This is a genomic window from Mycobacterium triplex (assembly GCF_000689255.1).
GTDB classification, from domain to species: Bacteria; Actinomycetota; Actinomycetes; order Mycobacteriales; family Mycobacteriaceae; genus Mycobacterium; species Mycobacterium triplex.
The window spans coordinates 2,867,540-2,982,882 of sequence record NZ_HG964446.1 but is presented as its reverse complement, the minus strand read 5'-3'; the positions used below and the strand labels follow the sequence as shown (position 1 = coordinate 2,982,882).

The following is a 115,343-nucleotide window of genomic DNA, read 5'->3' as shown; positions in this document are numbered from 1 at the left end:
GCACGATGATCACCAACGGAAACAGCGGCGCCATACCGGATTCCACCAGCAGCGGAATGTCCTCGACGACGACCGAATCCTCGGGGACCGACGCGATGATCTCCTCGCGCCGCTTCCCCACCAGCGGATGAACGATGGAATTCAGCTTCTGGCGCGTCTCGTCGTCGGCAAAAGCCTTGGCCGCCAAGGCCGGACGATCCAATGACCCGTCGGACTGCAGGATGTCCTCGCCGAACGCCGCGACGAGCGACGCCAACCCTTCGGTGCCCGGCTGGACAACCTCCCGGGCGATGACGTCGCCGTCGACGATGATCCCGCCGCAGTCCGCGAACGTGGCCGACAGCACCGATTTCCCGGCGCCGATGCCACCGGTCAACCCGACGCGCAGCATCGAGGGTTAGGCGTTGCCGGCGAGCTTTTCCCGCAGCGCAGCCAGCTGGGCGTCGCTGGCCAGCGAGCCGCCCGCAGCTTTCTCCGCGGGCGCGCCATTGCCCTGCGACGGGTGGTCGCCACCGGCGTGAGCCTCGGCCTCGGCAGCGGCGAACTTCTCCATCTGCGCGGTGTGCATCTTGTGCCGGCGCTCGGCCTCGGCGTAGCGGGCCTCCCACTCGTTGCGCTGAGTGTCGAAACCTTCCATCCACTCGTTGGTTTCGGAGTCGAAACCCTCGGGGAAGATGTAGTTGCCCTGCTCGTCGTAGCTGTCGGCCATGCCGTACTTCGCCGGGTCGAACTCGTCGGTGTAGTCCTCGTTGGCCTGCTTGAGCGACAACGAAATCCGGCGGCGCTCCAGGTCGATGTCGATGACCTTGACCATCGCGTCGTCGCCGACGGCCACCACCTGGTCGGGCACCTCGACGTGGCGCTCGGCCAGCTCGGAGATGTGCACCAGACCCTCGATGCCCTCCTCGACGCGCACGAACGCGCCGAACGGCACCAGCTTGGTGACCTTGCCGGGCACGATCTGGCCGATCGCGTGAGTGCGGGCGAAGTGACGCCACGGGTCTTCCTGAGTCGCCTTGAGCGACAACGAAACCCGCTCGCGGTCCATGTCGACGTCAAGCACCTCGACGGTGACCTCGTCGCCCACCTGCACCACCTCGGACGGGTGATCGATGTGCTTCCAAGACAATTCGGAAACGTGCACCAGACCGTCGACACCGCCGAGATCGACGAACGCGCCGAAGTTGACGATCGACGAGACGACACCCTTGCGGATGGTGCCCTTCTGCAGCTGGTTGAGGAACTCGCTGCGCACCTCGGACTGGGTCTGCTCCAGCCAGGCGCGCCGCGACAGCACCACGTTGTTGCGGTTCTTGTCCAGCTCGATGATCTTGGCTTCGATCTCCTTGCCGATGTAGGGCTGCAGATCGCGAACCCGGCGCATCTCGACCAGCGAGGCGGGCAGGAAGCCGCGCAACCCGATGTCGAGGATCAGGCCGCCCTTGACGACCTCGATGACGGTGCCCTTGACGGCCTCGTCCTTCTCCTTGAGAGCCTCGATGGTGCCCCAGGCGCGTTCGTACTGTGCGCGCTTCTTGGACAGGATCAGCCGGCCTTCTTTGTCCTCCTTGGTGAGAACAAGGGCCTCGACCTCATCACCGACGGTAACGACCTCGTTGGGGTCGACATCGTGCTTGATGGAGAGTTCGCGGGCGGGGATGACCCCTTCGGTCTTGTAGCCGATATCGAGGAGCACCTCGTCCCGGTCCACTTTGACGATCGTGCCTTCGACGATGTCGCCATCGTTGAAGTACTTGATCGTTTTGTCTATTGCGGCGAGAAAGTCCTCGCTCGAGCCAATGTCGTTGACGGCTACTTGCGGCGAGGTGACGGCGGGACTCGGCATATTGTTGGGGTGCTCCGGACAGGTTGGGTCGTAGGGATAAAACTGGGATTTAAGTGATAAGGCTACTCGACAGGGCGCACGCTGGACAAACTCGCCCGGCGCGCCTCGTACGCCACGCCCAATATTCGACCCGCCGCGGCCTTGGCGCAACCCGGAATTTGAGGTCGAGTGTTGTCATCGTACCGGCCGCGAAAAGGGCCGGGCCTGCGGTTGGGGGCAAATGCCCGCACCCGGCCAATGCGCGGCACCGCCCCGATTGTTTAGCTAATGCGCGGCGCGGTCCCAGGAGCGGCCGTAACCGACGGACACCTCGAGCGGGACATCCAACGGGTAGGCGGAGCCCATCTTGTCGCGGGCCAGCGCCTCGACCTGCTCGCGCTCGCCGGGGGCGATTTCGAACAGCAATTCGTCGTGGACCTGCAGCAACATCCGCGACTTCAGTCCGGCCTCCTTGATGGCCTTGTCGACCTCGATCATCGCCACCTTGATGATGTCGGCCGCGGAACCCTGGATGGGCGCGTTGAGCGCCGCCCGCTCGGCGGCCTCACGGACGTTGCGGTTGCTGCTGTCCAGCTCGGGCAGATAGCGCCGGCGGCCGAACACCGTGGAGGTGTAACCGTCCTTGCGGGCCTGTTCGACGACGTCGCGCAGGTAGTCGCGGATGCCGCCGAACCGGGCGAAGTACTGGTCCATCTGCTCTTTGGCCTCTTCGGTGGAGATTTTCAGCTGGGCGGCCAATCCGTAGGCGCTCAATCCGTAGGCCAGGCCGTAGGACATCGCCTTCACCCGGCGGCGCAGTTCGGCGGTGACCTCCTCGATCGGCACCCCGAATGCCCGGGACGCGACGAACGAGTGCAGGTCTTCGCCGGTGTTGAACGCCTCGATCAGCCCGTCGTCGCCGGACAGATGCGCCATGATCCGCATCTCGATCTGGCTGTAGTCGGCTGTCATCAGCTCGGCATACCCGTCGCCGACCACGAACGCGTCGCGGATGCGCCGGCCGGCCTCGGTGCGGATCGGAATGTTCTGCAGATTCGGCTCGGTCGACGACAAGCGACCCGTCGCGGCGATGGTCTGGTTGAACGTGGTGTGGATACGCCCGTCGGAGGCCACCGAATTCAGCAGCCCGTCGACGGTGACCTTGAGCCGGGTGGCATCGCGGTGGGCCAGCAGATGCTGCAGGAACGGATGGCCGGTCTTGTCGAACAGCGACTGCAGGGCGTCCGCGTCGGTGGTGTAGCCGGTCTTGGTGCGTTTGGTCTTCGGCATGCCCAGCTCGTCGAAGAGCACCGTCTGCAACTGTTTTGGCGAGCCCAGGTTGATCTGTTTGCCGATCACCTCGTAGGCCGCCTCGGCGGCGTCGCGGATCTGGGCCGCGAAATCGCTTTGCAGCTCGGACAGTTGGCCCATGTCGACCGCGATGCCGGCGTGCTCCATGCCGGCCAGCACCCGCTGCACCGGCAGCTCCATGCCGTCCAACAGCGACGTGGAGTTGATGCGGGCCAGCTCCTCGTCCAGCGCGTCGGCCAGGTCCAACACCGCCACGGCGCGCAGGATCAGCGTCTGCACCGCCTGGTCGTCGACTCCGTCGGAATCGTCGAGGAGCGAAAGCTGTTGCTGCTCAGCAGTTTCGGCGCGCAGCTCGCGGCGCAGATAGCGCAGCGAGAGGTCGTCGAGGGCGAAGCTGCGCTGCCCGGGCCGCACCAGGTAGGCGGCCAGGGCGGTGTCGGAGGTGACGCCGTTCAGTGTCCAGCCCCGCCCGGCCAGGTCGTGCATCGCCAGCTTGGCTTCGTGCAGCGCCTTGGGCGGACCGGGGTCGGCCAGCCAGGACGCGAGCGCCGCCTCGTCGTCGGGATCCAGCGCCGAGGTGTCGATGTAGCGGCCCTCGCCGTCGGAGGAAACGATGGCCAGCGCGGTGGCGTCGGCGTCGTACGCGAGGTGGGTGCCGACGACGGCCAGGCCGAACCGTTTGCCCGAGCTGTGTTCGGCCAGCCACACCGCCAGCTGCCCGGCCTCCAGCGCGCCGCCCCGGACGTCGAATCCCTCGTCCACCTCGGGCTCGACGGCGGCCAGGGTGTCGAACAGCCGGTCGCGCAGCACGCGAAACTCGAGGTCGTCGAAGAGCCGGTGGATCTGGTCGCGATCCCACGGCAGCATCCGCAGCGTGTCGGGGGTTTGGGCCAGCGGCACGTCTTTGACGAGGTCGGTGAGCTCGCGGTTGCGGATGACGTTGGGCAAATGGGCCCGCAGCGCATCGCCGACCTTGCCGCGCACCGAGTCGACGTTGTCGACCAGGCCCTGCAGCGACCCGTACTCGACGATCCACTTGGACGCGGTCTTCTCCCCCACGCCCGGAATTCCGGGCAGGTTGTCGCTGGGGTCGCCGCGCAGCGCGGCGAAGTCGGGGTATTGCGCGGGCGTCAGCCCGTACTTCTCGACGACGGCGTCCGGGGTGAATCGGGTCAGTTCGCTGACGCCCTTGCGCGGGTACAGCACCGTCACGTCGTCGCTGACCAATTGCAGGGAGTCGCGGTCGCCGGTGACCACCAGCACCCGGTAGCCCTCGTTCTCGGCCTGGGTAGCCAGCGTCGCGATCAGGTCGTCGGCTTCGAATCCGGGCTCGGCGAGCACCGTGATGCCCAGCGCGCCCAGCACCTCCTTGGTGATGTCGATCTGCCCGCGGAACTCGTCGGGGGTTTCCGACCGGCCGGCCTTGTACTCCGGGTAGCGCTCCAGCCGAAACGTCTGGCGCGAGACGTCGAACGCCGCGGCGACGTGCGTCGGCGCCTCGTCGCGCAGCAGGTTGATCAGCATGGCGGTGAAGCCGTAGACCGCGTTGGTGGTCAGGCCGCCGCGGGTCTTGAAGTTCTCCGCGGGCAGCGCATAGAAAGCCCGAAAGGCCAGCGAATTGCCGTCCAACAACATCAGCGTCGGCTTGGTTTGTTCCTCTGTGGCGGCGGGCACGGCTCTCACTCTAGGCACCGGGTGTGACGACCCTGCGGCCCCGGCAGAACTGCAACACGTTTCAGTTTTGTGTTTGAGCTGGGTAGTCTGGCCGAGTGCCAGAGGTGACCAGTACACAAGCCGCGATCGACGGGTGGTTCGCCACCGATGACGCCGGAAATCCCCATCTGATCGGCAGCAAGTGCCCCGAGTGCGGAACGTATGTTTTCCCGCCCGTTGATTCGGGGGGGCAGAACAACTGCCCCAACCCGGCGTGCGCCAGCGACACCCTGAAGTCCGTCGCGTTGTCGACCCGGGGAAAGCTGTGGAGCTACACCGAAAACCGGTATCCCCCGCCCGCGCCCTACCCCGCGGCCGACCCGTTCGAGCCGTTCGCGATCGCCGCGGTGGAGCTGGCCGACGAGGGAATCATCGTGCTGGGCAAGGTGGTCGAGGGCACGCTGGCCGCCGACCTGAAGGTCGGCATGGAGATGGAGCTGACCACGATGCCGCTGTTCACCGACGACGACGGCATCGAGCGCATCGTGCACGCCTGGAGGATCGTCAAATGAGTACACCCGCACCGCTGTACATCCTGGGCGCCGGGATGCATCCCTGGGGCAAATGGGGCCGCGACTTCACCGAATACGGCGTCGTCGCCGCGCGCGCCGCGCTGGCCGAGGCGGGGCTGGACTGGCGACAGATCCAGCTGGTCGCCGGCGCCGACACGATCCGCAACGGCTACCCCGGCTTCATCGCCGGGTCGACGTTCGCGCAGAAGCTCGGCTGGAACGGCGTACCGGTCAGCTCCAGTTACGCCGCCTGCGCCAGCGGTTCGCAGGCACTGCAGAGCGCCCGGGCCCACATTCTGGCCGGGTTCTGCGACGTCGCGCTGGTCATCGGCGCCGACACCACACCGAAGGGCGCGTTCGCCCCGGTCGGCGGAGAACGCAAGAACGACCCGGACTGGCAGCGGTTCCACCTGATCGGCGCGATGAACCCGGTGTACTTCGCGTTGCTGGCGCGCCGACGGATGGACCTGTACGGGGCGACGTCGGAGGACTTCGCCCAGGTGAAGGTCAAGAACTCCCAGCACGGGCTGCAGAACCCGAATGCCCGCTACCGCAAGGAGTCTTCGGTCGAGGACGTGCTGGCCAGCCCGGTCGTCTCAGATCCGTTGCGGCAGCTCGACATCTGCGCCACCTCCGACGGTGCCGCGGCGCTGATCGTGGCCAGTGCGGAGTTCACCCGTAAGCACCTCGGCTCGCTCGACGGTGTGCCCTCGGTGCGTGCGGTCAGCACGGTCACGCCGCAGTATCCGCAGCATCTGCCCGAATTGCCGGATATCGCAACGGATTCCACCGCGGTGGTACCGGGGCCAGACCGGGTCTTCAAGGATCAGATTCTCGATGCGGCCTATGCCGAAGCCGGCATCGGGCCCGAGGACGTGAGCCTGGCCGAGGTCTACGACCTGTCGACGGCGCTGGAACTGGACTGGTATGAGCACCTGGGGTTGTGTCCCAAGGGCGAAGCCGAGCAGTTGCTGCGCAGCGGCGCCACCGCGATCGGCGGCAAGGTGCCGGTGAATCCCTCCGGCGGCCTGGCGTGCTTCGGCGAGGCCATCCCCGCGCAGGCGATCGCTCAGGTCTGTGAGCTGACCTGGCAGCTGCGGGGCCGGGCGACCGGCCGGCAGGTGGAGAACGCCACGGTCGGCGTCACCGCGAATCAGGGCCTGTTCGGCCACGGTTCGTCGGTGATCGTGGCCCGCTAAGGCGCAAGCCTCGTTGCGTGTGCGTTCACGGCTTTCGGTGTGCGCTCACGGATTGGTGCCACGGCGTGTCGCCAGCCTGACCGCACACTCCAGGCCGTCACCGCACACTCAATGCGGCGGGCGGGGCGCGACAACTAGCCGGACGCCTCGTCGGACTCGCCGCCGAGGGTTTCCAGCACGACCTCGGCCACGCGTTTCATCGTGGTCCGGCGATCCATGGCGGCGCGCTGGATCCACTTGAACGCCTCGGGCTCGGTCATGCCCTGCTTGGACTGCAGCAGCCCCTTGGCGCGTTCGACGACCTTGCGGGTCTCCAGCCGGTCGGACAACGTCGCGACTTCACGTTCCAGCGCGGTGATCTCGCCGAATCGGCTGACGGCCAACTCAATGGCCGGAATCAGGTCGCTGATCGTGAACGGCTTCACCAGGTACGCCATCGCCCCGGCATCTCGCGCCCGCTCGACCAGGTCGCGCTGGCTGAACGCGGTCAGCACGACAATCGGCGCGATGCGTTTGCTGGCTATCTCCGAGGCCGCGTCGATGCCGTCACGGCGCGGCATCTTCACGTCCATGATCACGAGGTCGGGCTTATGCCGCTCGGCGAGTTCGACGGCTTCCTGGCCATCGCCTGCCTCGCCGACAATGTCGTACCCCTCCTCTCGCAGCATCTCGGCCAAGTCCATACGGATCAGCGCTTCGTCTTCCGCGATCAGGACCCGGCGCGGCACAGCGGCGTCGGTGTCGGTCGTGGGGCCTGTCATGACGAACATTCTCTCGTGGATCGCGACGACCAGCGACATCGGGGGCAGTGAGAGCGGATGCCCACACCGATCCTCTATGGTGGGAGGCCGCTTAAGGTAAATAACAAGTAGAGCCCTCGTATCCCAACTGGCAGAGGAAACGGATTCAAAACCCGTCCAGTGTGAGTTCGAATCTCACCGAGGGCACCGCGCCCGGCCCGGCGCAAACCGGGTGCCGGATCGCGTTTCGGCAACGCGGCAATAACGCGGCAATCCCGAATACAACACGGTTGGTTCGCGACACGTTTTCGGCTTGTTTGACAGACGTACAGTAAGCACGCTTTGCCAGTCTCACAGAGTGGAGTTCGTCGTGTCGCGTGTCAGCAAAATTTTCGTTGCCTTCGTTATCGTGCTCACCCCGCTCACCACTTCGGGATGCGGAAGCTTCTGCCTTCCCGGCGGGTCCTGCATCGCGATCTAAGTGGCTCGGCTCTATCCACCCCTCCGCGGAGGGGTGGATAGTCATTTCCGCGGCCGGTGGCCGCCAACTGAGACCGCCTGTACACCAACGCATTCGACGAATCCGCCAGTTACACATGCCGACCTCAGTAGTATTCGGGGATGCCGCGCGAAGCGGCGTCTTGTCGGGCGGGAGGTTGTGGTGTGAAACTACGACGCGATCGACAAGAACCGTTGGCGGACATCGTCATTGAATTGGATGACCCCAGCGACCTGTTCGCCGTAGACCAGCGTGCCCTGCTCTCCGGTGCGCGCCGAATCGACAGTGGCATCGACGAACTCGTCGAACGACTACTCGCCCAGCGCAAACAATCCCGCATCCAGCGCATCGTGCTGGACATCGCCGGCGAATGCACGGAGGAAACGGCCGCGAACCTGGTGGCATCGGTCCGCCGCTACGGCGAGTTATCCGAACGCCGCGCCAACCGGCAGCACGACCTGATCTGGCGGCAGGGCATGCGGTCGCTGATCAGCGGCTCGGCGCTGTTCGTGATCGGAATCGCGCTGTCGTACCTTTTCACTCGCCCGATGGTCGGCGAACTCGCGGGCGAACTACTCGGCAACGGTGTCTTCCTGGTGGTGGCATGGGTCGGTCTGTGGTATCCGCTCGATGTGCTGTTCATCGCCCGGGAGCAGGCAAAGCGCGAGGCCCAAGTATCGGCCACCATGGCGTCCATGCCGGTCGTGGTCCAAACCAGCGGCGGCTGGGTGCACATCGCCCACCTGCCCGGATTGCCGACGAAGCTACCCAGTGGCCACCGATCCGGTCGCCTCCGTGACAAGCACATCCGGTTGCGGGGTTCACCGCCGGCCGGGGGCCCCGGGGCGTCCTAGCGATCCCACGACTTCACCGCCACGCTGGGTATATGCGGATTCAGCGGTTACGCTCTGAACGTGGCGGCTAGAAAATGTGGTGCCCCACCAAGTCGGCCGGATGGCGCGACACGCCCGGACTGTAAAGAGGCGGTGCGGGCCAAAAATCGCGCCCGCAACGACCACTACGCCGACAGTCACGCCCGCCGGGTCAGGGTCCTCAACATCAACGCCTTGATGGGCGTGGTGGTGTGCCTGGTATTCGCCGTGCTCGGCTTCTGGTCGGGGCCCGGGGCCTACCCCATCCAGATAGTCAACCTGTTTACCGGTGTGACCTTCGCGTTGGTGCCGTGGCTGCATCGATTCGGCGAATTGGTTGCGCCGCTTACCTTTATCGTCACTGCGTACACGGCAGTCTTCGTGACCTGTTGGGAAGTGGGCACCGGCGGCGGCGTGCAGTACTTCCTCGTGACAATCGCCAGCCTGGTGGTGTTGCAGCTCGGCATCGAGCGTATCGGCCTTGCGGCGCTGCTGGCCGCACTCGGCGTCGCACTGGTCGTCACCCTGCAATTCCTGGTCCCCAACTCCACCGGCCTGGAACCGCCGTGGGCGATCACGATGAGCTTCATCATCACCACCGTCTCGGCGTTTGCGATGGTGGTGGTGACGGTGTGGTTCGCGCTGCGTGACACCGAGCGCGCCGAGGCCGTCATGGAGGCCGAACACGAGCGCTCCGAAGCACTGCTGGGCAATATGTTGCCGGCCAGCGTCGCCGACCGGCTCAAAGAACCCGAGCGCGACGTCATCGCCGACCGATACGAAGAAGCCTCGGTGCTGTTCGCCGACATGGTCGGCTTCACCGAGCGCGCAAGCTCGACCGCGCCCTGTGACCTCGTGAAATTCCTGGACCGCGTCTACAGCACCTTCGACGAACTGGTCGACAAGCACGGACTGGAGAAGATCAAAGTCAGCGGGGACTCCTACATGGTCGTCAGTGGAGTCCCCCGGCCCCGGCCCGATCACGTACACGCACTGGCCGACTTTGCCCTCGACATGGTCGCTGCCGCCGCGAAACTCAAAGACGCACAAGGCCTCTCGGTACCCCTACGGGTCGGCTTTGCGACGGGCACCGTGGTCGCGGGCGTCGTGGGCTCGCGGCGTTTCTTCTACGACGTGTGGGGTGACGCGGTCAATGTCGCGGCCCGGATGGAATCGACCGACTCCGTGGGACAGATTCAAGTGCCCGAGGACGTTTACGCGCGCCTGAAGGACGAGTTCGTGCTGCGGGAGCGCGGCCGCATCGAGGTCAAGGGCAAAGGTGTGATGCACACCTGGTACCTGATCGGGCGCAAGCCGGCACCCGCCGAAGCCGCTGACATGGCCACCGAGACACCCCGAACGGCCCACGACGCCACGGTCTAAAGCCCCTATTCTCGGCCGCATCGTTGTGCCACAGTGAGGTTATGCAGCCCCGCGAAGTTCCAACCATGTTGCCGCATCTCTGGAAATCCACACTGGCATCGGGAATCCTGACGCTGATCGTCGGCGTATTGGTGCTCGCGTGGCCGGGTATCTCCGTGCTGGCCGCCGCGATCGCCTTCGGTGTCTATCTGTTGATCACCGGTGTCGCCCAAGTCGTATTCGCATTCAGCCTGCATGTTTCGGCGGGCAGTCGCATTTTGCTGTTCATCAGCGGCGCCGCGTCGCTGATCCTGGCCGTGCTGGCATTTCGCCACTTCGGTCAGGGCTACGCGGTGCTGTTGCTGGCCATCTGGGTTGGCATCGGATTCATCTTCCGTGGCGTTGCCACAACGGTTTCCGCGATCAGCGATCCGGCGCTGCCGGGGCGCGGCTGGGCGATTTTCCTCGGCGCGATCACATTGATAGCCGGCGTTGTCGTGCTGGCGTCACCGTTCGCGTCGATCATCACCCTGGCGATCGTCGTCGGCATTTGGCTTGCCGTCATCGGCGTCCTGGAGGTCATCGCGTCGTTCGGGATCCGTAAGGCCTGCAAAGAACCCGGGAATGGCGTCACCAGCGCCTAACTACTACACTGTGTCGTAGAACGCTGCAGTCACGGGAGCTGACCGATGAATGTCGTCGACATTTCGCGGTGGCAGTTCGGTATCACCACCGTCTACCACTTCATCTTTGTGCCGCTCACGATCGGCCTGGCCCCGTTGGTCGCGGTCATGCAGACCGCGTGGGTGGCCACCGGCAACACCGCCTGGTATCGCCTGACCAAATTCTTCGGAAAGCTCTTCCTGATCAATTTCGCGATCGGGGTGGCCACCGGAATCGTGCAGGAATTCCAGTTCGGCATGAACTGGAGTGAGTACTCGCGGTTCGTCGGCGACATCTTCGGCGCCCCACTCGCGATGGAAGGCCTGGCCGCGTTCTTCTTCGAATCCACCTTCCTCGGGCTGTGGATCTTCGGCTGGAGCAGGCTGCCGCGGTTGGTGCACCTGGCCTGCATTTGGGTCGTCGCCATCTCGGTCAACGTGTCGGCGTTCTTCATCATCTCGGCGAATTCGTTCATGCAGCATCCGGTCGGCGCACACTACAACCCCGCGACCCGTCGCGCCGAGTTGGACAGCATCGCGGCGTTACTGTCCAATAACACTGCGCGAGCGGCGTTTTCACATGCGGTCAACGGTTCGCTGCTGACCGCGGCCACCTTCGTCGCCGCCGTGAGCGCCTGGTGGCTGGTCCGCGCGAAAAAGACCTCGAACGTCGACCTCGACACGGTGTTTCGCCCGGCGGCCGTGCTGGGGTGTTGGGTGGCGCTGTTCGCCACCGTCGGGCTGTTCTTCACCGGCGACCAACAGGGCAAGCTGATGTTCCAGCAGCAGCCGATGAAAATGGCGTCGGCGGAATCGTTGTGCGACACCGAGACCGATCCGGACTTCTCCATCCTGACGGTCGGTACACACAACAACTGCGACAGCATCACCCGCGTCATCGAGGTGCCCTACGTCCTGCCGTTCCTCGCCGAAAGCAAATTCACCGGTGTGACGTTGCACGGCGTGCGCGATATCCAGCAAGACTCGGAACACAAGTTCGGGCCAAATGACTACCGGCCCAACCTGTTCGTCACCTATTGGTCGTTCCGGATGATGATCGGGTTGATGGCCGTCCCGGTGCTGTTCGCGCTGGCCACCTTGTGGCTGACTCGCGGCGGTCGCACCCCGACCCAATCGTGGTTTTCCTGGTTCGCGCTCCTGACCATCCCCACGCCGTTCCTGGCCAACAGTGCCGGCTGGGTGTTCACCGAAATGGGCCGGCAGCCATGGCTTGTGGTGCCGAACCCGACCGGCGACCAGCAAGTGCGGCTGACGGTCAGCCAGGGTGTGTCGGATCACACGTCGGGCATGGTGGTGACCTCGCTGGTGACGTTCACTTTGGTCTACGCGGTGCTCGCGGTCATCTGGTTCTTTCTGCTGAAGCGCTACATCGCCGAGGGACCGTTGGAACACGACGCGGAACCCGCACCGCCGAAGGTACCCGGCGAAGACGAAGTCGCCCCGCTGTCGTTCGCCTACTGACCCGGGAAGGAGTTAACCAATGGCGCTGCAAGAGTTGTGGTTCGGCATCATTGCCGTGCTGTTCCTGGGCTTTTTCATCCTGGAGGGCTTCGACTTCGGCGTGGGCATGCTGATGGAACCGTTCGCTCGTGTCGGCACCGGCGATCCGGAAGTCCACCGGCGCACCGCGCTGAACACCATCGGCCCGGTATGGGACGGCAACGAGGTCTGGTTGATCACCGCCGGTGCCGGGATGTTCGCCGCGTTTCCCGGCTGGTATGCGAGCGTGTTCTCGACGCTGTATCTGCCGCTGCTCGCGATTCTGTTCGGCATGATCGTGCGCGCCGTGGCCATCGAATGGCGCGGCAAGATCGACGACACAAAATGGCGCGCCCTGGCCGATTTCGGGATTGCGGCCGGGTCCTGGCTGCCCGCGGTGTTGTGGGGTGTGGCGTTCGCGATCCTGGTACGGGGTCTGCCGGTGGACGCCCGCGGCCACATTCATCTCTCGATCGGCGACGTACTCAACGCCTACACGCTGCTGGGCGGTTTGGCGACAGCCGGGCTGTTCTTGTTCTACGGCGCGGTGTTCGTCGCGTTGAAGACCTCCGGCGCGATTCGCGACGACGCGCACCGGTTTGCCAGGCAGCTGTCGCTGCCGGTCACGGGACTGGTTGGGGTCTTTGGACTTTGGACGCAACTGGCGCATGGGAAGGACTGGACCTGGCTGGTGCTGGCGGTGGCGGTCGTCGCGCAGCTTGGCGCGGTGGCGTCGGTGTGGAGTCGCGCCTCCGACGGCTGGGCGTTCGCGAGCACGGCGCTGGTCGTCGCGTCGGTGGTGATCTTGTTGTTCGGTGTGCTGTATCCGAATTTGGTGCCCTCGACCCTGAACACGCAGTGGAGCCTGACGATCTATAACGCATCGTCGACGCCCTACACGCTCAAGGTCATGACGTGGGTGACCGCTTTCTTCGCCCCGCTGACGGTCGTGTACCAGGCGTGGACGTATTGGGTGTTCCGGCAACGGATCTCGGCTGACCGGATACCGCCGTCGATCGGGCTGGCAAGGCGTCCGTCCTGAACACACGCAATTCCCGGGCGCCCCTGGACCCGCGACTGTGGCGGGCGTCGACCGCGTTGCGCCGCTACTTGGCCGCAACGGTGAGCTGCGGAGTGGTGATCTCCGCCTGTGCGATCGGCTCGGCGATCGTGCTGGCGAGGATCGTCGCGACGGTCATCACCGATCCCTCGGCCCGCGGCCTGCAGGGCTGGCTGGGTCCGCTGTCAATCCTGTTGATGCTGTGGGCCGTTCGCACGGTGACGCACTGGCTGCAGGCGCGGCTTGGTCAACGGGGCGCCAGCGCGGTGATCGCCGATCTCAACGGCCAGGTGCTGGCGGCGGTCACCGCCCGGCAACCCGACGAACTGGCCGCGCAGCGGGATGCGGCCGCGCTCGTGGTGACCCGCGGCCTGGACGGCTTGCGCCCGTATTTCACCGGCTACCTGCCCACGCTGCTGGTCGCCGCGATCCTGACTCCGGCGACGGTGGCCGTGATCGCGCTGTATGACCTGAAGTCGACGCTGATCGTGGTGATCACGCTGCCGCTGATTCCGATTTTCATGGTGCTGATCGGGCTGGCGACGGCCGAGCGATCGGCCGCCGCGCTGGCCGCGATGACGACCCTGCAGGGGCGGCTGCTGGACCTGATCGCCGGCATCCCCACGCTGCGGGCGCTGGGCCGCGCCGCGGGCCCCGAACACCGCATCGCCGAACTCGCCGCCGCCCATCGGCGCTCGGCGATGGCGACGCTGCGCATCGCATTCCTGTCGGCCCTGGTGCTCGAGCTGCTGGCCACCTTGGGTGTCGCGCTGATCGCGGTCGGTATCGGCCTGCCCCTGGTGTTCGGCGAGATGAGCCTGGCCACCGGGTTGACGGTACTGCTGCTGGCACCCGACGTGTACTGGCCACTGCGTCGTATCGGCGCGGAATTCCATGCGGCGCAAGACGGTCGGACCGCCGCCGACGAGGCGTTCGCGCTCATCGGTGAAGCCACCGCGGCGGCGCCGCGCGGCCGAACCGTCGCTGCCCGGGGCGCGGAAATCCGCGTGGAGAACCTGAGTGTGGCCGGGCGAGACGGCAATTCGCCGTGCGAGTTGACCGCGGTGATCCCGCCGGGCCGCGTGACGGTGCTGACCGGACGCAACGGCGCCGGCAAGAGCACCACCCTGCAGGTCATCGCCGGACTCACGGTGCCGTCGTCGGGTCGGGTCACCGTCGACGGCGTCGACGTCACCGAGTTCGAACAAAGCGCGTGGTGGCGCCAGCTGTCCTGGCTGCCGCAACGCCCGGTGCTCGTGCCCGGCACGGTCCGCGACAACCTGGCCCTGCTCGGGGAGTTGGACGACATGGAAAGTGCCTGCGCTGCATCGGGATTCGACGCGGTGCTGGCCGAGTTGCCGGACGGGCTGGACACCACGCTGGGACGCGACGGCCTGGGGCTGTCGCTGGGACAGCGACAGCGGCTGGGCCTGGCGCGTGCGCTCGGATCGCCCGGCCCGGTGCTGCTGCTCGACGAACCTACCGCCCACCTGGACGCAGCCACCGAACAGCGGGTGCTCCGGGCCATTGTCGAGCGGTCGCGGGCGGGGGCGACGGTCGTGGTCGTCGGGCACCGGCAGCCGGTCGTGGCGATCGGAGACCACGTTGTCGAGGTGGTATCGGAGGGCGAGGTGCGTTGTGCGCGCGTCTGACCCCCTGCTGGCCGCGTCGAGCCTGTTGCGGCCACGGCTGCCCCGCATCCTGGCGGCCATCGCGTTGGGAGTGCTCTCGCTGGGCAGCGCGCTGGCCCTGGCCGGGGTGTCGGCGTGGCTGATCACGCGGGCCTGGCAGATGCCGCCCATCCTCGACCTGTCCGTCGCGGTCGTCGCGGTGCGCTTGTTCGCGATCGCGCGCGGCGTGCTGCACTATTGCGAGCGGCTGGCCACCCACAACACCGCACTGCGCGCGGCCGGCGTTGCGCGAGCGGAGATCTACCACCGCCTGGCCGACGGACCGGCAGCGGTGGCCGTCCGGCTGCACAGCGGCGAATTGGTGGCGCGGGTGGGCGCCGACGTCGACGCCCTGGCCGACGTGCTGGTGCGGGCGCTGATCCCGATCGGCGTCGCCGCGGTATTGGCGGTGGCGGCAACCGTTGCGGTCGGGGTCATTTCGCCGGCGGCCGGCACGGTACTGGCGCTCTGCCTGCTCATCACCGGTGTGGTGGCGCCACTGCTTTGCCGGCAAAGCCGCGGTCACCCAGGAAGAAGTTGCCCGCCAACATCATTCCGAGCGCGACACGGCCGCGATGATCGCCCTCGAACACGCGCCCGAACTTCGGGTCGCCGGCGCCCTGCCCGACGTCATCGCCGAATCGCGTCGGCGCCAACTCCGTTGGAGCGATGCGCTGGACGCGGCCGCCCGACCGGCCGCGCTGGCCGAAGCCATGCCGACCGCCGCGATCGGCGCCAGTGTGCTCGGCGCGGTCGTGGCCGGGATCGGGCTGGCACACGCGGTCGCCCCCACCACCCTGGCGGTCTTGATGCTGTTGCCGCTGTCCGCCTTCGAGGCGATGACTCCCCTGCCGGCGGCCGCCATCCAGTTGACCCGTTCACGCATCGCGGCACGCCGTCTGCTCGATCTCGCTCCGGAATTTCCCACGGCCGAATCCCGCACGCCGACACCACTTCCGGTCGGCACCGCCCGGTTGTCGGCCGACCTCCGTTCCGGTCACACGCGGGCCTTCTCACACCGGGTGACGGTCGACCTCGAGCCCGGTGCGCGGCTGGCCATCACCGGTGCCAGTGGCTCCGGCAAGACCACGCTGCTGATGACCCTTGCCGGGCTGATACCGCCCTTGGACGGCCACGCGATGCTGAACGGAATCGATCTGGACAGCTTCGACGAGCACGAATTGCCCAGCGCCGTCGCCTTTTTCGCCGAGGACGCACACATTTTTGCCACCACGGTCCGAGACAACCTGCTGGTCACCCGGGGCGACTGCGCGGACGCCGAACTGGTGGCGGCATTGGATACGGTCGGACTCGGTGAGTGGCTCGCCAATCTGCCCGAGGGCCTGTCGACGGTGCTGACCGGCGGTGCGCGCGCCGTCTCGGCCGGTCAGCGCCGCCGGCTGCTGCTGGCCCGGGCGATGCTGTCGCCGGCGCGGATCGTGCTGCTCGACGAGCCCACCGAGCATCTCGACGCGGGCGACGCCGAACGAATGCTGGCGGATCTGCTGGCCCCGACGTCCGGGCTGGTGAGCGCCGAGCGGACGGTCGTGGTGGCCACTCACCACCTACCCGAAGGCATTCCCTGCCCCGAACTGCGCATCGGCTAGCCGCCTACCTCAGAGGTGGCGCCGGCGCGGCATGAATTCCAGTGTCAGCAGCACGAATACCAGCGGCACCAACTGGGTCAGCGAAATCAGCGCGTAGCGCCGGGCATCCAGCGCATGAAACTTGTGCACATACCGGTACAGCGATTCGAGCGCGATCAACGGGTCGAGCAAATGAATCAACCGGTAGAACACTCGCTCCGCACGGCCGCGGTCCTTGTCGTCGAAGATCTCTGGGAACGCCGCAAAGGACAGCGAAACCCGCTGTGCTCCAGCCTCTTTGCCGGCTGTGATCATGTCGACGCTGAGCCGTTCGTCGATCCCGTTGGGTGCACCGCGACGGCGCCACGGCACATCCATGGTGATATCGCTGCCACCACCGGCCGTCGCGTATCGATGAAAACCCTGCACCCGCCCGTGGGCGTCCCTGGCGATGATCAGCTGGATGCCGGGGAATCGGCCCTCCAGCACGCCGTCGAGGTTCATATAGAACCCGCGGTCGGTGTGCGCCCCGCTGGGGGAGGCGCGCACCACGTCGGCCAATTCGGCATGCAGCGTGTCGTCGAGTTCTTGCTCCGCAACGATTTCCGTGGTGATGCCGGCATTGTGGGTGCGCTGCACCGCCTGGCGCAGGTTGCGGAACTTGCGCCCGACCATGTCGAAACCGGCCACGTCGACGACGACGTCGCGACCGATCGGTACGGCTCGCAACGATTGCCGGACCACCGCTCGGTCGTTCCACAGCGCGAGCCGGCGCTCGCTGCACCCGACCACCGCGATACGCCAGCCGTGCGTGTGACACATCGAGGCGAAATCGGCGATCAGCTCAGGGAATTGCGTCTCGTCACCGATCGGGTCGCCGCCGACCACCGCGAAGCCCATCCGGGTGCGATAGGCCAGCGCCGCGGTGCCCGCGGCGGTGAAGTGATAGCTCTTACCCGTTTGCATCGCGAACGGTGCCAGCGGGTCGTCGCTGGTGGCGTTGATCAAAGCCCATGCCCGGGGCAGGTTTTCGGGCTGCGGATGCGAGGCCGTCGGCCACATCAACACCAAACCCGAACCGGCGATCAGCATGTCACCGAACAGGTCGAATCCCAACACATGTGAGCCCAGCCCCGCCAATACACACAGGGCAGCCGCTCCCGCGTGCATGGTCGTCACGGGGCGCCCCAGGAATATGCCGCGGGCGATCAACGCCACCGCGGCCAGCACCGTCAACGACCAGCCCAGCCGATCGGCGTAATGCCATTGCGGCTGATAGCGGTGGTGGGCGACGACGGCGACCAGCCAGCACGCCGCGCACAGCAATGCCAAGGCGCCGACGCAGCGCGCCGCAAGCGAATCGACGGGAACCACAACGCGTTCGCGCGCGCGCAGTTTAGGAAGGAGATCTGCCGACGGGCCCTTCATGCGTCACCTCCCGATGGGCGTAGTGCTTGTCCCATCGAATACCCGGCTCATTCGAAGTTACGCCCGATTGCGGCCCGGCAGAACCGAAATCGGACCGGTGTCCGGTAACTATTCGATAACCGTTATCGGCCGGACGGCGGAAAGTATTTCAACACACCTTCTTGCACCACGGTGGCGACGATTTGGCCGGTGCCATCGAAGAAATGGCCGGTGCCCAGCCCGCGGGAATCGGCGGCCACCGGCGACGATGTCGAATACAGCACCCAGTCGTTGAAGTCGACCTGCCGGTGAAACCACACCGAATGATTGGCCGACGCGGCGAAAATGCGGTCGAAACCCCACGACAACCCGTGGGTGGTGATGACCGAATCCAGCACCGTGGTGTCCGAGGAGTACACCATCGTCGCGGTGTGCAGCACCGGATCGTCGGGCACCGGCCCCAGCGCCTTGAGCCACACCCGGTTGTGCGGTAGCCGCTCACCCTTGTCCCGCATCACCCACGCCGGATCGTTGGTATAGCGCCATTCGATCGGCTGCAGCGCGTTGACGAAGTGCGGAACGGTTTCCTCGTAGCCGCGCAACAGATCGCGCAGCGGCGGCTGGTCGTGGGCCTCGCCCACCTGTGGCGGCTCGACGGCGTGCTCGAGGCCGCGCCCGCCGGACATGTAGGCGATCATCGCCGAGGACAACAACACCCCGTCCTGCACGGCGTCGACGCGGCGGTTGGCGAAGCGCCGCTCGTCGCGCAACCGGCAGACGTGGAATTCGATGTCCTTGGTCGTGTCGCCGCCGTTGATGAAGTGCACCGAGAGCGCGCTGGGCGGCAGATCGCCGCGGACCAGGCTGCGGCTACCCGCGACGAACGATTGCGCCATCAGCTGCCCGCCGAAGGTCCGCATCGGGTTCTTGCTGGGATGGGACCCGAGGAACAGGTCGTCACCCACGCGATTGAGGTCCAGGACCGCCAGCAACTCGTCGAAATCACTGCCGGCCGGCACGGGCTCTCCTTGCGGGTTAGAGGTCGTCCTCCCCGATTCGGTGGACGTGGATCAAATTGGTTGACCCTACTGTGCCAGGCGGGGCGCCGGCGACGATCACCACCAGGTCCCCCCGCTTGTATCGGCCCAGCTCGAGCAGCGATTTATCGGCCTGACGGATCATCTCGTCGGTGGAATCCATGATGGGCACGATGAACGTCTCGGTGCCCCACGTCATCGCCAGCTGGCTGCGCACCTCGGGCCAGGCCGTAAAGGCGAGCAGCGGCAACGGGGTGTGCAGGCGCGCCAACCGCTTCACGGTGTCGCCGGACTGGGTGAACGCGACCAATGCCTTGGCGTCGAGCCGCTCGCCGATGTCGCGGGCGGCATAGGAGATGACTCCCCGCTTGGTGCGCGGCACGTGGGTCAGCGGCGGAGCGGCCGTCGAGTTGTCCTCGACGGCGGTCACGATCCGCGCCATCGTGCGGACCGCGGCCAGCGGGTACTTGCCGACCGAGGTCTCCCCGGACAGCATCACCGCGTCGGCGCCGTCGAGCACGGCGTTGGCTACGTCGGAGGCCTCGGCGCGGGTGGGCCGCGAGCTTTCGATCATCGACTCGAGCATCTGGGTGGCGACGATGACGGGCTTGGCGTTCTCCCGGGCCATCTGAATGGCCCGCTTCTGCACCAGCGGAACCTCTTCCAGCGGCAGCTCGACGCCGAGGTCGCCGCGCGCCACCATGATGCCGTCGAAGGCCAGCACGATCGCTTCGAGGTTGTCGACGGCTTCCGGCTTCTCCAGCTTGGCGATCACCGGCACCCGCCGGCCGATCCGATCCATCACCTCGTGCACCAGTTCGACGTCCGACGGCGAACGCACGAACGACAGCGCCACCAGGTCGACGCCCAGGTCCAGTGCGAAGGTCAGATCGTCGATGTCCTTGTCCGACAACGCCGGTGCGGACACGTTCATCCCGGGCAGCGACATGCCCTTGTTGTTGCTCACCGGGCCGCCCTCGACCACGGTGCAGACGACGTCGTCTCCGTCGATGGCCTCGACGACGAGCCCGACCTTGCCGTCGTCGACCAGGACCCGGTCACCGACCGCGGCGTCCTTCGACAACGTCTTGTAGGTGGTCGATACCCGGTCGTGGGTTCCTTCGCAGTCTTCGACGGTGATCCGGATCGTTTCGCCGTCGGCCCAGTAGGTCGAGCCCGTGGCGAAGCGCCCGAGCCTGATCTTCGGGCCTTGCAGGTCGGCGAGCACACCGACGGCGCGCCCGGTGGCATCCGAGGCGGCACGTACCCGCTCGTATGCGGCCTTGTGATCGGCGTAGTCGCCGTGGCTGAAGTTCATTCGGGCGACGTCCATTCCGGCCTCGACCAGCGCCAGAGTGAGCTCGTCCGTTTGGGTTGCAGGGCCGAGGGTGCAGACGATCTTCCCGCGTCTACTCACGCCGAACAGCTTAGTCGTGCGGCCGCTTGCCGGGGTGACCCGAAGGTGACCGCGCGTTGAGCCACCGGGAAATCACGACGCCGGGCGGCCGGGCGTTTTGGTGCCCGGCTACCCGCCGAGCATCGTCGGAACCAGCGGAAACCCCGGCACATTGCGCAACACCGTCCACGCGATCGCGCCGACAGTGATCGTTATCACCGCCGGTATGGGCAGCAGTGGTCGCCGGCCCTGCCGCCACCGCACCAGCAGAAACGCGGCCAACACCGGGAGACCGACCAGCAGGAAGACGTTGTCGTAGATGCTGGCCGCCAGGTGGCCGTGCAGCAGGTCATGGGTCATCCGAAGCCCGCCGCACAAGGGGCAATCCCAGCCGGTGAGCCATTTGAACGGGCAGTGCGGGTACGCCGAATTCGCGTCGCGCGGGTCCACCGACCCGACATAGCCGAGCGCTCCGGCCAGCAGCAGGCCGGTGCCAACGGCGATGTAGCGGCCGTGGTGATCACGCTGGGCCGCCGCGCGGGAAGCCGGGTCAGGTTCCATCGCGCAGTGGTCGACCGTGCGGGTCGTTTACCTTGTCGGTCAAGATCAGGATGGCGTCGATGATGCTCCAGAGCAGACCGATTCCGCAGGTCAGCAGGCCCACGAGCAGTTGCGCGACGCCCAGCCCGACGTCGCCGATGTAGAAGCGACCGATTCCGCCGATGCCGACCAGGCTGAGCAGCTGCAGCAGACCGGCGATGGTCTTCGACTTGTCCGAATACGGCAGTCCCGTCACCGGGTGACGGCCGTACGGCGCCGCCGGGTCGTACCCGCCAGTGCCCGGGTACGGCTGGTATTGCGGGTACGGCGGTGGGTATCCCGACGGCTGCGGTGGTGGTGCGCCTGGGTTTGGGCCATCGCTCCACGACGGTTCGGTCACCGTTTCAGCATGCCAGATGAACTGCGTGTACCCCAGGGTTTGCTAGCCGCCCGAACGCCGGCTCCGCCGTCGCAGTGGCCAGCGGCGCCGAGTTTCCGTGTCGTCGCCGCCGGCCGTTTCCGCCGCTGGTTCTTCGGATGTCACGTCGACGGCAGCGGCCGGCTCCGGCTCGCTCTCCTCGGTTTCGGCGGCCTCGTCCGGTTCGCCGGCCGCAGCTTCGGGCTCGGCAGTTTCGGTATCTGCGTCCAATTTGTCGGCGTCGGATGCCTCGGTTCCCTCGGCCTCGGTTTCTCGGGCCTCGGCTTCTTCGGGCGCTGGTTCCTCGGCGCCTGCCTCCTCAGGCTCGGCCGCTTCGGCCTCTTCCGCTTCCGGCTCCTCGGCGGCTGGCTCTTCGGCGTCTTCGCGCTCTGCCTCCGGCTCCTCAGACGCCGGCTCTTCGGTCTTTGCCTCCTCAGGGGCAGCTTCGGGCTCTTCGGCTCTATGCTCCTGTGCTTCAGGCTCCTCGGGCTCCTCGGCTTCGGCCTCTTCGGCGGCCGGCTCCTCGGCGCCTTCAGGCTCCTCAGCCTCTTCGGCTTCCGCCTCCTCGGCCTTCGCCGTTTCCTCCGACGCCGCTGAACCGTCCGCGCCGGCCGCCTCCGCCCCGGCAGCTGCCGCGGCCACCGAAGCCGCAGCCACACTGGCCGGTTCCTCCGTCGGCTCGATTTCGGGCTCGGATTCCTCGTCAGCCGCGTGGTCCTTGCCACGCAAACTCTCGGGATCTTCGCGGCCCTTCGGCGCCAGAACGATGTACACGACGGCGCCGATGAACACGAAAGTCGAAGTAAACGAGTTGATCCGGATACCGGCGATATGTGTGGCGGTGTCGTCACGCAGCAGCTCGACCCAGAAGCGCCCGACGCAGTAGAGCGCGACGTAGCTGGCAAAGAGCCGGCCGTGACCGATCGCGTAGCGGCGATCGATGTAGATCAGAATCACGAAAACCAGGACGTTCCACAGCAATTCGTACAGAAACGTCGGTTGCACGACGACCGCGAGCTGCCCGGTCGACACCCCGTCAAGCGAATGCGGGTCGATGTATCCCGAAGGATCGCGGCGATAGAAGATTTCCAGACCCCACGGCAGCGTGGTTTCCCGGCCGTACAGCTCCTGGTTGAAGTAGTTCCCGAGCCGCCCGATGGCTTGGGCCAAGATGACTCCCGGGGCAAGGGAGTCGAGGAAGGCCGGCAACGGAATTCCGTGCCGCCGGCAACCGATCCACGCCCCGAGTACACCGAGCGCGACCGCGCCCCAAATGCCCAAGCCGCCGTCCCAGATCCGAGCCGCCGCGCCGAACCCGGCACCACCCGGGCCCCAATACGTGCGCCAGTCGGTGGCCAGGTGATAGAGCCGGCCGCCGATCAACCCGAACGGCACCACCCACAGCGCGATGTCGTAAATCACCCCGCGCTGCCCGCCGCGCGCTGCCCAGCGCCGGTCGCCGATCATCAGCGCGACCACGATTCCGGCGATGATGAACAGTGCGTACGCGCGAATCGGCAACGGCCCAAGGTGCCAGACACCTTGCGGTGGGCTAGGGAAATACGTGGGCAGCATCGTCATGATGTCGACACTCGCACACCTTCGGCCAATTCCTGGGTCAAGGCACGCAAGCTAGGCAGACCGTCCGCGAGCGCCGATACCAAGGCCGAACCGACGATCACCCCGTCGGCGTAGCCGCCGATCTGCGCAGCCTGCTCGCGCGATCGCACGCCGAGGCCCACGCCAACCGGGATTTCGGACACCGCTTTGACCCTGCTCACCAATTCGGGCGCGGCGTTCGACACCGCATCACGGGCCCCGGTCACACCCATCGTCGAGGCGGCGTAGACGAATCCGCGCGACGCCTCGATCGTGGTCACCAGACGCTGCGGTGTCGACGACGGCGCGACCAGAAAGATCCGATCCAGGTGATGCGCCTCGGACGCGGCCATCCACTCTTGGGCTTCATCGGGGATCAGGTCCGGCGTGATGAGCCCGTGCCCGCCCGCCGATGCCAGGTCCCGCGCGAACGCGTCAACCCCGTAGCGCAGCACCGGGTTCCAGTACGTCATGACCACCGCGCGACCACCGGCCAAGCTGATCGCCTCGACCGCGGCCAGCGTGTCACGCACGCGCACTCCCCCGCGCAGCGCGGCCTCGGTGGCCCTGGCGATGGTCGGGCCGTCCATACCGGGATCGGAATACGGAACCCCGACTTCGACAAGGTCGCAACCCGATTCGACCAGCGCGGTCATCGCGTCCACCGATGTCCGTACATCGGGATAGCCCGTCGGCAGATAGCCGATCAGCGCGGCGCGGTTTTCGGTCCGGCACGCGTCGAAAAGCGGTGCCAGCCTGCTGGCCTGGCTCTGCTCCACCGTCATCGCTTGTCCTGGGAGTCCATCAGACCGAACCATTTCGCCGCCGTCTCGACGTCCTTGTCGCCGCGGCCGGACAGGTTCACCACAATGACTGCGCCGCTGCCCAATTCGTTGCCGAGCTGAACGGCACCGGCGACGGCGTGCGCGGATTCGATGGCCGGGATGATGCCTTCGGTCCGGCACAACAGGCGAAACGCGTCCATCGCCTCGGCGTCGGTGATCGGCCGGTATTCGGCGCGCCCGGTCTGCCGGAGCCAGGCGTGCTCCGGGCCCACTCCGGGATAGTCCAAACCCGCTGAAATCGAATGGGATTCGATCGTCTGACCGTCTTCGTCCTGCAGCAGATACGAGAACGACCCCTGGAAGGCACCGGGTGAACCACCGGTGAATGTCGCGGCGTGCCTGCCGGTCTCGACGCCGTCACCCGCGGCCTCGTAGCCGACCAGCCGCACCCCGGGGTCGTCGATGAAGGCGTGAAAGATTCCGATCGCGTTGGATCCCCCACCGACGCACGCCGTCACGGCGTCGGGCAGCCGGCCCGCCTGCGCTTGGATCTGCGCACGCGCCTCCAGCCCGATGATGCGCTGGAAATCGCGGACCATGGTCGGGAAGGGGTGCGGCCCCGCCGCGGTGCCAAAGCAGTAGTACGTGCTGTCGGCGTTGGTGACCCAATCCCGGAACGCCTCGTTGATGGCGTCCTTCAGTGTTTGCGATCCCGTGTCGACCGAGACGACCTCGGAGCCCAGCAGTCGCATCCGCGCCACGTTGAGCGCTTGGCGCGCCGTGTCGACGGCACCCATGTAGATCACACACTCCAGGCCGAGCAATGCGCAGGCGGTGGCCGTGGCCACGCCGTGCTGCCCGGCGCCGGTCTCGGCGATCACCCGGGTCTTGCCCATTCTCTTGGCCAGCAACGCCTGTCCCAGCACGTTGTTGATTTTGTGAGAACCGGTGTGGTTCAGGTCTTCTCGCTTGAGAAACAGGCGCGCGGAGCCGGCGTGTTCGCTCAGGCGAGTGGCCTCGTAGAGCGGCGACGGCCGGCCCGCGTAGTTGGCCTGCAAGTCGTCCAGCAGATCCAGGAATTCGGGATTGACGCGTTCCTTCTCGTAGGCGGCGGTGACTTCTTCGATCACCGCCATCAACGCCTCGGCGACGTAGCGCCCGCCAAACACACCGAAATGCCCACCCGCGTCGGGGTCGTGCCGGGTGGGTTCGGAAATGGCCGCGCTGGAAAGCGGAAGGGCGGGGCGAGATAGATCCACCATCACCAATGCTCAACGCGGAGATGGCTCATGGGGTTCAACGTTACAACGCAGGGCTCTTGAGAACTAACGAGCCGGTTTCGGACAGGACGGATGGGTGCCCGCGGTCACCAGATCGGCAACCGCGGCACGCGGGTCGCCACTTTTGACCAGACCCTCACCGACGAGGACGGCGTCAGCGCCGGCGCCGGCATAGGCCAACAGGTCCGCGGTCCCCCGCACACCGGACTCGGCGATCCGGATCACGTTGCTGGGCAGTCCGGGAGCGATCCGCGAGAAGCTGTCCCGGTCCACCTCCAGCGTCTTGAGATCGCGGGCATTGACCCCGATCACGTTGGCGCCGGCCTTGAGTGCGCGGTCCGCTTCTTTCTCGGTATGGACCTCGACAAGCGCTGTCATACCGAGCGATTCGGTGCGGTCGAGCATCGCCGCCAGCGCCGACTGCTCCAGGGCGGCGACGATCAGCAGCAACATGTCGGCGCCGTGCGCGCGCGCCTCATGAATCTGATAGGGCTGCACCACAAAGTCTTTGCGCAAGACCGGAATCGAGACGGCGGCCCGAACCGCGTCCAGGTCGTCGAGCGAGCCGTTGAAGCGCCGCTGCTCGGTCAGCACGCTGATGACCCGCGCGCCGCCGTCTTCGTAGGCCTGGGCCAGCTTGGCCGGATCGGCAATGGGCGCTAGCGAACCCGCCGACGGACTGGCGCGCTTGACTTCGGCGATGACGCCGATGCCGGGCTCGCGCAGCGCGGCCATCACGTCAAGAGGCGGAGGCGCCGCGGCGGCGGCCGCTTTGATCTCGGGAAGCGGGATACGGGCTTCGCGCGCGGCAACATCCGCCCGAACTCCCTCAAGGATGGAGTCAAGGACAGTCGCCGGACTCATACCTGTCATTTCCCTTCCACACGTCGCTCACGGTCACCTAACCGGTTTCGAGCCGATTTCGACGACGTCAATGAAGGGTAGCGACCGTCGGCTCGCGACCCGTCACCGACCCTCGGTGTCAGACCCGCGGGGCCGATCGGTCGGGTCGTGCCCCTCATCGAGTGCGTCCCAGATCATCCGCTCCGACATCTCTGGGGCCCCCGGCTCCTCCAGCATCGCCCCGTCGGCGCCCTCGCGTCTCGCGATTGAGCGCCGGGTCGCCGGCGCGGCGTACTTTTTTGCCCCGTCGCGCGCCGACATCGCCGACCGCATCAACAGCACAGCCGCGACCAACGTGCACACCGCGGCGCCCACCGCGAACCCCGCTCCGGCGTAGCGGCGCTCGCTGCCCACCAGCGTCACCAGCGAAATGTGGGCGAGTTCGGTTCCTCGCACCGCTACGTCCCGCAACACCCACAGGCTGACGCCCAGATAGCCGATCGCCAGGCTGATCACCGCCAGCAGCCCCGCCACCGCACGCAGCGCCCAGCCCCGCACCGCCAGCGCCGCAACGGCCGTGGCCAGCATCAGCAGCGCCAACGGCAACAGGGCCGTCGACCACGCCGCACCGGCCAGGATCACCTCCTTGGGCGGCCCCAGCCCGTCGAACGACCGGATCACGACCCACGGCAGCCGCGAGGCCGTCCACAGCAGGCCCGCGGCGATGACGAGCAGCAACTGGGCGATGCCGATCGTCAGCCGGGCCCGCCGGTCCGGCCGAACATCAGCCATTGCGGGCGGCGTCCGGGGCGCTGAGCGTCTGCGCCGCGGCGATGGCATTGAGCACCGCGCGCGCCTTGTTGCTGGCCTCGGTGTACTCGTAGGGGCCGTTGGAGTCGGCGACGACGCCACCGCCGGCCTGGACGTACGCGGTGCCGTCGCGCATCAGCGCGGTACGGATCGCGATCGCGAAATCGGCGTTACCGGCGAAGTCGAGGTATCCGAGCACACCGCCGTAGACGCCGCGGCGCGTCTTCTCCACCTCTTCGATCAGCTCCATGGCCCGCACCTTGGGCGCTCCGGACAGCGTGCCGGCCGGAAAGCAGGCCGTGACCGCGTCCAGCGCGGTACGGCCCGCGCCGAGCGTGCCCGTCACCGTGGAGACCAGGTGCATCACGTGGCTGTAGCGCTCGATGTGGCTGTAATCCTCGACCCGGACCGTGCCGGGCGTGCAGACCCGGCCGAGGTCGTTGCGGCCGAGGTCGACCAGCATCAGGTGCTCGGCGCGTTCCTTGTCGTCTTCCAGCAGCTCCTTTTCCAGCAGCTGGTCTTCTTCCTCGTTGGCTCCCCGCCACCGGGTGCCGGCGATCGGATGCGTCGTCGCGCGGCCGTCGACGACGGTGACGAGCGCTTCCGGGCTGGACCCGACGATCGAAAAGTCCGTCACCCCAGCACTATTCGGCACGTGAAGCAGATACATGTACGGGCTCGGGTTGGTCACCCGCAGGATCCGGTACACGTCGATCGGGTCGACGTCGGTGTCCATCTCGAAGCGCTGCGACGGCACCACCTGGAAGGCTTCGCCGGCCGCGATCTGGTCGACGAGGTAGTCGACGATCTTCCCGTATTCCTCGACGGTGCGCTGCGCCCGGTACTCCGGCTCGGGCCTGCTGAAGGTGGCCACCGTCGACGGCAGCGCCTGACCCAGCGCCTCGGTCATCACGTCCAGGCGCGCGACGGCGTCGTCGTAGGCCTCGTCGACCCGCTCGTCGGTGCCGTTCCAGTTCACGGCGTTGGCGATCAGCGTGATCGTGCCCTCGTGGTGGTCGACCGCCGCCACATCCGTGGCCAGCAGCATCAGCATGTCCGGCAGCGCCAGATCGTCGACGGCCATTTCCGGCAGGCGTTCCAGGCGCCGCACCATGTCGTAGGCGAAGAACCCGACCAGGCCGCCCGACAGGGGCGGCAGCCCCGGCACCGCGGCGGTGGCCAGCAGCTCGAGGGTGGCCTGCAGCGCCTCCAGCGGGTCGCCGCCGGTGGGGGCGTCCTGCGGAACCGCACCCAGCCACACCGCTTCGCCGTCGCGCACGGTCAACGCCGAGGGCGATCCCGCGCCGATGAACGACCATCGCGACCACGAGCGGCCGTTCTCAGCGGACTCCAGCAGGAAAGTGCCGGGTCGATTGGCGGCCAGCTTGCGGTATGCCGACAGCGGCGTCTCGCTGTCGGCCAACACCTTGCGGGTCACCGGAACAAAGCGGTGTCCGGCCGCGAGCAGGCGAAACTCCTCCCGTGAGGTCGTGTCGGCGAGGTGAGGATGCACCAAACCATCCTCGCAGATCCCCCCGGTCAGTCCGCGAGCGTAACGCCACGACGGCTTTCGGCCCCGAATTTCACCGTGGCGTTACGTCCGTCGGGCTCGGGCGCAGGGCGTAGCCTGACGCCCATGAAAACTGGTGACACAGTGGCCGACTTCGAACTTCCCGATCAGACCGGAACGCCGCGCAAGCTCAGCGCCCTGCTTGCCGACGGCCCCGTGGTGCTGTTCTTCTACCCCGCGGCGATGACTCCTGGGTGCACCAAGGAAGCCTGCCATTTCCGGGACCTGGCCTCCGAATTCGCGGCGGTCGGCGCCAACCGCATCGGCATCAGCACCGATGCCGTGCAGAAGCAGGCGAAATTCGCCGACAAGGAGAACTTCGACTACCCGCTGCTGTCGGACAGCGAGGGCACCGTCGCCACCCAGTTCGGCGTCAAGCGCGGCCTGCTCGGCAAGTTGATGCCGGTCAAGCGCACGACGTTCGTGATCGACACCGATCGCAAGGTGCTCAACGTGATTTCCAGCGAGTTCAGCATGGACGCCCACGCCGACCAGGCACTGCAGACGCTGCGAGCCCGTTCGTCGGCGTAATCGATTGCGCTGCTTGTGATTACGGGATGATCGCGAGAAACACGAACGCGGCCAGCAACACCAGATGGACCTCGCCCTGCAGCCGGGTCGCCCGGCCGGGTATCACGGTGAGCATGCTGATCACCACGGTCAGCGCGAACAGCACCAACTGAGTCGGGCCCAGCCCGAGAATCAGCGGTCCCTCGATCCAGATCGACGCCAGCGCGATACCGGGAATGGTGAGCCCGATGCTGGCCATCGCCGAGCCGTAGGCGAGGTTGAGGCTGGTCTGGATGCGGCCCTGACGCGCCGCTCGCACCGCCGCCAGCGTCTCCGGCAGCAACACCAGTGCCGCGATCACGACGCCGACGAACGAGTGCGGGAAGCCCGCCGCCGACACCAGTTTCTCGACGGCCGGCGACTCCTGTTCGGCCAGGCCCACCACCGCGAGCAGCGCCACCACCAGCAGCCCCAGGCTGCGCAGCGCCGCGGCGTTGCTTGGCGGTTCGGCGTGGCTTTCCTCGTCGAATGGGCTCTGCTGGCCCCGCTGCGCGACCGGCAGAAAGAAGTCGCGGTGCCGCACCGTCTGGGTGAAGACGAACAGCAGGTACAGCAGCAACGAGGCAACGGCGGCGAATTCGAGCTGCCCGGGCGAGAATTCCTGACGACCCCCGGTGATGGTGAAGCTGGGCAGCGCCAGGCTCAGGGTCGCCAGCGTGGTGAGTGTCGCCAACGCCGCACCGCTGCCGTGCGGGTTGAACAACGTCACGCCGTACCGGTGCGAACCCAGCAGCAGCGACAACCCGGCAATACCGTTGGTGGTGATCATCAGGGCCGCGAACGCGGTGTCGCGGGCCAGCGTGGCGGCCTCGTTGCCGCCGGAGGCCATCAACTCGATGATCAGCGCGAGCTCGATGACGGTCACCGCCGCGGCGAGCACCAGCGACCCGAACGGCTCGCCTACCCGGTGCGCGACCACCTCGGCATGGTGTACTGCGGCCAGCACGCCGCCGATCAGAAGTACCGCCTCCAGCACCGCGAGCGAGGGTCCCGGCGGCGTGCCCCAGGTCAGTGCCAGCGTGACGACGGCGACCAGCGGCACCACGACGTTCCACGAGATCCGTTCGCGCATCGTCCGCCCATTCTCACCGAAATCGTCGGCCGGCGCCCGCTGGGCCGGGCGCCGCACGTTAATCCTCGGGTGCCAGCAGCGTATCGGCGTCGAAGCAGCTGTGGTCTCCGGTGTGGCACGCGGCGCCGACCTGGTCGACACTCAACAGCACGGCGTCGCCGTCGCAGTCCAGGCGCACCGAGTGCACGTGCTGGGTGTGACCCGACGTCGCACCCTTGATCCACTGCTCGCCGCGAGATCGCGAAAAGTAGGTCGCCTCACGGGTTTCCAGGGTGCGGGCCAACGCCTCGTCGTCCATCCAGGCCACCATCAGCACGTCGCCGCTGCCCCGCTCCTGTACGACCGCGGTGAACAATCCGTCGGCATTGCGCTTGAGGCGCGCGGCGATATCCGGGTCCAGCGTCATCGCACCGTGATCCCGTCCGCGGCCATCGCCGCCTTGACCTGTCCGATCGTCAGCTCGCGAAAGTGAAAGACGCTGGCCGCCAACACCGCATCGGCCCCCGCCTCGACCGCCGGTGCGAAATGGTCAACCGCGCCGGCCCCGCCGCTGGCGATGACCGGAACCGTGACCGCGGCGCGCACCGCGCGCAGCATCGCCAGATCGAAACCCGCCTTGGTGCCGTCGGCGTCCATCGAGTTGAGCAGAATCTCCCCCACCCCGAGATCGGCGCCGCGGGCCGCCCACTCGACGGCGTCGATGCCGGTGCCGCGCCGGCCGCCGTGCGTGGTGACCTCCCAGCCCGACGGCGTCGGCGCCGAACCGGGCGGCACCGTGCGGGCGTCGACGGACAGCACGATGCATTGCGAGCCGAATTGCCTTGACATCTCCGCCAATAGGTCGGGGCGGGCGATCGCGGCGGTGTTCACCGAAACCTTGTCCGCCCCGGCCCGCAGCAAGACGTCCACGTCGGCCACGGTGCGCACGCCGCCGCCGACCGTCAGCGGAATGAACACCTGCTCGGCGGTGTGGCGCACCACGTCCAGCATCGTCGCGCGGCCCGACGACGACGCGGTCACGTCGAGAAAGGTCAGCTCGTCGGCACCTTCGGCGTCGTAGGCGGCGGCGAGTTCGACGGGGTCACCAGCGTCGCGCAGGTTCTCGAAGTTGACCCCCTTGACGACCCGCCCGTCGTCGACGTCCAGGCACGGAATCACCCGCACGGCAAGGTCGGTACCCGTATGCATCTCAGTAATCCTCCGGTCGGCCGGCGCTGCGCAGAATCTCGAGGATCTCTTCGTACGCGCCGGGGGCCGCGGCCAGCACCGACCGTGACGCGGGGGTCCATGGTCGACCGGCGAGATCAGAGACGGTGCCCCCGGCGGCCCGGACCTGTGCGATCCCCGCCGCGTGATCCCACACCTGGCCGCCGAAATAGACTGCGCCGGCCAGGATTCCGTCGGCGACATAGACCAGGTCGATACCGGTAGAGCCGTGCATGCGCAGCCGCGAGGACACCCGGCTCAGTCTCTCCAGCACCGCAAGCCGGTACCGTCCGGGGAATCGGCCCCGGGAATCGGCGTTGAATGTGCCGACGCCGATCAGCCCCTCGGCCAGCGGCGTATGAGTCAACGAGGGCTGTGCCACACCGTTTTTCACCAGCGGCCCCTCGGCGACGGCCGTGTACCGGTCGTCGGTGAACGGAATCCAGGTCAGGCCGGCCACCGGCTCGCCATCGTGCAGCAGGCCCAGCAGTATCGCGGCCATCGGTGATCCGGCGGCGTAGTTGAAGGTGCCGTCGATCGGGTCCAGCACCCACACCCACGGCGAATCGACCGGTGTGCCACCGAACTCCTCGCCGTGCACCCCAATTCCGGTGGCGGCCTGCAGCGCGGCGACGACCTGCCGCTCGATCGCGAGATCGACCTGGGTGGCGAAATCGTTGCCCTTCTTGCGAACCGCCGAGTCGGCGCGATGGCCGGCCACGAACGGCTCCACCGCGGCGTCGAGAATTGTCGACGCCTCGGCGAGCAGCGCGTGCAGGTCCATCGGTCTACTGCCGTACCGCTTCTAGTGCCTGCGGCAAGGTGAACCGCCCGGCGTAGAGCGCCTTGCCCACGATGGCGCCCTCGACGCCGCGATCGGTGAGGGTGGCGATGGCGCGTAAGTCGTCCAGGCTGGACACGCCGCCCGACGCGATGACGGGGGCGTCGGTGCGCTCGGCGACGCGGGCCAGCAGGTCCAGATTTGGACCACCCAGCGTGCCGTCCTTGGTGACGTCGGTGACGACGAAGCGCGAACATCCTTCGCCGTCAAGGCGTTCCAGCACCTCCCACAGCTCGCCGCCGTCGGTTTCCCAGCCGCGCCCGCGCAGCCGGTGCTCGCCGTCAACGATCTGCACGTCCAGCCCGACGGCGACCTTGTCGCCGTGCTCGCCGATGGCCCGCGCGCACCACTGCGGATTCTCCAGCGCCGCGGTGCCCAGGTTGACCCGGGCGCAACCGGTGGCCAGCGCCGCGGCCAGCGAATCGTCGTCACGGATGCCGCCGGACAGTTCCACCTTGACGTCGAGCTTGCCCACCACCTCGGCGAGCAGTTCGCGGTTGGAACCGCGGCCGAACGCGGCGTCGAGGTCCACCAGATGGATCCACTCGGCGCCGTCGCGCTGCCAGTTCAGCGCCGCGTCCAGCGCCGAGCCGTACTCGGTTTCGCTGCCGGCCTTGCCCTGGACCAGGCGCACGGCGCGACCCTCGACGACGTCGACGGCGGGTAACAGAATCAGCACGCTTTCTCCTTTGCGCCGAGAGTGCAACCAGCTACGCCGCTGCTCGGCGTTTGCGTCGCTAGTTGCACTCTCGCGAAGTCCTTCACAGTCCCGCAACCCAATTGCTCAATACGGCCGCACCGGCATCCCCACTCTTCTCCGGGTGGAATTGAGTGGCGGCCAGCGGCCCGTCCTCGACCGCCGCCAGAAACGGCACCTGATGGGTGGCCCACGTCAGCACGGCCTCCGGTGCACCCTCCCACCGCTGCGCGGCGTAGGAATGCACGAAGTAGAACCGGGCCGAGGCGTCCAGCCCCTGGAAAAGTCCACTGCCCGAACCGGATCGCACGACATTCCAGCCCATGTGCGGGATCACCGGGGCGTCCAGCCGGGTCACGGCCCCCGGCCACTGCTCGCAGCCCGTAGTCTCGACGCCGAACTCCACGCCGCGCGCGAACAGGATCTGCATGCCGACGCAGACCCCCAGCACCGGGCGTCCGGCGGCGACCCGGTCGGCGATGATGCGCTCCCCCGCGATCTTGCGCAGCCCGGTCATGCACGCTTCGAAGGCGCCGACGCCGGGCACCACCAGCCCGTCGGCGGCCGCGGCCGCGGCCGCGTCGGCCGTGACTTCCACCGTCGCACCGACCCGCTGCAGCGCACGCTGAGCGGACCGAAGATTGCCCGAGCCATAATCCAGGACGACGACGGATTTGCCTGTCACAAAACACCTTTGGTGGACGGCACACCCGACACGCGAGGATCGGGCTCGACGGCCTGGCGCAACGCGCGTGCCACGGCCTTGTACTGCGCCTCGGTGATGTGGTGCGGGTCGCGTCCATACAGCACCCGCACGTGCAGGGCGATGCGGGCGTTGGCGGCCAGCGATTCGAACACGTGCCGATTGATCACCGTGTGGTAGGGCACCGAGTTCCCGGCGATCGTGGTGTGTTGCAGGTGATCCGGCTCGCCGCTATGCACGCAGTACGGCCGGCCGGACACGTCGACGGCGGCATGGGCCAGCGTTTCGTCCATCGGAATGAATGCGTCGCCGAACCGGCGGATGCCCTTCTTGTCGCCGAGCGCCTGCCCCAGTGCCTGCCCGAGCGCGATCGCGGTGTCCTCGATGGTGTGATGCCCCTCGATTTCGACGTCACCCTTGGTCCGCACGGTCAGGTCGAAGCTGGCGTGGCTGCCCAGCGCGGTCAGCATGTGGTCGTAGAACGGCACGCCGGTGTCGACATGGACCTGACCGGTGCCGTCGAGGTCGAGCTCGATGACGATGTCGGATTCCTTGGTGCGGCGCTCAATTCGCGCGCGACGGCTGGTGGTCACGGGGCTCCTAACACATGGTCGCGACCCGCTTCGCGCGGCCTCGCCGCGCTTGCGATCGCTGCTACGGGGCTGGAATCGGCCGGGGCCAACTGGGTGGCGGCGATCTGGGCGCTCGCTTTCAGGAACGCGTCGTTCTCGTCGGCCAGCCCGATGGTGGTGCGCAGGTAGCCGGGAATGCCCACGTCGCGGATCAAGACGCCGTCGTCCAAATAGCGCTGCCACGCCGCGGGTGCGTCGGCGAATTCGCCGAACAGCACGAAGTTGGCGTCGCTGGGGATCACCCGAAAGCCCAAGCGGCTCAAGGCCGTCACGACCCGTTCGCGTTCGGCGATCAGAGTGGCCACGCTGCCCAGCGTGTCGTCGGCGTGGCGCAACGCGGCCCGGGCGGCGGCCTGGGTGAGCGACGACAGGTGATAGGGCAACCGCACCAGCAGCATCGCGTCGATCAGCGCCGGCGTGGCGACCAGATACCCGAGCCGCCCGCCGGCGAACGCGAACGCCTTGCTCATGGTGCGACTGACCACCAGCCGGGTCGGGTACTCCTCGATCAGCTCTACCGCGCTGGGCTGCGACGAGAACTCGCCGTACGCCTCGTCCACGACGAGGATGCCCGGGGTCACGTCGAGCAGCCGGCGCAGATCCGGCAGCGGAATGCTTTGTCCGGACGGGTTATTCGGACTGGTTACGAACACCACGTCGGGCTTGCGCTCGCTGACCGCGGCGACGGCCACGTCGACGTCGAGGCTGAAGTCGTCGGCACGCGGGGCCGTCAGCCATTCGGTGCGAGTGCCGTCGCAGATCAGCGGGTGCATCGAGTAGGACGGGACAAACCCGATCGCGCTGCGCCCCGGCCCGCCGAACGCCTGCAGCAGCTGCTGCAGTATCTCGTTGGAACCGTTTGCGGCCCACAGGTTTTCGACACCGAGCAGGGTGCCGGTCTGCGCGGTGAGGTAGCTGGCCAGGTCGGTGCGCAGCGCCACCGCGTCGCGGTCGGGATAGCGGTGCAGGTCCGCGGCGGCCTCTTGCACGGACCGCACGACGTCGTCGACCAGCGCCCGACTGGGCGGGTGCGGGTTCTCGTTGGTGTTCAGCCGCACCGGGACCGCCAATTGCGGTGCGCCGTAAGGAGATTTCCCGCGCAGGTCGTCACGCAGCGGCAAGTCGTCGAGGGTGACCTGCCGTTCGGATGCGGTCATCGTTCGAACCTCCGCCGTACCGCCTCGCCATGCGCGGGCAGGTCCTCGGCTTTCGCCAGCGTGACCACGTGTCCGAAGACGTCTTTGAGGGCCGCCTCGGTGTAGTCCACGACGTGGATGCCGCGCAGGAAGGTCTGTACCGACAGGCCGCTGGAGTGCCGGGCGCTGCCCGCGGTCGGCAAGACGTGGTTGGACCCGGCGCAGTAGTCGCCGAGGCTGACCGGCGAATACGGGCCGACGAAAACGGCTCCGGCCGAACGTATTCGGCTGGCGACCTGCGGCGCGTCGGCGGTCTGGATCTCGAGGTGTTCGGCGGCGTAGGCGTTGACGACCTTGACACCGGCGTCCAGGTCGTCGACCAGGATGATCGCCGATTGCGGGCCGCTCAGCGCGGTCGTCACGCGTTCGCGGTGGACCGTGGTCTGCAGCTGGGCCGCGACTTCGGTGGCGGTGGCCGCGGCCAGGTCCTCGCTCGCGGTCACCAGCACGCTGGCGGCCATCTCGTCATGTTCGGCCTGGCTGATCAGGTCCGCGGCCACATGGGTCGGGTCGGCGGTGTGGTCGGCGAGGATGGCGATCTCGGTCGGCCCGGCTTCGGCGTCGATGCCCACCAGTGAGCGGCACAGCCGCTTGGCGGCCGTGACGTAGACGTTGCCGGGCCCGGTGATCAGGTCGACCGGCGCCAGTTGCGCGCCGTCGGTGTCGACGCCGCCGTAGGCCAGCAATGCCACTGCCTGCGCACCGCCGACGGCCCATACCTCGTCGACTCCGAGCAACTGGGCCGCGGCCAGGATCGTCGGGTGCGGCAGGCCTTCAAGTGGGCCCTGGGAGCGGGCCTGCGGCGGGCTGGTCACCACCAGCGACTCGACCCCAGCGGCCTGGGCCGGCACCACGTTCATCACCACGCTGGACGGATACACCGCGTTGCCGCCGGGCACGTAGAGGCCGACGCGCTCGACGGGAACCCACCGCTCGGTGACCGTCGCGCCGGGCCCGAGCACGGTGGTGGTGTCGGTGCGGCACTGATCGGCGTGGACGGCGCGAGTGCGCTCGATCATCACCTGCAGCGCGTAGCGGACGTCGGCATCCAATCCGTCCAGCGCGGCCCGCAACGCGGCCTCCGGTACCCGGACGGCCGCGGGGCGTACACCGTCGAGCGAGGCGCCGTAGTCGAGCGCCGCCTCGGCCCCGCGGTCGGCAACGGCCTCCACGATCGGGCGCACCTTTGACAACACCGTCTCCACATCGGCGCGGCCGCGCGGCAGGGCCGCCCGCAGCCGGGCAGTCGTCAGCTCCGCCCCCCGCAGGTCGATGCGGGCCAGCACAGATGGGGGTGTGACAGTCACAGGGTCCATTGTCCCAGAGGAACTCAAATCAATATCCGACCGGTACAGTGCCGCTATGTCCACCAAGGATCACCCGAACAACGCGCCCGGCATCCCGATGGTGTATCCGACGTGGTTTGAGAACTTCCAGGTCAAGTACGTCAACCCGGTGCTGAAGCCGATCGCGCGTTTCCTGCCCGGGACCGGCACGATCGAGCACCGCGGCCGTACGTCGGGCAAGCCGTACAAAACCATCGTGACGGCCTACCGCAACGGCAATGTGCTGGCGATCGCGCTGGGCCACGGCAAGACCGACTGGGTGAAGAACGTGCTGGCCGCGGGCCAGGCTGACCTGCACTTTGCCCGCAAGGTCGTGCACATCACCAATCCCCGGATCCTGCCCGCCGGTTCCGACGGCACCGGCCTGCCGTGGCTGGTGCGTCTGCAGTTGCGCCGCATGGCGGTGTTGGTCACTGACATCGCCTGAGGTCGAGGCTCGCGAGCGGCGTGCGGCGTTGAGTGTGCGCTCTCGGTTTTCCGTGTGCGCCGACGGCGGCTTGCCCCCGCGTGTCGCGGCCCCACACGCACACCCAAAGCCCTGGCCGCACACGCAACGTGAAAAGAGCGCTAGGCGCGGGTGAAGACCGTCTTTCCGGTCATCGTCGGCCACACCGAGGGCGCCTCGGCCCAGGGCACCACCCGGTCGACGGCCGGTCCCAGGTCACATCCGCCGGCCAGCAGTTCCAGCACCGCGGGAATCGCCGACCGCGCATTGACCCGCCCGGTGACGAACCTCACCCCGCGGGTGTACATCGGCAGCAGCGGCATCTCGACGACCGGCTGGTAGTAGATCCCGGTGTCGGTGCACACACCGTCCGGCCAGGTCGCCCGCAGCGTGGCGGCCAGCAGCGACGGATCGGCGGAGGTATGCACGGTGACCGGATACGGCTCCCACGACTTGTCCGGCTTGACCCGATCGTGGACCACCGCGCCGAGCTTTTCGGCGGCCGCCAACCGACGCACATCGTGGTCGACGTAGTCGACGCGGGCTCCCAGCGCGGCCGCGAACGCCGCCGCATAGAGACCGATCGACAGCTTCCCGATCACCAGCACGCGACGGTCGGACGCATCGAGTGCGGCCAGCTCGGCCGCATACGGCCCGACCGCGCGCCAGCCGTCGGGAATGTTGTCCGACAGCGAGGCAATCGCGTTGGGCTGCACGCCATCCGGGACGGGTATCAGCATCGCGTCGGCATACGGCACCAGCACCTCGTCCGACATGAATCCGCCACCGTTCAGGCCGGCGAGCGGGCCGAGGCCGTACATCGCCATCAACGGCACCGAGGCACACGAGCCGGTCGCGCCGCGGCGGCAAGCCGAGCAGTTGCCGCAGCTGATCTGGAACGGCACCACCACCCAGTCGCCCGGGCGAACACCACTTACCGCGTCGCCCACGGCCACCACCTCGGCCAGCCCCTCATGCCCGACGGCATAGCCGGGCGGCAGCGGCGCCTGGCCGTTGGCGACCGCGACGTCGAGGTCGCAGCACGCCACCACCAGCGGCCTGACCACGGCTTGTTCCGGTGCGCTGATTTCCGGTTCCGGCACATCGCGCCAGGCGTATCGCCCGGCGTCTTCGAAGGTCAGCTGCCGCATCTCGGCAGACCTACATGTCCAGCCCGATATCGAGCACCTGCACCGAGTGCGTCAGCGCACCGACCGCCAGGTAGTCCACTCCGGTGCCGGCATACGCCGCCGCGGTGTCCAGGCTGAGCCCGCCCGACGACTCCAGCAGCACGGCCGGCGCGCGCGCGTCCCGACGCTGCACGGCGATCTGGGTCTGCCACACCGGGAAATTGTCCAACAGGACCAACTCCGGCTTCTCAGGCAGTACCTCGTCGAGCTGCTCGAGCGAGTCGACTTCGACCTCGCACGGCAGATCGGGGGCGGCCTCGCGGACCGCCCGTAGCGCCTCGACGACCGATCCCGCGGCCGCCACGTGGTTGTCCTTGATCAGCGCGGCATCGCCCAGCCCGAGGCGGTGGTTGACCCCGCCGCCGATCCGCACCGCGTACTTCTGCAGGGCGCGCAGGCCGGGCAGCGTCTTGCGGGTGTCGCGGACCTGAGCCTTGGTGCCGCTCACAGCGTCCACCCAGGCGGCCGTCGCGGTGGCGATCCCCGACAGGTGACAGATCAGGTTCAGCATCGTGCGCTCGGCGGTCAACAGCCCGCGGTTCTCCGCCCGCACGGTCAGGACCGGCCGGCCGGGCTGGACGCGGGCACCGTCGGAGACGCGGTCGAGCACCTGATAGCCGTCGGCGCCGAGCACCTCGTCGAGCACCAGCAGCCCGACGTCCAGGCCCGCGATCACGCCCGCCTCCCGGGGCACCATCGCCGCCGTCGCCGCGCCGGTGGGCACCGTGGCGAGCGTGGTGACGTCGGGCCCGTACCGCAGATCCTCTTCCAGACCACGCCGAACGGTCTCGACGGCGGCGGCGAGTTCGGCGTCGGACAGTGTCATCAGGACACCGCCGCCAGGTCTTCGGCGAACACCGTGTCGGCCGACCGGACCAAGATGCTGCGGGCCTTGTCCGGCGCGGACTCCGGGTGCTCCGCCCGGTGGTGGCAGCCCCGGCTTTCGCTGCGAGCCAGGGCCGCGGCGGCCACCGCGCGGGCGGTCAGCGTCAGCGCGACATCCTCGAAATCGCGGCGGCCCTCGACCGCGCGGACCCGCGCCCGCGACAGCGTCTCGGACAACCGCTGCAATCCCGCCGCGTCGCGGACCACCGACGCGTCCCGGGTCATCGCGGTCTGCAGTTCGCGGCGCTTGGACGCGGTGTGCGCGATCGGCTCGGGCGGGGTCGCGAGCACCCGGCCCGCCGAAAGCGCATGCCTGGCCGCGGCCTTCCCGGCGCGACCACCCACCACCAATCCTTCGAGCAAGCTGTTGGACGCCAACCGATTTGCGCCGTGCATCCCGGTGCGGGCCACCTCGCCCGCGGCGAACAACCCGGGCAGCTCCGTTTGACCGTGTACGTCGGTGACCACGCCGCCGCAGCTGTAGTGCGCGCCCGGAACGACGGGGATCGGTTGGGTGACGGGGTCGACGCCGGCGGCCCGGCATGCGGCAGTGACATTGGGGAAGCGGGCCTCGAAGCCGTCGATGCCGCGCGCGTCGAGGAATACGCATTCGTCGCCAGTCGCCCGCAGCCGCGCGTCGATGGCCCCGGCCACGACATCGCGCGGCGCCAGGTCGCCCATCGGGTGAACGCCGGCGGTAACCGAATTGCCTTGCCGGTCAACCAATACCGCGCCCTCGCCGCGGATGGCCTCGGTGATCAACGGTCGGCGACCGCCGGCCCGGCCGCCGAACAACATGGTGGGGTGAAACTGAATGAACTCGAGATCGCTGACGGGGACACCGGCCCACAACGCCAAAGCGATTCCGTCGCCGGTGGATCCTTCCGGGTTGGTGGTAGCGCTGTAGAGATGCCCAAGGCCACCGGAAGCAAGGATCACCGAAGGCGCGCTGACGATCCCGACGCCGTCCGAGTTGCCCACGGCCACCCCGGTCACCGCCGTGCCGTCGTGCAGCACGCGCAACGCGACGTGGCTGCTGCGGATGTCCAGCGTCCGGGCGGCGTGGTCGAGTGCGCGCTGGACCTCGGCGCCGGTGGCGTCACCGCCGGCGTGCACGATGCGCCGCCGCGAGTGCCCGCCCTCGCGGGTCAGTGCCCACCGGCCCGGCAGCGATTCGTCGAATCGGGCGCCGTCGGAGACCAATTCGCTGACCGCACGGTAGCCGTCGGCGACGATCGAGTACACCGCTCGGGGATCGCACATGCCCGCGCCGGCGGCCAGGGTGTCGGCGACGTGGGCCTCGACGGAGTCGTCGTTGTCCGGTAGCACGACCGCGATCCCACCCTGGGCGTAGTGCGTCGCGGTAACCCCGTGGGCTTCTTCGGCCTTGCTGAGAACCACGACGTCACGACCGGCGCGGTGGGCCGCCAGCGCGGCGGCCAATCCCCCGACACCCGTGCCGATAACGACGACATCGGCGCTACCGGTCCAAGCCGGACGGGCCATCATTCGCCGCCGCCCGGCTGGCCGATCTCGATCATGCGCTGCACGCTGCGCCGGCCCGCGGCGGCGGTTTCCGGGTCGACATACACCTCGTCGGCGCCCTCGACCAGGCAGCGCAGTAGCGCCGCGGGGGTGATCATCTTCATGTACTTGCAGGACGCGCGCTCATTGACCGCGCGGAAGTCGACTTCCGGTGCGGCTCTGCGCAATTGGTGCAGCATGCCGACCTCGGTGGCGACCAGGACCTGGCGGGCGCGCGTCTGGTGCGCCGCGTCGAGCATGCCGCCGGTGGACAGGATCTTCACCCGCTCGGCCGGGAAGGCCCCCTCACCGGCGAGGTACAACGCCGAAGTGGCGCAACCGCATTCGGGGTGCACATACAGCTCGGCGTCGGGATTGGCGCGGGCCTGCTCGGTGAGCTCTTCGCCGTTGATCCCGGCGTGGACGTGACATTCGCCGGCCCACACGTGGACGTTCTTGCGGCCCGTCACCCGCTGCACGTGGGCGCCGAGGAACTGGTCGGGGCAGAACAGCACCTCGCGATCGGGGTCGATGGACTCGACGACGTCGACCGCGTTGGACGAGGTACAGCAGATGTCGGTGAGCGCCTTCACGGCCGCCGTGGTGTTGACGTAAGAGACGACGACGGCGCCCGGGTGCTCGTCTTTCCAGGCGCGCAACTCGTCGGGCGTGATCGAATCGGCCAGCGAGCAGCCGGCCCGCTGATCCGGAATCAGGACGGTCTTCTCCGGGCTGAGGATCTTGGCCGTCTCGGCCATGAAGTGCACGCCGCAGAACACGATGGTGTCCTCGGGCGCTTCGGCGGCGACTCGCGACAACGCGAGCGAGTCGCCGACATGGTCGGCGACGTCCTGAATCGCGGGCAGCTGGTAGTTGTGTGCGAGCACGGTGGCGCCGCGCAGCTTCGCCAGGCGGCGAATCTCGTTGGCCCACTGCTCATCACCGTCGATACCGCCGTAACCGGTGGCCGAATTGGTGATGCTGGCAACCATGTCTTCGGCGAGCGTGTCCATGCGATTCACGACCGTCACGGCGGCTCCTTTCGACCTAGCAGGTTTTCGACTTATAATCGAAAACATGCCCAATGGTAGCACCGCCCACGAAGTGCTCGCGGTCGTGTTCCAGGTTCGCCACGCTACCGAGCAGGTTAAGGGCGCCTCCCGAAAGGGAAAACCGCAGCTTAACGTGCTGTTATGGGAGCGTGCCCGCGATCCGGAAAGGGGCGCGTGGTCACTGCCGGGTGGGCGGCTGCGCAACGACGAGGACATGACCACCTCGGTGCGCCGTCAGCTGGCCGAGAAGGTGGATTTGCGCGAGCTGGCCCACCTGGAGCAGCTCGCCGTGTTCTCCGATCCGGGCCGCGTGCCGGGCGCACGGGTGATCGCGTCGACGTTCTTGGGGCTGGTGCCCTCCCCCGCCACTCCGGAGCTGCCGCCGGACACCCGCTGGCACCCGGTGAGCACGCTGCCGCCGATGGCGTTCGACCACGGCCCGATGGTGACGCACGCGCACGCCCGGCTGGTCGCCAAGATGTCCTACACCAACATCGGATTTGCCTTGGCGCCAAAGGAATTCGCACTGTCCACGCTGCGCGACATCTACGGTGCGACGCTCGGCTACCAAGTCGACGCGACGAATCTGCAGCGGGTGCTGGCCCGTCGCGGCGTGATCACGCAGACCGGCACCATCGCTCAGTCGGGCCGCAGCGGCGGGCGACCGGCGGCGCTGTACCACTTCACCGATTCGCAACTGCGGGTCACCGACGAGTTCGCCGCACTTCGGCCGCCCGGCCAGCCTTGATCTGGGTCACCCCCGCCCGGTGGGCGAGAAATCGCTCACCGCCTGGCCATTACATTTTGGTTACCGCCCGTTCATGCGCGAAAATGCCCGATGGCCTAGAAGGGATCGGCGAATTGGTTGAACTCGGCAATTTGGCAGGCAGCGACGGTGCGGAATGGATCGGTCGGCCGCCACACGAGGAATTACGGCCCAAGGCGCGCCCGCTGCTGCCCGCAGACGATCCGTTCTACCAGCCACCTTCGGGCTTCCAACACGCGGCGCCCGGCACCGTGCTGCGCTCCCGTGACGTCGAACTGGCGTTCCTCGGCCTGATTCCGCAATCGGTTTCGGCCGTCCAGCTGCTGTACCGGACGACCGACATGAACGGCGCCCCCGAGGCTTGCGTCACGACGGTCCTCATTCCGTCCGAACGCGTCGTCGGACAGAACACCCCGCTGCTGTCCTATCAGTGCGCGATCGACGCCATGTCCGCGCGCTGCTTTCCGTCCTACGCGCTGCGCAGACGTTCGAAGGCCCTGGGTTCCATCGCCCAATTGGAGCTCTTCTTAGTCGCCGCGGCCCTCGCCGAGGGCTGGGTGGTGTCGGTGCCCGACCACGAAGGCCTGTTGGGCATGTGGGGTGCACCGTACGAGCCCGGCTACCGCACTCTCGACGGCGTCCGTGCCGCCATGAACTCCGACCGGATCCCGACGTCGACGTCGGCGCCGATCGGGCTGTGGGGCTACTCCGGCGGCGGGCTGGCCAGCGCCTGGGCCGCCGAAATGTGCGCCGATTACGCGCCCGAGCTCGACATCGTTGGGGCGGTGCTGGGATCGCCGGTCGGCGACCTGGGCCACACCTTCCGCCGGCTCAACGGCGGCGTCTTCGCCGGTTTGCCCGCGCTGGTGGTGGCCGCGCTCGCGCATGTGTACCCCGACCTGGACCGGGTGATCAAGGAGCACACCAACGACGAGGGCCGCGCCCTGCTGGACAGGTTGGAAAAGATGACGACGGTCGGCGCGATCGTGCGGATGGCCGGCAAGAACATGGGCGACTATCTCGACGAGCCGCTCGAGGACATCCTGTCCACACCGGAGGTGTCGCATGTCTTCGACAGCATCAAGCTGGGCGTCGCGACACCGGCGCCGCCGGTGCTGATCGTGCAGGCCGTCTACGACTACCTGATCGACGTCCACGACATCGACGCGTTGGCGGACGCCTATTCGGCCGGCGGCGCCAGCGTCACCTACCACCGTGACGCGTTCAACGAACACGCGCTGTTGCACCCGCTGTCGGCGCCGATGACGCTGCGCTGGCTCACCGACCGCTTCGCCGGCCGACCGATCAATGACCACCTGGTCAGGACCGTTTGGCCGACGGCGTTCAACCCGATGACCTACGCCGGCATGGTGCGGTTGGGTGTGATCGCGGCCAAGGTCCTCACCGGGCGAAAGATCCGCCGCCGTCCACTCTGAGGCACCCGCTAGGAGACGGAGGCCTCCGGCTCCATCGGCAACGCGTGCGACGGCTGATCGGCAAGCGCTGAGCTGCCCAGGTCGTCGTGGGCGCTGCCGGCCGCCAGCAGGGCGTAAACCAGCGCGGCTATGGCGGCGGGCCACAACAGCGTCGTGGCCATCTGCAGCGGCCCGGGCCCGAAGAACACCGGCGGCGCCTGGATGACGTAGGACACCGCGGGGCTGCCCACCACCGGCACCTTGTCGACGTCCAGCGCGCCGTAGCGCAGCAGGACCAGCACCGCTCCCACCGCCGAAGCCACCCCGGCGGCGCCGACCGTGCCGACCGTCAGCCCGATGACCATGCCCGGGCCCCGCAGCCGGCGCCACTGCCACGCCAGCACCGGCGCCACCACCGCCAGCACCGTCAACAGCCCCAGCATCAGGCACGGCACGTCGAAGAAGTGCTCGGACTCCGTACCCAGGTAGTCATGCACCCGCTCCCCGGCGCGAGTCACCGCCACCACCAAATGAATCGGCGGGGCCATCCACGCCCACAGGCCACCGACCAACACCCCGGTCGCCGAGAGTGCAAGCGCCGCAAGGACAATCGCGCGAAGCCGCGACGGGGCCGCGCGACCGGCGGGCTCGGGGGCCACGGGCACCGCGGGAGCGGTCACCGCTGCGTCTCCAGGTCCGCCGAGTCCACCTCGCCGTGCCGCGAACAGCGTGCCCGCCAGCCGTCGGGGCGAACCTGGACGATCATCCGGCGCCCGCATTCGGCACAGAAGCGCGGCGGCTCGAGGCCCAGCTGGGCCGCGGTGGGCACGGTCGTGCCCCCCAATTCCCCGGTGTAGACGTTGTAGACGCCGGCGCTGACCGGAGCGCCCAGATCTGCCACCACAAGACCCAACCTAACCGCTACAAGGTGGCATTCAGCGCCTTGATGGGCATCTGTAGGTCCTCGAGCAGTTCCAGATCGGATTCGGCGGGACGGCCGAGCGTGGTCAGGTAGTTCCCGACGATCACGGCGTTGATCCCGCCCAGGATGCCCTGCTTGGCGCCGAGGTCGCCCAGGGTGATCTCGCGGCCACCGGCGAAGCGCAGCATCGTGCGCGGCAACGCCAGCCGGAACGCGGCCACCGACTTCAGCGCTTCGCTGACCGGCATCACCTCGAGGTCGCCGAACGGCGTCCCGGGCCGCGGGTTGAGGAAGTTCAGCGGCACCTCGTCGGGGCCCAGCTCGGCCAGATCGGCGGCGAATTCCGCCCGCTGCTCCAGCGTCTCGCCCATGCCGAGGATGCCGCCGCAGCACACCTCCATGCCCGCGTCGCGCACCATGGTCAGCGTCTGCCAGCGCTCTTCCCAGGTGTGGGTGGTGACGACGTTGGTGAAGAACGACTTCGCGGTCTCCAGGTTGTGGTTGTAGCGGTGCACGCCCATCGCGGCGAGCTCGTCGACCTGCTCGGCGGTCAGCATGCCCAGCGAGCAGGCCACGTTGATCTCGACCTCGTTGCGGATCGCCTCGATCCCGGCCGCGACCTGGGACATCAGCCGCTTGTCCGGACCACGCACGGCGGCCACGATGCAGAACTCGGTGGCACCCGACTTCGCGGTTTGCTTGGCCGCCTCGACCAGGCTGGGAATGTCGAGCCAGGCGCTGCGCACCGGCGAGGCGAACAGCCCGGATTGTGAGCAGAAGTGGCAGTCCTCGGGGCAGCCGCCCGTCTTGAGGCTGATGATGCCCTCGACCTCGACCTCGGGGCCACACCAGCGCATCCGCACCTCGTGGGCCAGCGCCAGCAGCTCTTCGAGCCGCTCGTCGGGCAGCTGCAGCACCGCAAGGACCTGGTCCCGGCTCAAGCCCTCGCCGCCCTCGAGCACCTGCCGGCGGGCTACCGCCAGGATGTCTGCGTCATGGCCGGCTTCGGTGGTGGGTCGAGTTGCCGCTTGAGTCACCAAGTACTCCCCTGCATCTTTGTTGCGTCCGCAGCTGCGGTCACATCCGCCACAACGCCGTGGCAGCCTGAATGAAACGGTGTTCAAAGTAGGGTAACGGCCGTAGTACACCGAACCCGTCGGGGTATACGGGGAGCATGGCTACTCAACATGTCGAGTACCTGGCACACCACATGCTCCTGCTGGCGGCGCCGGCCTTCTTGCCGGCCGTCATCGTCGTCGCCGTCGTCCTCTATGTCGCGTTGAAGGACCGCCGCGCCGGCCGGGCCGACGATTCCCGGGAACCGGCCAAAGCTCCGGACGACAAGGGTGATTGACACGCCCTCAATCTGGGCATTACAGCTTGGATCAGGGTGAACTTACCTGCCAGTAATAACGGTCTCCCGGGACGTCCCGGCGCAGTAGGGAGGACATGACGATGGTGTCAACGGCGCTACCACTTCTGGCCGAACCGTCGGCTCGCGGTGCCGGCCTGAACCAGGTGATCGGGCTGTCGATCGCCGCGATGGTCATCACGCTGGTCATGTTGTGGGTGGGCTACGCGCACCGCACTCGGCGCATCACCTGGCTGACCCGCCTCGCCGACAAGCTGGGCGAAAAATTCCACCGCCCGAATTGGGTGGCGCTGCCGGTCCTGGTCTTCACGACGTCGATCATCTGCGCGCTGTTCGGCTTCATCTGGGACGTCAGCTGGCATATCGGCAACGGCCGCGATCCCGGGCCGCTGGCCAACCCGGCGCACTACTTCATCATCATCGGCCTGTTCGGGGTTTTTTTGGCCGGCATGATCGCGATCGTCACCCCGTACGACAAGCCCGGCCCGGCGGCGGTGCGGATCACCCGCAACTGGCACGCACCGGTCGGCGGGGTGCTGATGGCCGGCTGCGGGCTCTACGCGATGATCGGCTTCCCGCTCGACGACGTCTGGCACCGGATCTTCGGCCAAGACGTCACCCTGTGGGGCCCAACGCATTTGATGATGATCGGCGGCGCCTGCTTTTCGCTGTTCGCGGTGCTGATGCTGGAGCGCGAGGGCGAGGCCCAGCAAGCCGTCGAGGCCGCGCACGGCGCTTTCATCACGTTCTTGCGCTACCTGTCCTTCGGTGGGATGTTCATCGGCCTGTCGGTGTATCAGATCGAATACGACTTCGGTGTCGAGCAATTCCGCCTGGTGCTGCAGCCGATGATGATCGCCTTCGCGTCGGCACTGGCGGCCGTCGCCGCCCACATCACGATGGGCCGCGGCGCGGCGATCATCGCGGCGTTGTTCGCGATCGCGCTGCGCGGCGGGGTCGCGGTGCTGGTGGGCCCCATCCTGGGCGCGCCGATCAACTGGTTCCCGCTGTACCTGGGCGCCGCGCTGGTCGTCGAACTGATAGCGCTGACTCCAGTGTTCAAGCGCCCCGTCGCTTTTGGCGCCGTCTCCGGCCTGGGCGTGGCGACGGTCGGGCTGTGGCTGGAGTCGCTGTGGATCGGGGCGGTCTATCACTACCCATGGCCGGTCAGCATGTGGGGCGAGGCCCTGGCCATGGCGGTACCGGTCGGCGTGCTGTCCGGGATGTGCGGCGCGATGTTCGGCATGGTGCTGACCGGCCAACGGCTGCCACACCGCTGGATCGGCGTCACGACGGTGGTGGCGACCGTGCTGGTGATCGGCGGCGCAGTCGCCAACGGCCTGCACATCGTGGTACCCGAGCACGGCAAGGCCGCGATAACGCTGACCGAACTGCCGAGCCCGCCCGGCCAGCGCATGGTGTCCGCCGATGTGCAGTTGACACCGGCCAATGCGGCTGGCCCGCAACCGGATTGGCTGACGGTGCTGTCCTGGCAGGGTCGGATGGAAAACCAGCGGGGCCTGGTGATCGACCGGCTCGAGAAAGTCGGCCCCGGGCATTACCGCACCACCCAGCCGGTACCGGTCTGGGGATCGTGGAAGACGCTGCTGCGAATCCAGGACGGCTACACGATGACGGGCGTGCCGATCTACGAGCCGGCCGACGACGCCATTCCGGCCGCCGAAATTCCCGCCCTGTCCTCGATCGACCGGCCGTTCGTGCACGAGATCACCATCCTGCAGCGCGAGCGCGACCAGAACGCCCCCGGATGGCTCTACAACGCCGGTTCACTCGTCGTCCTGCTCCTGACGCTGATGGTCATCGCGGGTCTGACGTGGGGCGCGGGCCGCATCAACAATGCGCTGTCCGAGCCCGAACCGGTCTCCGAAAAGCAACCACTACCGCGGGCGGCCTGAGCCGATGACGTTGCGCGGCACGCTAATCGCGGCCTGGGTGACGGTGCTGACGTGCGGCCTGATCGGCTGCGCCAGCGAACCGGGCCAGGCTCCCACGGGAGCGTTGAACATCGACGTGACCATTTCGCACGGGCAGGTCAACCCGACCAACGCCATGCTGCAGGCCAAGGTCAAGCAGCAGATCAACCTGCACGTCGCCAGCGACGTCACCGACGAGTTGCATGTGCACTCGGTGCCCGATCACAAGTTCCAGGTCGCCGCCGCGCCCAACCAGCTCTTTCATTTCAGCGTCGAGGTCCCGGGCAGGGTCGACGTGGAACTCCACCATCTGGACCGCACGATAGCGACGATTCAAATCGAGCCGTGACGGTGCTGCTGGCCCATGGCCTGGGCGGGTCGGGCGATCTTCCGGTGCCCTACCTGTACGCGATGGTCGGTGCGGCGTGGGCGTTGACGTTCACCTTCGCGTTGGTCGCCTTCGCGTGGCGGCGACCGCGGTTCGACCCGGATGCGCCCGGCCGCCCGCTGCCGGCGTGGGTGACGACGCTGGTCGACGCCCGCCCCGCGCGCCGGACGGTCGCGGGCCTGGCCTTGGTCTTCACCGTCTGGGTGGTGCTGGCCGGGGTCTTCGGTCCGCAAACCCAAACCAACGGACTGCTCGGGGCGTTCTACGTGCTGCTGTGGGTCGGGCTGGTCGCGCTGTCGTTGGCGTTCGGGCCGGTGTGGCGACTGATTTCCCCGATGCGCACGGTGTATCTGCTGCTGCGGCGTGCCTTGCCCGAGCGGCTGAGCCGGCCGCGGCTCGGCTACCCGGAAAGCTGGGGCTACCGTCCGGCCGCGGCCGGGCTGTTCGCCTTCGTCTGGCTGGAACTGGCCAGCCCGAACTCGGCGTCGCTGCCCTGGGTGCGAGGTTGGCTGCTGGTCTACGCGGTGGTGTTGCTGGTCGGGGCGTGGCTGTGCGGGCAGCGCTGGCTGGCCAGGGTCGACCCGTTCGGCGTGTACAGCATGGCGGTGTCGCGGCTGTCCCCGTTTCGGCGCTCAAAAGCCAACGGGCAGATCGTGATCGGCAACCCGTTCGACCATCTGCCGTCGCTGCCGGTGCGCCCCGGTGTGGTCACGATGCTGGCGGTGCTGCTCGGGTCGACGGCGTTCGACAGCTACTCGTCGTCGCCGACCTGGCGCAACTTCGCCGACGGGTTGTCCCGATCCGCCCAGGGCGTACCGCCCACGCTGATGTCGTCGGCGCTGCGCACCGCCGGGCTACTGGTCTTCATTTCGGTTGTCGCACTCACGTTCTCGTCAGCGGCCCGGGCAACCGGCGGGGTGGACCGCGAGCAGCGCCGGGCACTGCCCGGCCAGCTGGCGCACTCGCTGATCCCGATCGTGGTGGGCTACATCTTCGCGCACTATCTCTCCTACCTGGTCGAGCGCGGACAGCAGGCCGTGATCGCGCTGGCCGACCCGTTCGGTCAGGGCTGGAACATGTTGGGGCTCGGGCATTTACAGGTTGCTTACGTGCTGTCCCAACATCCGCCGGTGCTGGCCGGCATCAAGGTGGCCTGCGTGGTGACCGGGCATATCGTCGCGGTGATCGCGGCGCATGACCGGGCGCTGCGGCTGCTGCCGGCCGGCCATCAGCTGACGGGGCAGCTCACCATGATGCTGGTCATGGTCGGTTACACGTTCACCGGTTTGTATCTGCTGTTCGGCGGCTAGAGTCATGAGTCATTAATTGTGTGGCTCGCCGAACGTGGGTGATACGCACGAAAAGTGCTGGAATTGCGTGCATATCCCCCACGCTCGACGTTGACACTAGAGCAGGTGCTCGACCCGCTTGTCGCCATCCCAACGGCGCAGGCCCGCGAAGCTGCCCTCGAGCTGCGCCGGCCGGCCCGCGATGCGCAGCGCCCGGCCCAGCTGCGCGCCACCGACCCGGCGCGCCACCGTGACGTGCGCGGTCCACTGCCCGGGCAGGCTGTTGGGCATCGGCGCGGGCGCCAGGAAGGGACCGCACACCCGGTGCACCTCGGCGTGCAGCGCCAGCAGCTCGCTGCTCGGCACCAGCAGCCGGGCGAACACGGCGCCGGTGCGACCGAACAGCACCGGCGCGCCGATCAACGCACCCAGCGGAAGCCGCGCGGTCACCGGACGCAGTAGCTCGTCGACGTCGGCCGAAATGCGTTCCGCGACAGCCAGTGTGACGTGCGGACGGCTGGCGGGGGCCTGGCTGGGGATGCCGGCACCGGCCAGCTCGTCCCAGATCCGCCGGACCGCGGCCTCGGTGTCGCGGTCGAAGACCAGCTCGATCGAATGGACCATCAGCGCACCAGCGCGCTCACCCAGTCACGGTCGAATGCCGCCGCGCTCATCGCCGCGAAGTCGTCGACGGTCAGCGCGCCGGCCCCGGCGGGCAGCGCGGCGCGCACCGGCGCCAGCCGGCCCAGGGCCGACCGGTTCGACGTCTGCACGACGCCGGGCCGCGACGGCCAGCTGCCGATCACCACGCCCGCGCACGAAAGACCCTGTCCAGCAATCGATTCCAGAGTAAGCGCGGTGTGGTTCAGGGTGCCCAGTTCCGCGGTGACGGCGACCAGCACCGCAGCACCCAGGTCGACGGCCAGATCGCGCAGCGTGACGGCGGCGGCGCCGAGTTCGACCAGCAGCCCGCCGGCGCCCTCGACCAGGGTCAGCCGCCCCGGCCGGTCCAGGTCGCGGACGAGCCGCAGCATCTGATCGCGGGTGGGCAGCGGCATTCCGGCCTGCTCGGCCGCGGCGACGGGGGCCAGTGGCTGCGGATAGCGCGCCAGCCCGGCGACCTCGGTCACCCCGGACAGCCGGGTGACCTCGGCGAGGTCGTCGTCGCCGGAGTCGGTGCCGGTCTGCACGGGTTTGCACACCGCGACGTCGACACCGGCCTGACGCGCGTGACAGGCCAGGGCCGCGACGGCGACCGTCTTACCAACTCCCGTGCCGGTGCCCGTGACGGCCAGGACGGTCAACGGCGCGCCGCGGCAAGAACATCGGTGAGCACCCGGCGTGCGACCTGCAGGTCGGCGTCGTCGAGCGACGCGCGCGCGGTCAGCCGCAGCCGTGACGTCCCGGCGGGCACGGTCGGCGGCCGGAAGCAGCCGACCCGCACGCCGGCGTCCAGGCAGGCGGTCGCGGCGGCCACCGCCACCTCCGGGTCGCCCAGGATCACCGACACCACCGCCGACGGCGGATCCTCGGGCACGCCGCAGATGTCGGCCAATGCGCGGGCGTTCCGCAGCACCGCCTCGGGTCGCCACGCCTCGGTGCGCAGCACCTGCAGCGCGGCCATCGCGGCGCCGACGGCCGCCGGAGCCAGGCCGGTGTCGAAGATGAACGGGCGGGCCGCGTCGATCAGGTGAGCACGCACCTCGGCGGGCCCCAGCACCATGCCGCCCTGGCTGCCCAGCGCCTTGGACAGCGTCGTGGTCATCACCACGTCGGGGGCACCGGCCAGCCGGAGCTCGTGCAGCAGTCCGCGCCCGCCTCCGCGCACCCCGAGCCCGTGCGCCTCGTCGACGATCAGCAGCGCCCGGTGGCGGCGGCAGACCTCGTGCAGCTCGCGCAGCGGGGCCAGCACGCCGTCGGCGCTGAAGACCGATTCGGTGATGACGACGGCGCGCTCCTCGTCGCGGGCGGCCAGGGCCGCGTCGACGGCGTCGACGTCGCGGTGCGGCGTCACCACCACCCGCGCGCGCGACAGCCGGCAGGCGTCGACCAGCGATGCGTGCGAACGGGCCTCCGACACCAGCAGCGAACCCGGGCCGGACAGTCCGACGACGGTGCCGAGGTTGGCCGTGTATCCCGAGGAGAACAGCAACCCGGCGGCGGCGCCGACGTAGTCGGCGAGCTCGGTCTCGAACTGCTGGTGCAGTTCGGTGTCCCCGGTGACCAGGCGCGATCCGGTGGCGCCGGCACCCCAGAGCCGCAGCGCCGCGACGCCGCCCTCGATCACGTCGGGATGCTGCGACAGGCCGAGGTAGTCGTTGGACGCCAGATCCAGCTCGGTGGCCACGGCCGGGCGCGGCCGCAGCGAGCGACGCAGCCCGGCATCGCGGCGCTGCTGTTCGGTCGCCTCCAGCCAGGCCAGCGGGGAAACCTCGATCGGTGCCTTCATCGGCGTTCAGCCTACGAGCCCTGCGACCCCGACCATCGCCGAGGTGATCTGCGCGATCTCGTCCGGGCCGCAGATGTAGGGCGGCATCGCGTAGACCAGGTTGCGGAACGGGCGCAGCCAGACGCCGTGGTCCAGTGCCGCCGGGGTGGCCACGGCCAGGTCGACCGCCCGGTCGCATTCGATGACGCCGATGGCGCCGCACACCCGTACGTCGGCCACACCGCGCAGCGCCCGGGCCGGCTCGAGCCCCGCCGCGAGCCCGGCCCCGATCTCGGCGACCCGCGACCGCCAATCCTGGGCCAGCAGCACCTCGACGCTGGCCACCGACACCGCACAGGCCAGCGGGTTGGCCATGAACGTGGGGCCGTGCATCAGCGCGCCGGCCGCACCGGAGCTGATCGTGTGCGCGATGTCGGTGGTGCACAGCGTGGCCGCCAGGCTGAGGTAGCCGCCGGTCAGCGCCTTGCCGACGCACATGATGTCCGGGCTGACGCCGGCGTGGTCGGCGGCGAACAACTCGCCGGTGCGGCCGAACCCGGTGGCGATCTCGTCGAAGATCAGCAGCACGTCGTGCCGGCGGCAGATCTCGCGCAGGTCGCGCAGGTAGTGCGGATCGTGGAAACGCATGCCGCCGGCGCCCTGGACGACGGGTTCGACGACGACGGCCGCCAGCTCGGTCGCGTGCCGGGCGAGCTGCTCCTCGAACGCGGCGCTGTAGGCCGGGTCGTAGTCGCGGGGCACCTGCGGGGCGAACACCTGCTTCGCCAGGATGTCGGTCCACAGCGAATGCATGCCGCCGTCGGGGTCGCAGACGCTCATCGGCGTGAAGGTGTCGCCGTGGTAGCCGCCGCGCCAGGTCATCAGCCGGTGTTTGGTGGGCCGGGCGCGGCTGCGCCAGTACTGCAGCGCCATCTTGACCGCGACCTCGACCGACACCGACCCGGAATCGCTGAAGAACACCGTCTGAAGACCGGCCGGAGTGATCTCCACCAGCAGCTGAGCCAGCCGGGCCGCCGGTTCGTGCGTCAGCCCGCCGAACATCACGTGGTTCATCGAGTTCAGCTGCGCCGCCAGGGCCTCGTCGAGCACCGGGTGGCCGTGGCCGTGGATCGCGGTCCACCAGGAACTCATCGCGTCCAGCACCTCGATCGGCTTGCCGTCTCTGACCAGCGTCAACCAGGCGCCGCGGGCCCCGACGGCGACCACGGGCGGAACGGATTCGCTGCCGATCGTGCTGTAGGGATGCCACAGATGCGCGGCGTCGATCGCGCTGATCTGCTCGGGCGTCAACCCGGATCTCGCCGCAGGCATAGAGACCGAGCGTAAAGCAGCCGGTTCGCGCAAAAGCCGACCATCGGGGAGCATCTATCGGCATGGCGTTGCCGTACCCGTTCGAGGATCCGCACCGCGGCGACCGCGCCGGCTCCCCGCCGCCGTCGCGGGAGCCCGCCGAGCCGGCTGATTTCCGGCCAATGACCTACGGCGACAACGACTCTGACGTTAAGCCGCACGTGATCCGGCTTCGGGTGGTGCCGTGGGACCTGGTCGCCACCCTCACCCTGGTGGCGCTGCTCGTCATCCTGGCCACCGCGACGACGTGGCCGACCAAGCTCTACGGCTTCCTCGGCGAGGTGTGCTCGGACGAGTCGTGTGGCCTGGTGCCCTTCGGTATCGACATGTACATCTACCCGGTGGTGTGGGGCGGGATCGGTGCCGCGATCGCCGCCGCGGGGATCGGCCCGTTCGTGTCCCTGCTGAAGGGCTGGTACATGTCCTTCTGGCCGGTGTTGTCCCTGGCGATCATCATGGCGAGCTCCGTGATCGGCGATGCGCTCACCGTCTACAGCGCGCGTTATTGGCACTGATTGCGACGGCCCGGCAAAAGTTGCGGCCGGGCAGCGGTGTGAGACCGAAATCACAACTGCCGATAAAGATTTGGGATCGGCAGTCACCGTCCGGTCACGGTCCTACACCAAATCCTTCGTGGGCCTCACCAGCTATTTTCCGAGCGCAATTCCTGTTGTAAAAGTGTGTGTAGTGACTGGTGTGACTCAACGGGCGAACCGACTGATTCACGTCCCCGCAAGGAGGCGGCGTTCGATCCCCAACTCGGGGGTCATCGCGAGTCATCGAACGGCGGCCGAGGCGCCCACAGCGCCGAGGTCTTGACCCGACAGAGTTCAGGAAGGCTGCAACTCCAATGAAGCGCATCTATTCGTTTGCTATCGGTCTCGCCATCTTGGCGGCCCCGATGGCCGCCGCCCCGGAGATCGCGGCCGCCGACCCCGGCGTGCGGTCGATGGACTACCAGCAGGCCACCGACGTCGTCATCATGCGCGGTCTTTCGCAGCGCGGCGTGCCGTTCTCGTGGGCCGGCGGGGGCATCAACGGTCCCTCGCGGGGCACCGGCACCGGCATCAACACCGTCGGCTTCGACGCCTCGGGTCTGATGCAGTACGCCTACGCGGGCGCCGGCATCAGGTTGCCGCGGTCGTCCGGCGCGATCTACCGGGCCGGACAGAAGGTCCTGCCGCAGCAAGCCCAAAAGGGCGACATGATCTTCTACGGCCCCGAAGGCACCCAAAGCGTCGCGATGTACCTCGGCAACAACCAGATGCTCGAGGTCGGCGACGTCGTGCAGGTCTCGCCGGTGCGTTCGATGGGCATGACGCCGTACCTGGTCCGCGTGATCGGCGTGCCGCTGCAGCAGGTCCCGGGGCAGACGCCCGCGCAGCAGGCCCCGCTGCAGCAGCCGCCGACCCAGCAGGCCCCGCTGCAGCAAGCCCCGCTGCAGCAGCTGCCGGCCCAAACGCCCGCGCAACAGGCACCGCTGCAACAGGCACCGTTGCAGCAGCTGCAAGGGCAGCCTCCGCTGCAGCAGCTCCCGACGCAGCAAGCGCCGGTGCAACCGGTGACGCCCGCGCAGCCGGCGCTGCCGCAGCTGCCGAACCTGCAGACGCTGCTGCAGCCGGCTCAACCGGGCACCACCCGCTAAGTTTCGCGGCTGTTACAAAACGCCACCTGCTCCGCTGAGCAGCCTCGCCGCCCGGCGAGCGCTCAAGAGCGGGTGGCGTTTTTGGGTAAGTTAACCGTGATCATGCAGACCACGTTGCCGCCCCCAGCTCCGGCCGCCACGGCGAATCCGGGCAGTTCAGGGGCGCGCGCGAAGGGGTCTGCGGGGTTCTATCGCTACGACCTGGACGGCTTGCGCGGCATCGCGATCGCGCTGGTCGCCGTGTTCCACATCTGGTTCGGCCGGGTCTCCGGCGGTGTGGACGTGTTCCTGGCGCTGTCCGGGTTCTTCTTCGGCGGCAAGATCCTGCGTGCCGCACTCAACCCGGCCGTCACGCTGTCGCCCGTCGCGGAAGTGATCCGGCTGATCCGCCGCCTAGTGCCCGCGCTGGTGGTGGTTTTGGCGGCGTGTGCGGTGCTCACCATCCTGGTGCAGCCGCAAACCCGCTGGGAGACCTTCGCCGACCAGAGCCTGGCCAGCCTCGGCTACTACCAGAACTGGGAGCTGGCGAACACCGCCTCGGACTATCTGCGGGCCGGCGAGGCGGTCAGCCCGCTGCAGCACATCTGGTCCATGTCGGTGCAGGGGCAGTTCTACGTGGCCTTCCTGCTCCTGATCGCCGGCTGCGCCGTCCTGTTACAGGGCCTTTTTCGGGGCCCGCGGGGCCCCTACCTGCGCACGCTGTTCGTGGTGCTGCTGGGCGTGCTGACGGTGGCCTCGTTCGTCTATGCGATCTTCGCGCACTCCGATGACCAGTCGATCGCCTATTACGACAGCTTCGCGCGGGGGTGGGAGTTGCTGCTGGGCGCGCTGGTCGGCGCGGTGGTGGCCGCCATCCGCTGGCCGACGTGGCTGCGGACCGTCGCCGCCTCGGTCGCGCTGGCGGCGGTGGTGTCCTGCGGGGCCCTGATCGACGGCGTCAACGAGTTTCCGGGCCCCTGGGCCCTGGTCCCGGTCGGGGCCACGATGTTGATGATCCTGGCCGGGGCCAACCTGCAGGGCGATCCCGACACCGGCGGCCGGCTGCCGCTCCCCAATCGGCTGCTGGCCACCCGGCCCCTGGTGGAGCTGGGCGCCATCGCCTACTCGCTGTACCTGTGGCACTGGCCGCTGCTGATCTTCTGGCTGTCCTACAGCGGGCACAAGCACGCCGACTTCGTCGAAGGCGCGGCGGTGCTGCTGATCTCCGGTGTGCTCGCCTACCTGACCACCCAGCTCGTCGAGGATCCGCTGCGCTACCGCGCGCCGCAGGGATCCGCGAAGGCCGCGGCGCAGTCGTGGTGGTCGCGGCTGCGCCGGCCGACGATGGCGCTCGGGGCGGCGGTCGTGCTGCTGGGCGTCACGCTGACCGCGACGTCGTTCACCTGGCGTCAGCACGTGACGGTGCTCCGGGCCGCCGGCAAGGAACTGTCCGTGCTCAACCCGCAGGACTACCCCGGCGCCCGGGCCCTGACCGAACACGTGCGGGTGCCGACGCTGCCGATGCGGCCCAGCGTCCTCGAGGTCAAGGACGACCTGCCGGCGTCTACGCGGGACGGCTGCATCAGCGACTTCGTCAACCCGGCAGTGGTCAACTGCGTCTACGGCGACCTCGCCGCGACCCGGACCATCGCGCTGGCCGGCGGTTCGCACGCCGAGCACTGGCTGCCGGCACTGGATGTCCTCGGACACGCCCATCACTTCAAAGTTGTGACATATCTCAAAATGGGCTGCCCGTTGTCGACCGAGCAGGTACCGCTGATCATGGGCAACAACGCCCCCTACCCGCAGTGCCGCGAGTGGGTGGAGCGGACGATGGACAAGCTGGTCTCCGATCGACCCGATTACGTGTTCACCACCACCACCCGGCCCTGGAACATCCGGAGCGGTGACGTGATGCCGGCGACCTACATCGGAATCTGGCAGACGTTGTCCGACAACAACATTCCGATTCTCGGCATGCGTGACACCCCGTGGCTGGTCAAGAACGGCCAACCGTTCGACCCGGCGGACTGCCTGGCCAAGAAGGGCGGCAACGCCTCGTCGTGCGCGATCAAGCGTTCCGATGTGCTGTCCGACCGCAACCAAACCCTGGATTTCGTCGAGCAATTCCCGCTACTCAAGGTGCTCGACATGTCAGATGCCATCTGCCGCACCGATGTTTGCCGTCCGGTCGAAGGAAACGTGCTGATCTACCACGGCGCTCATCACCTGACCCCCACTTACATGCGGACCATGGCCCACGAGCTGGGCTTGCAGATCGCGGCCGCCACCGGCTGGTGGTAGCCCCGGACAGGACAGTCCCCCGCGGATAAGGTCGTGTAGTGCCGTCAACCAACCCGGCTTCCGGACCGGCCGCAGCTTCGGGTGCTGCAACGCCGGTCGAGGCCACGCCCACGCTGCCCACCGTTTGGCCCGGGGACTCTTATCCCCTCGGGGCCACCTATGACGGGGCGGGCACTAACTTTTCGCTGTTCTCCGAGATCGCCGAGCAGGTCGACTTGTGCCTGATCGACGAGCGGGGCGACGAATCGCGGATCCCGCTCGACGAGGTCGACGGCTACGTGTGGCACGCCTATCTGCCGAACATCACTCCCGGTCAGCGTTACGGATTCCGGGTGCACGGGCCGTTCGATCCGGCCGCCGGCCACCGGTGCGACCCGAGCAAGTTGCTGCTCGACCCGTACGGGAAGTCGTTCGACGGCGATTTCACCTGGGGTCAGGCGTTGTTCTCCTACGACCTGAACGCTATCGAGGAGAACGGGGACACCACGATCACCGGCACTCCCCCGATGATCGATTCACTGGGCCACACGATGACCAGCGTGGTGATCAACCCGTTCTTCGACTGGGCCTTCGATCGCGCGCCGATGACCCCCTACCACGAAACGGTGATCTACGAAGCTCACGTCAAGGGCCTGACCCAAACCCATCCCGGCATCCCCGAGGGACTGCGCGGCAGCTACGCCGCGCTGGCCCACCCGGTGATCATCGAGCACCTCAAGTCGCTCAACGTCACCGCGCTGGAACTCATGCCGGTACACCAGTTCATGCACGACGAACGCCTGCTCGACCTCGGGCTGCGAAACTACTGGGGCTACAACACATTCGGGTTCTTCGCCCCGCACTACCAGTACGCGTCGAATCGGCAGGCCGGCGGGGCGGTCGCCGAATTCAAGATGATGGTGCGCAGCCTGCACGAAGCCGGCATCGAGGTCATCCTCGACGTCGTCTACAACCACACCGCCGAAGGCAACCACCTGGGGCCGACGATCAACTTCCGCGGCATCGACAACAGCGCCTACTACCGGCTCCTCGACGAGGACCCGCGGTTGTACAAGGACTACACCGGCACCGGCAACAGCCTCAACGCCCGCCACCCTCACGTCCTGCAGCTGATCATGGACTCGCTGCGCTACTGGGTGACCGAAATGCACGTCGACGGGTTCCGCTTCGACCTGGCCGCGACCCTGGCCCGCGAGCTGCACGACGTGGACCGGCTGAGCGCGTTCTTCGATCTGGTGCAACAGGATCCGATCGTCAGCCAGGTCAAGTTGATCGCCGAGCCGTGGGATGTCGGCGAGGGCGGCTATCAGGTCGGCAATTTCCCGGGTTTGTGGACCGAGTGGAACGGGAAGTATCGCGATACGGTGCGTGACTACTGGCGGGGTGAGCCCGCAACCCTGGGCGAGTTCGCTTCCCGGCTGACCGGGTCGTCGGACCTGTATGAGGCGAGCAGCCGGCGGCCCAGTGCGAGCATCAACTTCGTCACCGCGCACGACGGGTTCACCCTCAACGACTTGGTCTCCTACAACGAGAAACACAACGAGGCCAACGGCGAGGACAACCGCGACGGGGAAAGTCACAACCGGTCCTGGAACTGTGGTGTCGAGGGTCCCACCGACGACCCCGAGATCGTCGAGCTGCGCCGCCGGCAGATGCGCAACTTCTGGGCCACCCTGATGGTCAGCCAGGGCACCCCGATGATCGCGCACGGCGACGAGCTGGGCCGCACTCAGCTGGGCAACAACAACGCCTACTGTCAGGACTCCGAATTGGCTTGGATCGACTGGTCTTTGGTGGACAAGAACGCCGATCTGCTGGCCTTCGCGCGCAAGGTGACCAAGCTACGCAAACGGCACCCGGTGTTTCGGCGGCGCCGGTTCTTCGACGGCGAGCCGATCCGCAGCGGCGACGAAGTCCGCGATATCGCCTGGCTGACGCCGAGCGGCCGGGAGATGACGCACGACGACTGGAACCAGGCCTTCGACAAGTGTGTCGGGGTGTTCCTCAACGGCGAAGCCATCACCGCACCCAATGCCCGCGGCGAGCGGGTGGTCGACGACTCATTCCTGTTGTGCTTCAACGCCCATAAGCGGGACGTGGAATTCGTGATGCCACATGACGACTACGCGCGGGAATGGACCATGGAGCTGGACACCAATCATCCGGCAGGCGATGCGGACCTGGCCGTTGCGGCCGAAGGAAAGATCACCGTCCCGGGCAACTCGGTGTTGATCCTGCGAAAGACCGCTTGACACATGGCCTTACCCGTGCGGTCCACCTACCGGTTACAGTTGCGCGGACCCGCCAGTGGCAGCGCCTTCACCTTCGCCGATGCCGAGAACCTGCTCGACTACCTCGACGAGCTCGGGGTGTCGCATCTGTACCTGTCCCCGATCCTGACCGCGGTCACCGGATCCAGTCACGGATACGACGTCACCGACCCGACCACCGTGTCGCCGGAACTGGGCGGCGCCGAGGGTCTGGCACGGCTATCGGCGGCAGCCCGCGCCCGCGGCATGGGGCTGATCGTCGACATCGTGCCCAACCACGTCGGGATCGACCAGCCCCGGCAGAACCCGTGGTGGTGGGACGTGCTGCGGCACGGCCGATCATCGGACTACGCAACGTATTTCGACATCGACTGGGATCTCGATCAGCGGGGTCGCATCGTGCTGCCGGTGCTGGGCTCCGACGACGACGTCGCCGACCTGACGGTGGACGGCGACCTGCTGCGGTTGGGCGACCTGGCGCTGCCCATCGCGCCCGGCACCGGTGACGGCAGCGGCCCCGAAGTACACGACCGTCAGCACTACCGGCTGGTGGGCTGGCGCAGCGGCGTCGTCGGCTATCGCCGTTTCTTCTCGATCACCTCGCTGGCCGGGCTGCGCCAGGAGGATCGGGCGGTGTTCGACGCCAACCACGCGGAGATCGCCCGCTGGTTTCGCGAGGGACTCGTCGACGGGGTACGCATCGACCACCCCGACGGATTAACCAACCCCAGTGGGTATTTGGAGTGGCTGCGCGAACTGGTCGGCCCAGACGCATGGATCGTCATCGAAAAGATCCTGGCCGTCGACGAGGCGCTGGAGCCGACGCTGCCGATCGGGGGCACCACCGGTTATGACGTATTGCGGGAAGTGGGCGGGGTGTTCGTCGACCCGGCCGGAGCTCCCGCGCTGACCGAACTGGTCGAGTCCGCCGGGATGAACTACCACGACACCCCCCGGCTGCTGGCCGACCTCAAGGTTCAAGTCGCCACCGAGACCCTCGGCAGCGAGCTGGGCAGGCTGCGGCGGGCCATCGCCGCGGCCGCCGGCACCGACCATCCGCGGCTACCCGAAGCGGTCGCCGCACTGCTCAGCCACATCGACGTCTACCGCAGCGACTACCTCGGATTGTCCGCCATTCTGCCCAGCGCGCTCGCCGAAACCCAAGCGGCACAACCGGAACTGGGGCCGGCGCTGCAGGTGCTCGTCGCGGCGCTGGCACGTGGCGGCGAAACCGCCGCACGGCTGCAGCAATTGTGCGGCGCGGTGACCGCCAAGGCCGTGGAGGACTGTTTGTTCTACCGCGACGCCCGGCTGGTCTCGCTCAACGAGGTGGGCGGCGACCCAGGCCGGTTCGGCGTCGGCGCCGCGGAGTTTCACCACCGCACCGCCACCCGCGCCCGGCTGTGGCCGCAGGCGATGACCACCTTGTCCACCCACGACACCAAACGCGGCGAGGATGTGCGCGCCCGCATCGGCGTGCTGTCCCAGGTGCCCTCGCTCTGGGCGGAGTTCGTGGCCCGCTGGGAAGCCGAGGCACCCTCCCCCGACGCCGCGACCGGACAGTTCTTGTGGCAGAACATCTTCGGCGTGTGGCCGCTGAACGGCGAAGTCACCGAACAATTGCGCGAGCGGCTGCACGCCTATGCCGACAAGGCAACGCGCGAGGCCACGCTGCACACCTCATGGAGCGACCCGAACACCGAGTTCGAGGATGCGATCCATCGCTGGCTGGATGCGGTGCTGGACGGCCCGGTGGCCGGCCAGCTGACCAAGCTTGTCGCCCAACTCAACCCGCACGCCGCCAGTGATGCGCTGGGCCAGAAACTGCTCGCGCTGACCGTGCCCGGCATTCCCGACGTCTACCAGGGCACCGAGCTCTGGGACGACAGCCTGGTCGACCCGGACAACCGCCGCGCGATAGATTATGCCGCGCGCAGAGCCGCTCTCGCCGAACTGCAGCACCCGAAGCTACGCGTGGTCACCACGGCGCTGCGGCTGCGGCGCGCCCGTCCGGACAGTTTCCTGCACGGCGACTATGTCCCCCTGCTCGCCGATGGCGACGCCGGCGACCACCTACTGGCCTTCAGCCGCGGCGCTGACGTCGTGGTCGCGGTGACCCGCTGGACGGTCCGCCTCGCCGAAACCGGTTGGGGCAACACCGTACTGCCGCTGCCCGAAGGAACCTGGAAAGACACGCTCACCGGGGCCATCGCGGACGGACCGACGTCGGCAGCCCAGTTGTTCGCCGACCTGCCCGTCGCACTATTGGAGCGCCATCATGGCTGAATTCCGGGTCTGGGCCCCCAAACCCGCCCTGGTCCGCCTCGACGTCGACGGCGCGGTGCACGCGATGACGCGCACGCAAGACGGCTGGTGGCACGCGAGCGTCGACGCAACCGCGAACGCCCGCTACGGATTCCTGCTCGACGACGACCCCGCGGTGCTGCCCGATCCACGATCACCCCGCCAGCCGGACGGCGTGCACGCCCGCTCGCAGCTGTGGGACCCCGCCGACGCCACCTGGACCGACAGCGGATGGGCGGGCCGATCGGTCGAAGGCGCGGTGATCTACGAGCTGCACATCGGCACCTTCACCGAGGCGGGCAGCTTCGATGCCGCGATCGAAAAGCTGGACTACCTGGTCGATCTCGGAATCGACTTCGTCGAGCTGATGCCGGTCAACTCCTTCGCCGGAACCCACGGCTGGGGATACGACGGCGTGCTGTGGTACAGCGTGCACGAGCCCTACGGCGGCCCGGACGGCCTGATCCGGTTCGTCGACGCCTGCCACACCAGGGGTTTGGGCGTGTTGATCGACGCGGTGTTCAACCACTTCGGGCCGTCGGGAAACTACCTGCCCCGGTTCGGCCCCTATCTGTCGTCCGGGAGCAACCCGTGGGGCGAGGGCGTCAACATCGCCGACGCCGACTCCGACGAGGTGCGTCGCTACATCATCGGCTGCGCGCTGCGCTGGATGCGCGACTTTCACGCCGACGGGCTGCGGCTGGACGCCGTACACGCGCTGGTGGACACCACGGCCGTTCACATTCTCGAGGAGATGGCGACCGAAACCGATTGGCTGTCACAACAAGTGGGCCGTCCGCTGTCACTGGTCGCCGAGAGCGACCGCAACGACCCTCGGCTGATCACCCCGCGCGATCACTACGGCTACGGGATCACCGCGCAGTGGGACGACGATATCCACCACGCCATCCACACCGCGGTATCCGGCGAACGCCAGGGCTATTACGCCGACTTCGGTGCACTGGCCACGCTGGCGGACACCCTGCGCCGCGGCTTCTTTCACGCCGGCACCTACTCGTCGTTTCGACGGCGCCGCCACGGCCGACCGCTGGACACCAAAGCCATCCCGGCCAGCCGGTTGCTCGCCTATACCTGCACACACGACCAGGTCGGCAACAGGGCGCTCGGGGACCGGCCCTCGCAGCACCTGACCGGCGGCCAGCTGGCGATCAAGGCCGCCCTGGTGCTCGGGTCACCCTACACCGCAATGCTTTTCATGGGCGAGGAATGGGGAGCCTCGACGCCGTTCCAGTTCTTCAGCTCGCATCCCGAACCGGAGCTGGCCCGGGCCACCGCCGAGGGGCGCAAGGCCGAGTTCGCCGAGCACGGCTGGGATGCCGCAAAGAAAGGGGACATCCCCGACCCGCAGGATCCGCAGACATTCCAGCGCTGCAAGCTGAACTGGGGCGAGGTCGATGCCGCAGAGCATGCGCGCCTGCTGGGTTTCTATCGGGCTTTGATCGCCTTGCGGCACAACGACCCCGACTTGGCCGACCCCTGGCTGGAGCGTCTCGTCGTCGACTACGACGAGGAACTGCGCTGGATCACGTTGTCGCGTGGACAGTTACGCATCGCGTGCAACCTCGGCGGCGAACCGGTGACCGTGCCGGTCGCCGGTGATGTCGTGCTGGCATGGGGTGAGCCGACCGCCGATGGTGGCGGCACGGTGCTGGAAGGGCATTCGGTCGCGATCCTGCGCCACGGGTAGCCGTAAACTCGGCGAATGGCCGAGCAACCCGCCAAGGACTTCGTGCCGGCGGCTCCGCAGTTGTGGACCTACGACGCGCTGAGCTATCTGCTGACGAGCACCCGGCGCTGGCGCCCGGTACTGCTGGCGCAGCTGGCCCCCGCGCCCGGCGACGTGATCGCCGACGTCGGCTGCGGTACCGGTACGCAGCTGCGGCTGATCGCCCGCGCCTGCCCGTCGGCGACGCTGATCGGTATCGACCCGGACGCGGCGATTCGCGAGCGGGCCCGCGCCAAGCTTGCCGGGCTGAAGGTCGAGCTGCTGGCCGGATATGCGCGCGACGCCGCGCGGCTGGTGGCCGGCCGCGGTGTCACGAAGGTGTTGTCGTCACTGGTTTTTCATCAGGTGCCGCTGGAGGAGAAGCGCGCCGGCCTGGCCGCGATCCGCGAGTCGCTGCCGCCCGGCGGCAGCCTGCACGTCGCCGACTACGGTCTGCAGCGCACGCGCAAGATGCGCAAGCGGTATCGGCTCGTGCAAAAGGGTGACGGGTTCGAGAACACCGAACCCAACGCGCAGGGCGTGCTGCCCGAGCTGATGACCGAGGTCGGTTTCGACCACGTCGAGGAAACCCACGTTTTCGAGACGGTCAGCGGGTCGATGTCGATCTACCGCGCCCGGCTCCGCTAGCGCTACCATCACCGCACCGACAACGGCGACGGAGCACAGATGGCGCAAAAGGTGCGGATTCCACCCGATCTGATCGGCGGCGACGTCGACGCGGGGTACGGCAAGGTCGCCGACGCCTTCCGTCGCAACCTGAGCAGCGGCCATGAGGTCGGCGCCGCGATCGCGGTCTATCGGGACGGTCGCAAGGTCGTCGATCTATGGGGTGGCTATCGCAACCCGAACACCCGTGCGCCGTGGCAACCGGACACCCTGGTCAACGTCTTCTCGACCACCAAAGGCATTGCGTCTCTTGCCGTTGCGGTCGCCGTATCCCGGGGCTACCTCTGCTACGACGCCAAGGTCACCGATTACTGGCCGGAGTTCGCCCAGGGCGGCAAAGAGGCGGTCACGGTGCGCCAGCTGCTCGCGCATCAGGCCGGCCTGCCCGTCATCAAACCGCCGCTGACGTTGCAGGAGCTGGCCGATCCGCCGACGATGTCGGCCAAGCTCGCGGCCCAGGTGCCGGCGTGGCCGCCCGGAACGCGACACGGCTACCACGGCATCACGCTGGGCTGGTACGAAGGCGAACTGATCCGCCGGACCGACCCCGCCGGACGTTCGCTGGGGCGGTTCTTCGCCGATGAGATCGCCGGTCCGCTGCAGCTGGATCTCTACATCGGGTTGCCCGCGTCGGTGGGCCGCGATCGCGTCGCGTACCTCGACGCGTGGTCGTTGCCGCAGCTGCTCTTTCATCTGAACACCATGCCGCGCCGCCTGGCGCTGGCCTTGTTCAACCCGCTCGACCTCGCGGCGCCCGCGCTGACCATCGCCAAAGGCATCAACGACCTGGGCGCCTTCAACCGCGACGAGCTGCGCGTGCTCGAGATGCCCGCCGTCAACGGCACCGCCACCGCGCGCTCGATCGCCAAGCTGTACGGCGGCGCCGCCACCGGCGGCGCCGAGCTCGGCTTGACCACCGCCACCTTCGATGCCCTGAAAAGCCCCGCCCAACCGCCGACAAAGGGGTTGCGCGACAAGGTGTTACACGTCGATTCCAATTTCACGCTGGGCTTCAACAAGCCCAGTCCGCTCTGCATGTTCGGTTCGTCCGGCAACGCGTTCGGAACGTCGGGAGCGGGCGGTTCGTTCGGATTCGCCGACCCGGACACCGGTATCGGATTCGGCTACGTGATGAACAAGCTGGGCTTCCACCTGGTCAGCGACCCCCGAGAGCTCGCGCTGCGTCGCGCGCTATTCCAGGACACGTTGGGGGCCAGGCCCCAGACGTGATCTCACACGCTGGAACGGCCGGCGACCGAGGTCGCCTCGGCGATCGACACCGCCAGCGGCTCGATCTCCCCGTCGGTCACATCGGCGATGGTGACCCGGATTCCGGCCGCGGTGCCGATCCGGAACCGTGAACCGGGGGCGGCGGCCCAGCCGGCGGTGATCAGCCGGGTGATCGCGACCGTCTCGTCGGGCACCGGGATCCAGACGTTGAGCCCGGAGCGGCCGTAGGCGGTGATCCCGCGGTCGGCCAACGCGGCACGTAACCGCGTGCGGTTCTCGGTGTACCGCGCCTCGGCGTGCCGGACGAGACGCGACGCCGCCTCGTCGGACCACAGGCGCACCGCGAGATCCTGCAGCAGATGGCTCACCCACCCCGGCCCCAGCCGCAGGCGTCCGTGCACGCGCTCGACGGTGCGCTGATCTCCGGCGAGTACGGCCACCCGCAGGTCGGGACCGTAGGCCTTCGATGCCGACCGCACGAATGCCCAGCGGCCGCTCGCTGCGGCCAGCGGATGCAGCGGCACACCGGAAATGCCGGCGCAGTGATCGTCCTCGACGAGCAACACGTCGTCGCGCCCGGCCAACACCTCGCGCAGCTCACCGGCGCGTTGCGCGGACAGCGCCGCCCCGGTCGGGTTCTGCGCGCGGGTGGTCACGACCAGCGCGCGCGCCCCGCGGCCCAGCGCCCTGGCGACGTCGGCAACCAGCGGCCCGTCATCGTCGACGCGCATCGGCTCAACCGAAAGCCCAAGCGCGGCAATCAGATCCAGTAGGTTCGCCCAGCCCGGATCCTCGACGGCCACCCGGTCGCCGGGGCGCAGGTGCGCGTTCAGCACCCGCTCGATGCCGTCGAGCGCCCCGCTGGTGAGCGCGAGATGGTCGGCCGGAACACCGTCGGCGCCCAGTGTCGCGCGGGCCAAGTCGACCAGCGCCGCCGACATGGCCGGCTCCCCGTAGAGCACCGTTCGCTCGGACGAAACATGTTGCGGGACAGCAGCAATAGGCAGCAGCGCCGGATCCGGGTTGCCGGTGGACAGATCGCGCACACCGGCGGGTACGTCCAGGCCGAGCAGCGAGCGCGGCGTGGTGGCCGGGCGGTGCCGCACCCGGGTGCCGCGCCGGCCCGAGGTTTCGACGGCCCCGCGATCGCGCAACAGGCGGTAGGCCGCGGCGGCGGTGTTGGCGTTCACGCCGAGTCGCGCGGCCAGTTCCCGCACCGGCGGCAATGCGTCACCGGGCGCCAGGGATCCGCTCGAGATGCCTTCTTCGATGTTGGCGGCTATGGACTCCGCGCCCGTCCCCGCTATGCTGTATTGCACTGGCACAGTAGTTAGTATGTACTATTACAATATTCCGAGGCAATCCGATGGACTACCGTCCCACATCTCGCACGACGCCCACCCGCTACCGGGAACGCGCCCGCTACGACCGCGACACCGTCCATCGGATCCTGGACGAGGCCCTGATCTGTCACCTGGGTTACCTGGGCGCCGGTCGGCCGGTGGTGTTGCCGACGACGCACGCCCGGCTCGGCGAGACTCTCTACCTGCACGGATCCACCGGCAGCCGACCGATGCGCGGCGCCGGCGCAGGCCTGCCCGTGTGCGTCACCGCCACCCTCGTCGACGGGCTGGTGCTGGCCCGCTCGGCGCTGCACCATTCGCTGGTCTATCGCTCGGTGGTGGTGGTCGGCGACGCCCGTCTGGTGGACGACCCGGCGGAGAAGTCGCGGGCGCTTGCCGGGCTGCTCGATCACATCGCGCCCGGACGTGCCGCCGACTGTCGAGCCCCGAACGCAAAGGAGCTCGCCGCGACCGCGGTGCTCGCTGTCGACCTGCTCGAGGTCTCGGCCAAGGTGCGCGACGGTGGGCCCGTCGACGAGCCGGAGGATTACGCGCTACCACACTGGGCCGGCGTGGTTCCGCTGACCTTGACCGCCGGTGTACCGATACCGGCCGACGACCTCGATCCCGCTATCCCGGCGCCGGGCTATCTGACGCACTACTCGCGGTGAGACGCCGAACGTCGACTCGTTGGGGCGTTTTCGCGCATTTGTGCCCGACAACTCGGCGTTCGGCGCGCAAAGCTAGAGCAATAAGTAGCGGTAGGCCGGCGAACCCGGTTGCAACGTCTCGAAGTGAATCTCGGTCTCGCGCATCCGCTCCACCAGATCGTCGAGGTCGGCCGACGACCCCAGCTGAATGCCGACCAGCGCCTCACCGGTCTCGCGGTTGTTGCGCTTGACGTACTCGAACAGCGTGATGTCGTCGTTGGGCCCGAGCACGTCGTCCAGGAATCGGCGCAACGCGCCGGGCTCCTGCGGGAAGTCCACCAGGAAGTAGTGCTTGAGCCCGAGGTGGACCAGCGAGCGCTCGAGTACCTCGCCGTAGCGCGACACGTCGTTGTTGCCGCCCGAGATCAGGCACACCACGGTGGATCCGGGCTCGACGTCGGCTTCCAGCAGCCCGGCGACGGACAGCGCGCCCGCCGGCTCGGCGATGATGCCCTCGTTCTGGTAGAGATCCAGCATCGCGGTGCACACCGCGCCCTCGTCGACCGTCGTGATCGACACCATGTCGCCCGCGGCCGCCAGCGCGGCATGCGTCAGCGTTCCCGCTCGCTTCACCGCGGCGCCGTCGACGAACTGGTCGACGTGGTCCAGCGTCACCGGCTCGCCGGCGGCCAGCGCGGCCATCATCGCCGCCGCGCCGGCCGGTTCGACACCCAGCACCGCGGTGTTCGTGGTGCGTTCGCACAGATAGGTCGAGATGCCCGCGATGCAGCCGCCGCCGCCCACCGGGACCACCACCAGGTCGGGCTCCCCAATACCAAGCTGGCCCAGTTGGTCCAGCAACTCGACGGCGATCGTGCCCTGCCCGGCCATCGTGCGCGGGTCGTCGTACGGCGGAACCAGGGTCGCGCCGGTGCGTTTCACATCCTCGAGCGCCGCCTCGGCGGCCAGGTCGTAGGTAGATCCGCCGACGATCAGCTCGATGAAGCTCTCCCCGTGGTAGCGGATCCGGTCGCGCTTCTGCTTGGGCGTTTTGGCCGGCACGTAGACGCGGCCGTGCACGCCCAGGGCCCGGCAGGCATAGGCGAACCCTTGCGCGTGGTTGCCGGCCGAGGAGCACACCACGCCGGCGCCGATCTCCTCGTCGGAGAGCTGCACCAGCAGGTTGTAGGCCCCGCGCAGCTTGTAGGAACGCACGATCTGCAGGTCTTCGCGCTTCAGGTAGACCTGCGCACCGGTGATCGCCGACAGCCGGTCGCTGTACTGCAGCGGCGTCGGGGTGACTACCGCGGCAATCCGCTGAGCAGCGCCGTCAATGTCGGCCGCGGTCAGCGGCGACGTGCTAGGGCTCTGGCTCAGTTCGGCGGACACCGATCAATGGTGCCATGCACCCCCCGCCACCTGCCTAATCGGCTCAGCTCACCGGGGTCAGCACGAACACCGGAATCTGGCGGTCGGTCTTCGCCTGGTACTCGGCGTAGGGCGGGAAGGTCGCGACCGCGCGCTCCCACCAGGTGGCCTTCTCGTCGCCGGACACCTCCCGGGCGTCGTAGTCGCGTGTGACGGTACCGTCTTGCAACTCGACCCTCGGGTTCTTGGCGACGTTGTAGTACCAGACCGGGTGCTTCGGCGCGCCGCCAAGCGAGGCGACGATCGCGTACTGGCCGTCGTGCTCGACCCGCATCAACGGGGTCTTGCGGAGCTTGCCGGTCTTGGCCCCGACCGTGGTCAGCAGAACCACCGGCATTCCTTGTAGGTCCGTACCGTCAGTCCCGCCTGAATCGATGTACTTCTCGGCCTGCTCACGGGCCCAATCTGAGGAGCTGGGTGCGTATTCACCTTCTAGCGGCATGGCCACCACTTTAGGACGCGGTCGGCGTCACTGCGCCCGGGCGAGCTCGGCGATGGCGTTGACGCGTCGCGTCGCCGTCGCGATCTCGTCCGCGAACTCCTGGCGGCGCTTGGCGAGTTGCTCGGAGTCCGAACCGTCGACCAGCTCGCGATGGCGCGCCAGCCGCAGCGCGGTCTTGAAGAGCTCCATCGACCTCGACTCGGCGCTGGCGATCCGGCGCTGCAGCTCCCACTGCTTGCCCAACTCCAGGCATTCGTTCAAGAAGGCGTTTTCGTCGAGGGACTCGTCCTCGAGGGCGGCCAGCCGGTCGGCCACGATGTGGTAGGCGTCCAGGAACGGCCGCAACACCAGGTGCGCCAGCAACAGGTCGGCGGATTCGAGCAGCCCGCGCACATCGGCGGCGGCAGCGGCCTTGCTGGTGTCCTCCACCGGCCCGATCAGGCGCACCTCGTCGGCCAGCTCCTTCTCGAACTGGGCACGGCCGGAGAACAGGAACTCGAACTTCAGCAACTCCCGCAAGCTCAGCGCCTCGTCGCGCACGGTCACCGGCGACACCATGCCGTCCGCGGAATTCTCGGCATTTTCGACCGCGGCCAGCAGCGCCGTTTCGGCGATCGCGCGATCGACCAGAATGTGGATCGCGGTGTTGCGGTAGAACGCCGCGACCAGGTGCTGGTCCTCGCCGATCCCCCACACCGCTTCGGTGCCGGCTTCGTACACGCTGACCACCCCGGAGGCGACCAGCTGGTGCAACGTCCAGCGGATCGTGGAGCGGTTCGTCAGGTCGGCGGCACCGGCGACCGCCCAGTTTCGCGCCGTGATGTAGCTGGCCAGCGGTCGCACGGTGGCCAGCACCTCGCTGATCGACAACGACCGGTCCGCGCCCAGCAACGCCAGGCTCACCACCGCGGTCGGCGTGACGGCCGTCGCGCGGTTGATCCGGTGCTCGACGTCCAACGCGATGCGTTCGATCTCGGTTCCGGTGCCCGCTTCCTCGCCCCGCATTTCCTCGAGACGTTTGCGCAGCGGCAGCGGCTCGCCGAAGTCCAGGTACGCCCGGCCGAGCCGCTTGCCCTGCTGGCGCGCCAGCCCGACCAGGAAGCGCAGGTCTTCGGGCCGTTTGACCGCGCCGTAGGCTTCGGTGGTCATCGCCTCGACCTCGTGCAGCTGGTCGTACACGATCGACGTGGGAACCAAATACACTTCGGGACCGTCGATTTCGTCGACGGCGTCGGTGATGTAGCGCAGGATCCCGAACACCGGCGGACGCAGCTTGCCGGTCCTGGTTCGGCCCCCCTCGATCGACCAGGACAGGTTCGCGTGGTTTTGCACCAGTTGCGCGGCATAGGCGCGTAATGCGAAGCGGTAGACGGGAATGTCCTTGGTCTGACGCCGGATGAAGATCGTGCCGGTGCGCTTGGCCCAGCCGCCCAGCGGGAAGAAGTTCAGGTTCGATCCGCCGAAGGTCAGCGCCGGCGAGAGCCGGTTGGCCAGGATCATTTCCGGCAGCAGCATGCCGTCCAGGTACGACCGGTGCGAAAAGGCAAAGGCCAGCGTCGCTTTGCGATCGAGTTTGCGCAGCTGCTCGATCTGATCCTCGTCGACCAGCACGTCGTAGGCCCGCATCAGCCAGCGGCTGAATCCGCGCCATCCCTGCACCGCCCGCTCGTCGAGTGAGGCCGCCATCTCGCGCAGGTAGCCCGCCGCTTCGGCGCGCACGTCGCCGGGGTCGCGGCCGAGTTCGTCGGCCAGCTTGGTCAGCTTCTCGTCGTACCACGGCGCACCCAGCAACTGGACCACGGCGGCGGGATCGGTCGACAGCGGCGTCACCGACTCCTCAAGAATTCCGGTGCGCTGCAATATCTTTCGCGCCCCAACGCGTCCGAGTTCGCGCGCCGTCGCGAGCCGCCCGCCGGTCATGCCGCTCGCACCGTTCTGGTCATTGCCGTTTCTCCTTAGATGGCGCCGGGGTGGCCGGACCGGCTTGGCACCAGTCCACATCCCCCCGGTGAGCGTACGTCCGCCCGCGGGGGCCATGGGACACAATTTGCGATTTAGCGGGCGGACCGGTCTGCCCGATCGACGGGCGCCGAGTACGTTCGGATGATGCGGCCCCAACCCGATATCCACGCGAGCGATCTCACGCCGCTCGAGGAGACCGCGTTGCTGACCCAATACGCGCGAGCGCTGGACAGCCGGTGGGCGCGGCCCATTCTCGGCGACTCGCTCGCCGCCGACATCGTCGACCAGATCGACTACGACTTCGCGGGGCTCGGCGTCCCGGCGAGCGTGGTCTGCCAGACGGCGCTGCGCGCCAAGATGCTCGACGAGCGGGTGCGGGCCTTCACCGCCGAGCATCCGGACGCTGTCGTCGTCGATCTGGGCGCCGGGCTGGACTCGGGCCCGTTTCGGGTGCGCCCGCCGGCAGGCGTCGACTGGTACAGCGTCGACCTGCCCGGTGTCAGCGCACTGCGCCGCCAGCTGTTGCCGACCAGCAAGCAAGCCCACGTGGTGACCGCCTCGGTGGCCGATCAGAGCTGGCCCAACACCATGCCGTCCGATCGACCCGTGATCGTGGTCGCCGATGGACTGTTCGCGTTCTTGTCCGAGCCGGTGCTGATCGCCCTGTTCCGGCGCATCACCACGTACTTCACGGCCGGGGAGCTGGCCTTCAACGACTACGGCCGCATCGGCTGGGTCACCCGGCTTGCGGTGACACTGGCCCCGCAGCGCATGTTCAGCAGCGTCGGCGCCCAATGGGGCTATCCGGGGTTCGAAGACCCGCGAGTGCCGGAGAAATGGAATCCGTCGTTGAAGCTCGTCGAAGAGGTCAGCCTGGCACACGCTCCCGAGGTCGAGCTGTTTCCGGGCTGGATTCGGTTCGCTACCAAGGTTTCCGGGATGTTCGAAGCGTCCGCCCGCAAAGCCCGGATCTTGCGCTACCGGTTCTAGGCCGGATGGATGCCGCAGGTACAGGCGTCGATCGACGGGCAGGCGCAGTTCATCCCCCACTCGATGACGGCCCGCGCCCTGGCCAGCGACGCCATCTGGTCGTCGATCTCGGCGAGTTTGGCCTCGGCCAAGGCCCGGCTGGCGGGGCGCCCCGGCGCATCGTCGGCGAACAGCAGCTGGATTTCCTCCAGCGCGAAGCCGGCGGATTTGCACAGCCGGATCACCTCGAGGCGGGCCAGAACCGAGTCGTCGTAGCGGCGCCGGCCGGCCAGCCGCACCGGTGACGGCAGCAGCCCGATCTGCTCGTAGTAGCGCAGCGTGGTCGCGGCCACCCCGGCTTGGCGCGCGACCTCGCCGATCGTGAGCGTCGGGCTGGTTGTCACCGTCGAACCTCCGTCGCTTGACTTCGAGTTAACTCTAAGTCGTTGACTGGGAGCATGCACAACAACGCACTCGGTGATGCTCGCTACGCCCTGCTCCGATCGTTTCGGCGGGACGGCACCCCGGCCGACACCCCGATCTGGTTCGCGATGGACGGCGACGCCGCGGTGTTCCGGACCAAGGTGGGCCCCAAGACCAAGCGCCTGATGGCCCGCCCCGACGTCGAACTGCGGGCGTGCGACTACCGCGGCCGGGTTCGCGACGGTGCCGCGACGGTGACCGGACGCGCCACGCTGCTGTCGGGCGACGAAGCCGAACGGGCCAATCGGATCCTGAGCCGGCGCTACGGCTGGCAGTGGAACATAGTCCCGCTGATCAAGGTGCCGGGCGTGACCAACGTGCACCAGAACCTGGGTGTCGCCGAGAAGCTGCGGCGGGCCCGCGATCGGGGCGTCTGGCCCGACAGCGTGATCGTCCGGGTCGAGCTTTAGCGCCTCTGGCCCGTCGAGTGTGCGCGTACGGCTTCGCGTGTACGCCTACGGTGGCGACACGCCGAGCGACGCCGCCCTGGACGCACAGTCAAAGCCGTGGCCGCACAGTCACGGGCGTTAGCTGCCCAGACACCCCGGGCCAAGCAGCTCCTTCAGGTCGCCCATCAGCGCCGGCGACGGCGTCACCCGCAGCGACTGGTCGAGCTCCAGCGTGGTGATGCGGTCTCCGCTGATCAACCGCAGATGTACCTGGGACGTTCCCGGATGGCGCGCCAGGACCTGCTTGAGCGCGCTCACTTTGTCGATGGTGCATTGCCGGGTGGGCATGCTGACCGCAATCGGCCGGTTCGGCTGAGCATTCGAAAAGTCCGGCACCACAAGTTCATTGGCGATCAGTGAGATGCGGTCGTCACGGATCGCGACCTTGGCGTTGATCAGCACCACGGCGTCGTCGACGATGTCGGCACCGTACGCGGAGTACGCGTGCGGGAAGAACATCACCTCGATGCCGCCGGTAAGGTCTTCCAATTGAGCTGAGGCCCAAGGCATTCCATTCTTGTTGACCCGGCGGTTCACCGAGGCCAGGATGCCGCCCACCCGCACCTGGGTGTCGTTGCTGACGTCGCCGTCGAGGATCGCGGGTATCTGGGTGTCCACCTGTGCCGACAGCAGGTGCGCCACCCCGTTGAGCGGATGCCCGGATACGTACAGCCCCAGCATTTCCCGCTCCAGGGCGAGCTTGTGCTTGTCCTCCCATTCGTCGTCGGGCACCCGGATGGTGAACACCGCGTCGCCGCCGGCATCGCCGCCGCCGAACAGGTCGTACTGGCCCATCGCCTCGGCCTTCTTGGTGCCCAGCACCGAGTCGACGGCGTCGGTGTGCACCAGGAACAGCCCCTTGCGGGCATGCCCCAGCGAATCGAACGCGCCCGCCTTGATCAGCGATTCGGTGACCTTCTTGTTGCACGCGGAGATGTCGATCTTGTTCAGGTAGTCCGAGAAATCGGTGAATTTGCTTTTCTCGCTTCGGGTTTTGATCAGCGATCCCACCACGTTGGCACCGACGTTGCGCACCGCGCCCAGGCCAAAACGGATGTCCTTGCCGACCGAGGCGAAGTTGACCAGAGACTCGTTGACGTCCGGCGGCAGCACCGTGATCCCGAGCTTGCGGCAGTCGGCCAGATACACCGCGGCCTTGTCCTTGTCGTCGCCCACCGACGTCAACAGGCCGGCCATGTACTCGGCCGGATAGTTGGCCTTCAGGTAGGCGGTCCAGTACGAGACCAGGCCGTAACCCGCCGCGTGCGACTTGTTGAACGCGTATCCGGCGAACGGAAGAATGGTGTCCCACAACGCTTTCACCGCTTTTTCGGAGAAGCCGTTGGCGGTCATGCCTTCGTAGAAGCCCTTGTATTCGGCCTCGAGCACCTCGAGCTTCTTCTTACCCATCGCCTTACGCAGCGCGTCGGCCTTACCCATCGTGTAGGAGGCGACCTTCTGGGCGATGAACATGATCTGCTCTTGGTAGACGATCAGGCCGTAGGTCTCGGCCAGGATGTCGCGCAGCGGTTCCTCGAGCTCCGGGTGGATCGGCTTGATCGGCTGCCGAGCGTTCTTGCGGTCGGCGTAGTCGTTGTGGGCGTTCATGCCCATCGGCCCCGGCCGGTACAGCGCCAGCACGGCGACGATGTCGTTGAACTCGGTCGGCTGCATCCGGCGCAGTAGATCGCGCATCGGTCCGCCGTCGAGCTGGAACACACCCAGGGTGTCGCCGCGGCCCAGCAGCTCGTAGGTGGGCTTATCGTCGAGCGGCACAGATTCCAGGTCGAGGTCAATTCCCCTGTTGGCCTTGATGTTATCCAGCGCGTCGCCAATGATCGTCAGGTTGCGCAGGCCCAGGAAGTCCATTTTCAGCAGGCCGATGGCCTCACACGACGGGTAGTCCCAACCGGTGATGATGGCGCCGTCCTGCGGCCGCTTCCACAGCGGGATGGCCTCGGTCAGCGGCTCGCTGCTCATGATCACCGCGCACGCGTGCACACCGGCGTTGCGGATCAGGCCCTCCAGGCCGCGCGCGGTCTGGTAGATGGTGCGCACGTCCGGATCGGTTTCGATCAGGCTGCGCACCTCGGTGGCTTCCTTGTACCGCTCATGGGCCGGGTCGGTGATGCCCGACAGCGGGATGTCCTTGGCCATGATCGCCGGCGGCAACGCCTTGGTGATCCGGTCGGCGATCGCGAACCCGGGCTGCCCGTAATGGATCCGCGCCGAATCCTTCAGGGCCGCTTTGGTTTTAATCGTGCCGAAGGTGATGACCTGCGCGACGCGATCCGAGCCCCACTTGTCGGCGGCGTAGCGCACCATCTCACCGCGTCGGCGGTCGTCGAAGTCGATATCGATGTCGGGTGCCGACGGACGTTCCGGGTTGAGGAAGCGCTCGAACAGCAGACCGTGCGGAATGGGGTCGATGTTGGTGATGCCCAGCGCGTAGGCCACCAGCGAGCCCGCCGCCGAGCCACGCCCCGGCCCGACCCGGATGTCAATCGACCTGGCATGGTTGATCAGGTCCGCGACGATCAGGAAGTAGGCCGGAAAACCCTTGTCGCAGATGACCTTGATCTCGTACTCGGCCCGGTCGATGTACTCCTGGCCGACGCCGGGCCCGAATCGGCGCTGCAGCCCGGCCATCACCTCGTGGTGCAGCCAACTCGCCTGGTCGTGCCCGTCGGGCACCGGGAAGACCGGCATCCGGTCGCGCGGCGCCCACACGTCGGCGTAGGACTGCACCCGCTCGGCGATCAGCAGCGTGGAGTCGCAGGCGCCGGGCACCTCGTCGTCCCAGATCTTGCGCATCTCGGCGGCCGACTTCAGGTAGTAGCCGTCGCCGTCGAACTTGAACCGGTTCGGGTCCGACAGCGTCTTACCGGTCTGCACGCACAGCAGCGCCTCGTGGTTGTGCGCGGCGTCGCGGGTGACGTAGTGGCAGTCGTTGGTGGCCAGCGGCGGGATACCGAGCTTGCGGCCGATCTCCAGCAGACCGTCGCGGACCCGCTGCTCGATGGACAGCCCGTGGTCCATCAACTCGAGGAAGAAGTTGTCGGCCCCGAAGATCTCGCGCCACTTGGCGGCCGACTCGAGCGCCTCGCGGTCATGTCCCAGCCGAAGACGCGTCTGCACCTCGCCCGACGGGCACCCGGTGGTGGCGATGATGCCCTCGGCGTGCTCGGCGATCAGCTCGGCGTCCATCCGCGCCCACTTGCCGAGCTGACCCTCGAACGAGGCCAGCGACGACAGCTTGAACAGGTTGCGCAGCCCGGTGGCGTTTTCGGCCACCATCGTCATGTGGGTGTAGGAGCCGCCACCCGAGACGTCATCGGATTTCTGGCTGGGATCGCCCCACAGGATGCGCTTGGTGTCGAAGCGCGAGGCCGGCGCGATGTAGGCCTCGACGCCGATGATCGGCTTGATCCCGGCCTTGGTCGCCGCGTTGTAGAACTCGCTGGCGCCGAACATGTTTCCGTGGTCGGTCATGCCGACCGCCGGCATTTCCAGCCGCTCCACCTCGGCGAGCATCGGCGTGATCTTCGCGGCACCGTCCAACATCGAGTACTCGGTGTGGTTATGCAGGTGCACGAAGGAGGACTGGTTCATAGGCACGCCAGTCTATGACCGCGGACCGACACTTCCTCGGCGTGTCGCGCAAGTGTGTCTGGGTTTTATCCGTACAGCTGGACGAAGTTCTTCAGCGACTTCTCGACGTCGCCCTTGACGGCGCGCGCCGCCGCCGATCCGACCGGTCCGAACAACGCCCGACCGCCCAGCTCGAGTCGCAAACCGAGCGTCGATCCGTCGCCGGTCGGTCGCACGGTCAGGGTGACGGCGTACTTGGTTCCGCCCTTACCCGCACCCGACATCGCGACCTCGTGCGGCGGGTCCCACTTGGTCACCGTCCAGGTGACACGGTTACGCATGCCCTTGGCCCGCGCCACGCCGACGATCTGAGTGCCTTCGGCGATTTCGTCGGGCAGCTCGCTGCGCCAGCCTTCGTGCATCGTCAGCCAGTCGCCCAGGTCCGACAGATCCGAGACGTGGTCCCACATGTCCCGCGGACTCATCGGGACGTCGGCGGTCAGCTCCACAGCGGCCATCACGCAAACCTAACCCGGCCGCGAATGTGCGCCCAGGGCTTTGCGTGTGCACTCAAGGCTTTCGGTGTGCGCCTTGGGCGTAGACACGCCGAGCGGGGCCCGCCCTGAACGCACACGCAAAACCATAAACGCACACCCGCCGAGGACGCCGAGGGCGCCTGGTACGCACATTCAGCGGAAAGGCTGGACGAGGCGGACCCGCTCACCCGGCGGCCGACGATGCCGCCACTTGCCGGCAATCGGCTCGTTACGCCGGGCAATCCGAGCGTGATCGCGGACTAACTGAGGGGCAATGCCGAAATGTTCCGCTGGTGAGATGAAACTCTTCGCAACGTTCCGCAAGTCGGAGCCGACAACCATCTACCACCGCATCGGCGGGCACGCGGCGCTCGAGGTCGTCGTCGACGACTTCTACGTTCGGGTGCTCGCCGACGACCAACTGTCCGGCTTCTTCACCGGGACGAACATGAATCGCCTCAAAGGCAAGCAGGTGGAGTTCTTCGCGGCCGCCCTCGGCGGTCCGGAGCCATACACCGGTGCCCCGATGAAACAAGTGCATCAGGGGCGCGGCATCACGATGCACCACTTCAGCCTGGTGGCCGGGCATTTGGCCGACGCGCTGGCCGCGGCGGGAGTTCCGCCGAAAACGGTGACCGACATCCTCGGCGCCGTCGCGCCGCTGGCACCCGAGATCGTGTCCGGGCAGGCCAGCACCGCCACGCTGTAACCGGCGCCGATGAAATTGCCGGCGCGCGGGCGTGTCGTGCACCCTGATCGTCGCGCAGCCGGTAGTCAGCACGCATGAGGCTGATCACTGTCATCGTCGTGGCCATGATTCTGAGCGCCTGCGGCTCCTCCCCGACCAACCCAGCGACCAGCCCCCCGACAACCACCCGATCCAGCGCGTTACCGCGACCGGCTGCGCGAACTGCACGAGCGGATCCAATCCGACGGGCCCTTCGTCGCGCACGCCACCCGGGTCCTGGTCCGGGCCCGCAAGCCCGGCTGATCAGCCCTCGTCACGCAGCACGTTCAACGCGTGCTGCAGGTCGGCCGGGTACGGGCTGACAAATTCCACCCACCGACCGTCGGCCGGATGAGCGAACGCCAGCGACCGGGCGTGCAGCCATTGACGTTCCAGGCCAAGTGATTTCGCGAGCTTGGGATCGGCGCCGTAGACAAGGTCTCCACAGCACGGATGGTGCAGCGCGGCGAAATGCACCCGAATCTGGTGGGTACGACCGGTTTCCAGGTGCACGTCGAGCAGGCTGGCCGCGACGAACGCTTCCACGGTGTCGTAGTGCGTGACGCTGTGCCGGCCGCTCTGGGTGACCGCGAACTTCCACTCCCCGCCGCGATGGCGCCCGATCGGCGCGTCGATGGTTCCGCTGGACGGATCCGGATGTCCTTGCACCAGAGCGTGATAGCGCTTGTCGACGGTGCGCTGTTTGAACGCCCGCTTGAGCAGGGTGTACGCCCGCTCGGAGATCGCGACCACCATCACCCCGGAGGTGCCCACGTCGAGGCGATGCACGATGCCCTGCCGCTCGTGCACACCCGATGTGGTGATCCGGTAGCCGGCGGCGGCCAGGCCGCCGAGCACCGTGGGCCCGCTCCAGCCGACCGAGGCGTGCGCCGCCACCGCCGCCGGCTTGTCGACCACGACGATGTCGTCGTCGGAGTACAGAATCGCCATGCCCTCGATCTCGACCGGGGTGTTCTCCAGCGGCGGCGGCGCCTCGGGCAACCGCACCTCCAGCCAGGCGCCGGGTATCAGGCGGTCGGACTTGCCCGCCGGCACGCCGTCGAGTTCGACGCCGCCGTCCTCGGCGATGGCCGCCACGGCGCTGCGGGACAGCCCCAGCAAGCGCGACAACCCGGCATCGACACGCATGCCCGCCAATCCCTCCGGAACGGGCATCGAGCGGTTGCTCATTTGGCTGGGTCGGCCTGATCCCGGGCCTCGGATTTCGCGGCGCCCTTACGCCGTCCCACGGTGTCGAAATCGAAGCCGAACACCGAGAGCGCGACGAGCAGGATCGCGCCGCCGACCACCGAGGGATCGGCGACGTTGAACACCGGCCACCAGCCGATCGACAAAAAGTCGACGACATGGCCGCGCAGCGGTCCCGGCGCACGGAAGAAACGATCGACCAGGTTGCCCGTGGCGCCGCCGAGGATCATCCCGAGGCCGACCGCCCACCAGGGCGAGACCAGCCGCCGGCCCATCCAGAAGATGCCGATCACCACTCCGGTGGCGATCAACGTCAACACCCACGTGTATCCGGTCGCCATCGAGAAGGCGGCCCCCGAATTACGCACCAAGGTCCAGGTCACCGTGTCACCGATGATCGACACCGGCTGCCCCGGGGGCAGCAGTCGGACGGCGAGCACTTTGGTCACGATGTCGAGCACCAGCACGACGGCGGCCACCGACACCAGCAGCCGCCGCCGCCGCGGAGGGGCTTCGGGTTCTACCGGCTCCCCGGACGTTGCGGCCTCCGCCGCCGACGTCACCGGCTCGGCCGATCCTGTTGGTTCTTCGGGCACCTAGCCATCATCCCCTAGCACCCGGCGCGGTCGGGTGCGGCCTCGCCGCCCCGGCCCGTGCGCAATGATTCGACTATGGGTCGTCTCACCGTCATCGCCACCGGCGGCACGATTTCGACCAGTACCGGCGCCGACGGCGTGCGCCGTCCCAGCCGCAGCGGATCCGACCTCACCGCCGGCCTCGATGTCGACGTCGTCGACCTGATGGCGGTGGACAGCTCGGAGCTGACGACGACGGACTGGGATCGGATCGGCGCCGCGGTGCGGGCCGCGGTCGACGGCGGCGCCGCGGGCGTGGTCGTCGCGCACGGCACCGACACCATGGAGGAGAGCGCGCTGTGGTTCGACCTCACCTACGCCGGCGATCCCCCGGTCGTGCTGACCGGCGCGATGCGCAGCGCCGACGCCCCCGACTCCGACGGCCCCGCCAACCTGCGCGACGCGGTGGCCGTGGCGGCCAGCCCGGCCGCACGCGGCCTCGGCGTGCTGGTGTCCTTCGCCGGCCGGGTGCTGCAGCCGCTGGGCATGCACAAGGTGGCCACCCAGGACCTGAGCGGATTCGCCGGCGAGCTGGTCGGCACCGTGGCAGCGGGCAATGTGGCTCTGACCGGGGCCAAGACCCGCCCGTCCGTCGGTGAGCTTCGGGCCGCCGACGCGCCGCGGGTGGATATCGTCGCGGCCTACCTGGGCAGCGACTCGGTGGCGCTGGACGCCTGCGTGGCCGCCGGGGCACGCGCCGTCGTGCTTGAGGCGCTGGGTTCGGGCAATGCCGGGGCCGCGGTGGTCGACGGCGTCCGCCGGCACTGCGCCGACGGGATCGTCGTCGCGGTGTCCACCCGAGTCCCCGGCGGCGGGGTCAGCGCGGGCTACGGCCCCGGCCACGACCTGGTCGAAGCCGGCGCCGTGATGGTGCCGCGGCTGCGGCCGCCGCAGGCCCGGGTGCTGCTGATGGCCGCGCTGGCCGCGCGGCTACCGGTCGGCGACGCCATCGCCCGCTGGGGCTGACGCGGTGTCCTCGGTGCGCAGCGCGCCCAGGTAGTCGCTCCAGTCCAGCGAATCGATCGGGTTGGCGGCGACGAGATCGCCGGTGTCGGCGGGGAACGTACGGGCCTGGCCCGGTCCGCTGCTTCGGGTTTCGAACCGCACGGTGACGACGCCGTGGCCGGCGCCCTGCACCCAGCCGTGGCCGAGTTCGCGGTGCTCGACGTCCAGTCCGACCCGCCACGGCGACGCCTCCGGCGCCGGCGCGAACATCGCGTCGGTCGCGGTCTCGACCGAGTGCTGTGCGTCCGATTCCGGCGCGGCGAGCTCGAGGTCGGGAAACAGCGACTCCTGGCGCACATCGCTCAATCCCGAAAACCCAACGCCGAGTAGGCGAATCGGCCCGATCTCGCGCGGATCAAGCAACAGCCGGCGGGCCAGCGCGATCAGCGCGGCGGCCTCGGTCGTCGCGTACGGCAAGGTCGCCGAGCGGGTCAGCGTGCTCATGTCGGACTTCTTCAACTTCACCGTGACGGTACGTGCGCCCCGGCCGTCGCGCAGCAGCCGTTGATGCGCATGCTCGGCGATCGGCTCGATCGCGTCGTGCAGCTGTTCGAGGCTGGCCAGGTCGACGGCAAAGGTGGACTCGGCGCTGATCTGCTTGGCTTCGGCGCGCTCCGCGACGGGACGATCGTCGATACCGCGGGCCAGCCGGTGCAACGCCGGCCCCACCGTCGCGCCCAGAATGTTGGCGACCTCGGCGTCGGTCAGCGCGGCCAGCTGCCCGATCGTCTCGATGCCAAGCCGATTCAGCTTCTCCTCGGCGACCGGGCCGATCCCCCACAGCCGCCGCACCGGCAGCCCGTCGAGCAGCAACCGTTCCTCGGCGCGGCCGACCACCCGAACGCCGTCGGGTTTGGCCAGCCCGGAAGCGATCTTGGCGATCTGCTTGCCCGAGCCCGCGCCCACCGAGGCGATCAACCCGGTCTCGTCGCGCACCCGTCGTCGCAGGCCCTCGCAGAACTGCTCGACGTCCTCCGCGGACGCCCCGGCGAGCTGCGGGGGCTCCCCGAACGCCTCGTCGAAGGACAGCTGCTCGACGACGGGCACCACGCCGCGCACGACGTCGAACACCCGCCGGCTGGCGACGCCGTAGACCACGCCGCGCGGCGGCAGCACCACCGCCGTCACGCCGACCATCCGGCGGGCCTGGTGCATCGGCATGGCCGACCGGGCCCCGAACACCCGCGCCTCGTAGCTCGCGCCGGCCACCACTCCCCGGCCGCCCAGCCCGCCGACCAGCACCGGCCGGCCGCGCAGCGTGGGCCGGGTCAGCTGCTCGACGGAGGCGAAGAACGCGTCCATGTCCAGGTGCAGGACCCAACGCGACTCCATCCGATAAATGCTATTGCGCTACTGGGCTACCGTTTTCTCAGTGTCAGGGTGAGGTTGCCGCTTGTTGCGGTGGTTGGATCCTGATCACCTGGTGTCTGGCTCGTAGCGTCGCTGCCGCCCTCGGGTTGGCGTTCATGGGTTTTGTCGGCATCAGGTGTGAAGGACCGGCCGGCGTGACTTGATAGGAGCGTGGCGTCGCCCCCACTGAGATGTGTCCGCCGACCGGCCCAACCGTCACCTCACAGTGAAGGAGGCAACCTCCATGGTTGTTGTTGGAGCCGATGTACACAAGCGCACGCATACGTTCGTCGCCGTGGACGAGGTGGGCCGCAAAGTCGGCGAGAAGGTCGTTGCAGCCACGACTTCAGGTCATCGCCAGGTGGTGCGATGGGCTCGCAGTCAGTTCGGGGTCGAGCTGGTGTGGGCGATCGAGGATTGCCGACACTTGTCAGCCCGCCTCGAGCGCGACCTGTTATCCGCCGATCAGAAGGTGGTGCGAGTTCCATCGAAGTTGATGGCTCAGAGCCGGGCCTCGGCGCGTACCCGAGGCAAGTCTGATCCGATCGATGCGTTGGCCGTCGCGCGAGCTTACCTGCGTGAGCCCGATCTTCCGGTGGCCTCCCACGACGAGGTGTCGCGGGAGCTGAAGCTGCTGGTGGACCGCCGTGAAGACCTTGTGGGGCAACGTACTTCGACGATCAACCGGTTGTTGTGGCGCGTGCACGAACTTGATCCGGGCCGAGCACCGAAACCGGCGTCGCTGGATCTGAGCAAGCACCGCAGGTTGCTCGGTGACTGGTTGGCTACCCAGCGTGGTCTGGTCGCCGAGCTGGCCCGCGAGGAGTTGGCCGACATCACCCGACTCACCGAAGCCATCAATGCCTTGACCAAACGTATCGGCGAGCGCGTCCGTGCGATCGCTCCGGCGCTTTTGGCGATGCCCGGCTGTGGCGAGCTGACCGCGGCCAAGATCATCGGTGAAACCGCCGGGGTCACCCGCTTCAAAAGCGAGGCCGCCTTCGCCCGCCACACCGGGGTAGCCCCGATCCCGGTCTGGTCGGGAAATACCGCCGGCCGCGTGCGCATGACTCGCTCGGGCAACCGTCAACTCAACGCCGCTCTGCACCGTATCGCGGTCACTCAAATCCGCCTCGACGGCCTTGGTCGGGCCTACTACCGAGGCCGGCTCGCCGCTGGTGACTCCAGGCCCGAGGCCCTGCGCTGCCTCAAACGCCGCCTGGCCCGTGTCGTGTTCCACCACCTCCACACCGACCACCACAACCGAATCCAGCCTTGCCAACCGGCAGCGGCTTGACATAGGAGAAACCCATGGCCATGAATCTCGCGCACCGACGGATTTGCAGCTCGGACCGCTGGGCTAAAGCAGTCGAGGACGATCTGTTGCCCTGGGCGCTGGCCGACGTGGACCTGGGCGACAACACGTTGGAGATCGGGCCCGGCTACGGCGCCATCCTGCGGGTGCTGGTCGACAAGACGCCGAGGCTCACCTCGGTCGAACTCGACACCCCGATGGCGCAGCGTCTGCAGCGGCTCTACGGCGACCGGGCGCGAATCATCAACGGCGACGCCACCAATACCGGGTTGCCGGCCGACGAGTTCAGCTCGGTGGTGTCGTTCACGATGCTGCACCACGTCCCGACGGTCGAGCTGCAAGACCGGTTGTTCGCCGAGGCTTTCCGCGTGCTGCGCCCCGGTGGGGTGTTCGCCGGCAGCGACAGCGTGAATTCGCTGCGGTTCCGGATCCTGCATTTCCGCGACATCTGCAACACCGTGCCGCCGGACACCTTGCCGGATCGCTTGCGCGCGGCGGGATTTGGTTATGTCGAGGTCGAGGTGCGCGGCGGCCGGCTGCGCTGGCGCGCAATCAAACTGGCGGCCTAGCCGGCGAGTTCCTGAGGCTGCTCCTTCGCCCATTCGATGTAGCGGTCGATCCCCGCCCAGATGCCGACCTTCGGTGCGAAGCCGATGCTTTGCGCCAAGGCGATGCTGGCGGGGAATCGGCTCACTTCGCCGGGGCGGGCGGGTCCGTTGACCACTCGGGTGCCGAATTTCGCGCCGATGTATTCGGCGATGTCGCGCACCCGGGTATTGGTGCCGCTGGCGAAATTGATGGCTCGGCCCTTGAGGTCCGGGGTGTCGAGCACCAGCAGGTAGGCGTTCACCGCATCGCTGACGTGGAGGTAGTCCCGGGTGGCCGAGCCGTCGCCGAAGACCGTGAGGTCCTGGCCCGCAATCGCGCGGCGCACCAGGATCGGGATCAGCGCGCCGAAGGCCCCGCTTTTCTGTCGCTCGCCAAAGATGTTGAAGGGCCTCACCATTGCGATGTCCATGCCGTAGGAGCGGAAGTACGAGTAGCAGAGCCGGTCGGCGGCGGCCTTTGACGCGGCGTACGGGCTGTTCGGTCTCAGCTCGGCCGTTTCGTCGAGCAGCGTATCGGCGCCGAGGCTGTGTCCGTCGCCGTACACCTCGCAGGTCGACGCGAAGATGACTCGTGACCCGTGTTCGCGCGCGGCCTCGAGAATATGGTGGGTGCCCATCACATTGGTCACGAGGAAACTTCTCGGATCGTCAAGTGACTTGTCCACGTTGACGTTTGCCGCCAGATGGAAAATGACGTCGTGGTCGCGCGCGGTCTTGCTGACCAATTCCCAATCGGTCACCGAGCCGAACACGATGTCCACCGATTCGTTCCTCTCGAAAACACGCAGATTTCGTTTGGCAGCAACGGACAATGTGTTGAGGACGGTCACCCGGTGTCCGGCGGCGAGCAGGGCCTCGGACAGATGGCTGCCCTGAAAGCCCGCCCCGCCAGTTACGAGAATTCGCACTGCATTCCGCTCCCCGTCGTGTGAGTCTTTGCCGCATCCTAGCCACTGCACGGGCCGCATATTGTCGCTACCGCAAAAATTGGTGAAGTGGGCGATTACCGCCCCCTGTTGGCGGTACGTTGTGAATCGCCCAATGAGCGTCCAGCTTTCGAAGGAACAGGGAACGCCAGGTGTGTTCGTCCCATGTCGGGTCCGCTGCGATCGACATATCCGAGCTGCAGCAGCAGGTCGCGGCATGGTCTGCCCACCCCGCGCTGGCGGAGCTGGTCGGACTGTTCGGCGGCGCCGTTCCCGACGGACTCAGCCTGCGCGACCGGTTGGCGTTTCTCGACGAGTTCAGCGACGCGTGGGACTACCGCGGCCTGGCCCGCGCGGCCACCGCGGAACGGCTCAGCAGCCAGGACGCCGCGGGGGCCGCGAGATGGCTGATCCCCCGATTGACGCTGCCCGCCGAACAGCTGGACAGGATCGCGGCGGCGACGGCCGCGCTCGGCGTGACGAACGAAACCATGCCCGCGGGAACGGATTTCGATTACATCCTGGTGATCGGCGGCGCCCGATACACCAACCTGCTGCGTGCCCGCTATGCGCGTGAGATGGCCGACGGCCGGCGAATCGGCCATGTCGTGCTGGCCGCGGCGTCGCGGCCGGTGCTCGACTCCGAGCAGGACGCCATCGACGCGTGCGCACCGGGGGCCCGCACCGAGTTCGAGCTGATGACCGCCGGGGCGGCCGACGCATTCGGGCTCGACACCCGCGAACTGGTGGAGCACACCCGCCGGCGGGTCGGCCGGCCGCAGAGCGACGAGACGGTGTGGCGCTTCGCGCCCGACAGCAACGAGCTGGGCGTGCCGATCACGCTGCTCGAGACCCCGTCGCCGGACCCGCATCGTCGCAGGGCGAACTCCGCGGACACCTACACCTTCGCCGCGCGGACGGTCGGCATGGCCGGTTCGTCATGCCTGATGGTGACCGGCCAGCCGGTCGGCCATTACCTGCACTTCGAGGCGCTGCGCTCGCTGGCCGTGCCGTTCGGGATACGGGTGGAATCAGCAAGTTTCGGCGTCGAGCGGTACAACAGGCTTGGCGACAAGGACGAACAGCATCCCGCCAAGGTGCTGCAGGAGGTCCGCTCGGCGATCCGATCCGCCCGTGGGCTGGTCGAACAGCTCACACCGTGATGGTGCACGGCGACGAAGCCGGGAACGTCCCCGACACCGGTCGCGGGCGCCCCGCCGGAGGCCACGGCTGCAGCCCCAGGTTGGCTAGATAGCGCACCGGACTGGTGTGTTCGCCGTCGATACGGACCTCGAAATGCAAGAAGCCGTCCCGGGATTGGGGCTCGGGGCCCAGCGCGCCGAGCCGTGCTCCCGCGGCCACCCGATCGTCGACCGCGATTCGGAGCTCGTCGCCCGGGCGGAACACGTAGACGGTGTCGAGGTCGCCGCGTGAGACGGTCACCGATCGAAGCCCGTTGTCGTCGAGATCGTGTGCTGCCGAGACGGTTCCCGATGTCACCGCGTGAATCGGGGTGCCGGGGTCCGCGGCGAAGTCGACGCCGGGGTGAAACGCCGCGGCCCGGCGCCCATAGCCCGAGCCGATCGCCAGGCTGTCCCGGTCGATGGGTAGCCGGGTGCCCGGCTCGGTCGGGTCGAAATCGCCACGCACCCGGCGCCGGTAGTCGGCCTTGAGCAGGTCGATCTCCTCGTAGGCGTAGCCGAACAGCAGGGCGCGGTCGTAAGGCACGCCGTAGTTCATCTCGGCGTCCGGATCGATCTTGCGGTAGTGCTCGACCTTGCCGATCCGTTCGGCCAGCGTGGCCCACCCGGTGTGGTGCAACCGAATCTCGTTCACCAGGCCGATGCCGCCGTGCTCGGTGATGTTGGCGGGCCAGTGCGGGTTGTGGATCACCCGGGTTCCGGCGCGCAGCCCGGGGCGCCAGCGCCAGAACGGCCCGCGCACCGATTCCGCCGTCCCCATCACCGGGATCATGTCCGGGTAGTCCGGATCGTTCCAGGCCGGGATCATCGGGCACATCAGCGCCGCGACATCATCGGGCGTGCTCGCCAGCAGCTGCCGGATGTCGGCGTCGGCCTCGACGATCTGGTCGGAGTCGATCATCACGATCCAGTCCGGCCGGCAGAAATCGGCCATCCGGTACAGCAATTCCAGTCCGGGTGGTTCGGGGATCAGCCACGGCGTGCGCGGCAGGTCGGACCGGGCCCGTACCAGGTTGGTCACCGACGGGTGCCGACGCAGGATCTCCGCGCTGTCGTCGGTGCTGCGGTCGTCGATCGCGTAGATGTCGTCGCACCAGCCGGACAGCGCGTCCAGGACCCGCGGCAACACGTCCGCACCGTTGTGCACCCGGAATACGCCCAGAATCCGCAACTGCGCCTCTCCTCTGCTGGTGTCTGCTAACGGACGCTACCTCTAACTCTCCGCGAGACTGCAGGTAGCGACGGCGCCTCTCGGAAATTGCGTCGGCACTTACAGTCTCGCGGTCACAACGGGCAGCCCGCAGCCAGCAATGCACTTCGGGCTCGGTCGACGAGCACGTCTGGCCGGTGACGTAGCAGATCAGCACTGACCCGCACCAGGCGCCATCCCCTTCGCTCCAGTTCGACCGTGCGGTCGATGTCGTTGGCGCGGATGCGCGAATCGGTCCAGTGCTGAGCCCCGTCGTATTCGACACCGACGAGCCATTCCTCCCAGCCCATGTCGATGCGCGCCAACACCGAGCCCCAGTCGTTGCGCACCACAATCTGGGTCTGCGGCCTCGGTAAGCCGCCGTTGATCAGCACGAGCCTGGTCCTGCTCTCCTGCGGCGACTCTGCGCCCGCGTCGATGAGAGGCAAAACCCGCCGCAGCTGCCTCAAGCCGCGTGCCCCGCGGTGATCCTCGATGACGGGATAGACATCGGCCGCAGCGGTGCCGGTGGCCCGCGCCAGCGAGTCGATCCGGATGACCGCGGCTTGCAGTCCGGGGCGCCGACCGAGATCGAACGCAGTGCGGGCGGGCGACGTCACGGGCACCCCGTCCACTTCCACCGTCTCGCCCGCCAGCAAGGTGTCGTTCCGGGTGATGATCAACGCCGGCGGGCGAGTGCGCCCGCACACCAATTCGGCCGGTGAGAGAGCATCGATCCACTCAGCGCCCAGTAGCGCGGCAGCCGAAACACCGGCCACCACCGCTTCTTTCCCCGACCATAGCCACGCGGCCACCGCCCGATCCCGCGCCGTCAGTGCGCTGCCACGCTGTTGGTAGACATTGCGGTAGATCCGCTGGCACGAGCGCCGCAGCTCGCGTTGTGTCCACGCTCCTGCGCGAACCGCGTCAGTTCCAACAAAGGGCTCTGAGATCACCCGGGCAGCGTGCCACGCCAGACCGACATGCCGCGAGACTGCAACTGGCGACGCGTCTGCTCGCGAAATGCGTCGCGGAATACAGTTTCGCGGCTCAGGCTTTGGCGATGCTCACCCGCACGCCGTCGCCGATCTCGGCGCCGTCGGCGGGATCGCCGAATTCGAAGCTGGTGGCCAGGATCTCGCCGGCGATCAGCGCGCGGTGTGCGCGCGCCCAGTCGGCCCGTTCGGCGGGCACCGACATCACCACCCGGATGCGATCGGAGACGTCGAGGCCGGTCGACTTGCGCAACTCCTGCAGCTCGCGGATCCGGTCCTTGGCCCAGCCCTCGGCTTCGAGTTCCGGGGTGACCGTGCCGTCCAGCACGACCAGCCCGGCTCCCCCGGGCAACGCGGCGGTGAACTCGGGGTCGGCCGCCACCAGCCGCGAGCTGTACTCCTCGGGCTGCAGCACCGCGGGACCGGCGGTCAGCGTGCCGTCGGGATTGACGACGCCCTCGCCGGCCTTGACGGCCTTGATCGCGGCCTGCACGTCCTTGCCCAGCCGTGGTCCGGCGACCCGGGCGTTGACGGTGAGCTCGAAGCGGCCGTAGGTGTCTATCGCGTCGGTCAGCTCCACGCGCTTGACGTTGAGCTCGTCGGAGATCAGGGCGGTGAACGGCGCCAGCTGCTGCGGATCCTGCACGGCCACAGTCAGTTTCGGCAGCGGCAGTCGGACTCGCAATTTCTTGGCCTTGCGCAGCGACGAGCCGGCCGAGCACACCTCGCGTACCTGGTCCATCGCGGCGACCAGGTCGGGGTCCGCGGGCAGTCCCTCGGCTTGCGGCCAATCCGTCAGGTGCACGGACCGCTCGGCGGTCAGGCCGCGCCAAATGATCTCGGTGATCAGCGGAAGCAGCGGCGCGGCCAGCCGCGAAGCCACCTCCAGCACGGTGTGCAGGGTGTCGATCGCGTCGCGGTCTTCCTCCCAGAACCGCGAACGCGACCGTCGCACATACCAATTCGTCAGTGCCTCGGTGAACTGGCGCAGCTGCTCGCAGGCCCCGGAGATGTCGCAGATCTCCAGCGAGCCGGTGAGCTCGTCGCGCAGCACGGCCAGCTTCGCAAGAATGTAGCGGTCCAGCACATGTGACGAATCGGTGCGCCAGGTACCGACTTTCGGCGCGTAGAGCGCGAGGAAGCTGTAGGCGTTCCACAGCGGCAGCAGCACCTGGCGCACCCCTTCGCGGATGCCCTGCTCGGTGACGACCAGGTTGCCGCCGCGCAGGATCGGCGAGGCCATCAGGAACCAGCGCATCGCGTCGGAGCCGTCGCGGTCGAACACCTCGGAGACATCCGGGTAGTTGCGCAGCGATTTGCTCATCTTCTGGCCGTCGGAGCCGAGCACAATGCCGTGTGCCACACAGGTTTTGAAGGCGGGGCGGTCGAACAGCGCGGTGGCCAGCACGTGCAGCGTGTAGAACCAGCCGCGGGTCTGCCCGATGTATTCGACGATGAAGTCGCCGGGGTAGTGACTGTCGAACCAGTCCGCGTTCTCGAACGGGAAGTGCACCTGCGCATACGGCATCGAGCCCGAGTCGAACCACACGTCGAGGACGTCGGGGATGCGCCGCATCGTGCTGGCACCGCTCGGGTCGTCCGGGTTGGGCCGGGTCAGCTCGTCGATGAAGGGCCGGTGCAAATTGGTGGGCCGCACCCCGAAGTCGCGCTCCAGCTCGTCGAGGCTGCCGTAGACGTCGATGCGCGGGTAGGCCGGGTCGTCGGATTTCCACACCGGAATCGGGGTGCCCCAGTAGCGGTTTCGCGAGATCGACCAGTCGCGGGCGCCCTGCAGCCACTTGCCGAACTGGCCGTCCTTGACGTGTTCGGGATACCAGGTGATCTGCTGGTTCAGCTCCACCATGCGATCCCGGAATTCGGTGACCGTGACGAACCACGACGAAACCGCTCGGTAGATCAATGGATTCCGGCATCGCCAGCAGTGCGGGTAGGGGTGCTCGTAGGTTTCGTGGCGGATCAGGACCGGCTGGTTCACCGCCGCCGGCCCGCTCTGGTTCTTAAGGTCGCGGATGATCTGCGGGTTGGCGTCAAAGACGTGCTGCCCCTGGTAATCCGGGACGGTGACGTCGAAGCGGCCCTTGGAGTCGACCGGGGTGACCGGCACGATGCGCACCTTGTCGGTGGTCGCCATGTCGTCCTCACCGTAGGCCGGTGCCATGTGCACGATCCCGGTACCGTCGTCGGTGGTGACGAAGTCGCCCGGCAGCACGACAAATGCGTTGGCGGTGTCCATGAAATACGGGAACGGCGGCAGGTAGCGAATGCCCAGCAGGTCGGCGCCCGAGCAGGTGCCGAGGATTTCGGGTTCTTCCCCGATCTCGCGCGCATATGCGGCCAGCCGCGCCTCGGCCAGCACGAAGCGCCGATCGCCTGCGCGCACCTGGGTGTAGGTCACCTCCGGGTTGACGGCGACGGCCAGGTTGGACGGCAGCGTCCACGGCGTGGTCGTCCACACCAGCAGGTAGGCGCCGTCGAGTTCGCCGCCTACTACCTTGAAGCCGACCGTGACGGCCGGGTCCTGGCGGCTTTGGTAGACGTCGTCGTCCATCCGCAATTCGTGGTTGGACAACGGGGTTTCGTCGCGCCAGCAGTACGGCAGCACCCGGTAGCCCTCGTAGGCCAGGCCCTTGTCCCACAGCTGTTTGAACGCCCAGATCACCGACTCCATGTAGGGCAGGTCGAGCGTCTTGTAGTCGTTGTCGAAGTCGACCCAGCGCGCCTGGCGGGTGACGTAGGCCTGCCATTCGTCGGTGTAGCGCAACACCGATTCCCGGCAGGCCTCGTTGAACGCGGCGATGCCCATGTCGTCGATCTGGGACTTGTCGGTGATGCCCAGCTGGCGTTCGACTTCGAGTTCGGCCGGCAGCCCGTGGGTGTCCCAGCCGAAGCGGCGGTCCACCTTGTAGCCACGCATCGTGCGATACCGCGGGACAATGTCTTTCACGTAGCCGGTGAGCAGATGCCCGTAGTGCGGCAGCCCGTTGGCGAAAGGTGGCCCGTCGTAGAACACGTACTCGTCGGCGCCGTCGCGGTGCGCGATGCTGGCCCGGAAGGTGTCGTCGCGAGTCCAGTAGTCGAGGACCTCGAGTTCCAGCGCCGGGAAGTCGGGGGCTCCCCCGGCGAGCTTGGGATAAGCCCTGGCGTCAGCGTTTTCGGTCACGGTGCGCGTCGTCTCCTGCGTGCCTACGGTCAGGCCGGGGACGAGGTCGCGCAACCTGCGCGAGCACCGCGGTACCACCCCGCTTGCCACGCTCACGCGCGGCCGCTCGATTCAGGCTGTGACGGGCCTACCCGTTCGGTTCTACTGGGCTGTCAGGCTGTTCTTCCGAAGGCTCCCCGGTGATGGCCGGATCAACGCCGCTTTACTCTACCGCGAGACTGCAACTGCCCACGCAAACGCCGAGTAACACCGTCGGCAGATGTAGTCTCGCGGTAGGCAAGCTCACGCCCGGACCTCGAGCACACCGGCCCGCAGCAGGGCCGCGTACACGTGGCGCACCGGGTAGGTCAGCAGGATCGCGACCCCGTCGACGATCGGGTCGTGGCCGAGGCCGAACGGCAGCGCGCTGGCGGGCCGAGCGTTCTTCTTGGGCGCGGGAGCCTTGGTGGTGTCGGGCACGACACGCAGGTTGCGGGCGGGCGCTGCGGCAACTACTTCGTCGAAGAGTACTGCGGTCATGATCGTCTCCTAACGGAATTGCAAACGGGTACCTGACTGGACTGAGGTGTCCCGACCCGTCCGGGTTCCGATCCGAAACGCTTGAGCGGTAAGCTGATTCGCTAGCTCGAGGCTCGGGCCGGAGGTCGGATTGGGACGGAGCGTGTCCGGAGATATCCATCCGGACTGCCACTGGAACTCATACGTCCCTCACCTCCTCTACGGCCACGACGAGCGCGGTTACCGCGCCTATTTGCGCGCACCATAAGGAGTTCAGAATCCGGCGACCGCCGGAAATCCGCACCCCTCTCGTCAGAGCTTTGGCACCACACGACGTGTCCGGAACTCCGGAAGCCACTTTGGCTCAACCCTTAAGCCGGGAGGAGCTGTCCTGACCCGGGGCGTCTTTCGACGTTCGGGGTCAGTGGCCTGTGTTCGTGTAGCCGCCTCACCTAACGAGGTGCTGCCGTAAATACTCCACGAGGGCCCCAACCCGGTCAATGTGATCTGGCGCGTATTGCGCAACTTTTAGGCGTCTTCACAGCTTTCGATCAGCCTTAACGCCCCTGACCTAGCCAGACGCCGCACTGTGGCATCGTTCACATCCAGGCAAAACGGGCCGCGACAGTTAGTTGTCAGCCAAGTTTTCCAGCCGTCCGATGGTGTCGACGAACTCCTCGATCATCTCGAGCACGACCGAACGGGTCGGCCGGACCCGGTCGAGCGAACCGACCACCTGGCCGACGAAATACGTGGCCAGTTCGCGTGCCTTGGCGCCCGGATGGGCGGCCGCCTGGTTGATGCGCAGCTGCGGTTCGGTGACCAGGGTGGTCTGCAACGGCATCCCGAGCGGCGCCGGGTTTCCCGGCCGCTCCCATTCGTCGGTCCAGGCCGTGCGCAACATCCGGGCCGGCTTGCCCGTCATCGACCGCGAGCGCACCGTGTCGGAGGAACTGGCGGCCAGGAACTTCTCCTTGACCACCGGGTCGGTCTCGGCTTCCTCGGTGGTCAGCCACACCGAGCCACACCACACGCCCTCGGCGCCCAGGGCCAGGGCCGCCGCGATCTGGCGGCCGCGGGCGATGCCGCCCGCCGCCAGCACCGGAACCGGCGCGACCGCGTCGACGACTTCGGGAACCAGAACCATGGTCGCCACCTCGCCGGTGTGGCCGCCCGCCTCGGTGCCCTGCGCGACGATCAGGTCGACACCCGCCGCGGCGTGCCGTCGCGCGTGCGCGGTGGTGCCGGCCAGCGCGGCCACCAACACATCGTGTCCGTGGGCGCGTTCGACGAGATCGGCCGGCGGCGGCCCGAGCGCACTGGCGATCAACCGAATGTTGTGTGCAAAGGCCACTTCCAGCAGCGGCTCGTAGCCCTTGGGCGAGATGTTCAGGCCCCCGACGGATGGGCGCGGGGGTTCGGCGGGCGCCGCGACGCCGTAGCGGGCAAGCAGGTCTTCGACGAACGCGCGGTGCTCCTCGGGCAGTAGATCCCTGACTTGCTTCGCCTCGATGCCGCCTTGCTCGGCGCCGACGTATTTCGGCGGCAGCAGCAGGTCGACCCCGTAGGGTTTGCCGCCGGTCTGCTCCTCGATCCAGGTCAGCTCGCTGCGCAGCCGCTGCGGGCTGTGCGCGACGGCGCCGAGCACCCCGAATCCGCCCGCGTTGGTGACCGCGGCGACGACGTCACGACAGTGGCTGAAGGCGCATATCGGGAACTCCACACCGAGCAGCTCGGCGACTCTGGTCCGCATTCTTCGACGCTATGAGGTATCGCCCGACATGGCAATCAACCCGCGGGCGCACGCCCGTCGGGCGGCCAGCCCGTCACACCGTCCTCCAACGGGACCTCGAGACTCTTCAGTATCGACGAAACCATTCGCCACGCGCTGATCGCGGTCACGAGCTCGACGAGAATCGTTTTGTCACTTTGTAATTCGCGCTCACAGGCGGCCCAGTTCGGCGCGCTGACCGCGCCGTCGCGCACCACGTCGTCGGTGGCGGCCAGCACCGCGCGCTCGGCGGGCCCGAACCCGTCGTGCCGTTGCCAGTCGCGCACACCGAGCAGGTCCTCGGTGGTGACACCCAACCGGGTGGCGACCCGCCAGTGCTGTGTCCATTCGTATTCGCATGCGGTGAGCCAACCGATCCGCATGATCACCAGCTCCCGTAGCCGCGCGTCCAGCGAACCGTGCCACAGCATGGTCGCGAGCAGGTCGTTGACCGCGCGCGCCAGCTGCGGATGGTTCAGCAGCACCTGGAAGATGCTGAGCTCGGCCATGTAGTCGGGTACGGCCGCTTCGTCGGCGGCGGCCTTGGCCTCGCCGAGCGGCAGTCCGGGTACGCGGGCGGTTGTCATCGCGTGGGCACTCCGATCAACTGGCGGAACGACTTGTAATCGTAGTCAGCGCCACCCCGCGACAGTTGGCTAGAGCAGACCCACCAGTTGCAGGTCGGTGACGTACTTGATGATCACCGGTGCCGAGATGTGCGGGATGTCGTTGTCCGCGCCGATTTTCGCTTCCTGCACCGCGGCACGGAACCGGTCGGTCGGAGCGAACGACCCGCGGGTCGGCTCGAGCGGCTGGATCTGCTCGGGGTTGTGCAGCATCAACTGCAGCATCTGCAGCACCGAGTGCTGGCGTTGCCGGTCCGGCAGGGCCCGCAGCCGGGTCTCGAACTGGCGCACCCACTCGGCGAAGTCGTCGATGCGCTGGATCGGATAGCCGGCCTCGATCAGCCAGTCGACGTAGGTGTCGATTCCGATGCCGTCGTCGTGCGGGTTCATCACGTGATACGTCTCGAACCCGTCGACCACCTGGGCCCCGAGGGTGGCAATCGACTCGGCGACGAATTCGACGGGCAGCCCGTCGAAGTGCGCCCGCTGCCGGTTGCCGTTCTCGTCGCGCTGGTAGAACGAACCGGGCGCGACGCCGGTGGCGACCACGCTCAGGATCATCCGGGTGACCACGTCCGTCATGTTGAACTGGCCCGCGTAGCTGACGTCGGACAGGATCATGTCGCTGCGGAACACCGAAACCGGAAGCCCGAACGCGTCATTGGCTTCCCGCAGCAGCACCTCGCCGGCCCACTTGCTGTTGCCGTAGCCGTTGGCGTAGCTGCCGTCCAGGACGCGGGTCGGACTGATGACCCGGATGTCGGCATCCTCGGTGAACAACGCCGGCTCGATCTGACGCCCCAGGTCCGAGGTCGACACGTATGCGTAGGGCTTCATCCGCGACGTCAGCGCGAACTTGATCAGCTCGGCGGTGCCAACTACGTTGGGCCCGAACAACTCTCGGTACGGCAGCACTCCGTTGACCACGGCGGCCGAGTCGACGATCAGATCGACGGTGTCGGCCAGTCGTTGATAGGTCTGCTCGTCGAGGCCCAGGTTGGCTTCGCCCTTGTCGCCGGCGACGACCTCGAGGTGATCGGCGGCCAGCTGGTGGAAGTGGTCCACCAGCCGCGGGTCGCCGGTGTCGAAGGTCTTCTCCAGGCGGCGCCACGCCTCCTGATCCGAGCCGGCGCGCACCAGGCAGACCAGCTTGCCGTCCACTCGCTTCAGTTGCTTGAGCCACTCCAGGGCCAGGTAACGCCCGAGGAAGCCGGTCGCGCCGGTCAGCAGCACGGTGCGCGCTTCGGCGCTCGGCCCCGGCAGTGTCGGAGCGGTGAGCAGCGTCGTCTCGTCGATGAACTTGTCCAGCGTCAGGTCGCCGGCACGCAGCCCCTCGGTGTCGCGGCCGTGCACGGCAACGTAACTCGGGCCGTGGGCATCGGTCTCGTCGGCGTCGGGGTCGCGGTCCAACCGCTCGCTGATGGTGCGCACCGACGGCGCCTCGAACAGCGTGCGCACCGACAGGGTGGCATCGAACGCCGTGTTGATGGCGGCGACCACGCGCATCGCCGACAGCGAATCACCGCCCAGGTCGAAGAAGGAGTTCTCCACACCGACCCGCTCTATGCCCAGCACCTGGCCGTAGATCCCGGCCACGATCTCCTCGGTCGGCGTCGCGGGCGGGGTGTAGCGCACGGCGCTCTGGTATTCGGGTGCGGGCAGCGCGCGTTTGTCGAGCTTGCCGTTGACGGTCCGCGGCAAGGTGTCGAGCACCACGATCGCCGTCGGAACCATGTAGGCCGGCAGTCGCTCGCCCAGCCGGCCGCGCATCTGGGCCGTGTCGACGTCGCCGGTGACGGTGACGTACCCGACCAGTCGCTTGTCACCGGGACGGTCCTCGCGAGCGATCACCGCGGCGGCCTGCACCCCATCGAGGGCGGCCAGCGCCGCCTGCACCTCGCCGAGCTCGATGCGGTAGCCCCGGATCTTGACCTGCTCGTCGGCGCGCCCCAGGTACTGCAGCTCCCCATCGGCGCCCCAGCGCACCAGGTCGCCGGTGCGATACATCCGGTCGCCCGGCCCACCGAACGGGCAGGCCACGAACCGCGACGAGGTCAGTCCGGCCCGGCGCAGATAGCCGACCGCCACACCGCGACCGGCGATGTACAACTCGCCGACCACACCCTCGGGCGCCGGCCGTAACCACTTGTCCAGCACAAACAATGCCGCACCCGGCACCGGCGAACCGATCGGTGCTCCCCCGCCTGGCGTCAGCGGCTTGCTGATCGCCGCGTAGATGGTGGCTTCGGTCGGGCCGTAGGCGTTGATCATCACCCGGCCCGGTGCCCACCGGTCCACCACTTCGTTGGGGCATGCCTCCCCCGCCATCACCAGGGTCGCGGACTCCAACCCTTCGGGGGGCATCATCGCCAGCGCCGACGGCGTTTGACCCACCACGGTCACCTGCTCGGCGACCAGCAAATCGCGCAGCTCGTGGGCCGACGCCGCCGCCGATTCGGGGACCACCACCAGCCGCGCGCCGTGCAGCAGGGCGCTGAAGATCTCCCACACCGAGACGTCGAAGCTGTAGGAGTGCCACTGCGACCACACCTGGTCCGGGCCGGTCGGCGCGCCGGGGTCGGGCGCTTCCAGCAGTGACGTCGCGTTCCCGTGGGTGATCGCCACGCCCTTGGGCACACCGGTCGTCCCCGAGGTGTAGATCGTGTAGGCCAGATCCTCGGGCGCCGCCACCGGGAAGGTGATGTCCGACGGGATCGACAGGTCCGGATCGTGGACGTCGATCACCGGCAGGTCGGCCCCGTCGAATCGGGACCGCATGGTCGCGTCGGTCATGGCCGCGACCGGCGTGGCGTCGCCGAGCATGAACTCCAGTCGCGCGTCGGGCATTGCGGGGTCGATCGGCAGGTAGGCCGCGCCGGACTTGAGCACCGCCACCATCGCGATGATCGCCTCGGCCGACCGGTTGAACAGCAGCGCCACACATTCGCCCGGGCGTGCGCCGTCGTTGACCAGCACCCGCGCCAGCCGCTCGGCCGCCTCGTCGAGCTCGCGGTAGGTCCAGGACCGCTCGCCGTCCACCAGCGCTACCCCGTCCGGGGTGCGTGCCACCTGCGCGGCGAACATCGCCGGGATCGTCGTGCCCGCCGCGGGCTGCGTCAGCACGGCGCGGTTGCCCCACCCGTCCAGGCGGGCATGCTCACCGGCATCCAGCACGTCCATGGACGACAACCGCTGGGCCGGGTCGGCGGTCATGGCGACCAGCACCCGCTGGAACCGCTCCACCAACGTTTCGATGCTGGCTGGGTCGAACACGTCGGTGTCGTACTCGACGCGGATGCCCAATTCGTGGCCCGGCAACGCCATCACCGAAAGCGGGTAATGGTTGTATTCACGGTTGGTGACGTCGGTGATGGCCAGCTCGTGCACGCCCACCGGCACGTTGGTGTCGATCGGGTAGTTCTCGTACAGGAACAGCGTGTCGAACAACTGGTCGTGGCCGGTGGCGCGGTGAATGTCGGACAGGCCCAGGTGCTCGTGCTCGAGCCTGTTGTTGTGCGCGGTCTGCAGCTGGTCGAGCAGCTCGGCGACCGTGGTGGACACGGTGGTGTTCGCCCGCACCGCAACGGTGTTGATCAGCAGGCCGACAATCGATTCCGAGCCCAGCACTTCGGGGGGCCGTCCCGACACCGCGGTGCCGAACGCGACGTCGCGCTGGCCGGTCAGCCACATCAGCAGCTGCGCCCACCCGGCCTGCAGCACCGTGTTGACGGTGGTGTGGCAGGAGCGGGCCAGCGTGCTCAGCGCCCGGGTGGTCTCGGCGGACACCCGGTAGGAGTCGACGCGTCGACGTCCCAGCCCCATCCGCGTCGCGGGCCCGACCAGGGTCGGGTTGTCGAAACCTTCGAACATCTCGCGCCACGCCGCCTGGGCGGCGGGGCGGTCCTGTTCGGCGAGCCAGGTGAGAATACTGCGGTATGACGCGGGCGCGGGCAGCCGCTCGCCGTAGTAGCCGGCGAAGATTTCGCGCAGCAGGATCGGCAGCGACCACCCGTCCATCACGATGTGGTGGTTGGTGAGCACGAACCGGTGCTTGTTCTCGGCGGTCCGGATCAACGCGGCGCGGAACGCCGGGCGGCCGAGCAGGTCGCTGACCGCGTCGCGCTCGTCCGCGCACAGCTGCTCGATCTGCTCGTCGTGGCCGGCTTCGTCGCTGTCGAGCTGGATGTACCGCCAGGCCATGACGGGCTCGGCGGGAATGACCTGCACCGGCTCGTCGAACTGTGCGCTGAAGCGGGCCGCCAGGTTGGGATGCCGGTTGACCACCGTCTGCACCGCCTCGCGGAGACGCTGCGGGTCGATCGAGCCGGCGATGGTGATGCCCAGCTGCACCGCGTAGACGTCGTCGCCGTTGTCGCCGCCCTGGGCGACGCTGGCGTGAAACAGCAGACCCTGCTGCACGGGGGTCAGCGGCAGCACGTCGGCGAGATGGTACTGCTGCTCGAGTTGGTCGAGCTGCTGCTGGGTCAACCGGGCGGGCAGCAGATCGGACGGCGTCAGGCCACCGCCGCCGTTGCGCACGTGCGCGCAGATGCCGGTCAGGGCCTCGAACCACAGCCGGCTCAGCCGGCTGATCTGCTCGCCGTCCAGCGCCGAGGGCGCCCAGGTCCAGCTGGCGTGCAGGTGCGGGCCTGCCTCGGTGTCCATGGTGCCGGCGTTGAGGTCGACGGTGTGCATCAGTGGCAGCGGCACCGCGGTGGCCGCGCCGGCGACCGACAAGCCTTCTTCGGATATCCGCCACAGATCGCCGGAGAGCTCCGCCGCCGTGCCGGCGCCGAGCCGGCCCAGGTAGTTGAACCCGATCGCCGGGTCACCGCCGTGCAGGTCGACCTCGTTGTTCGCGTAGCGCAGCAGTCCGTAGGTCAGCGGGTCGGGCAGGCCGCGCAGCTGCTCCTTGGCGTCCTTGATCAGCGGCCCCAGCGCGGTGTCGCCCGCGACCACCTTGGCCCAGTCCAGACCGCCGACGGCCAGCGAGACCGGGTACTTGGTGGTGAACCAGCCGACGGTGCGCGACAGGTCGACGCCCGGCGCCAATTCCTCGTGACGGCCGTGGCCCTCGACGCCGATGCCGATCGGCGCGCCGGTGCCCAGGAACTCCGCCCAGGCCAACCCGAACGCGATCAACAGAATGTCTTGCACCCCAGCGTGAAACGCCGCCGGCACCTCACCCAACAGCAGCCGGGTCGTCTCGACGTCGAGCTCGGCCGACATCTGCTCGGCGCTGACGTAGGTGTCCACCTCGGGGCGCACCGCCGGCAGGGCGGCCGGGACCGAAGTCACTCGCCGCCACGCCTCGGCCTGCTCGGTCACCGCGGGACGCTGCGCGTACTCCTGCAGCAGCGACGACCAGCGGGCAAACGACGTCCCGCCGGGCGGCAGCGCAAGAGGCTGCCCGCTGTGGTGCTGGGCCCACGCAATGTTCAAGTCTTCCAACAGGATTCGCCACGACACACCATCGACGGCCAGGTGATGGATGATCAACACCAGCTGCGAGGTGGACCCGACCCACAACGCGCTCAGCATCACACCGGCGGCCGGGTTGAGCCGGGAGCGCGCCTCGACGAGCGCCTCGTCGGTCAACACGTCGACCGACTGCAGCAGTTCCGCGGCGGCCAGGGTCCCGACTTCGGGTATCTGAAGCGACCATTCGCCCGCGTCGTCGTCCTCGACCCGCAACCGCAGGGTGGGATGCCGATCGATCAACGCCTGCAGCACCGGCGCCACGTCGGCCTCGGTCACTGCCGACGGAGCCTGCACCACCATCGTCTGGTTGAACTGCTCGACGGGGCCGACGACGCCCTGCAGCCAGCGGATGATCGGGGTGGCGACCACATCGCCGATGCCCTCGTCGACGACGCCGTCGGCGCCGTCGGTCATCGTGACCACCCGGGCCAGCCGAGCCACCGTCTGCTCGACGAAAATGTCACGGGGACGGCACATTACGCCGGCGGCCCGGGCGCGCGCCGACACCTGCATCGACAGGATGCTGTCGCCGCCCAGGTCGAAGAAGGAGTCGTCGACGCCGACCCGCTCGACGCCGAGCACCTGCGCGTAGATTCCGGCCAGGATCTCCTCGACCGCGTCGGTCGGCGCGCGATATTCGTTACCGCCGGCGTATTCGGGTGCCGGCAGGGCGCGTTTGTCGAGCTTGCCGCTGACGTTCAGCGGCAGGGCGTCGAGCACGACGATCGCCGACGGCACCATGTAGGCCGGCAGCCGCTCCGCGAGCGTGGTGCGCATCAGCGCGGTGTCCACCTCAGCGGTGACGGTGACGTACCCGACCAGTCGCTTGTCGCCCGGGCGATCCTCGCGAGCGATCACCGCCGCGGCCTGCACCCCGTCGAGGCCGGCCAAAGCCGCCTGCACCTCACCCAATTCGATGCGATAACCACGGATCTTGACCTGCTCGTCGGCCCGGCCCAGGTACTGCAGCTGTCCGTCGGGGCCCCAGCGCACCAGGTCCCCGGTGCGATACATCCGGTCGCCCGGCTCGCCGAACGGGCACGCCACGAACCGCGACGCGGTCAGCGGGGACCGCCGCAGATACCCACTGGCCACACCGCGACCCGCGATGTACAGCTCGCCGGTCACACCCTCGAGCGCGGGCCGCAGAAACTTGTCCAACACGAACAACGCCGCGCCCGGCACGGGCACACCGATCGGCGCCGGCGCACCCGGCGTCAACGGCGTACTCATCGCCGCATAGATCGTGCCCTCGGTCGGACCGTAGGCGTTGATCAGCACCCGTCCCGGCGCCCACCGATCCACCACCTCGGACGGCAGCGCCTCGCCCGCCACGAACACCGCGGTCGACTCCAGCCCTTCCGACGACAGCATCGCTGCCGCAGAAGGGGTTTGGCACAGCACATTGACCTTTTCGGCGAGCAGCAGGGCGTGCAGATCCTCGGGTGAACTGGCCACCGTTTCGGGGACGATCACCAGCCGACCGCCATGCAGCAGGGCGCCGAAGATCTCCCACACCGAGACGTCGAAGCTATACGAATGCCATTGCGACCAAGTCTGTCCCGGGCCGGCCGGCACGGCCGAGTGCAGCTTCTCCAGTAGCGACGTCGCGTTCTGGTGCGTGATCGCGACACCCTTGGGCACCCCGGTGGTTCCCGAGGTGTAAATCATGTAGGCCAGGTCTTCCGGTGCCGGCGCGGACAATTCGACGCCGGGGTCGTCGCCCGGGTCGTCGAAGTCGACGACGAATAGGTCGGCCCCGTCGAACCGCGACCGCAGCGCCGCGGTGCTGATCGCCGCGACCGGGGTAGCGTCGCCGAGCATGAATTCCACCCGCGCGTCCGGCAGCGCGGGGTCGATCGGCAGGTAGGCCGCTCCGGCCTTGAGCACCGCCATCATCGACACGATCGCCTCGGTTGACCGCGAAAACAGCAGCGCCACAGTATGTCCCGGGCCCGCACCGTGAGCGGTCAGCACCCGTGCCAATCGTTCCGCGGTCTCGTCGACCTCGCGATAGGTCCACGACCGGTCCCCGCACACCAGCGCCACGGCCTCCGGGGCGTTCGCGACCTGCGCCGCAAACAGCTCGGCAATCGTCACTGCCTTCACCGGCCGGGTCAACACCGCACGGTTGCCCCAGTCGTCCAACCGCGCGGTCTCACCCTCGTCCAGAAGGTCAATCGATAACAGCCGCCGTTTTCCGTCGGCCATTACTCGTCCCCCGCATCGTCAGTCATGGCTACCAGTACCCGCCGCAACCGCTCGACCAGCGTTTCGATACTGGCCTTGTCGAAGACATCGGTGTCGTACTCCACGCGAAGGCCCAGTTCGTGACCCGGCACGGCTTGCACCGAAAGCGGGTAGTGGTTGTATTCGCGGTTCGTGAACTTGGTGACCGTCAGGTCCTGAACGCCCGAGAGCGCAGCCGTGTCGATCGGGTAGTTCTCGTAGACGAACATCGTGTCGAAAAGCTGGTCGTGCCCGGTGATTCGGTGAATTTCGTTCAACCCCAAATACTGGTGTTCGAGTGTGTCGGTGTAGGAGCTTTGCAGTTGGTCGAGCAAGTCGCCGATGGTTTCGGCCGAGTTGAGGTTGGCCCGGATCGGCACCGTGTTGATCATCAGGCCCACAATGGATTCCGCGCCGTGCAGGTCCGTCGGCCGTCCGGAAACCGCGGTGCCGAAGGCGACGTCGGCCTGACCGGTCATCCGCATCAGCAGCTGCGCCCAGGCGGCCTGCAGCACGGTGCTGACCGTGGTGCGGCAGGACCGGGCCAGCTCGCTCAGCGCGCTCGTGGTCTCGGCGGACACCTGGAACTCTTCGACACCGCGCGCCCCAAGCCCCATCCGTTGCGGCGGGCCGACCAGGGTCGGGGTGTCAAAGCCGTCGAAGACCTCGCGCCACGCCGCCCGGGCAGCGCTGCGATCCTGACCGGCCAGCCAGGTGACAAACCTGCGGTATGACACCGGCGCAGGAAGCCTGGCACCGTAGTAGCCGGCGAAAATCTCTTGCAGCAGAAGCGGTTTCGACCAACCGTCCAGCACGATGTGGTGATTGGTCAGCACGAAGCGGTACTGGTTGTCCGCGGTGCGCAGCAAGGCCGCCCGGAAGGCCGGCAAGGCGGCGAGATCGCAGACGGCGGCACGTTCGGCCGCCGACACCTGCTCGACCTGGTCGTCGACATCGCCGCCAGCCAATTCGAGGTACTGCCAAGTCAACTCGGGTTCGGCCGGCAGAATCTGCAGCGGCTCGTCGTAGTCACCGCTGAAGCGTGCCACCAGGTGCGGGTGCCGGGTGACGACGGTGTGCACCGCATCGCGCAGCCGGTCCGGGTCGACGGCACCGGTGATGCTGATGTCGAGCTGCACCGCGTACAGGTCGTCGCCGCTGACGCCGAGGTCCTCGGCGGTGCTGGCGTGGAAGAACAGGCCCTGCTGCAGCGGGGTCAGCGGCAACACGTCGGCGATCTGACCGGTCTGCTGCAGTTCGTCGATCTGCTGCTGGCTCATCCGCGCCGGCGCAATATCGGACGGTGTCAAACCGCCGCCACCGTTGCGCACGTGCGCGCAGATACCCGACAGCGCGTCAAACCACAACTGGCTCAACCGATCAATCTGCGCCTGATCCAGCGCGGAGGACGCCCAGGTCCAGTTGGCCTGCAGTTGCGGGCCACCCTCGGTGTCCATGGTGCCGGCGTTGAGCTCGACGGTGTGGGCCAGCGGCATCGCGACGGCCGTGGCCGCCGCGGCGGCCGGCAGGTCGTCCTGCGAGAGCTGCCACAGGTCACCGGAGAGGTCCGTCGCGCCCGCGCCCAGCCGGCCCAGGTAGTTGAAACCGATTGCGGGGTCGGACCCGTCGAGGTCGACGTCGGGGTTCAGGTACCGCAGCAGTCCGTAGGTCAGCGGGTCGGGCAGGCCGCGCAGTTGCTCCTTGGCGTCCTTGATCACCGGCCCCAGCGCGGTGTCGCCGGCGACCACCTGCGTCCAGCCCAGCTCACCGACGGCAAGCGACACCGGGTACTTGGTGGTAAACCAGCCGACCGTGCGCGACAGGTCCACGTCGGCGGCCAATTCCTCGTGACGCCCGTGGCCCTCGACGTCGATGCCGATCGGCGCGCCCTTGCTGCCCAGGAACTCCGCCCAGGCCAACCCGAACGCGATCAACAGAATGTCTTGCACCCCGGCGCGAAACGCCGCCGGCACCTCACCCAACAGCTGCCGCGTCGTCTCGATGTCCAGCCCGACCGACAGCTGTCCGGCCGTGGCGAAGGTGTCGGTTCCGGGCTGCGCGGCCGGCAGCGCGGCGGGCACGGCGGCCACCTGCCGCCACGCCTCGGCCTGGGCGACGACCTCGGGAACCCGCGCGTGCTGGTCCAGCAGCGACGACCACCGGGCGAACGACGTGCCCGGCGCCGGCAGCTCCACCTCTTGCCCGCTGTGGCGCTGGGCCCATGCAATGTTCAAGTCTTCCAACAAGATTCGCCACGACACACCATCGACGGCCAGGTGGTGAACGATCAGCACCAGCTGCGAGGTGGACCCGACCCACAGCGCGCTCAACATCACGCCGGCGGCCGGGCTCAGCCGGGAGCGCGCCTCGACGAGCGCCTCGTCGGACAGCGCGTCGACCGACCGCAGCAGCGCAGCGGCGTCCACCGAGCCGACCTCGGGCACCCACAACGACCAGCCGCCGGCGCCGTCGTCGTCCACCCGCAGCCGCAACATCGCGTGCCGATCCACCAGCGCCTGCAGCACCGCGATCGCGTCGGCCTCGGTCACCTCGTCGGGAGCCTGCACCACCATCGTCTGGTTGAACTGCTCGACCGGGCCGTCGGTTTCCTGCAGCCAGCGGATGATCGGGGTGGCGATGACCTCACCCAGACCCTCGTCGGCCGCGCCATCGCCCTCGCCGCCCATCCTGGCCACCCGGGCCAGCCGCGCGACGGTCTGCTCGACGAAAACGTCACGGGGACGGCACATTACGCCGGCCGCCCGGGCCCGCGCCACCACCTGCATCGACAGAATGCTGTCGCCGCCCAGGTCGAAGAAGGAGTCGTCGACACCGACCCGCTCCACACCCAGCACCTGGGCGTAGACCCCGGCCAGGATTTCCTCGATCGCGTCGGTCGGGGCGCGGTAGCTGTCGGCGTCGGAGTACTCCGGGGCGGGCAGCGCGCGAGTGTCGAGCTTGCCGTTGACCGTCAACGGCAGCGCGTCCAACACCACCACCGCGACGGGCACCATGTACGACGGCAGCCGCTCGGCCAGCTGGCTGCGGATCTCGGTCGGGTCCGCGGTTCCGGTGACGTAGCCGACCAGGCGCTTGTCGCCGGGGCGGTCCTCGCGGGCGATCACCGCGGCCTGCGAGACGCCGTCCACACCGGCCAGCGCGGCCTGGATCTCACCGAGTTCGATGCGGTAGCCGCGGATCTTGACCTGCTTGTCGGCGCGTCCCATGTACCGCAGCTGCCCGTCGGCGCCCCAGGACACCAGGTCACCGGTGCGATACATCCGCGATCCGGGTCCGCCGAACGGGCAGGCGACGAACCGCGTCGTCGTCAGGTCCGGGCGGCCGACGTATCCGCTCGCCACCCCGGCGCCGGCCACGTACAGCTCGCCGACCACCCCGGGTGCGACGGGCCGCAGCCAGCCGTCCAGCACGAAGAACGCGAGGTGCGCCAACGGCACCCCGATGGGGCTGTTGTTGCTGTCGATGTCGGCGTCGACGATCTCGCGGAACGAGGCGTGCACGGTCGTCTCGGTGATGCCGTACATGTTGATCATCCGAGGCAGTCCCGGGTGGTTGTGCAACCACGTCTGAAGACGTTGCGGCTCAAGCGCTTCGCCACCGAATACCACGGTTTGCAGTTTGAGCTGCTGTCCCAGCTCGGGCTGCAGCGCGTCGGCGGCTTGCAGCGCGTAGAACGCCGAAGGCGTCTGGCTCAGCACGCTGACCTGTTCGCTGACCAGCAAGGCATGCAGGTCTTCCGGCGAGCGGACCACGGCGTCGGGCACCACGACCACCCGGCCGCCGTGCAGCAGCGCTCCCCAGATCTCCCACACCGAGTAGTCGAATGCCAGCGAATGGCATTGTGTCCAAACCTGACCCATCTCCATCTCGGCGTCCAGCGACTCCAGCAGCTGGGTCACATTGCGGTGCGTGACCGCCACGCCCTTGGGCTTACCCGTGGTGCCCGAGGTGTAGATGATGTAGGCAACGTGATCGGCCGCCGGTGTCGGCAATGCGGTGTTCGGTGCGGCGCCGATCGCCGGGTCCTCGACATCGATGATCGGCAGGTCGGCGCTGTCCAGCCGTGGCCGCAGGTCCGCGGTGGTCAGGGCGGCGATGGGCGCGGAGTCCGACAGCATGAACTCCATCCGCGCCGTCGGGTGTGCGGGATCCATCGGCAGATACGCCGCACCCGTCTTCAGCACCGCCAGCAGCGAGACGATCGCTTCGGCAGATCGGTTGAGCAGCACCGCCACTCGCTCGCCGGGTCCGGCGCCACGGTCGGATAGCAAGTGCGCCAACCGGTTTGCGGCCTCGTCGAGTTCGCGGTAGGTCCACGACCCGTCTCCGCTGTTGACCGCCACGGCCTCCGGGGCGCGCGCGACCTGAGCGGCGAACAGTTCCGGAATCGACACCGGGGCGCTGGCGGGCAGCGTCAGCACCTCGCGGTTGCCCCATTCCTCGAGCCGGGCATGCTCATCGGCGTCGAGCAGGTCGATCGACGACAGCCGCCGGGTGGGATCGGTGGTCATCGTGACCAACACCCGCCGCAACCGCTCGATCAGCGAGTCGATGGTGGCGACATCGAAGACGTGGCTGTCGAATTCGACGCGCAGGCTCAGTTCATGGCCCGGCGTCACGACCACCGACAGCGGGTAGTGGTTGAATTCGCGACTGCTGAAATCGGTGATGGCCAACTCGTGCACGCCCAACAGCGCGCCGGCGTCGACCGGGTAGTTCTCGTAGAGGAACAGCGTGTCGAACAGCTGGTCGTGACCGGTCACCCGGTGGATGTCCCGCAGCGCCAGGTGGTCGTACTCGAGGGTGTCGTTGTGGTACCGCTGCAACTGGGCCATCAGGTCGGCGATCGTGGTGGTGGCCGTGGCGCTGGCCCGCACCGGCACGGTGTTGATCAGCAGACCCACCAGCGCGTCCGCGCCGGGCAGTTCGCTCGGCCGCCCGGAAACCGCGGTGCCGAAGACGACATCGTGGTGGCCGGTCAGCCACATCAGCACCTGCGCCCAGGCCGCCTGCAGCACGTTGCTGACGGTGGTGTGGTTCGCGCGCGCCAGCTCGGTGAGGGCCTGGGTGACATCGGCTTGCACCCGATACGATTCCACGCCGCGCTCGGCGGCCTGCCCGGGCGGGCTCACCAGCGTCGGTGTGTCGAAGCCGGCCAGCACTTCGCCCCAGGCGGCTTGTGCGGCGTCGCGGTCCTGCTCGGCCAGCCAGGTGACAAAGCTGCGATACGACGGGGGCGCGGCCAACCGCTGCCCGTAGTAGAGCGTGAAGATCTCCTGCAGCAGGATCGGCAGCGACCAGCCATCGATCACGATGTGGTGGATGGTCATCACAAACCGGTGCTGGTTGTCCCCGGTGCGGATCAGGGCCACCCGGAAAGCCGGCTCCTCGGCGATGTCGCACACCGCGGCGCGTTCGTCGGCGCACAGCTGTTGGACCCGCTGATCGACTTCGGTTTCGGCGCCGACCATTTCAACGTACTGCCACGCCATGACGGGCTCGGCCGGGATGATCTGGATCGGCTCGTCGAACTGTTGGCAGAATTGCGCCGCCAGGTTGGGGTGGCGGTTGACCACGGTCTGCACCGCCTCGCGCAGCCGCTTCTGGTTGAGCGGGCCGGTCACCGTGACGCCCAACTGCACCGCGTACAGATCGTCGCCGGAGCCCTCCGCGAGCGCGCTGTGGAACAACAGCCCCTGCTGCACCGGGGTCAGCGGAAGCACGTCGGCAACCCGCAGCTGCCGGGACAGCTCGTCGATTTGCTGCTGGCTCAGCCGCGCCGGGGCCACATCGGACGGCGTCAGGCCGCCGCCACCGCCGCGCACGTGCGCGCAAATGCCGGCCAGCGCCTCGAACCACAGCTGGCTGAGCCGGTTGATCTGGGTCTCGTCGAGTGCTGAAGGCGCCCAGGTCCAGTTGGCGTGCAGATGCGGGCCGGCTTCGCTGTCGACGGTACCGGCGTTGAGTTCGACGGTGTGCGCCAACGGCATTGGGATCGAGGCGGCCGCACCGGCCAGCGCGAGGCTGTCCTGGCTGACTCGCCACAGGTCCTCGGAGAGCTCGGCCGCCGAGGCACCCATGCGGCCCAAGTAGTTGAAGCCGATCGCCGGGTCGGCTCCGCCCAGGTCGACCTCGTCGTTCAGATAACGCAGCAGACCGTAGGTCAGTCCGTCGGGCAGGGCGCGCAGCTGTTCCTTGACTTCCTTGATCACCGCGCCGAGTGCCGGGTCGCCGGCGGTCACCCGCGACCAGTCCAGGCCAGCCACGGTCAGCGACACCGGGTACTTGGAGGTGAACCAGCCGACCGTGCGCGACAGGTCCACGTAGGGAGTGAGCTCTTCGTTGCGCCCGTGCCCCTCGACGTCGACGGCGAGCGCCTGGCCCGGGGAGCCGAGGAATTCGGCCCAGGCCAATCCGAACGCGATCAGCAGAATGTCTTGCACCCCAGCGTGAAACGCGGCGGGGACTTCGCCCAGGAGCTGACGGGTGGTGTCGACGTCCAGGTCCACCGACAGCCGTCCGGCGTTGGCGTGCGTATCGACCGCCGGCTGCACCGCCGGCAACGCGGCCGGGGTCGAGGCCACCTGCCGCCAGGCGTCCGCGTGCGCCACGACGGCCGCGTCGCGGGCGTGCTCTGCCAGCAGTGCGGACCAGCGGGCAAACGACGTCCCCGGCGCCGGCAACTGGACCTCTTGCCCGCTGTGATGTTGAGCCCACGCGATGTTCAAGTCTTCCAACAGGATTCGCCACGACACGCCGTCGACGGCCAGGTGGTGGATGATCAGCGCCAGTTGGTTGGTGGAGGTCACCCACAGCGCGCTGAGCATCGCCCCGGTGGCCGGGTTCAGCCGCGAGCGCGCCTCGGCGAGCGCCTCGTCGGTCAGCACGTCGACCGTGTGCACCAGACCGGCGCCTTCCAGCGACTCGACCTCGGGCACCCACAACGACCAGCCGCCGGCGCCGTCGTCGTCGGCCCGCATCCGCAGGGTGGCATGCCTGTCCACCAGCGCCTGGAGCACCACCGCCACGTCGGGTTCGGTCACTCCGGCCGGGGCTTGCACCACCATCGCCTGGTTGAACTGCTCGACCGGGCCGTCGACGTCTTGCAGCCAGCGGATGATCGGGGTGGACACCACCTCGCCGAGACCCTCGTCGGCCACCCCGATCTCGCCGGTGGCCACGCTGGCGACCTGGGCCAGCCGCGCCACGGACTGTTCGACGAAGATGTCGCGCGGACGCAGCAGCACTCCGGCCGCCCGGGCCCGCGCCACGACCTGCATCGACAGGATGCTGTCGCCGCCCAGGTCGAAGAACGAGTCGTCGATTCCGACCCGCTCGAGGCCGAGGATTTCGGAGTAGATGCCGGCCAGCACCTCTTCGACGGCCGTCGTCGGGGCACGGTAGGCGCCGCCGACGTTGTGGTATTCGGGCGCCGGCAGGGCGCGGGTGTCCAGCTTGCCGTTGGGCGTCAGCGGCAGCGCCGGCAAGACGACGACCGCGGCGGGCACCATGTAGGCGGGCAGCCGCTCGGCCAGCCTGGCCCGGGCCGCGGCGGGGTCGACACTGCCGGTGACATAGCCGACCAGGCGCTTGTCGCCGGGCCGGTCCTCGCGGGCGATGACCGCGGCCTGCTTGACGTCGTCCAGCGCGGCCAGGGCGGCCTGGACCTCGCCCAGCTCGATGCGGTAGCCGCGGATCTTGACCTGCTCGTCTGCGCGGCCGAGGTAGAGCAGCTGCCCGTCGTCTCCCCAGGAGACCAGGTCCCCGGTGCGGTACATCCGCTCCCCCGGCTGCCCGAACGGGCATGCCACGAACCGCGACGCGGTCAAACCGGCGCGGCGCACGTAGCCGCACGCCACACCGGCGCCGGCCACATACAACTCGCCGACCACGCCGGGCGGCACCGGCTTCAACCACCGGTCCAGCACGAACAGCGCGGCGCCCGGGACGGGCGAACCGATCGGCACCACCCCGGATCCCGGCACCAGCGGCGCGCTGATCGCCACACACACCGTGGTCTCGGTGGGGCCGTAGCCGTTGACCATCACTCGGCCGGGCGCCCACTGATCCATGACCTCCGGCGGGCAGGCCTCGCCGGCAACCACCAACGCCGCGGTCTCCAAACCCTCGGGCGAGAGCATCCCCACCGCCGAAGGCGTCTGGGTGAGCACGCTGACGTGTTCGCCGACGAGCAAGGCGTGGAAGTCTTCCGGCGAACGGGTCACCGACTCCGGAACCACCACCAGCCGACGGCCCCCCAGCAGGGCGGCCCAGATCTCCCACACCGAGAAGTCGAAGGCCAACGAGTGGCACTGCGACCACACGCCGGTGCGGGGCAGGCCGGCATCGAAGCAGGCGAACAGCTGCGTGACGTTGTGATGGGTAACCGCAACACCTTTGGGGGTGCCGGTGGTGCCGGACGTGTAGATGACGTGGGCGATGTTGTCCGGGTCCGGCATCGGCAGGGCCGCGCTGGGCTGGGCCGCGATGCGGGGATCGGCGACGTCGATGACGACCAGATCCTGTCCGTCCAGCCGCGACCGCAGGTCTGTGGTGGTCACCGCCGCCGTCGGCGCGGCGTCGGCGAGCATGAACTCGGTGCGCGCGGGCGGGAGTGCCGGATCGATCGGCAGGTATGCCGCACCGGTCTTCAAAACGGCCAAGATCGCGATGATCGCGTCGGCGGACCGGGAAAACTGAAGTGCCACCACGTTTCCCGGGCCGACACCCTCGCTGACCAGCAGGTGCGCCAACCGGTTGGCGGCCTCGTCGAGTTCCCGGTAGGTCGTGGATCGTCCCTCGAAGGTGACCGCGACCGCCTCGGGGGTGCGCTCGACGTGTTTGGCGAACGTCGCCGGAATCGACACCTTCGCCGGAGCGAGCTCGGTCAGGACGGCCCGGTTGCCGATCTCGTCGAGGCGGGTCATGTCGTCGGCGTCGAGCGCCGCGATCGACGACAGCGTCGCCGTCGGGTCCTCGACCATCGCCAACAGCACCTGCTGCAACTTCGCCGCCAGGTCGGCGACGTCGAAATTCGCGAACGGTTGCCCGGGACCGGCCGTGCTCAGGAACAGTTGATCGCCGGCCCCCAGGAAGAATAACCCGAAGTGACCCACCGGGCCGTGGTTGGTGTACCCCGCGTGTGCCGGTGCACCAGCGAGGTTCAGGGTCAGGCGGGACGGGATGAAATTGACGCCAACCCGGTTTGCGCCCTGCCGGGCGCCGCCCTCGCCTTCCAGGGCATGCACCGGAAAACGCTGATGTTGCAACAGTTCCCGAATACGCGTGTCGACATGGGCGACGAAATCGCCAACCGTCGAATCCGGAGCCGTCGTCAACACCAGCGGGACAACCCCGGCCAGCATCGCGGGCAATGTCTTCGACTCCGGGGTCACTCGGCGGCTGACCGGGAAGTCCAGCGTCACCTCGGACGCATTTCCGGACCAGCCACGCACCAACAGCGCACACGCGGCCGTAATGGCCGAATACCGCCGGACCCGCAACTGTTTCGTCAGCTGTTGCATGCGGCCCACCACCGCCGGATCCAGCTGCACCGAGGCCGACGTCAGATAGGGGTCGCGCTCCGTGGTGAGTTGCGGCAGCCGGTAATGAAATCCCGATTCGGTGGGCAGGTGTTCCTGCCAATAGGCCTGGTCATCGGAGTAGTCGGCGGACGCCTCGTAACCGGACTCGCAGTCGATCAGGTCCTGCAACGAACCGAAGTACGCGTCCGGCACGGGCTCGCCGGCGACCAGTGCGGTGTAGACGGTGGCGACCCGGCGGCTCACCAACGCCATGCCCATGCCGTCTACCGCGATGTGGTGGCAGCAAGCGAATAAATAGAATTCATCATCTTGCGTCTGGAATAGCGTAAAAATGAAAAGCGGACCCGAGAACGGCATTGGCGTGCGCTGAATTGAGGACGCCATTTCGCGGACTTTTCGCACGGGGTCGTCCGCGCCCCGGAAATCATAGAATCCCAGCTCTGTATCCGGATAATCGACGGCCTTCTGTAAAACGTGACCGTCGGCTTCGAAGAACGCAACCCGGCCCGACTCGGACTCCGCAACGACTTGCCTGATCGCCTGCTGCAGCAAATCATGATGGACGGCGCCCTCGATCAACACCAAAAGGCCAAGCTGCCACTCGGTACCCGCGAAACCGGTTTCCTGCGAGAGCCAAATATCGAGCTGTCCACGCGTCAGCGGGTGCGCCCGCTCACCACGTTCCATGTGAGTCCCCCAAAGCTCCACCCGAGTCCCCATACCCAGGCGGTTTACTTATCAAAACTCCGACCCGCTGCCAGCCGCTCGCGCAGACTCTTCGGCCGGATATCGGGCCAGTTCTGCTCGATGTACTCGAGACACGCCGCACGGTCCGCCTCGCCATATACCACCCGCCATCCAGCGGGGACATCGGCGAACGTCGGCCACAGGCTGTGTTGCTCCTCGTCATTGACCAACACGAAAAAACTGCCATTATCGTCGTCGAACGGATTCGTGCTCACAGTTCTCCAGGCGTTCTCTCGATATAGGTGGGGTCGTTCCAAACCATACTGGAGGCCTACAGGCTCGGTCGGAGGTTTCGACAAAGTTCCTGATGTGATCTGCTAAGCACTCGTGACACCTCTTGGCAATTCGGCGCGGGGCGCAACGCTCGGACGTTGGCACCCCGGAGTGCAGTGACCTGCAGCGACGGTACGGGCTGTCTGCCGCCCGCCAAGAGTACGGTACCGGCGGCCAGAATACGACCGAGTTACGCTCTCGTTGCCCGTTAGTTGCCGCGCCGAAATACCGTCCCACGCCCCCGGGCGTGGACCCGCAGATCAGACCGGAAACGACCGTCGGACGTCCCCAGCAAATGCCGGGACGGCACGGTAGCTGGCGGAGCTGCGGGCCGGTGTGACCGCGCGAGGGAACCGTTCCCCTTTGGCTGCTCCGCCGATCACCGGACTGGTTGATCCGGCGCAGACAAATCGCACGCTCAGCGGCCTCGGCTGACCCAGTTCGGTAGATGACGCTTCCGCGCAAGACCGCGCGATAATGTAATATGTATCACCATTGCTCGGGACAATGACGCATACAACACCTGCTTCGGGGGCGGATTTCACTCATTGCTACCGTGCTCTTACGCACACGGTACGAGTTACGATCCCATATCGGGTTTCCAAAGATCTGATGTCGGGGCCAATGGCATGGTTTACTCATCAAGATCTGGTTGCACTCGCCGAACGCCGCTCGTCTGAGCCGACCGCCGCAGGTCTGGCGTGATGCGATCGAGATTTGGGTACTGTCCGAGCGGTTGAGATAGCGAGTCTGTGAACGGGTTGAAGGGGGTGCGGTGGTCGAACACGATGTTCGAGCCCGGTCCGACGTCGCCACCGAAGGCAGCCAGGGCGTGAGCGAGCCCGCTGGCCGCCTGCGGCGGTTCGGTCGCCAGTCAGCACCCGGATCCCAAGAGCCCGACGGAGCTCGAAAGCGCCGGCGCAACCCCGGAGCCGGGGTGATCAAGCTGCTGGGACGGCTGTGGATTCCACTGCTCATCGTGGCGGTGCTCACCGCCGGGGGATTCACCGTCTCGCGGCTGCATGGGATATTCGGCTCCGAGAAGCGCCAGTCCTATGCCGACACCAGGGTCAAAGACAGCAAACCGTTCAACCCCAAGCATTTGAAGTACGAGGTCTTCGGTGCGCCGGGGACCGTGGCCGACATCAGCTATTTCGACGTCAACGCCGACCCGCAGCACATCAACGGCGTCACCCTGCCGTGGTCGATGGATCTGTCGACCACCCTGCCGTCAATCGTGGGAAACGTGGTGGCACAAGGTGATACCGATACCATCGGCTGCCGCATCATCGTCGACGGCACCGTCAAGTCCGAGAAGGTATCCCACGAGGTGAACGCCTTCACGTACTGCGTGCTGACGGCTGCATGAGCGACGAAAACATGGGCACGGAGCGGCCCGCGCATTCCTTCATAGCGCGGACGATCCACCGGTTTTCGATACTCATCATCCTGGCGTGGCTGGGTCTGGCGGTCTTTTTCACCGTCGGCGTCCCGCCACTGGAGGTTGTCGAGCAACAGCATTCGGTATCGCTGAATCCCGTCGACGCACCGTCCTTCAAGGCGATGGCGCGCCTCGGCCAGGATTTCAAGGAATCCAACTCCGGCGCCCTGGCGATGATTGTCCTAGAGGCGAACCGGGCCCTCGGCCAAGAGGATCACAAGTACTACGACGAATTGGTCCGCCGGCTCGAGGCCGATTCCAAACACGTTCAGCATGTCCAGAACTTCTGGGGAGACCCGGTCACGGCGGCCGCGGCGCAGAGCATCGACGGCAAGGCCGCCTATGTGCAACTGAACCTCGGCGGTAGCCAGGGCGCGACCGCGGGCGACGCATCGGTGGCGGCCGTGCGAGGCATCGTGGCGGGATTGCCCGCGCCGCCCGGGCTCAAGGTCTACGTCACCGGCCCGGCCGCAACCGTGGCGGACATGAACCAAGCAGGCCAAGAGACGGTCACTACCGTCACGCTGGCGAGCCTTTCCGTGATCTTCATCATGTTGCTGCTCGTCTATCGTTCGATCTTCACCGTCATTCTTTTGTTGCTGATGGTCGGGCTGCAATTGACGGTCTCCCGCGGAATGGTGGCATTTCTCGCCTATAACGGAGTTATTGGTCTCACCACCTTCGCAGTCAACCTGCTCGTGGCCGCGGTCATCGCCACCGGGACTGACTACGGAATTTTCTTCGTCGGGCGCTACCAGGAGGCCCGGCAGGCGGGCGAAGACAAAGAAACCGCTTTCTATACCACCTTCAGCAGTGTCGCCAAGGTTGTGTTGGCCTCCGGACTGACAATCGCCGGCGCCGTTCTTTGCCTGAGCTTCACTCGCCTCCCCTATTTCCAGCCACTCGGCCTGCCCAACGCCGTGGGTATCGC

The 115,343-nt window shown here is 67.9% G+C and carries 88 protein-coding genes, 1 tRNA gene, 3 pseudogenes and 1 riboswitch (2 of these 93 running past the window's edge); of the genes and pseudogenes, 37 read left to right on the top strand and 55 right to left on the bottom strand.

Annotation, left to right across the window (positions count from 1 at the left end; translation table 11 throughout):
• The 3 genes from coaE to polA form a co-directional block, all read right to left on the bottom strand.
• A protein-coding gene (gene coaE / locus BN973_RS13900; RefSeq protein ID WP_036468852.1) for a dephospho-CoA kinase crosses the window boundary here: on the bottom strand, positions 1 to 391 show its 5' portion. The gene continues 824 nt to the left of window position 1, outside the view; only the first 391 of its 1,215 coding nucleotides appear in the window; the start codon lies at positions 389 to 391; its stop codon lies beyond the left edge, outside the window.
• A 6-nt stretch (positions 392 to 397) separates the two neighbouring features.
• On the bottom strand, positions 398 to 1,846 hold the full coding sequence (gene rpsA, locus BN973_RS13895; RefSeq protein ID WP_036468851.1) for a 30S ribosomal protein S1: 1,449 nt from the start codon (positions 1,844 to 1,846) through the stop codon (positions 398 to 400).
• A 264-nt stretch (positions 1,847 to 2,110) separates the two neighbouring features.
• Positions 2,111 to 4,771, bottom strand: coding sequence for a DNA polymerase I (gene polA / locus BN973_RS13890; RefSeq protein WP_169718200.1), 2,661 nt, complete (start codon positions 4,769 to 4,771; stop codon positions 2,111 to 2,113).
• A gap of 134 nt (positions 4,772 to 4,905) precedes the next feature.
• On the opposite strand from polA, the gene BN973_RS13885 reads away from it, so the two are divergent.
• Together BN973_RS13885 and BN973_RS13880 are read left to right on the top strand one after the other, a co-directional pair.
• A complete protein-coding gene (locus BN973_RS13885; RefSeq protein WP_036468848.1) occupies positions 4,906 to 5,361 on the top strand; it encodes a Zn-ribbon domain-containing OB-fold protein in 456 nt (151 codons plus the stop codon).
• Complete coding sequence (locus BN973_RS13880) at positions 5,358 to 6,560, top strand: lipid-transfer protein (protein ID WP_036468847.1); 1,203 nt, start codon at positions 5,358 to 5,360, stop codon at positions 6,558 to 6,560. The genes BN973_RS13885 and BN973_RS13880 overlap by 4 nt, the downstream gene beginning before the upstream one ends.
• 134 nt (positions 6,561 to 6,694) lie before the next feature.
• Here the strand turns inward: BN973_RS13880 and BN973_RS13875 are convergent, their stop codons facing one another.
• Complete coding sequence (locus tag BN973_RS13875) at positions 6,695 to 7,321, bottom strand: ANTAR domain-containing response regulator (RefSeq protein ID WP_139830153.1); 627 nt, start codon at positions 7,319 to 7,321, stop codon at positions 6,695 to 6,697.
• A 112-nt stretch (positions 7,322 to 7,433) separates the two neighbouring features.
• On the opposite strand from BN973_RS13875, the gene BN973_RS13870 reads away from it, so the two are divergent.
• The 8 genes and pseudogenes from BN973_RS13870 to cydC all read left to right on the top strand — a co-directional run bounded on the left by BN973_RS13870 (position 7,434) and on the right by cydC (position 16,629).
• Positions 7,434 to 7,507 (top strand) — tRNA-Leu (locus BN973_RS13870).
• Positions 7,508 to 8,014: 507 nt separating this feature from the next.
• Entirely contained in the window at positions 8,015 to 8,653 is a 639-nt protein-coding gene (locus tag BN973_RS13865) for a hypothetical protein (RefSeq protein WP_198048928.1), read from the top strand.
• A 60-nt stretch (positions 8,654 to 8,713) separates the two neighbouring features.
• Entirely contained in the window at positions 8,714 to 10,054 is a 1,341-nt protein-coding gene (locus tag BN973_RS13860; protein WP_036468846.1) for an adenylate/guanylate cyclase domain-containing protein, read from the top strand.
• A gap of 41 nt (positions 10,055 to 10,095) precedes the next feature.
• A complete protein-coding gene (locus BN973_RS13855; RefSeq protein ID WP_407067560.1) occupies positions 10,096 to 10,677 on the top strand; it encodes an HdeD family acid-resistance protein in 582 nt (193 codons plus the stop codon).
• 45 nt (positions 10,678 to 10,722) lie between these two features.
• Positions 10,723 to 12,177: a cytochrome ubiquinol oxidase subunit I gene (locus tag BN973_RS13850; RefSeq protein WP_036468845.1), complete on the top strand. Its 1,455-nt coding sequence runs from the start codon at positions 10,723 to 10,725 to the stop codon at positions 12,175 to 12,177.
• 19 nt (positions 12,178 to 12,196) lie between these two features.
• The gene (gene cydB / locus BN973_RS13845) at positions 12,197 to 13,237 is read left to right on the top strand and encodes a cytochrome d ubiquinol oxidase subunit II (RefSeq protein ID WP_036468844.1); all 1,041 of its coding nucleotides are present in this window, start codon (positions 12,197 to 12,199) and stop codon (positions 13,235 to 13,237) included.
• 56 nt (positions 13,238 to 13,293) lie between these two features.
• Positions 13,294 to 14,907 carry a thiol reductant ABC exporter subunit CydD gene (gene cydD, locus BN973_RS13840; RefSeq protein WP_036468842.1) on the top strand — a complete coding sequence of 538 codons (1,614 nt, stop codon included), beginning with the start codon at positions 13,294 to 13,296 and terminating at the stop codon, positions 14,905 to 14,907.
• Positions 14,894 to 16,629, top strand: a pseudogene (cydC, locus tag BN973_RS13835) (thiol reductant ABC exporter subunit CydC). The gene cydD and the pseudogene cydC overlap by 14 nt, the downstream one beginning before the upstream one ends.
• Here cydC and BN973_RS13830 read toward each other — a convergent pair.
• The 11 genes from BN973_RS13830 to BN973_RS13780 form a co-directional block, all read right to left on the bottom strand.
• Positions 16,542 to 17,939: a bifunctional lysylphosphatidylglycerol flippase/synthetase MprF gene (locus BN973_RS13830; protein WP_036468840.1), complete on the bottom strand. Its 1,398-nt coding sequence runs from the start codon at positions 17,937 to 17,939 to the stop codon at positions 16,542 to 16,544. The pseudogene cydC and the gene BN973_RS13830 overlap by 88 nt on opposite strands.
• 122 nt (positions 17,940 to 18,061) lie before the next feature.
• Complete coding sequence (locus BN973_RS13825; RefSeq protein WP_036468838.1) at positions 18,062 to 18,937, bottom strand: acyl-CoA thioesterase II; 876 nt, start codon at positions 18,935 to 18,937, stop codon at positions 18,062 to 18,064.
• Positions 18,938 to 18,953: 16 nt separating this feature from the next.
• Positions 18,954 to 20,372 carry a pyruvate kinase gene (pyk, locus tag BN973_RS13820; protein WP_036468837.1) on the bottom strand — a complete coding sequence of 473 codons (1,419 nt, stop codon included), beginning with the start codon at positions 20,370 to 20,372 and terminating at the stop codon, positions 18,954 to 18,956.
• A gap of 108 nt (positions 20,373 to 20,480) precedes the next feature.
• Positions 20,481 to 20,912 (bottom strand): DUF2752 domain-containing protein, encoded by a 432-nt coding sequence (locus tag BN973_RS13815; protein WP_036468836.1) that lies wholly within the window; start codon positions 20,910 to 20,912, stop codon positions 20,481 to 20,483.
• Positions 20,902 to 21,291, bottom strand: coding sequence for a TM2 domain-containing protein (locus BN973_RS13810; protein ID WP_036468835.1), 390 nt, complete (start codon positions 21,289 to 21,291; stop codon positions 20,902 to 20,904). The genes BN973_RS13815 and BN973_RS13810 overlap by 11 nt, the downstream gene beginning before the upstream one ends.
• A 42-nt stretch (positions 21,292 to 21,333) precedes the next feature.
• On the bottom strand, positions 21,334 to 22,890 hold the full coding sequence (locus BN973_RS13805; protein WP_036468834.1) for a prolipoprotein diacylglyceryl transferase: 1,557 nt from the start codon (positions 22,888 to 22,890) through the stop codon (positions 21,334 to 21,336).
• Complete coding sequence (gene trpA, locus BN973_RS13800) at positions 22,887 to 23,693, bottom strand: tryptophan synthase subunit alpha (RefSeq protein WP_051641247.1); 807 nt, start codon at positions 23,691 to 23,693, stop codon at positions 22,887 to 22,889. Before trpA ends, BN973_RS13805 begins: the two co-directional genes overlap by 4 nt.
• Positions 23,690 to 24,958, bottom strand: coding sequence for a tryptophan synthase subunit beta (trpB, locus tag BN973_RS13795; protein WP_198048927.1), 1,269 nt, complete (start codon positions 24,956 to 24,958; stop codon positions 23,690 to 23,692). Before trpB ends, trpA begins: the two co-directional genes overlap by 4 nt.
• Positions 24,959 to 25,018: 60 nt before the next feature.
• Positions 25,019 to 25,837, bottom strand: coding sequence for an indole-3-glycerol phosphate synthase TrpC (gene trpC / locus BN973_RS13790; protein WP_036468828.1), 819 nt, complete (start codon positions 25,835 to 25,837; stop codon positions 25,019 to 25,021).
• Between the two features lie 102 nt (positions 25,838 to 25,939).
• Positions 25,940 to 26,608, bottom strand: a complete 669-nt coding sequence (locus BN973_RS13785) for a TIGR02234 family membrane protein (protein WP_036468826.1) — start codon at positions 26,606 to 26,608, stop codon at positions 25,940 to 25,942.
• Complete coding sequence (locus tag BN973_RS13780; RefSeq protein WP_036472394.1) at positions 26,601 to 28,139, bottom strand: anthranilate synthase component I; 1,539 nt, start codon at positions 28,137 to 28,139, stop codon at positions 26,601 to 26,603. The genes BN973_RS13785 and BN973_RS13780 overlap by 8 nt, the downstream gene beginning before the upstream one ends.
• Positions 28,140 to 28,262: 123 nt before the next feature.
• On the opposite strand from BN973_RS13780, the gene BN973_RS13775 reads away from it, so the two are divergent.
• Positions 28,263 to 28,727 carry a peroxiredoxin gene (locus BN973_RS13775; RefSeq protein ID WP_036468824.1) on the top strand — a complete coding sequence of 155 codons (465 nt, stop codon included), beginning with the start codon at positions 28,263 to 28,265 and terminating at the stop codon, positions 28,725 to 28,727.
• A gap of 19 nt (positions 28,728 to 28,746) precedes the next feature.
• Here the strand turns inward: BN973_RS13775 and BN973_RS13770 are convergent, their stop codons facing one another.
• The 9 genes from BN973_RS13770 to hisD all read right to left on the bottom strand — a co-directional run bounded on the left by BN973_RS13770 (position 28,747) and on the right by hisD (position 36,399).
• Positions 28,747 to 29,838, bottom strand: a complete 1,092-nt coding sequence (locus BN973_RS13770; RefSeq protein WP_036472393.1) for a calcium:cation antiporter — start codon at positions 29,836 to 29,838, stop codon at positions 28,747 to 28,749.
• A gap of 58 nt (positions 29,839 to 29,896) precedes the next feature.
• Positions 29,897 to 30,244 carry a phosphoribosyl-AMP cyclohydrolase gene (gene hisI / locus BN973_RS13765; protein WP_036468823.1) on the bottom strand — a complete coding sequence of 116 codons (348 nt, stop codon included), beginning with the start codon at positions 30,242 to 30,244 and terminating at the stop codon, positions 29,897 to 29,899.
• A complete protein-coding gene (gene hisF / locus BN973_RS13760; RefSeq protein WP_036468822.1) occupies positions 30,241 to 31,026 on the bottom strand; it encodes an imidazole glycerol phosphate synthase subunit HisF in 786 nt (261 codons plus the stop codon). Before hisF ends, hisI begins: the two co-directional genes overlap by 4 nt.
• A gap of 1 nt (position 31,027) precedes the next feature.
• Positions 31,028 to 31,828, bottom strand: a complete 801-nt coding sequence (locus BN973_RS13755; protein ID WP_036468821.1) for an inositol monophosphatase family protein — start codon at positions 31,826 to 31,828, stop codon at positions 31,028 to 31,030.
• Positions 31,829 to 31,832: 4 nt separating this feature from the next.
• Positions 31,833 to 32,564, bottom strand: a complete 732-nt coding sequence (priA, locus tag BN973_RS13750; RefSeq protein WP_036468819.1) for a bifunctional 1-(5-phosphoribosyl)-5-((5-phosphoribosylamino)methylideneamino)imidazole-4-carboxamide isomerase/phosphoribosylanthranilate isomerase PriA — start codon at positions 32,562 to 32,564, stop codon at positions 31,833 to 31,835.
• Positions 32,565 to 32,646: 82 nt separating this feature from the next.
• Positions 32,647 to 33,267 carry an imidazole glycerol phosphate synthase subunit HisH gene (hisH, locus tag BN973_RS13745; RefSeq protein ID WP_036468817.1) on the bottom strand — a complete coding sequence of 207 codons (621 nt, stop codon included), beginning with the start codon at positions 33,265 to 33,267 and terminating at the stop codon, positions 32,647 to 32,649.
• Positions 33,264 to 33,878, bottom strand: coding sequence for an imidazoleglycerol-phosphate dehydratase HisB (hisB, locus tag BN973_RS13740; protein ID WP_036468815.1), 615 nt, complete (start codon positions 33,876 to 33,878; stop codon positions 33,264 to 33,266). The genes hisH and hisB overlap by 4 nt, the downstream gene beginning before the upstream one ends.
• Positions 33,875 to 35,074 (bottom strand): histidinol-phosphate transaminase, encoded by a 1,200-nt coding sequence (locus BN973_RS13735; protein ID WP_036468813.1) that lies wholly within the window; start codon positions 35,072 to 35,074, stop codon positions 33,875 to 33,877. Before BN973_RS13735 ends, hisB begins: the two co-directional genes overlap by 4 nt.
• Positions 35,071 to 36,399 (bottom strand): histidinol dehydrogenase, encoded by a 1,329-nt coding sequence (gene hisD / locus BN973_RS13730; protein WP_139830159.1) that lies wholly within the window; start codon positions 36,397 to 36,399, stop codon positions 35,071 to 35,073. Before hisD ends, BN973_RS13735 begins: the two co-directional genes overlap by 4 nt.
• A 76-nt stretch (positions 36,400 to 36,475) precedes the next feature.
• Between hisD and BN973_RS13725 the strand changes: the two genes are divergently transcribed.
• The gene (locus tag BN973_RS13725) at positions 36,476 to 36,886 is read left to right on the top strand and encodes a nitroreductase family deazaflavin-dependent oxidoreductase (RefSeq protein WP_036468809.1); all 411 of its coding nucleotides are present in this window, start codon (positions 36,476 to 36,478) and stop codon (positions 36,884 to 36,886) included.
• A gap of 140 nt (positions 36,887 to 37,026) precedes the next feature.
• On the opposite strand, the gene BN973_RS13720 is transcribed toward BN973_RS13725, so the two are convergent.
• From BN973_RS13720 to nadA, 4 genes are read right to left on the bottom strand one after another with little or no spacing between them, the layout of a single operon-like run.
• A complete protein-coding gene (locus BN973_RS13720) occupies positions 37,027 to 38,055 on the bottom strand; it encodes an alcohol dehydrogenase catalytic domain-containing protein (RefSeq protein ID WP_036468807.1) in 1,029 nt (342 codons plus the stop codon).
• 10 nt (positions 38,056 to 38,065) lie between these two features.
• Entirely contained in the window at positions 38,066 to 38,920 is an 855-nt protein-coding gene (nadC, locus tag BN973_RS13715; protein ID WP_036468805.1) for a carboxylating nicotinate-nucleotide diphosphorylase, read from the bottom strand.
• Positions 38,920 to 40,485, bottom strand: coding sequence for an L-aspartate oxidase (locus tag BN973_RS13710; protein WP_139830156.1), 1,566 nt, complete (start codon positions 40,483 to 40,485; stop codon positions 38,920 to 38,922). Before BN973_RS13710 ends, nadC begins: the two co-directional genes overlap by 1 nt.
• Positions 40,485 to 41,534: a quinolinate synthase NadA gene (gene nadA / locus BN973_RS13705; RefSeq protein ID WP_036468803.1), complete on the bottom strand. Its 1,050-nt coding sequence runs from the start codon at positions 41,532 to 41,534 to the stop codon at positions 40,485 to 40,487. The genes BN973_RS13710 and nadA overlap by 1 nt, the downstream gene beginning before the upstream one ends.
• A 46-nt stretch (positions 41,535 to 41,580) precedes the next feature.
• On the opposite strand from nadA, the gene BN973_RS13700 reads away from it, so the two are divergent.
• Positions 41,581 to 42,303: an NUDIX hydrolase gene (locus BN973_RS13700; RefSeq protein WP_036468802.1), complete on the top strand. Its 723-nt coding sequence runs from the start codon at positions 41,581 to 41,583 to the stop codon at positions 42,301 to 42,303.
• Between the two features lie 113 nt (positions 42,304 to 42,416).
• Positions 42,417 to 43,757 carry a lipase family protein gene (locus BN973_RS13695; protein ID WP_036472391.1) on the top strand — a complete coding sequence of 447 codons (1,341 nt, stop codon included), beginning with the start codon at positions 42,417 to 42,419 and terminating at the stop codon, positions 43,755 to 43,757.
• Positions 43,758 to 43,765: 8 nt separating this feature from the next.
• On the opposite strand, the gene BN973_RS13690 is transcribed toward BN973_RS13695, so the two are convergent.
• From BN973_RS13690 to bioB, 3 genes are read right to left on the bottom strand one after another with little or no spacing between them, the layout of a single operon-like run.
• The gene (locus BN973_RS13690) at positions 43,766 to 44,416 is read right to left on the bottom strand and encodes a DUF2567 domain-containing protein (protein WP_407067561.1); all 651 of its coding nucleotides are present in this window, start codon (positions 44,414 to 44,416) and stop codon (positions 43,766 to 43,768) included.
• A complete protein-coding gene (bsaP, locus tag BN973_RS13685) occupies positions 44,413 to 44,640 on the bottom strand; it encodes a biotin synthase auxiliary protein BsaP (RefSeq protein ID WP_036468801.1) in 228 nt (75 codons plus the stop codon). Before bsaP ends, BN973_RS13690 begins: the two co-directional genes overlap by 4 nt.
• A gap of 17 nt (positions 44,641 to 44,657) precedes the next feature.
• Positions 44,658 to 45,695: a biotin synthase BioB gene (gene bioB / locus BN973_RS13680; protein ID WP_036472389.1), complete on the bottom strand. Its 1,038-nt coding sequence runs from the start codon at positions 45,693 to 45,695 to the stop codon at positions 44,658 to 44,660.
• 187 nt (positions 45,696 to 45,882) lie between these two features.
• Between bioB and BN973_RS13675 the strand changes: the two are divergent.
• The 4 genes and pseudogenes from BN973_RS13675 to BN973_RS13660 form a co-directional block, all read left to right on the top strand.
• Positions 45,883 to 46,008 (top strand): annotated as a pseudogene (locus BN973_RS13675) (hypothetical protein); the annotation flags it as partial.
• A 105-nt stretch (positions 46,009 to 46,113) separates the two neighbouring features.
• Positions 46,114 to 47,946: a hypothetical protein gene (locus BN973_RS13670; RefSeq protein ID WP_036472387.1), complete on the top strand. Its 1,833-nt coding sequence runs from the start codon at positions 46,114 to 46,116 to the stop codon at positions 47,944 to 47,946.
• A 4-nt stretch (positions 47,947 to 47,950) separates the two neighbouring features.
• Complete coding sequence (locus tag BN973_RS13665) at positions 47,951 to 48,313, top strand: hypothetical protein (protein ID WP_036468797.1); 363 nt, start codon at positions 47,951 to 47,953, stop codon at positions 48,311 to 48,313.
• Positions 48,310 to 49,662: a hypothetical protein gene (locus tag BN973_RS13660; protein WP_036468795.1), complete on the top strand. Its 1,353-nt coding sequence runs from the start codon at positions 48,310 to 48,312 to the stop codon at positions 49,660 to 49,662. Before BN973_RS13665 ends, BN973_RS13660 begins: the two co-directional genes overlap by 4 nt.
• Before the next feature lie 96 nt (positions 49,663 to 49,758).
• On the opposite strand, the gene BN973_RS13655 is transcribed toward BN973_RS13660, so the two are convergent.
• The 4 genes from BN973_RS13655 to BN973_RS13640 are packed head-to-tail and all read right to left on the bottom strand — an operon-like array spanning position 49,759 to position 53,401.
• The gene (locus tag BN973_RS13655) at positions 49,759 to 50,265 is read right to left on the bottom strand and encodes a 2'-5' RNA ligase family protein (RefSeq protein ID WP_036468793.1); all 507 of its coding nucleotides are present in this window, start codon (positions 50,263 to 50,265) and stop codon (positions 49,759 to 49,761) included.
• A complete protein-coding gene (gene bioD, locus BN973_RS13650) occupies positions 50,265 to 50,945 on the bottom strand; it encodes a dethiobiotin synthase (RefSeq protein ID WP_036468791.1) in 681 nt (226 codons plus the stop codon). The genes BN973_RS13655 and bioD overlap by 1 nt, the downstream gene beginning before the upstream one ends.
• Positions 50,942 to 52,090, bottom strand: coding sequence for an 8-amino-7-oxononanoate synthase (locus BN973_RS13645; RefSeq protein ID WP_036468790.1), 1,149 nt, complete (start codon positions 52,088 to 52,090; stop codon positions 50,942 to 50,944). Before BN973_RS13645 ends, bioD begins: the two co-directional genes overlap by 4 nt.
• Positions 52,091 to 52,096: 6 nt before the next feature.
• Complete coding sequence (locus tag BN973_RS13640) at positions 52,097 to 53,401, bottom strand: adenosylmethionine--8-amino-7-oxononanoate transaminase (RefSeq protein WP_036468788.1); 1,305 nt, start codon at positions 53,399 to 53,401, stop codon at positions 52,097 to 52,099.
• A gap of 161 nt (positions 53,402 to 53,562) precedes the next feature.
• Here BN973_RS13640 and BN973_RS13635 point away from each other — a divergent pair, with 161 nt between their 5' ends.
• The 8 genes from BN973_RS13635 to BN973_RS13600 all read left to right on the top strand — a co-directional run bounded on the left by BN973_RS13635 (position 53,563) and on the right by BN973_RS13600 (position 65,585).
• Positions 53,563 to 53,955, top strand: a complete 393-nt coding sequence (locus BN973_RS13635; protein WP_051641586.1) for a hypothetical protein — start codon at positions 53,563 to 53,565, stop codon at positions 53,953 to 53,955.
• Between the two features lie 335 nt (positions 53,956 to 54,290).
• The gene (ripD, locus tag BN973_RS13630; protein ID WP_036468786.1) at positions 54,291 to 55,085 is read left to right on the top strand and encodes an NlpC/P60 family peptidoglycan-binding protein RipD; all 795 of its coding nucleotides are present in this window, start codon (positions 54,291 to 54,293) and stop codon (positions 55,083 to 55,085) included.
• A gap of 102 nt (positions 55,086 to 55,187) precedes the next feature.
• Positions 55,188 to 57,368, top strand: a complete 2,181-nt coding sequence (locus BN973_RS13625) for an acyltransferase family protein (RefSeq protein ID WP_036472385.1) — start codon at positions 55,188 to 55,190, stop codon at positions 57,366 to 57,368.
• A gap of 113 nt (positions 57,369 to 57,481) precedes the next feature.
• Positions 57,482 to 59,620 (top strand): glycogen debranching protein GlgX, encoded by a 2,139-nt coding sequence (gene glgX, locus BN973_RS13620; protein ID WP_051641585.1) that lies wholly within the window; start codon positions 57,482 to 57,484, stop codon positions 59,618 to 59,620.
• A 3-nt stretch (positions 59,621 to 59,623) separates the two neighbouring features.
• A complete protein-coding gene (gene treY, locus BN973_RS13615; RefSeq protein ID WP_036468783.1) occupies positions 59,624 to 61,924 on the top strand; it encodes a malto-oligosyltrehalose synthase in 2,301 nt (766 codons plus the stop codon).
• Positions 61,917 to 63,650 (top strand): malto-oligosyltrehalose trehalohydrolase, encoded by a 1,734-nt coding sequence (treZ, locus tag BN973_RS13610; RefSeq protein ID WP_036468781.1) that lies wholly within the window; start codon positions 61,917 to 61,919, stop codon positions 63,648 to 63,650. The genes treY and treZ overlap by 8 nt, the downstream gene beginning before the upstream one ends.
• Positions 63,651 to 63,665: 15 nt before the next feature.
• A complete protein-coding gene (locus BN973_RS13605) occupies positions 63,666 to 64,316 on the top strand; it encodes a class I SAM-dependent methyltransferase (RefSeq protein ID WP_036468779.1) in 651 nt (216 codons plus the stop codon).
• A 39-nt stretch (positions 64,317 to 64,355) separates the two neighbouring features.
• A complete protein-coding gene (locus BN973_RS13600) occupies positions 64,356 to 65,585 on the top strand; it encodes an EstA family serine hydrolase (protein WP_036468778.1) in 1,230 nt (409 codons plus the stop codon).
• Between the two features lie 2 nt (positions 65,586 to 65,587).
• Here the strand turns inward: BN973_RS13600 and BN973_RS13595 are convergent, their stop codons facing one another.
• On the bottom strand, positions 65,588 to 66,910 hold the full coding sequence (locus BN973_RS13595) for an aminotransferase class I/II-fold pyridoxal phosphate-dependent enzyme (protein ID WP_036468777.1): 1,323 nt from the start codon (positions 66,908 to 66,910) through the stop codon (positions 65,588 to 65,590).
• A gap of 41 nt (positions 66,911 to 66,951) precedes the next feature.
• Here BN973_RS13595 and BN973_RS13590 point away from each other — a divergent pair, with 41 nt between their 5' ends.
• Positions 66,952 to 67,599 carry a pyridoxamine 5'-phosphate oxidase family protein gene (locus tag BN973_RS13590; protein ID WP_036468775.1) on the top strand — a complete coding sequence of 216 codons (648 nt, stop codon included), beginning with the start codon at positions 66,952 to 66,954 and terminating at the stop codon, positions 67,597 to 67,599.
• 72 nt (positions 67,600 to 67,671) lie between these two features.
• Here the strand turns inward: BN973_RS13590 and ilvA are convergent, their stop codons facing one another.
• From ilvA to BN973_RS13575, 3 genes are read right to left on the bottom strand one after another with little or no spacing between them, the layout of a single operon-like run.
• A complete protein-coding gene (ilvA, locus tag BN973_RS13585; protein ID WP_036468773.1) occupies positions 67,672 to 68,967 on the bottom strand; it encodes a threonine ammonia-lyase in 1,296 nt (431 codons plus the stop codon).
• A 43-nt stretch (positions 68,968 to 69,010) separates the two neighbouring features.
• Positions 69,011 to 69,448, bottom strand: a complete 438-nt coding sequence (locus BN973_RS13580) for a nitroreductase family deazaflavin-dependent oxidoreductase (RefSeq protein ID WP_036468771.1) — start codon at positions 69,446 to 69,448, stop codon at positions 69,011 to 69,013.
• A gap of 27 nt (positions 69,449 to 69,475) precedes the next feature.
• Positions 69,476 to 71,368: a lysophospholipid acyltransferase gene (locus BN973_RS13575; protein WP_036468769.1), complete on the bottom strand. Its 1,893-nt coding sequence runs from the start codon at positions 71,366 to 71,368 to the stop codon at positions 69,476 to 69,478.
• A gap of 186 nt (positions 71,369 to 71,554) precedes the next feature.
• Here BN973_RS13575 and BN973_RS13570 point away from each other — a divergent pair, with 186 nt between their 5' ends.
• Positions 71,555 to 72,400 (top strand): class I SAM-dependent methyltransferase, encoded by an 846-nt coding sequence (locus tag BN973_RS13570; protein ID WP_036472384.1) that lies wholly within the window; start codon positions 71,555 to 71,557, stop codon positions 72,398 to 72,400.
• Here BN973_RS13570 and BN973_RS13565 read toward each other — a convergent pair.
• Positions 72,397 to 72,783, bottom strand: coding sequence for a MerR family transcriptional regulator (locus tag BN973_RS13565; RefSeq protein WP_036468768.1), 387 nt, complete (start codon positions 72,781 to 72,783; stop codon positions 72,397 to 72,399). The genes BN973_RS13570 and BN973_RS13565 overlap by 4 nt on opposite strands.
• 54 nt (positions 72,784 to 72,837) lie before the next feature.
• Between BN973_RS13565 and BN973_RS13560 the strand changes: the two genes are divergently transcribed.
• A complete protein-coding gene (locus tag BN973_RS13560) occupies positions 72,838 to 73,272 on the top strand; it encodes a PPOX class F420-dependent oxidoreductase (RefSeq protein ID WP_036468767.1) in 435 nt (144 codons plus the stop codon).
• Positions 73,273 to 73,389: 117 nt separating this feature from the next.
• On the opposite strand, the gene dnaE is transcribed toward BN973_RS13560, so the two are convergent.
• Together dnaE and BN973_RS13550 are read right to left on the bottom strand one after the other, a co-directional pair.
• The gene (gene dnaE / locus BN973_RS13555; RefSeq protein WP_036468766.1) at positions 73,390 to 76,923 is read right to left on the bottom strand and encodes a DNA polymerase III subunit alpha; all 3,534 of its coding nucleotides are present in this window, start codon (positions 76,921 to 76,923) and stop codon (positions 73,390 to 73,392) included.
• Positions 76,924 to 76,988: 65 nt separating this feature from the next.
• A complete protein-coding gene (locus tag BN973_RS13550; RefSeq protein WP_036468764.1) occupies positions 76,989 to 77,420 on the bottom strand; it encodes a type II toxin-antitoxin system Rv0910 family toxin in 432 nt (143 codons plus the stop codon).
• Positions 77,421 to 77,736: 316 nt separating this feature from the next.
• Between BN973_RS13550 and BN973_RS13545 the strand changes: the two genes are divergently transcribed.
• Both BN973_RS13545 and BN973_RS31685 read left to right on the top strand, forming a co-directional pair.
• Entirely contained in the window at positions 77,737 to 78,147 is a 411-nt protein-coding gene (locus tag BN973_RS13545) for a group I truncated hemoglobin (protein ID WP_036468763.1), read from the top strand.
• Between the two features lie 177 nt (positions 78,148 to 78,324).
• Positions 78,325 to 78,429: pseudogene (locus BN973_RS31685) on the top strand (SAM-dependent methyltransferase); the annotation flags it as partial.
• Here the strand turns inward: BN973_RS31685 and BN973_RS13540 are convergent.
• Both BN973_RS13540 and lspA read right to left on the bottom strand, forming a co-directional pair.
• Positions 78,430 to 79,356 carry an RluA family pseudouridine synthase gene (locus BN973_RS13540; protein ID WP_036468762.1) on the bottom strand — a complete coding sequence of 309 codons (927 nt, stop codon included), beginning with the start codon at positions 79,354 to 79,356 and terminating at the stop codon, positions 78,430 to 78,432.
• Positions 79,353 to 79,970 carry a signal peptidase II gene (gene lspA / locus BN973_RS13535; protein ID WP_051641246.1) on the bottom strand — a complete coding sequence of 206 codons (618 nt, stop codon included), beginning with the start codon at positions 79,968 to 79,970 and terminating at the stop codon, positions 79,353 to 79,355. The genes BN973_RS13540 and lspA overlap by 4 nt, the downstream gene beginning before the upstream one ends.
• A 75-nt stretch (positions 79,971 to 80,045) precedes the next feature.
• Between lspA and BN973_RS13530 the strand changes: the two genes are divergently transcribed.
• Complete coding sequence (locus BN973_RS13530; protein WP_036468761.1) at positions 80,046 to 80,975, top strand: asparaginase; 930 nt, start codon at positions 80,046 to 80,048, stop codon at positions 80,973 to 80,975.
• Here the strand turns inward: BN973_RS13530 and BN973_RS13525 are convergent.
• Positions 80,940 to 82,346 (bottom strand): DNA polymerase IV, encoded by a 1,407-nt coding sequence (locus BN973_RS13525; RefSeq protein ID WP_036468760.1) that lies wholly within the window; start codon positions 82,344 to 82,346, stop codon positions 80,940 to 80,942. The two genes, BN973_RS13530 and BN973_RS13525, sit on opposite strands and share 36 nt — an antisense overlap.
• Before the next feature lie 244 nt (positions 82,347 to 82,590).
• Here BN973_RS13525 and BN973_RS13520 point away from each other — a divergent pair, with 244 nt between their 5' ends.
• Positions 82,591 to 83,661 carry an IS110 family RNA-guided transposase gene (locus BN973_RS13520; RefSeq protein ID WP_198048926.1) on the top strand — a complete coding sequence of 357 codons (1,071 nt, stop codon included), beginning with the start codon at positions 82,591 to 82,593 and terminating at the stop codon, positions 83,659 to 83,661.
• Positions 83,662 to 83,675: 14 nt separating this feature from the next.
• Positions 83,676 to 84,248, top strand: a complete 573-nt coding sequence (locus BN973_RS13515) for a class I SAM-dependent methyltransferase (protein ID WP_036468759.1) — start codon at positions 83,676 to 83,678, stop codon at positions 84,246 to 84,248.
• Here BN973_RS13515 and BN973_RS13510 read toward each other — a convergent pair.
• A complete protein-coding gene (locus BN973_RS13510) occupies positions 84,245 to 85,195 on the bottom strand; it encodes a dTDP-glucose 4,6-dehydratase (protein ID WP_036468757.1) in 951 nt (316 codons plus the stop codon). The genes BN973_RS13515 and BN973_RS13510 overlap by 4 nt on opposite strands.
• Positions 85,196 to 85,365: 170 nt before the next feature.
• Here BN973_RS13510 and BN973_RS13505 point away from each other — a divergent pair, with 170 nt between their 5' ends.
• On the top strand, positions 85,366 to 86,376 hold the full coding sequence (locus BN973_RS13505; protein WP_051641245.1) for a hypothetical protein: 1,011 nt from the start codon (positions 85,366 to 85,368) through the stop codon (positions 86,374 to 86,376).
• On the opposite strand, the gene BN973_RS13500 is transcribed toward BN973_RS13505, so the two are convergent.
• The 9 genes from BN973_RS13500 to BN973_RS13460 all read right to left on the bottom strand — a co-directional run bounded on the left by BN973_RS13500 (position 86,366) and on the right by BN973_RS13460 (position 112,913).
• The gene (locus tag BN973_RS13500; RefSeq protein WP_036468755.1) at positions 86,366 to 87,586 is read right to left on the bottom strand and encodes a peptidoglycan DD-metalloendopeptidase family protein; all 1,221 of its coding nucleotides are present in this window, start codon (positions 87,584 to 87,586) and stop codon (positions 86,366 to 86,368) included. The genes BN973_RS13505 and BN973_RS13500 overlap by 11 nt on opposite strands.
• 113 nt (positions 87,587 to 87,699) lie before the next feature.
• On the bottom strand, positions 87,700 to 88,560 hold the full coding sequence (locus BN973_RS13495) for an endonuclease domain-containing protein (RefSeq protein ID WP_036468753.1): 861 nt from the start codon (positions 88,558 to 88,560) through the stop codon (positions 87,700 to 87,702).
• Between the two features lie 94 nt (positions 88,561 to 88,654).
• Entirely contained in the window at positions 88,655 to 91,780 is a 3,126-nt protein-coding gene (gene ileS / locus BN973_RS13490) for an isoleucine--tRNA ligase (protein ID WP_036472379.1), read from the bottom strand.
• A 282-nt stretch (positions 91,781 to 92,062) separates the two neighbouring features.
• Positions 92,063 to 92,299 carry an Rv1535 family protein gene (locus tag BN973_RS13485; RefSeq protein WP_036468750.1) on the bottom strand — a complete coding sequence of 79 codons (237 nt, stop codon included), beginning with the start codon at positions 92,297 to 92,299 and terminating at the stop codon, positions 92,063 to 92,065.
• A 276-nt stretch (positions 92,300 to 92,575) separates the two neighbouring features.
• A riboswitch (M-box (ykoK) riboswitch) is annotated at positions 92,576 to 92,745 on the bottom strand.
• Positions 92,746 to 92,906: 161 nt separating this feature from the next.
• The gene (locus tag BN973_RS13480) at positions 92,907 to 94,031 is read right to left on the bottom strand and encodes an NAD(P)H-dependent flavin oxidoreductase (RefSeq protein WP_036468749.1); all 1,125 of its coding nucleotides are present in this window, start codon (positions 94,029 to 94,031) and stop codon (positions 92,907 to 92,909) included.
• A gap of 35 nt (positions 94,032 to 94,066) precedes the next feature.
• Positions 94,067 to 94,636: a carboxymuconolactone decarboxylase family protein gene (locus BN973_RS13475; protein ID WP_036468747.1), complete on the bottom strand. Its 570-nt coding sequence runs from the start codon at positions 94,634 to 94,636 to the stop codon at positions 94,067 to 94,069.
• 69 nt (positions 94,637 to 94,705) lie between these two features.
• Positions 94,706 to 102,367: a non-ribosomal peptide synthetase gene (locus BN973_RS13470; RefSeq protein WP_036468746.1), complete on the bottom strand. Its 7,662-nt coding sequence runs from the start codon at positions 102,365 to 102,367 to the stop codon at positions 94,706 to 94,708.
• Positions 102,367 to 112,638 (bottom strand): non-ribosomal peptide synthetase, encoded by a 10,272-nt coding sequence (locus BN973_RS13465; protein ID WP_036468744.1) that lies wholly within the window; start codon positions 112,636 to 112,638, stop codon positions 102,367 to 102,369. The genes BN973_RS13470 and BN973_RS13465 overlap by 1 nt, the downstream gene beginning before the upstream one ends.
• A gap of 44 nt (positions 112,639 to 112,682) precedes the next feature.
• Positions 112,683 to 112,913, bottom strand: a complete 231-nt coding sequence (locus BN973_RS13460; RefSeq protein ID WP_025735785.1) for an MbtH family protein — start codon at positions 112,911 to 112,913, stop codon at positions 112,683 to 112,685.
• Positions 112,914 to 113,920: 1,007 nt separating this feature from the next.
• On the opposite strand from BN973_RS13460, the gene BN973_RS13455 reads away from it, so the two are divergent.
• Together BN973_RS13455 and BN973_RS13450 are read left to right on the top strand one after the other, a co-directional pair.
• On the top strand, positions 113,921 to 114,340 hold the full coding sequence (locus BN973_RS13455; protein WP_036472377.1) for an MmpS family transport accessory protein: 420 nt from the start codon (positions 113,921 to 113,923) through the stop codon (positions 114,338 to 114,340).
• On the top strand, positions 114,337 to 115,343 hold the start of the coding sequence (locus tag BN973_RS13450; protein ID WP_036468743.1) for an MMPL/RND family transporter. 1,888 nt of this gene lie beyond the right edge of the window; the window shows 1,007 of its 2,895 coding nt (coding positions 1–1,007); the start codon lies at positions 114,337 to 114,339; the stop codon falls past the right edge of the window. Before BN973_RS13455 ends, BN973_RS13450 begins: the two co-directional genes overlap by 4 nt.

What these genes read in the sequence shown, in the direction of transcription:
- rpsA (WP_036468851.1), bottom strand. Translation starts at nt 1,846, where the DNA reads ATGCCGAGTCCCGCCGTCACCTCGCCGCAAGTAGCCGTCAACGACATT.
- polA (WP_169718200.1), bottom strand. Translation starts at nt 4,771, where the DNA reads ATGTTGTTGGACGGCAATTCGCTGGCCTTTCGGGCTTTCTATGCGCTG.
- BN973_RS13880 (WP_036468847.1), top strand. Translation starts at nt 5,358, where the DNA reads ATGAGTACACCCGCACCGCTGTACATCCTGGGCGCCGGGATGCATCCC.
- BN973_RS13875 (WP_139830153.1), bottom strand. Translation starts at nt 7,321, where the DNA reads ATGACAGGCCCCACGACCGACACCGACGCCGCTGTGCCGCGCCGGGTC.
- BN973_RS13855 (WP_407067560.1), top strand. Translation starts at nt 10,096, where the DNA reads ATGCAGCCCCGCGAAGTTCCAACCATGTTGCCGCATCTCTGGAAATCC.
- BN973_RS13850 (WP_036468845.1), top strand. Translation starts at nt 10,723, where the DNA reads ATGAATGTCGTCGACATTTCGCGGTGGCAGTTCGGTATCACCACCGTC.
- cydB (WP_036468844.1), top strand. Translation starts at nt 12,197, where the DNA reads ATGGCGCTGCAAGAGTTGTGGTTCGGCATCATTGCCGTGCTGTTCCTG.
- BN973_RS13830 (WP_036468840.1), bottom strand. Translation starts at nt 17,939, where the DNA reads ATGAAGGGCCCGTCGGCAGATCTCCTTCCTAAACTGCGCGCGCGCGAA.
- BN973_RS13815 (WP_036468836.1), bottom strand. Translation starts at nt 20,912, where the DNA reads ATGGAACCTGACCCGGCTTCCCGCGCGGCGGCCCAGCGTGATCACCAC.
- BN973_RS13805 (WP_036468834.1), bottom strand. Translation starts at nt 22,890, where the DNA reads ATGACGATGCTGCCCACGTATTTCCCTAGCCCACCGCAAGGTGTCTGG.
- trpA (WP_051641247.1), bottom strand. Translation starts at nt 23,693, where the DNA reads ATGACGGTGGAGCAGAGCCAGGCCAGCAGGCTGGCACCGCTTTTCGAC.
- trpC (WP_036468828.1), bottom strand. Translation starts at nt 25,837, where the DNA reads ATGAGTCCGGCGACTGTCCTTGACTCCATCCTTGAGGGAGTTCGGGCG.
- BN973_RS13785 (WP_036468826.1), bottom strand. Translation starts at nt 26,608, where the DNA reads ATGGCTGATGTTCGGCCGGACCGGCGGGCCCGGCTGACGATCGGCATC.
- BN973_RS13775 (WP_036468824.1), top strand. Translation starts at nt 28,263, where the DNA reads ATGAAAACTGGTGACACAGTGGCCGACTTCGAACTTCCCGATCAGACC.
- BN973_RS13770 (WP_036472393.1), bottom strand. Translation starts at nt 29,838, where the DNA reads ATGCGCGAACGGATCTCGTGGAACGTCGTGGTGCCGCTGGTCGCCGTC.
- hisI (WP_036468823.1), bottom strand. Translation starts at nt 30,244, where the DNA reads ATGACGCTGGACCCGGATATCGCCGCGCGCCTCAAGCGCAATGCCGAC.
- hisF (WP_036468822.1), bottom strand. Translation starts at nt 31,026, where the DNA reads ATGCATACGGGTACCGACCTTGCCGTGCGGGTGATTCCGTGCCTGGAC.
- BN973_RS13755 (WP_036468821.1), bottom strand. Translation starts at nt 31,828, where the DNA reads ATGGACCTGCACGCGCTGCTCGCCGAGGCGTCGACAATTCTCGACGCC.
- BN973_RS13735 (WP_036468813.1), bottom strand. Translation starts at nt 35,074, where the DNA reads ATGACCGCATCCGAACGGCAGGTCACCCTCGACGACTTGCCGCTGCGT.
- BN973_RS13725 (WP_036468809.1), top strand. Translation starts at nt 36,476, where the DNA reads ATGTCCACCAAGGATCACCCGAACAACGCGCCCGGCATCCCGATGGTG.
- BN973_RS13720 (WP_036468807.1), bottom strand. Translation starts at nt 38,055, where the DNA reads ATGCGGCAGCTGACCTTCGAAGACGCCGGGCGATACGCCTGGCGCGAT.
- nadC (WP_036468805.1), bottom strand. Translation starts at nt 38,920, where the DNA reads ATGACACTGTCCGACGCCGAACTCGCCGCCGCCGTCGAGACCGTTCGG.
- BN973_RS13710 (WP_139830156.1), bottom strand. Translation starts at nt 40,485, where the DNA reads ATGGCCCGTCCGGCTTGGACCGGTAGCGCCGATGTCGTCGTTATCGGC.
- BN973_RS13700 (WP_036468802.1), top strand. Translation starts at nt 41,581, where the DNA reads ATGCCCAATGGTAGCACCGCCCACGAAGTGCTCGCGGTCGTGTTCCAG.
- BN973_RS13670 (WP_036472387.1), top strand. Translation starts at nt 46,114, where the DNA reads ATGGTGTCAACGGCGCTACCACTTCTGGCCGAACCGTCGGCTCGCGGT.
- BN973_RS13665 (WP_036468797.1), top strand. Translation starts at nt 47,951, where the DNA reads ATGACGTTGCGCGGCACGCTAATCGCGGCCTGGGTGACGGTGCTGACG.
- BN973_RS13655 (WP_036468793.1), bottom strand. Translation starts at nt 50,265, where the DNA reads ATGGTCCATTCGATCGAGCTGGTCTTCGACCGCGACACCGAGGCCGCG.
- BN973_RS13645 (WP_036468790.1), bottom strand. Translation starts at nt 52,090, where the DNA reads ATGAAGGCACCGATCGAGGTTTCCCCGCTGGCCTGGCTGGAGGCGACC.
- BN973_RS13640 (WP_036468788.1), bottom strand. Translation starts at nt 53,401, where the DNA reads ATGCCTGCGGCGAGATCCGGGTTGACGCCCGAGCAGATCAGCGCGATC.
- BN973_RS13635 (WP_051641586.1), top strand. Translation starts at nt 53,563, where the DNA reads ATGACCTACGGCGACAACGACTCTGACGTTAAGCCGCACGTGATCCGG.
- ripD (WP_036468786.1), top strand. Translation starts at nt 54,291, where the DNA reads ATGAAGCGCATCTATTCGTTTGCTATCGGTCTCGCCATCTTGGCGGCC.
- BN973_RS13625 (WP_036472385.1), top strand. Translation starts at nt 55,188, where the DNA reads ATGCAGACCACGTTGCCGCCCCCAGCTCCGGCCGCCACGGCGAATCCG.
- treY (WP_036468783.1), top strand. Translation starts at nt 59,624, where the DNA reads ATGGCCTTACCCGTGCGGTCCACCTACCGGTTACAGTTGCGCGGACCC.
- treZ (WP_036468781.1), top strand. Translation starts at nt 61,917, where the DNA reads ATGGCTGAATTCCGGGTCTGGGCCCCCAAACCCGCCCTGGTCCGCCTC.
- BN973_RS13605 (WP_036468779.1), top strand. Translation starts at nt 63,666, where the DNA reads ATGGCCGAGCAACCCGCCAAGGACTTCGTGCCGGCGGCTCCGCAGTTG.
- BN973_RS13600 (WP_036468778.1), top strand. Translation starts at nt 64,356, where the DNA reads ATGGCGCAAAAGGTGCGGATTCCACCCGATCTGATCGGCGGCGACGTC.
- BN973_RS13590 (WP_036468775.1), top strand. Translation starts at nt 66,952, where the DNA reads ATGGACTACCGTCCCACATCTCGCACGACGCCCACCCGCTACCGGGAA.
- BN973_RS13580 (WP_036468771.1), bottom strand. Translation starts at nt 69,448, where the DNA reads ATGCCGCTAGAAGGTGAATACGCACCCAGCTCCTCAGATTGGGCCCGT.
- BN973_RS13575 (WP_036468769.1), bottom strand. Translation starts at nt 71,368, where the DNA reads ATGACCGGCGGGCGGCTCGCGACGGCGCGCGAACTCGGACGCGTTGGG.
- BN973_RS13570 (WP_036472384.1), top strand. Translation starts at nt 71,555, where the DNA reads ATGCGGCCCCAACCCGATATCCACGCGAGCGATCTCACGCCGCTCGAG.
- BN973_RS13560 (WP_036468767.1), top strand. Translation starts at nt 72,838, where the DNA reads ATGCACAACAACGCACTCGGTGATGCTCGCTACGCCCTGCTCCGATCG.
- dnaE (WP_036468766.1), bottom strand. Translation starts at nt 76,923, where the DNA reads ATGAACCAGTCCTCCTTCGTGCACCTGCATAACCACACCGAGTACTCG.
- BN973_RS13550 (WP_036468764.1), bottom strand. Translation starts at nt 77,420, where the DNA reads ATGGCCGCTGTGGAGCTGACCGCCGACGTCCCGATGAGTCCGCGGGAC.
- BN973_RS13545 (WP_036468763.1), top strand. Translation starts at nt 77,737, where the DNA reads ATGAAACTCTTCGCAACGTTCCGCAAGTCGGAGCCGACAACCATCTAC.
- BN973_RS13540 (WP_036468762.1), bottom strand. Translation starts at nt 79,356, where the DNA reads ATGAGCAACCGCTCGATGCCCGTTCCGGAGGGATTGGCGGGCATGCGT.
- BN973_RS13530 (WP_036468761.1), top strand. Translation starts at nt 80,046, where the DNA reads ATGGGTCGTCTCACCGTCATCGCCACCGGCGGCACGATTTCGACCAGT.
- BN973_RS13525 (WP_036468760.1), bottom strand. Translation starts at nt 82,346, where the DNA reads ATGGAGTCGCGTTGGGTCCTGCACCTGGACATGGACGCGTTCTTCGCC.
- BN973_RS13515 (WP_036468759.1), top strand. Translation starts at nt 83,676, where the DNA reads ATGGCCATGAATCTCGCGCACCGACGGATTTGCAGCTCGGACCGCTGG.
- BN973_RS13485 (WP_036468750.1), bottom strand. Translation starts at nt 92,299, where the DNA reads ATGACCGCAGTACTCTTCGACGAAGTAGTTGCCGCAGCGCCCGCCCGC.
- BN973_RS13480 (WP_036468749.1), bottom strand. Translation starts at nt 94,031, where the DNA reads ATGCGGACCAGAGTCGCCGAGCTGCTCGGTGTGGAGTTCCCGATATGC.
- BN973_RS13475 (WP_036468747.1), bottom strand. Translation starts at nt 94,636, where the DNA reads ATGACAACCGCCCGCGTACCCGGACTGCCGCTCGGCGAGGCCAAGGCC.
- BN973_RS13470 (WP_036468746.1), bottom strand. Translation starts at nt 102,367, where the DNA reads ATGGCCGACGGAAAACGGCGGCTGTTATCGATTGACCTTCTGGACGAG.
- BN973_RS13465 (WP_036468744.1), bottom strand. Translation starts at nt 112,638, where the DNA reads ATGGAACGTGGTGAGCGGGCGCACCCGCTGACGCGTGGACAGCTCGAT.